This is a genomic window from Polynucleobacter sp. AP-Elch-400A-B2 (assembly GCF_018688355.1).
In the GTDB taxonomy this organism is placed as follows: domain Bacteria; phylum Pseudomonadota; class Gammaproteobacteria; order Burkholderiales; family Burkholderiaceae; genus Polynucleobacter.
The window spans coordinates 1,913,698-2,025,592 of the sequence record NZ_CP061317.1 but is presented as its reverse complement, the minus strand read 5'-3'; the positions used below and the strand labels follow the sequence as shown (position 1 = coordinate 2,025,592).

At 46.4% G+C, this 111,895-nt stretch carries 120 protein-coding genes, 1 tRNA gene and 1 riboswitch (1 of these 122 cut by a window edge); of the genes, 77 read left to right on the top strand and 44 right to left on the bottom strand.

Translation table 11 applies throughout. From position 1 onward, the window contains the following. Positions 1-34 precede the first annotated feature (34 nt). The 12 genes from gatC to FD977_RS10350 all read left to right on the top strand — a co-directional run bounded on the left by gatC (position 35) and on the right by FD977_RS10350 (position 11,364). A complete protein-coding gene (gene gatC, locus FD977_RS10405; protein WP_215305535.1) occupies positions 35-328 on the top strand; it encodes an Asp-tRNA(Asn)/Glu-tRNA(Gln) amidotransferase subunit GatC in 294 nt (97 codons plus the stop codon). Continuing rightward, a complete protein-coding gene (gene gatA / locus FD977_RS10400; RefSeq protein ID WP_215305534.1) occupies positions 325-1,842 on the top strand; it encodes an Asp-tRNA(Asn)/Glu-tRNA(Gln) amidotransferase subunit GatA in 1,518 nt (505 codons plus the stop codon). The genes gatC and gatA overlap by 4 nt, the downstream gene beginning before the upstream one ends. Further along, complete coding sequence (gene gatB / locus FD977_RS10395) at positions 1,842-3,311, top strand: Asp-tRNA(Asn)/Glu-tRNA(Gln) amidotransferase subunit GatB (protein WP_215307134.1); 1,470 nt, start codon at positions 1,842-1,844, stop codon at positions 3,309-3,311. The genes gatA and gatB overlap by 1 nt, the downstream gene beginning before the upstream one ends. A gap of 37 nt (positions 3,312-3,348) precedes the next feature. Continuing rightward, the gene (locus FD977_RS10390; RefSeq protein WP_215305533.1) at positions 3,349-4,023 is read left to right on the top strand and encodes a DUF484 family protein; all 675 of its coding nucleotides are present in this window, start codon (positions 3,349-3,351) and stop codon (positions 4,021-4,023) included. After that, positions 4,004-5,005: a tyrosine recombinase XerC gene (locus FD977_RS10385; RefSeq protein ID WP_215305532.1), complete on the top strand. Its 1,002-nt coding sequence runs from the start codon at positions 4,004-4,006 to the stop codon at positions 5,003-5,005. Before FD977_RS10390 ends, FD977_RS10385 begins: the two co-directional genes overlap by 20 nt. A gap of 66 nt (positions 5,006-5,071) precedes the next feature. Continuing rightward, complete coding sequence (locus tag FD977_RS10380; protein ID WP_215305531.1) at positions 5,072-6,112, top strand: GTP-binding protein; 1,041 nt, start codon at positions 5,072-5,074, stop codon at positions 6,110-6,112. 224 nt (positions 6,113-6,336) lie between these two features. After that, the gene (dksA, locus tag FD977_RS10375) at positions 6,337-6,714 is read left to right on the top strand and encodes an RNA polymerase-binding protein DksA (RefSeq protein ID WP_046331310.1); all 378 of its coding nucleotides are present in this window, start codon (positions 6,337-6,339) and stop codon (positions 6,712-6,714) included. 27 nt (positions 6,715-6,741) lie between these two features. Next, positions 6,742-7,644 (top strand): acetylglutamate kinase, encoded by a 903-nt coding sequence (gene argB / locus FD977_RS10370; protein ID WP_215305530.1) that lies wholly within the window; start codon positions 6,742-6,744, stop codon positions 7,642-7,644. A 22-nt stretch (positions 7,645-7,666) separates the two neighbouring features. Then, a complete protein-coding gene (gene slmA, locus FD977_RS10365) occupies positions 7,667-8,323 on the top strand; it encodes a nucleoid occlusion factor SlmA (protein WP_215305529.1) in 657 nt (218 codons plus the stop codon). Beyond that, the gene (locus tag FD977_RS10360) at positions 8,320-9,459 is read left to right on the top strand and encodes a homoserine O-acetyltransferase (RefSeq protein WP_215305528.1); all 1,140 of its coding nucleotides are present in this window, start codon (positions 8,320-8,322) and stop codon (positions 9,457-9,459) included. Before slmA ends, FD977_RS10360 begins: the two co-directional genes overlap by 4 nt. Beyond that, a complete protein-coding gene (gene metW, locus FD977_RS10355) occupies positions 9,456-10,037 on the top strand; it encodes a methionine biosynthesis protein MetW (protein ID WP_215305527.1) in 582 nt (193 codons plus the stop codon). The genes FD977_RS10360 and metW overlap by 4 nt, the downstream gene beginning before the upstream one ends. Further along, the gene (locus FD977_RS10350; RefSeq protein WP_305849424.1) at positions 10,030-11,364 is read left to right on the top strand and encodes an MFS transporter; all 1,335 of its coding nucleotides are present in this window, start codon (positions 10,030-10,032) and stop codon (positions 11,362-11,364) included. Before metW ends, FD977_RS10350 begins: the two co-directional genes overlap by 8 nt. Here FD977_RS10350 and FD977_RS10345 read toward each other — a convergent pair. Beyond that, positions 11,357-12,139: an exodeoxyribonuclease III gene (locus FD977_RS10345; protein ID WP_215305525.1), complete on the bottom strand. Its 783-nt coding sequence runs from the start codon at positions 12,137-12,139 to the stop codon at positions 11,357-11,359. The genes FD977_RS10350 and FD977_RS10345 overlap by 8 nt on opposite strands. An 8-nt stretch (positions 12,140-12,147) precedes the next feature. On the opposite strand from FD977_RS10345, the gene pyrE reads away from it, so the two are divergent. After that, positions 12,148-12,816 (top strand): orotate phosphoribosyltransferase, encoded by a 669-nt coding sequence (pyrE, locus tag FD977_RS10340; protein ID WP_215305524.1) that lies wholly within the window; start codon positions 12,148-12,150, stop codon positions 12,814-12,816. A 21-nt stretch (positions 12,817-12,837) separates the two neighbouring features. On the opposite strand, the gene dapF is transcribed toward pyrE, so the two are convergent. Genes dapF through FD977_RS10325 form a run of 3 tightly spaced genes read right to left on the bottom strand, consistent with a single transcriptional unit; the run spans position 12,838 to position 15,536 of the window. Then, a complete protein-coding gene (gene dapF, locus FD977_RS10335; RefSeq protein ID WP_251369490.1) occupies positions 12,838-13,722 on the bottom strand; it encodes a diaminopimelate epimerase in 885 nt (294 codons plus the stop codon). Positions 13,723-13,751: 29 nt separating this feature from the next. Continuing rightward, the gene (locus FD977_RS10330) at positions 13,752-14,651 is read right to left on the bottom strand and encodes a lipid A biosynthesis acyltransferase (RefSeq protein ID WP_215305523.1); all 900 of its coding nucleotides are present in this window, start codon (positions 14,649-14,651) and stop codon (positions 13,752-13,754) included. A 24-nt stretch (positions 14,652-14,675) separates the two neighbouring features. Next, on the bottom strand, positions 14,676-15,536 hold the full coding sequence (locus FD977_RS10325) for a lipid A biosynthesis acyltransferase (protein WP_215305522.1): 861 nt from the start codon (positions 15,534-15,536) through the stop codon (positions 14,676-14,678). Positions 15,537-15,739: 203 nt separating this feature from the next. Here FD977_RS10325 and metK point away from each other — a divergent pair, with 203 nt between their 5' ends. The 3 genes from metK (at position 15,740) to metF (ending at position 19,490) form a co-directional block, all read left to right on the top strand. Further along, positions 15,740-16,906 carry a methionine adenosyltransferase gene (gene metK, locus FD977_RS10320; RefSeq protein ID WP_215305521.1) on the top strand — a complete coding sequence of 389 codons (1,167 nt, stop codon included), beginning with the start codon at positions 15,740-15,742 and terminating at the stop codon, positions 16,904-16,906. A gap of 79 nt (positions 16,907-16,985) precedes the next feature. Beyond that, positions 16,986-17,097: riboswitch (S-adenosyl-L-homocysteine riboswitch) on the top strand. Between the two features lie 61 nt (positions 17,098-17,158). Beyond that, on the top strand, positions 17,159-18,604 hold the full coding sequence (gene ahcY, locus FD977_RS10315) for an adenosylhomocysteinase (RefSeq protein ID WP_215305520.1): 1,446 nt from the start codon (positions 17,159-17,161) through the stop codon (positions 18,602-18,604). A gap of 55 nt (positions 18,605-18,659) precedes the next feature. Then, a complete protein-coding gene (gene metF / locus FD977_RS10310) occupies positions 18,660-19,490 on the top strand; it encodes a methylenetetrahydrofolate reductase [NAD(P)H] (protein ID WP_215305519.1) in 831 nt (276 codons plus the stop codon). Here metF and FD977_RS10305 read toward each other — a convergent pair. Further along, entirely contained in the window at positions 19,480-20,103 is a 624-nt protein-coding gene (locus FD977_RS10305; RefSeq protein WP_251369489.1) for a 5-formyltetrahydrofolate cyclo-ligase, read from the bottom strand. The two genes, metF and FD977_RS10305, sit on opposite strands and share 11 nt — an antisense overlap. A 97-nt stretch (positions 20,104-20,200) precedes the next feature. Here FD977_RS10305 and FD977_RS10300 point away from each other — a divergent pair, with 97 nt between their 5' ends. From FD977_RS10300 to FD977_RS10290, 3 genes are read left to right on the top strand one after another with little or no spacing between them, the layout of a single operon-like run. Then, positions 20,201-22,117 (top strand): lytic transglycosylase domain-containing protein, encoded by a 1,917-nt coding sequence (locus FD977_RS10300; protein ID WP_215307132.1) that lies wholly within the window; start codon positions 20,201-20,203, stop codon positions 22,115-22,117. Positions 22,118-22,140: 23 nt separating this feature from the next. Then, the gene (locus tag FD977_RS10295) at positions 22,141-23,049 is read left to right on the top strand and encodes a complex I NDUFA9 subunit family protein (protein ID WP_215305517.1); all 909 of its coding nucleotides are present in this window, start codon (positions 22,141-22,143) and stop codon (positions 23,047-23,049) included. 4 nt (positions 23,050-23,053) lie between these two features. Continuing rightward, the gene (locus tag FD977_RS10290) at positions 23,054-24,184 is read left to right on the top strand and encodes a polynucleotide adenylyltransferase (RefSeq protein WP_215305516.1); all 1,131 of its coding nucleotides are present in this window, start codon (positions 23,054-23,056) and stop codon (positions 24,182-24,184) included. A 5-nt stretch (positions 24,185-24,189) separates the two neighbouring features. On the opposite strand, the gene FD977_RS10285 is transcribed toward FD977_RS10290, so the two are convergent. Then, a complete protein-coding gene (locus tag FD977_RS10285) occupies positions 24,190-25,317 on the bottom strand; it encodes a class I SAM-dependent methyltransferase (protein ID WP_251369487.1) in 1,128 nt (375 codons plus the stop codon). A gap of 90 nt (positions 25,318-25,407) precedes the next feature. Between FD977_RS10285 and FD977_RS10280 the strand changes: the two genes are divergently transcribed. The 9 genes from FD977_RS10280 to FD977_RS10240 all read left to right on the top strand — a co-directional run bounded on the left by FD977_RS10280 (position 25,408) and on the right by FD977_RS10240 (position 37,819). After that, entirely contained in the window at positions 25,408-26,223 is an 816-nt protein-coding gene (locus FD977_RS10280; protein WP_215305514.1) for an SDR family oxidoreductase, read from the top strand. Between the two features lie 54 nt (positions 26,224-26,277). Then, a complete protein-coding gene (locus FD977_RS10275) occupies positions 26,278-26,673 on the top strand; it encodes a dihydroneopterin aldolase (protein WP_215305513.1) in 396 nt (131 codons plus the stop codon). Positions 26,674-26,699: 26 nt separating this feature from the next. Then, complete coding sequence (ttcA, locus tag FD977_RS10270; RefSeq protein ID WP_215305512.1) at positions 26,700-27,608, top strand: tRNA 2-thiocytidine(32) synthetase TtcA; 909 nt, start codon at positions 26,700-26,702, stop codon at positions 27,606-27,608. Beyond that, on the top strand, positions 27,605-29,080 hold the full coding sequence (glmU, locus tag FD977_RS10265) for a bifunctional UDP-N-acetylglucosamine diphosphorylase/glucosamine-1-phosphate N-acetyltransferase GlmU (RefSeq protein WP_215305511.1): 1,476 nt from the start codon (positions 27,605-27,607) through the stop codon (positions 29,078-29,080). Before ttcA ends, glmU begins: the two co-directional genes overlap by 4 nt. Next, on the top strand, positions 29,080-30,912 hold the full coding sequence (gene glmS / locus FD977_RS10260) for a glutamine--fructose-6-phosphate transaminase (isomerizing) (RefSeq protein WP_215305510.1): 1,833 nt from the start codon (positions 29,080-29,082) through the stop codon (positions 30,910-30,912). Before glmU ends, glmS begins: the two co-directional genes overlap by 1 nt. Before the next feature lie 10 nt (positions 30,913-30,922). Continuing rightward, positions 30,923-31,786, top strand: coding sequence for a pirin family protein (locus tag FD977_RS10255; RefSeq protein WP_215305509.1), 864 nt, complete (start codon positions 30,923-30,925; stop codon positions 31,784-31,786). Positions 31,787-31,931: 145 nt separating this feature from the next. Next, on the top strand, positions 31,932-33,467 hold the full coding sequence (locus tag FD977_RS10250) for an efflux transporter outer membrane subunit (RefSeq protein ID WP_215305508.1): 1,536 nt from the start codon (positions 31,932-31,934) through the stop codon (positions 33,465-33,467). A gap of 169 nt (positions 33,468-33,636) precedes the next feature. Then, positions 33,637-34,776 carry an efflux RND transporter periplasmic adaptor subunit gene (locus tag FD977_RS10245; protein WP_215307131.1) on the top strand — a complete coding sequence of 380 codons (1,140 nt, stop codon included), beginning with the start codon at positions 33,637-33,639 and terminating at the stop codon, positions 34,774-34,776. 7 nt (positions 34,777-34,783) lie between these two features. After that, positions 34,784-37,819 (top strand): efflux RND transporter permease subunit, encoded by a 3,036-nt coding sequence (locus tag FD977_RS10240; RefSeq protein WP_215305507.1) that lies wholly within the window; start codon positions 34,784-34,786, stop codon positions 37,817-37,819. Between the two features lie 68 nt (positions 37,820-37,887). Here the strand turns inward: FD977_RS10240 and FD977_RS10235 are convergent, their stop codons facing one another. The 3 genes from FD977_RS10235 to FD977_RS10225 are packed head-to-tail and all read right to left on the bottom strand — an operon-like array spanning position 37,888 to position 39,367. Then, entirely contained in the window at positions 37,888-38,550 is a 663-nt protein-coding gene (locus FD977_RS10235) for a glutathione S-transferase family protein (RefSeq protein WP_215305506.1), read from the bottom strand. 22 nt (positions 38,551-38,572) lie between these two features. After that, positions 38,573-39,064 carry a flavin reductase family protein gene (locus FD977_RS10230; RefSeq protein ID WP_251369486.1) on the bottom strand — a complete coding sequence of 164 codons (492 nt, stop codon included), beginning with the start codon at positions 39,062-39,064 and terminating at the stop codon, positions 38,573-38,575. Between the two features lie 18 nt (positions 39,065-39,082). Beyond that, a complete protein-coding gene (locus tag FD977_RS10225) occupies positions 39,083-39,367 on the bottom strand; it encodes a hypothetical protein (protein ID WP_215305505.1) in 285 nt (94 codons plus the stop codon). Between the two features lie 87 nt (positions 39,368-39,454). Here FD977_RS10225 and FD977_RS10220 point away from each other — a divergent pair, with 87 nt between their 5' ends. Continuing rightward, on the top strand, positions 39,455-40,438 hold the full coding sequence (locus FD977_RS10220) for an MDR family oxidoreductase (RefSeq protein WP_215305504.1): 984 nt from the start codon (positions 39,455-39,457) through the stop codon (positions 40,436-40,438). Positions 40,439-40,459: 21 nt separating this feature from the next. Here the strand turns inward: FD977_RS10220 and FD977_RS10215 are convergent, their stop codons facing one another. Further along, complete coding sequence (locus tag FD977_RS10215) at positions 40,460-40,696, bottom strand: DUF1289 domain-containing protein (protein WP_251369485.1); 237 nt, start codon at positions 40,694-40,696, stop codon at positions 40,460-40,462. Here FD977_RS10215 and FD977_RS10210 point away from each other — a divergent pair. Next, positions 40,659-41,744, top strand: coding sequence for an MBL fold metallo-hydrolase (locus FD977_RS10210; protein ID WP_215305502.1), 1,086 nt, complete (start codon positions 40,659-40,661; stop codon positions 41,742-41,744). The genes FD977_RS10215 and FD977_RS10210 overlap by 38 nt on opposite strands. On the opposite strand, the gene FD977_RS10205 is transcribed toward FD977_RS10210, so the two are convergent. Next, on the bottom strand, positions 41,656-42,105 hold the full coding sequence (locus tag FD977_RS10205) for a PhaM family polyhydroxyalkanoate granule multifunctional regulatory protein (RefSeq protein ID WP_215305501.1): 450 nt from the start codon (positions 42,103-42,105) through the stop codon (positions 41,656-41,658). The two genes, FD977_RS10210 and FD977_RS10205, sit on opposite strands and share 89 nt — an antisense overlap. A gap of 78 nt (positions 42,106-42,183) precedes the next feature. Here FD977_RS10205 and FD977_RS10200 point away from each other — a divergent pair, with 78 nt between their 5' ends. Both FD977_RS10200 and metH read left to right on the top strand, forming a co-directional pair. Continuing rightward, on the top strand, positions 42,184-43,248 hold the full coding sequence (locus FD977_RS10200) for a homocysteine S-methyltransferase family protein (protein WP_215305500.1): 1,065 nt from the start codon (positions 42,184-42,186) through the stop codon (positions 43,246-43,248). Next, complete coding sequence (gene metH, locus FD977_RS10195; protein ID WP_215305499.1) at positions 43,245-45,992, top strand: methionine synthase; 2,748 nt, start codon at positions 43,245-43,247, stop codon at positions 45,990-45,992. The genes FD977_RS10200 and metH overlap by 4 nt, the downstream gene beginning before the upstream one ends. Positions 45,993-46,022: 30 nt before the next feature. On the opposite strand, the gene FD977_RS10190 is transcribed toward metH, so the two are convergent. After that, complete coding sequence (locus FD977_RS10190) at positions 46,023-46,340, bottom strand: DUF1840 domain-containing protein (protein ID WP_215305498.1); 318 nt, start codon at positions 46,338-46,340, stop codon at positions 46,023-46,025. 35 nt (positions 46,341-46,375) lie between these two features. Between FD977_RS10190 and argS the strand changes: the two genes are divergently transcribed. The 3 genes from argS to FD977_RS10175 are packed head-to-tail and all read left to right on the top strand — an operon-like array spanning position 46,376 to position 49,421. Then, a complete protein-coding gene (gene argS / locus FD977_RS10185; protein WP_215305497.1) occupies positions 46,376-48,103 on the top strand; it encodes an arginine--tRNA ligase in 1,728 nt (575 codons plus the stop codon). A gap of 50 nt (positions 48,104-48,153) precedes the next feature. Then, positions 48,154-48,762, top strand: coding sequence for an SPOR domain-containing protein (locus tag FD977_RS10180; RefSeq protein WP_215305496.1), 609 nt, complete (start codon positions 48,154-48,156; stop codon positions 48,760-48,762). Continuing rightward, positions 48,759-49,421 (top strand): thiol:disulfide interchange protein DsbA/DsbL, encoded by a 663-nt coding sequence (locus FD977_RS10175; RefSeq protein ID WP_215305495.1) that lies wholly within the window; start codon positions 48,759-48,761, stop codon positions 49,419-49,421. Before FD977_RS10180 ends, FD977_RS10175 begins: the two co-directional genes overlap by 4 nt. A gap of 9 nt (positions 49,422-49,430) precedes the next feature. Here FD977_RS10175 and FD977_RS10170 read toward each other — a convergent pair whose 3' ends face one another. Genes FD977_RS10170 through FD977_RS10150 form a run of 5 tightly spaced genes read right to left on the bottom strand, consistent with a single transcriptional unit; the run spans position 49,431 to position 54,230 of the window. Continuing rightward, a complete protein-coding gene (locus tag FD977_RS10170) occupies positions 49,431-50,207 on the bottom strand; it encodes an SDR family oxidoreductase (protein ID WP_215305494.1) in 777 nt (258 codons plus the stop codon). After that, positions 50,204-51,499 carry a cyclopropane-fatty-acyl-phospholipid synthase family protein gene (locus FD977_RS10165; RefSeq protein WP_215305493.1) on the bottom strand — a complete coding sequence of 432 codons (1,296 nt, stop codon included), beginning with the start codon at positions 51,497-51,499 and terminating at the stop codon, positions 50,204-50,206. The genes FD977_RS10170 and FD977_RS10165 overlap by 4 nt, the downstream gene beginning before the upstream one ends. Further along, on the bottom strand, positions 51,496-52,281 hold the full coding sequence (locus FD977_RS10160; RefSeq protein WP_215305492.1) for a DUF1365 domain-containing protein: 786 nt from the start codon (positions 52,279-52,281) through the stop codon (positions 51,496-51,498). Before FD977_RS10160 ends, FD977_RS10165 begins: the two co-directional genes overlap by 4 nt. Next, complete coding sequence (locus tag FD977_RS10155) at positions 52,282-53,670, bottom strand: NAD(P)/FAD-dependent oxidoreductase (protein WP_215305491.1); 1,389 nt, start codon at positions 53,668-53,670, stop codon at positions 52,282-52,284. Then, positions 53,670-54,230, bottom strand: coding sequence for a glutathione peroxidase (locus FD977_RS10150; RefSeq protein WP_371743110.1), 561 nt, complete (start codon positions 54,228-54,230; stop codon positions 53,670-53,672). Before FD977_RS10150 ends, FD977_RS10155 begins: the two co-directional genes overlap by 1 nt. A gap of 102 nt (positions 54,231-54,332) precedes the next feature. Here FD977_RS10150 and rfaE2 point away from each other — a divergent pair, with 102 nt between their 5' ends. Next, the gene (rfaE2, locus tag FD977_RS10145) at positions 54,333-54,824 is read left to right on the top strand and encodes a D-glycero-beta-D-manno-heptose 1-phosphate adenylyltransferase (RefSeq protein WP_215305489.1); all 492 of its coding nucleotides are present in this window, start codon (positions 54,333-54,335) and stop codon (positions 54,822-54,824) included. Between the two features lies 1 nt (position 54,825). On the opposite strand, the gene FD977_RS10140 is transcribed toward rfaE2, so the two are convergent. Next, the gene (locus FD977_RS10140; RefSeq protein ID WP_215305488.1) at positions 54,826-55,659 is read right to left on the bottom strand and encodes a type III pantothenate kinase; all 834 of its coding nucleotides are present in this window, start codon (positions 55,657-55,659) and stop codon (positions 54,826-54,828) included. Next, positions 55,656-56,456 carry a biotin--[acetyl-CoA-carboxylase] ligase gene (locus tag FD977_RS10135; RefSeq protein WP_215305487.1) on the bottom strand — a complete coding sequence of 267 codons (801 nt, stop codon included), beginning with the start codon at positions 56,454-56,456 and terminating at the stop codon, positions 55,656-55,658. Before FD977_RS10135 ends, FD977_RS10140 begins: the two co-directional genes overlap by 4 nt. Positions 56,457-56,502: 46 nt before the next feature. Between FD977_RS10135 and FD977_RS10130 the strand changes: the two genes are divergently transcribed. The 7 genes from FD977_RS10130 to FD977_RS10100 are packed head-to-tail and all read left to right on the top strand — an operon-like array spanning position 56,503 to position 61,204. Then, positions 56,503-57,597, top strand: a complete 1,095-nt coding sequence (locus tag FD977_RS10130; RefSeq protein WP_215305486.1) for a VanZ family protein — start codon at positions 56,503-56,505, stop codon at positions 57,595-57,597. Between the two features lie 12 nt (positions 57,598-57,609). Then, positions 57,610-57,918, top strand: a complete 309-nt coding sequence (locus FD977_RS10125; protein ID WP_215305484.1) for a ferredoxin — start codon at positions 57,610-57,612, stop codon at positions 57,916-57,918. A gap of 21 nt (positions 57,919-57,939) precedes the next feature. Continuing rightward, positions 57,940-58,656, top strand: coding sequence for an alpha/beta hydrolase (locus tag FD977_RS10120; RefSeq protein WP_215305482.1), 717 nt, complete (start codon positions 57,940-57,942; stop codon positions 58,654-58,656). 31 nt (positions 58,657-58,687) lie between these two features. Next, positions 58,688-58,957, top strand: coding sequence for a YbeD family protein (locus FD977_RS10115; protein ID WP_215305480.1), 270 nt, complete (start codon positions 58,688-58,690; stop codon positions 58,955-58,957). 9 nt (positions 58,958-58,966) lie between these two features. Beyond that, the gene (lipB, locus tag FD977_RS10110; protein WP_215305478.1) at positions 58,967-59,611 is read left to right on the top strand and encodes a lipoyl(octanoyl) transferase LipB; all 645 of its coding nucleotides are present in this window, start codon (positions 58,967-58,969) and stop codon (positions 59,609-59,611) included. After that, complete coding sequence (gene lipA / locus FD977_RS10105) at positions 59,608-60,624, top strand: lipoyl synthase (protein WP_251369484.1); 1,017 nt, start codon at positions 59,608-59,610, stop codon at positions 60,622-60,624. Before lipB ends, lipA begins: the two co-directional genes overlap by 4 nt. 4 nt (positions 60,625-60,628) lie before the next feature. Continuing rightward, positions 60,629-61,204, top strand: a complete 576-nt coding sequence (locus tag FD977_RS10100) for a hypothetical protein (protein WP_215305476.1) — start codon at positions 60,629-60,631, stop codon at positions 61,202-61,204. A gap of 24 nt (positions 61,205-61,228) precedes the next feature. Here the strand turns inward: FD977_RS10100 and FD977_RS10095 are convergent, their stop codons facing one another. Beyond that, on the bottom strand, positions 61,229-61,483 hold the full coding sequence (locus FD977_RS10095; protein ID WP_215305474.1) for an accessory factor UbiK family protein: 255 nt from the start codon (positions 61,481-61,483) through the stop codon (positions 61,229-61,231). A gap of 259 nt (positions 61,484-61,742) precedes the next feature. On the opposite strand from FD977_RS10095, the gene FD977_RS10090 reads away from it, so the two are divergent. The 8 genes from FD977_RS10090 to ptsP all read left to right on the top strand — a co-directional run bounded on the left by FD977_RS10090 (position 61,743) and on the right by ptsP (position 69,322). Further along, complete coding sequence (locus FD977_RS10090; protein WP_215305472.1) at positions 61,743-62,648, top strand: TorF family putative porin; 906 nt, start codon at positions 61,743-61,745, stop codon at positions 62,646-62,648. Positions 62,649-62,673: 25 nt separating this feature from the next. Next, positions 62,674-63,012: a P-II family nitrogen regulator gene (locus FD977_RS10085; protein WP_011903792.1), complete on the top strand. Its 339-nt coding sequence runs from the start codon at positions 62,674-62,676 to the stop codon at positions 63,010-63,012. A 13-nt stretch (positions 63,013-63,025) separates the two neighbouring features. Continuing rightward, entirely contained in the window at positions 63,026-64,489 is a 1,464-nt protein-coding gene (locus FD977_RS10080) for an ammonium transporter (RefSeq protein WP_215305470.1), read from the top strand. 106 nt (positions 64,490-64,595) lie between these two features. Beyond that, a complete protein-coding gene (gene gshA / locus FD977_RS10075; protein ID WP_215305469.1) occupies positions 64,596-65,894 on the top strand; it encodes a glutamate--cysteine ligase in 1,299 nt (432 codons plus the stop codon). Between the two features lie 17 nt (positions 65,895-65,911). After that, positions 65,912-66,853, top strand: a complete 942-nt coding sequence (gshB, locus tag FD977_RS10070) for a glutathione synthase (protein ID WP_215305468.1) — start codon at positions 65,912-65,914, stop codon at positions 66,851-66,853. Between the two features lie 2 nt (positions 66,854-66,855). Further along, positions 66,856-67,290 carry a PTS sugar transporter subunit IIA gene (locus tag FD977_RS10065; protein WP_215305467.1) on the top strand — a complete coding sequence of 145 codons (435 nt, stop codon included), beginning with the start codon at positions 66,856-66,858 and terminating at the stop codon, positions 67,288-67,290. Between the two features lie 8 nt (positions 67,291-67,298). Continuing rightward, positions 67,299-67,568 carry an HPr family phosphocarrier protein gene (locus FD977_RS10060; protein ID WP_015422104.1) on the top strand — a complete coding sequence of 90 codons (270 nt, stop codon included), beginning with the start codon at positions 67,299-67,301 and terminating at the stop codon, positions 67,566-67,568. Between the two features lie 2 nt (positions 67,569-67,570). Further along, positions 67,571-69,322: a phosphoenolpyruvate--protein phosphotransferase gene (gene ptsP / locus FD977_RS10055; protein ID WP_215305465.1), complete on the top strand. Its 1,752-nt coding sequence runs from the start codon at positions 67,571-67,573 to the stop codon at positions 69,320-69,322. Here ptsP and FD977_RS10050 read toward each other — a convergent pair. The 3 genes from FD977_RS10050 to gpmA are packed head-to-tail and all read right to left on the bottom strand — an operon-like array spanning position 69,319 to position 72,239. Continuing rightward, positions 69,319-70,080 (bottom strand): molybdopterin-synthase adenylyltransferase MoeB, encoded by a 762-nt coding sequence (locus tag FD977_RS10050; RefSeq protein ID WP_215305463.1) that lies wholly within the window; start codon positions 70,078-70,080, stop codon positions 69,319-69,321. The genes ptsP and FD977_RS10050 overlap by 4 nt on opposite strands. A 21-nt stretch (positions 70,081-70,101) precedes the next feature. After that, the gene (locus FD977_RS10045; protein WP_215305461.1) at positions 70,102-71,535 is read right to left on the bottom strand and encodes a S41 family peptidase; all 1,434 of its coding nucleotides are present in this window, start codon (positions 71,533-71,535) and stop codon (positions 70,102-70,104) included. A gap of 14 nt (positions 71,536-71,549) precedes the next feature. Beyond that, positions 71,550-72,239: a 2,3-diphosphoglycerate-dependent phosphoglycerate mutase gene (gene gpmA, locus FD977_RS10040; RefSeq protein ID WP_215305459.1), complete on the bottom strand. Its 690-nt coding sequence runs from the start codon at positions 72,237-72,239 to the stop codon at positions 71,550-71,552. A 22-nt stretch (positions 72,240-72,261) separates the two neighbouring features. Between gpmA and FD977_RS10035 the strand changes: the two genes are divergently transcribed. Genes FD977_RS10035 through FD977_RS10020 form a run of 4 tightly spaced genes read left to right on the top strand, consistent with a single transcriptional unit; the run spans position 72,262 to position 74,537 of the window. After that, positions 72,262-72,675, top strand: coding sequence for a rhodanese-like domain-containing protein (locus FD977_RS10035; RefSeq protein ID WP_215305457.1), 414 nt, complete (start codon positions 72,262-72,264; stop codon positions 72,673-72,675). A 17-nt stretch (positions 72,676-72,692) separates the two neighbouring features. Beyond that, on the top strand, positions 72,693-72,947 hold the full coding sequence (grxC, locus tag FD977_RS10030; RefSeq protein WP_215305455.1) for a glutaredoxin 3: 255 nt from the start codon (positions 72,693-72,695) through the stop codon (positions 72,945-72,947). Positions 72,948-72,968: 21 nt separating this feature from the next. Beyond that, positions 72,969-73,490 carry a protein-export chaperone SecB gene (gene secB / locus FD977_RS10025; RefSeq protein ID WP_215305453.1) on the top strand — a complete coding sequence of 174 codons (522 nt, stop codon included), beginning with the start codon at positions 72,969-72,971 and terminating at the stop codon, positions 73,488-73,490. 24 nt (positions 73,491-73,514) lie between these two features. Continuing rightward, entirely contained in the window at positions 73,515-74,537 is a 1,023-nt protein-coding gene (locus FD977_RS10020; protein ID WP_215305451.1) for an NAD(P)H-dependent glycerol-3-phosphate dehydrogenase, read from the top strand. Positions 74,538-74,542: 5 nt separating this feature from the next. Here FD977_RS10020 and trmL read toward each other — a convergent pair whose 3' ends face one another. Continuing rightward, positions 74,543-75,013 (bottom strand): tRNA (uridine(34)/cytosine(34)/5-carboxymethylaminomethyluridine(34)-2'-O)-methyltransferase TrmL, encoded by a 471-nt coding sequence (gene trmL, locus FD977_RS10015; protein WP_215305450.1) that lies wholly within the window; start codon positions 75,011-75,013, stop codon positions 74,543-74,545. Positions 75,014-75,028: 15 nt separating this feature from the next. Further along, the gene (locus tag FD977_RS10010) at positions 75,029-75,805 is read right to left on the bottom strand and encodes a ComF family protein (RefSeq protein WP_251369483.1); all 777 of its coding nucleotides are present in this window, start codon (positions 75,803-75,805) and stop codon (positions 75,029-75,031) included. On the opposite strand from FD977_RS10010, the gene FD977_RS10005 reads away from it, so the two are divergent. The 7 genes from FD977_RS10005 to FD977_RS09975 all read left to right on the top strand — a co-directional run bounded on the left by FD977_RS10005 (position 75,805) and on the right by FD977_RS09975 (position 81,410). Further along, a complete protein-coding gene (locus tag FD977_RS10005; protein WP_251369482.1) occupies positions 75,805-76,614 on the top strand; it encodes a methyltransferase domain-containing protein in 810 nt (269 codons plus the stop codon). The two genes, FD977_RS10010 and FD977_RS10005, sit on opposite strands and share 1 nt — an antisense overlap. A gap of 174 nt (positions 76,615-76,788) precedes the next feature. Beyond that, entirely contained in the window at positions 76,789-77,946 is a 1,158-nt protein-coding gene (gene coxB, locus FD977_RS10000; RefSeq protein ID WP_215305449.1) for a cytochrome c oxidase subunit II, read from the top strand. A gap of 43 nt (positions 77,947-77,989) precedes the next feature. Next, positions 77,990-79,609 carry a cytochrome c oxidase subunit I gene (ctaD, locus tag FD977_RS09995; protein WP_215305448.1) on the top strand — a complete coding sequence of 540 codons (1,620 nt, stop codon included), beginning with the start codon at positions 77,990-77,992 and terminating at the stop codon, positions 79,607-79,609. Further along, a complete protein-coding gene (locus FD977_RS09990; RefSeq protein ID WP_215305446.1) occupies positions 79,593-79,724 on the top strand; it encodes a cytochrome oxidase small assembly protein in 132 nt (43 codons plus the stop codon). Before ctaD ends, FD977_RS09990 begins: the two co-directional genes overlap by 17 nt. Positions 79,725-79,740: 16 nt before the next feature. Continuing rightward, positions 79,741-80,334 carry a cytochrome c oxidase assembly protein gene (locus FD977_RS09985; RefSeq protein WP_215305444.1) on the top strand — a complete coding sequence of 198 codons (594 nt, stop codon included), beginning with the start codon at positions 79,741-79,743 and terminating at the stop codon, positions 80,332-80,334. Continuing rightward, on the top strand, positions 80,331-80,525 hold the full coding sequence (locus FD977_RS09980) for a DUF2970 domain-containing protein (RefSeq protein ID WP_371743109.1): 195 nt from the start codon (positions 80,331-80,333) through the stop codon (positions 80,523-80,525). Before FD977_RS09985 ends, FD977_RS09980 begins: the two co-directional genes overlap by 4 nt. A 30-nt stretch (positions 80,526-80,555) precedes the next feature. Then, positions 80,556-81,410, top strand: coding sequence for a cytochrome c oxidase subunit 3 (locus tag FD977_RS09975; protein WP_215305442.1), 855 nt, complete (start codon positions 80,556-80,558; stop codon positions 81,408-81,410). A 64-nt stretch (positions 81,411-81,474) separates the two neighbouring features. Here the strand turns inward: FD977_RS09975 and FD977_RS09970 are convergent, their stop codons facing one another. Further along, entirely contained in the window at positions 81,475-81,687 is a 213-nt protein-coding gene (locus FD977_RS09970) for a twin transmembrane helix small protein (RefSeq protein WP_215305440.1), read from the bottom strand. A gap of 50 nt (positions 81,688-81,737) precedes the next feature. Here FD977_RS09970 and FD977_RS09965 point away from each other — a divergent pair, with 50 nt between their 5' ends. From FD977_RS09965 to FD977_RS09945, 5 genes are read left to right on the top strand one after another with little or no spacing between them, the layout of a single operon-like run. Further along, positions 81,738-82,484 carry an SURF1 family protein gene (locus tag FD977_RS09965; protein ID WP_251369481.1) on the top strand — a complete coding sequence of 249 codons (747 nt, stop codon included), beginning with the start codon at positions 81,738-81,740 and terminating at the stop codon, positions 82,482-82,484. Further along, entirely contained in the window at positions 82,481-83,140 is a 660-nt protein-coding gene (locus FD977_RS09960; RefSeq protein ID WP_215305439.1) for a hypothetical protein, read from the top strand. Before FD977_RS09965 ends, FD977_RS09960 begins: the two co-directional genes overlap by 4 nt. Beyond that, entirely contained in the window at positions 83,137-84,267 is a 1,131-nt protein-coding gene (locus FD977_RS09955) for a heme A synthase (RefSeq protein WP_215305437.1), read from the top strand. Before FD977_RS09960 ends, FD977_RS09955 begins: the two co-directional genes overlap by 4 nt. Then, on the top strand, positions 84,264-85,157 hold the full coding sequence (gene cyoE, locus FD977_RS09950; protein ID WP_215305435.1) for a heme o synthase: 894 nt from the start codon (positions 84,264-84,266) through the stop codon (positions 85,155-85,157). The genes FD977_RS09955 and cyoE overlap by 4 nt, the downstream gene beginning before the upstream one ends. A 1-nt stretch (position 85,158) precedes the next feature. Then, on the top strand, positions 85,159-85,770 hold the full coding sequence (locus FD977_RS09945) for an SCO family protein (RefSeq protein WP_215305433.1): 612 nt from the start codon (positions 85,159-85,161) through the stop codon (positions 85,768-85,770). Between the two features lie 27 nt (positions 85,771-85,797). On the opposite strand, the gene rpoH is transcribed toward FD977_RS09945, so the two are convergent. Beyond that, positions 85,798-86,739: an RNA polymerase sigma factor RpoH gene (gene rpoH / locus FD977_RS09940; RefSeq protein WP_215305431.1), complete on the bottom strand. Its 942-nt coding sequence runs from the start codon at positions 86,737-86,739 to the stop codon at positions 85,798-85,800. A 93-nt stretch (positions 86,740-86,832) separates the two neighbouring features. Further along, entirely contained in the window at positions 86,833-87,723 is an 891-nt protein-coding gene (gene ftsY / locus FD977_RS09935; RefSeq protein WP_215305429.1) for a signal recognition particle-docking protein FtsY, read from the bottom strand. Between the two features lie 56 nt (positions 87,724-87,779). On the opposite strand from ftsY, the gene FD977_RS09930 reads away from it, so the two are divergent. The 5 genes from FD977_RS09930 to FD977_RS09910 are packed head-to-tail and all read left to right on the top strand — an operon-like array spanning position 87,780 to position 91,941. Further along, positions 87,780-89,171, top strand: coding sequence for a M16 family metallopeptidase (locus tag FD977_RS09930; RefSeq protein ID WP_371743108.1), 1,392 nt, complete (start codon positions 87,780-87,782; stop codon positions 89,169-89,171). Further along, on the top strand, positions 89,158-90,504 hold the full coding sequence (locus FD977_RS09925) for a pitrilysin family protein (RefSeq protein ID WP_251369480.1): 1,347 nt from the start codon (positions 89,158-89,160) through the stop codon (positions 90,502-90,504). The genes FD977_RS09930 and FD977_RS09925 overlap by 14 nt, the downstream gene beginning before the upstream one ends. A 19-nt stretch (positions 90,505-90,523) precedes the next feature. Continuing rightward, the gene (gene rsmD / locus FD977_RS09920; protein WP_215305427.1) at positions 90,524-91,126 is read left to right on the top strand and encodes a 16S rRNA (guanine(966)-N(2))-methyltransferase RsmD; all 603 of its coding nucleotides are present in this window, start codon (positions 90,524-90,526) and stop codon (positions 91,124-91,126) included. 36 nt (positions 91,127-91,162) lie between these two features. Then, the gene (gene coaD, locus FD977_RS09915) at positions 91,163-91,657 is read left to right on the top strand and encodes a pantetheine-phosphate adenylyltransferase (protein ID WP_215305425.1); all 495 of its coding nucleotides are present in this window, start codon (positions 91,163-91,165) and stop codon (positions 91,655-91,657) included. A gap of 17 nt (positions 91,658-91,674) precedes the next feature. Beyond that, on the top strand, positions 91,675-91,941 hold the full coding sequence (locus FD977_RS09910; protein ID WP_215305423.1) for a YfhL family 4Fe-4S dicluster ferredoxin: 267 nt from the start codon (positions 91,675-91,677) through the stop codon (positions 91,939-91,941). Between the two features lie 14 nt (positions 91,942-91,955). Here FD977_RS09910 and pth read toward each other — a convergent pair whose 3' ends face one another. From pth to FD977_RS09880, 6 genes are all read right to left on the bottom strand, one after another. After that, positions 91,956-92,552 carry an aminoacyl-tRNA hydrolase gene (gene pth / locus FD977_RS09905; protein WP_215305421.1) on the bottom strand — a complete coding sequence of 199 codons (597 nt, stop codon included), beginning with the start codon at positions 92,550-92,552 and terminating at the stop codon, positions 91,956-91,958. A gap of 90 nt (positions 92,553-92,642) precedes the next feature. Then, a complete protein-coding gene (locus FD977_RS09900; protein WP_215305419.1) occupies positions 92,643-93,281 on the bottom strand; it encodes a 50S ribosomal protein L25/general stress protein Ctc in 639 nt (212 codons plus the stop codon). Between the two features lie 136 nt (positions 93,282-93,417). Further along, the gene (locus FD977_RS09895) at positions 93,418-94,374 is read right to left on the bottom strand and encodes a ribose-phosphate pyrophosphokinase (protein ID WP_215307122.1); all 957 of its coding nucleotides are present in this window, start codon (positions 94,372-94,374) and stop codon (positions 93,418-93,420) included. A 73-nt stretch (positions 94,375-94,447) separates the two neighbouring features. After that, positions 94,448-94,524 (bottom strand) — tRNA-Gln (locus FD977_RS09890). Between the two features lie 5 nt (positions 94,525-94,529). Next, positions 94,530-95,402, bottom strand: a complete 873-nt coding sequence (gene ispE, locus FD977_RS09885; RefSeq protein WP_215305417.1) for a 4-(cytidine 5'-diphospho)-2-C-methyl-D-erythritol kinase — start codon at positions 95,400-95,402, stop codon at positions 94,530-94,532. 10 nt (positions 95,403-95,412) lie between these two features. Then, positions 95,413-96,900 (bottom strand): lipoprotein insertase outer membrane protein LolB, encoded by a 1,488-nt coding sequence (locus FD977_RS09880; protein WP_215305415.1) that lies wholly within the window; start codon positions 96,898-96,900, stop codon positions 95,413-95,415. A 35-nt stretch (positions 96,901-96,935) separates the two neighbouring features. Between FD977_RS09880 and mutM the strand changes: the two genes are divergently transcribed. Continuing rightward, on the top strand, positions 96,936-97,772 hold the full coding sequence (mutM, locus tag FD977_RS09875) for a bifunctional DNA-formamidopyrimidine glycosylase/DNA-(apurinic or apyrimidinic site) lyase (protein WP_215305413.1): 837 nt from the start codon (positions 96,936-96,938) through the stop codon (positions 97,770-97,772). Beyond that, entirely contained in the window at positions 97,757-98,914 is a 1,158-nt protein-coding gene (gene mutY / locus FD977_RS09870) for an A/G-specific adenine glycosylase (protein ID WP_215305411.1), read from the top strand. Before mutM ends, mutY begins: the two co-directional genes overlap by 16 nt. On the opposite strand, the gene rapZ is transcribed toward mutY, so the two are convergent. The 9 genes from rapZ to FD977_RS09825 form a co-directional block, all read right to left on the bottom strand. Continuing rightward, positions 98,859-99,749, bottom strand: a complete 891-nt coding sequence (rapZ, locus tag FD977_RS09865; RefSeq protein WP_215305409.1) for an RNase adapter RapZ — start codon at positions 99,747-99,749, stop codon at positions 98,859-98,861. The two genes, mutY and rapZ, sit on opposite strands and share 56 nt — an antisense overlap. Before the next feature lies 1 nt (position 99,750). Next, the gene (hprK, locus tag FD977_RS09860) at positions 99,751-100,740 is read right to left on the bottom strand and encodes an HPr(Ser) kinase/phosphatase (RefSeq protein ID WP_215305407.1); all 990 of its coding nucleotides are present in this window, start codon (positions 100,738-100,740) and stop codon (positions 99,751-99,753) included. Then, on the bottom strand, positions 100,737-101,195 hold the full coding sequence (locus FD977_RS09855) for a PTS sugar transporter subunit IIA (RefSeq protein WP_215305405.1): 459 nt from the start codon (positions 101,193-101,195) through the stop codon (positions 100,737-100,739). Before FD977_RS09855 ends, hprK begins: the two co-directional genes overlap by 4 nt. A gap of 33 nt (positions 101,196-101,228) precedes the next feature. Next, positions 101,229-101,552, bottom strand: coding sequence for a ribosome hibernation-promoting factor, HPF/YfiA family (gene hpf / locus FD977_RS09850; RefSeq protein WP_215305404.1), 324 nt, complete (start codon positions 101,550-101,552; stop codon positions 101,229-101,231). 191 nt (positions 101,553-101,743) lie between these two features. Further along, positions 101,744-102,511, bottom strand: a complete 768-nt coding sequence (gene lptB, locus FD977_RS09845) for an LPS export ABC transporter ATP-binding protein (protein WP_215305402.1) — start codon at positions 102,509-102,511, stop codon at positions 101,744-101,746. Continuing rightward, positions 102,508-103,059: a lipopolysaccharide transport periplasmic protein LptA gene (lptA, locus tag FD977_RS09840; RefSeq protein WP_215305400.1), complete on the bottom strand. Its 552-nt coding sequence runs from the start codon at positions 103,057-103,059 to the stop codon at positions 102,508-102,510. The genes lptB and lptA overlap by 4 nt, the downstream gene beginning before the upstream one ends. Beyond that, entirely contained in the window at positions 103,056-103,700 is a 645-nt protein-coding gene (gene lptC, locus FD977_RS09835) for an LPS export ABC transporter periplasmic protein LptC (RefSeq protein WP_215305398.1), read from the bottom strand. The genes lptA and lptC overlap by 4 nt, the downstream gene beginning before the upstream one ends. Positions 103,701-103,712: 12 nt before the next feature. Beyond that, positions 103,713-104,285: an HAD family hydrolase gene (locus tag FD977_RS09830; protein ID WP_215305396.1), complete on the bottom strand. Its 573-nt coding sequence runs from the start codon at positions 104,283-104,285 to the stop codon at positions 103,713-103,715. 36 nt (positions 104,286-104,321) lie between these two features. Further along, positions 104,322-105,314: an SIS domain-containing protein gene (locus FD977_RS09825; protein WP_215305395.1), complete on the bottom strand. Its 993-nt coding sequence runs from the start codon at positions 105,312-105,314 to the stop codon at positions 104,322-104,324. A gap of 11 nt (positions 105,315-105,325) precedes the next feature. Here FD977_RS09825 and FD977_RS09820 point away from each other — a divergent pair, with 11 nt between their 5' ends. Next, the gene (locus tag FD977_RS09820) at positions 105,326-107,305 is read left to right on the top strand and encodes a monovalent cation:proton antiporter family protein (protein WP_215305394.1); all 1,980 of its coding nucleotides are present in this window, start codon (positions 105,326-105,328) and stop codon (positions 107,303-107,305) included. A 22-nt stretch (positions 107,306-107,327) separates the two neighbouring features. Here the strand turns inward: FD977_RS09820 and uvrA are convergent, their stop codons facing one another. After that, positions 107,328-110,219, bottom strand: coding sequence for an excinuclease ABC subunit UvrA (gene uvrA / locus FD977_RS09815; RefSeq protein WP_215305392.1), 2,892 nt, complete (start codon positions 110,217-110,219; stop codon positions 107,328-107,330). Between the two features lie 37 nt (positions 110,220-110,256). On the opposite strand from uvrA, the gene FD977_RS09810 reads away from it, so the two are divergent. Both FD977_RS09810 and ssb read left to right on the top strand, forming a co-directional pair. Continuing rightward, positions 110,257-111,441 carry an MFS transporter gene (locus FD977_RS09810; protein ID WP_215305390.1) on the top strand — a complete coding sequence of 395 codons (1,185 nt, stop codon included), beginning with the start codon at positions 110,257-110,259 and terminating at the stop codon, positions 111,439-111,441. Positions 111,442-111,522: 81 nt separating this feature from the next. Next, on the top strand, positions 111,523-111,895 hold the 5' portion of the coding sequence (gene ssb, locus FD977_RS09805) for a single-stranded DNA-binding protein (RefSeq protein WP_046330869.1). It continues 83 nt past the right edge of the window; only the first 373 of its 456 coding nucleotides appear in the window; its start codon is at positions 111,523-111,525; its stop codon lies off the right edge, out of view.

The window sequence follows — 111,895 nt, the reverse complement described above, 5'->3', positions numbered from 1 at the left end:
AAAAATATATTTATGAATGATACCCTAGCGCCCCATGAAACTAAATGATGTTCAGCGCATTGCGCACCTTTCCAGCCTTGACTTAAGTCAGGCAGAAGCCGAGGCGGTATTGCCTCAATTACAGGCCGTATTTGCTTTAGTCGAGGAGATGCAGGCTGTCGATACGAGTGGCCTCGCTCCTTTGGCCCACCCCATCCTCTTTTTGCGCGATTTAGCGCAACCCTTGCGAAGTGATACGGTGACCGAAGTAGATCATCGCGCCGAAAACATGCAATCTGCCCCCGCAGAGCGGGATGGCTACTTTTTAGTTCCAAGGGTGATCGAATGAGCTGGCATCAAATTCCTGTTGCACTGATGTCTAAAGCATTGGCCGCTAAAGAGATCTCCAGCGTTGAGTTGACGCAGTACTTTCTGAGCCGGATTGAGGTCGGAAAACATTGGAATGCATATCTTGATGTAAGTGCTCACTTAAGTTTAGATCAAGCTTCCAAAGCAGATAAAATTATTGCCTCTGGTAAGGCTGGAAAGTTAACGGGCGTCCCGGTTGCCCACAAGGACGTCTTCGTAACACGTGGCTGGAAGTCGACAGCGGCCTCCAAAATGCTCGAGGGTTACCTCAGCCCATTTGATGCGACAGTAGTCTCTAATCTCGGGATTCCGGATGAGCTGAACCCTAATGGAGCTGGCATGGTTTGCCTTGGCAAAACTAATATGGATGAGTTCGCCATGGGTTCCTCTAATGAAAATTCAGCCTATGGACCAGTCTTAAATCCCTGGAATTCAGAATATGTTGCCGGCGGATCCTCTGGCGGCTCTGCAGCAGCAGTAGCAGCTGGATTAGCTCCGATTGCTACAGGCACAGATACTGGTGGCTCGATACGCCAGCCAGCCGCTTTTTGCGGATTAACTGGAATAAAGCCGAGTTATGGGCGCGTATCTCGCTATGGAATGATTGCCTATGCCTCATCACTGGATCAGGCTGGTCCAATGGGGAAGACCGCAGAAGACTGCGCTTTATTGCTTACAGCGATGTCCTCCCATGATCCACGTGACTCCACTTCTTTGGCAGACTCTGGAGAGGACTACGGTCGCTATCTCGACCAGCCTTGGAAAGAAGGCGATATAAATACAGCAAAACCACTTAAGGGATTACGAGTTGGCCTGCCAAAAGAATTCTTTGCAGAAGGCCTTGCTCCAGAAGTAGCCAATGCAGTCAATACTGCAGCAAAAGCTTTGCAAGATTTAGGCGCGGAGTTGTTGGAGGTAAGCCTACCCAAAACTAAGTTATCCATTCCGGTCTATTACGTTTTAGCTCCAGCCGAAGCCTCCAGTAATTTAAGCCGATTTGATGGCGTGCGCTACGGACATCGCGCAAATGAATATCGCGACTTATCTGACATGTATAAGAAATCACGTACCGAAGGATTTGGTGAGGAAGTGAAGCGTCGCATCTTGGTAGGCACTTATGTACTTTGTCATGGATATTACGATGCTTATTATTTGCAGGCACAAAAAATACGTCGCATTATTGCAGCTGACTTCCAGGCGGCATTTGAGAAATGCGATGTCATCCTGGGACCTGTAGCCCCAGATGTTGCATGGCGCTTAGGTGAAAAATCAAAAGATCCCGTGCAAATGTATCTGGAAGACATTTACACACTCTCAACCAACTTAGCGGGGCTGCCGGCGATGAGCGTGCCTTGTGGCTTCAATACAAGTAATTTGCCGATTGGAATGCAGTTAATTGGAAACTATTTTTCTGAGGCGCGCTTACTTCAAGTGGCGCATCAATACCAGCAAAATAGTGATTGGCATTTGCGTCAAGCAAGCGAGGTGGCATGATGCAATGGGAAATCGTGATTGGTCTAGAGACCCATGCGCAGCTCCAAACACAATCCAAAATTTTCAGCGGGGCAAGTACGCGTTTTGGTGCAAGCCCTAATACACAAGCCTGTGCTGTTGACTTAGCTTTGCCTGGGGTATTACCAGTGTTAAATCGTCAAGCTGTTGAGCATGCCATTCGTTTTGGTTTGGCTGTCAATGCCAAGATTTCGCCAGCAAGTATTTTTGCGCGTAAGAATTATTTCTATCCGGACTTACCAAAGGGTTACCAGATTAGCCAGATGGATCTTCCCATAGTCGTTGGTGGACATCTGGAAATATTGGTTGGCGATCAAGTCAAAGTTGTGGAGCTCACACGCGCCCATATGGAAGAAGATGCTGGTAAGTCGGTTCATGAAGAAGGCTTCTTAGGTCCGCACGGTGAAGCATCTAGCGGCATTGACTTAAATCGCGCCGGCACCCCGTTGCTGGAAATTGTGACTGAGCCAGTGATGCGCAGTGCTGCGGAAGCAGTTGCCTATGCAAAAGCACTCCATACCCTGGTTGTTTGGCTTGGGGTGTGTGACGGCAATATGCAAGAGGGCTCTTTCCGTTGCGATGCCAATGTATCTGTTCGACCTGTAGGCCAAAAAGAATTTGGTACCCGTTGCGAGATTAAGAACTTAAACTCCTTCCGCTTTTTGGAAGAGGCAATTCAATACGAGGTACGTCGCCAAATTGAATTGATTGAGGATGGCGGCAAAGTTGTTCAAGAAACCCGCCTGTACGATCCCGATCGTCAAGAGACTCGCAGCATGCGCAGTAAAGAAGACGCTAATGACTATCGCTACTTTCCGGATCCGGATCTATTGCCAGTAGTAATTGATGACGCCTGGATTGCTGATGTGCGTAGCAAGATGCCAGCTTTACCGGCACAGCTTCGTGAGCAGTGGCAAAGTGAATTTGGCTTAAGCGCCTACGATACACAACTACTCACGCAAGATCGCGACACTGCCAAGATATTTGAAGGGCTACTTGCGATTGTTGGTCAGTCTTTGGCAAAAGCTGCAGCAAACCTGATTGCAGGTGAGTTTGCTTCATCGCTCAATCGAGCTGGCATCGCTTCTGCAGACGCCCCCTTAAAAGCTGAACATTTGGCGCCGCTGTTAACTCGCGTAGCCGACGGCACAATCTCCAACAAGATTGCAAAAGATATCTTCGCAATTTTGTGGGAAGAGGCTATCGCAGGCAATGCTATCAGTACTGTTGATCAAGTGATTGATGCTAAAGGCTGGAAGCAGATTAGCGATAGTGGTGAGCTGGAAGCTATGATTGATAAGGTATTGGCAGCTAATGAGAAGTCGGTTGAAGAGTTTCGCTCTGGTAAAGAAAAAGCATTTAATGCTTTGGTAGGCCAGATCATGAAAGCTTCTCAAGGTAAGGCTAATCCAGGGCAAGTGAATGAGCTTCTGCGTAAAAAACTGAGCTAAAAAAATTACATTAAATAAATAAGCGAGAAAAAGACAGATGAGCGCAATCGATCCTAAGCAGACCGAACAAGAAGAATTGGTAGCAGAGTGGTTGCGTGCTACCCCGGGTTTCTTTGAGCGTTACGCTAATCTTTTAAATGAAATTCGTTTAAAGCATCCCCACGAGGATCGTGCGATCTCCTTGCAAGAGCGCCAGATGACTTTGTTGCGCACCCAGAATCAAGAGCTCAATCGTCGCCTAAGTGAGATGCTGCACTTTGGTAGTCGCAATGACAAAACCCAGCAAAACTTAGTGGCTTGGCTATTACGCTTAATGCGCGCTAACACCAAGACGGACGTGGAGTCTGCAGTGACTGCAGGTTTGGCGGAAGTGTTTGAGGTCGAATCAGCACAACTCTTGTCACCCAATTCGGCATTTGGCCCATGGATTGATACGCCGCTATGCGGCTCTGCTAAAGAGCTTGCTGCAGCGAGCGTAGATTTGTTGGCAACTCAAGTGGTCATCGATACAGAGTGGCAAAGCATGGTAGCTATTGGCCTGCCACTAGGTAAAAGTATTGGCGTGGCGCAATCACCCGCAGTGCTGTTATTGGCAAGCAAAGATGAGTCTCGTTTTACTGCAGATATGGGCGCGTTCTACTTACGCCAGATTGCTGAACTTACTGCTGCAGCTTTGGATCGTATCCAGGCTTATGAGCCAAGTACCAGCTGATCTGCACCCCCTAGTGCAGGATTACTTGCAAGAGCTGCATGTATTAAGGCAGCTCTCACCGCATACGCTTAAAGCGTATCGCATGGATCTTGGTGAGTTACAGACATTAGCAACAGATGATGCCGTCGAGTTGTTAAAGGTTACTAATGCTCACGTACGTCGCTGGGCTGGTCGCTTGCATTCGAAAGGAAAGTCATCTCGCACGATTGCAAGAGCGCTTTCTGCTTGGCGTGGCTGGTATGACTGGCTAACCGAGAAAGATGCACGCCGTGATGCGCAGGCAGGAAAGATGACTGCAAACCTAGTGGCTAATCCCGTTGATGATGTAAAAGCACCTAAGCGTTTAAAGTCTTTGCCAAAAGCCCTTTCAGTCGAGCAGGCACTCTCTTTAGTAAATCAGGCCATCAAAGAGGCTGAAGAAAAGAAAGATCTAGAGACGGTGCGTGATGCCGCGATCATTGATTTGTTGTATTCCTCTGGCCTGCGTTTATCAGAACTGCTGGGCGTTGATGTGATGCAAAGCAAGGATCGTCAGCATGAATCTGCTGGCTGGCTGGATTGGGATGCTGCAGAGGTGACGGTTTTGGGTAAGGGCGGCAAACGTCGCTCAGTTCCGATCGGTGGACCAGCAATGCAATCGCTCAAAGTTTGGCGTGCTGCTCGAGATCTGCTTGAGCAGGCAAATGTATCGATGGCTTTATTTATCTCTGCTACGGGCGCGCGATTATCTCCTCGCACCGTTCAGGCGCGCTTACGCACCTTAGCCATGCGGGCAGGCCTTCCCACCCACGTGCACCCGCATATGATGCGCCATAGCTTTGCTAGCCATGTACTGCAGTCTTCTCAGGATTTGAGGGCGGTACAGGAGATGTTGGGTCATGCCAGCATTGCCAGTACCCAGATTTACACCTCTTTAGACTTCCAGCATTTAGCGCAGGCATATGACAAAGCGCATCCCCGTGCGAAAGCTGGCAAAGCTTGAAGAACTCGGTAAGATAGAAGGTTTCCCATCTAGGGAATGCATTTATAGATTTTGATAGGATCAAAGATGGCGTTAATTCCGGTAACAATCCTCACAGGCTTTTTAGGTAGCGGCAAAACCACTTTGCTCAAACATATTCTGACTGAGCAACACGGCAAAAAAATTGCCGTGATTGAGAACGAGTTTGGCGAAGAAAATATCGATAACGACATCTTGGTCCAAGACAATCAAGAGAACATTGTGCAAATGAGCAATGGTTGTATTTGCTGCACTATTCGTGGAGATCTGGTTGAAGCCTTAAATGAGCTTTGGGAGCAACGCCGGGATAAGAAAATTAGCTTTGAGCGCGTGGTTATTGAAACTACTGGAGTGGCTAATCCAGGCCCTGTAGCTCAAACCTTCTTTATGGACGATGACGTAGCCGACCACTATGTTCTGGATGCCGTAGTCACTTTGGTAGATGCCAAGCATGGCCCACAACAACTAACTGAACATGAAGAGGCGCAGCGCCAAGTGGGCTTTGCAGATCAAATCTTCATCACTAAGACGGATTTAGTAACGCCTGCCGAGGTGGATGCCTTGCGCAATCGCTTAATGCACATGAATCCCCGTGCCCCAATTCAGGGGATTTCTAAAGGAGTCGTTCCTTTGGATGCCGTCTTGGATCTCAAGGGTTTTAACTTGAACGCGAAGCTCGATATTGATCCTCATTTCCTAGGGCAAGATGATCATGATCACGCTACTTGTGGTCATGATCACAGTCATGACCATCACGACCACAGCCACGATCACCACGATCATGCAGGCCATACAGATCGCATCCAATCCTTCGTTTTTCGTAGTGATAAACCCTTTGATCATAAAAAATTAGAGGACTTCCTGGGGGGTATTTTGGAGGTCTTTGGGGAGAAGATGTTGCGCTACAAAGGCGTCCTCTATGTAAAGGGCAGCAACCGAAAAGTCGTGTTCCAGGGCGTTCATCAGATGATGGGTAGTGATATGGCTGGTTTATGGGGTACAGAGACCAAGCAAACCCGCATGGTCTTTATCGGGATAGATTTGCCCAAAGACACCCTGCTGGCTGGGCTTGAGGGCTGTTTGGTCTAGGAAATTTACAGTACAATCCGCCGCCACGGCCAATATTGATAAATATTGGCTAAAGGGTAATAAAACTTTGGCAGAATGAAGTAATAATGATTTAGATCCATGGAAAGAATGAAATGACGGTAAAAACACCAACGAAATCTACGGCTGCAGCAAAAGCTCCAAGTAAGGCGGCAAGTGCAAAAGTTGCCAAAGGTGCCCCTTTAACAGAAGCTGAGTTACTCAAGATGTCCGAAAAGGACTATATGAATGCCGGCCAGTTAGATTTTTTCCGTCAGAAGTTATTGACCTTAAAGGGCGACATTCTGAAGAATGCTTCGGAGACAACAGAGCATTTGCGCGAAAACATTTTGGTTCCTGATCCAGCCGATCGTGCAACGATTGAAGAAGAGCATGCTCTTGAGTTGCGCACACGTGATCGTGAGCGCAAGCTATTGAAAAAAGTTGAGCAGGCTTTAGCTCGTATTGAGTCTGGTGATTACGGTTGGTGTGAAGAGACCGGTGAGCCAATTGGCCTGAACCGTCTTATTGCGCGCCCAACAGCCAATCTTTCTCTGGAGGCGCAAGAGCGCCGTGAACTGCGTCAGAAGTTGTTTGGCGATTAATTGACTAGACCGAATATAAAAGTAGCAATGACAACGCAATCCCCATCTATTAGTGACATCTCCCCTTTATTAAAGGCGGAGATTTTGGCCGAGGCCTTGCCTTACATTCGGGCTTATCACGGCAAGACTATTGTGATTAAGTACGGTGGAAATGCGATGGTCGAAGAGCGCCTGAAGGAAAGCTTTGCGCGCGATGTCATTTTGCTTAAGCTAGTTGGTATGAACCCGGTGGTGGTACATGGCGGCGGCCCGCAAATTGATGAGGCTCTCAAGAAGATTGGTAAGACAGGCACCTTTATTCAGGGTATGCGCGTGACCGATGAAGAGACCATGGAAGTGGTTGAGTGGGTTCTCGGCGGCGAAGTGCAGCAAGATATTGTGATGTTGATTAATCACTTTGGCGGTCAAGCAGTTGGCTTGACTGGCAAAGACGGTGGCTTGATTCGTGCAAAAAAGATGCTGGTTCCCGATGAAAAGAAGCCTGGCGGAACTATCGATTTAGGTTTTGTTGGTGAGATTGAGGCGATTAATCCTGCAGTTGTAAAAGCATTGCAGGACGATGCCTTTATTCCAGTGATCTCCCCGATTGGATTTAGCGAAGAAGGTCAGGCCTACAACATTAATGCTGACTTGGTAGCTGGCAAGATGGCGGAAATTTTGCATGCAGAGAAATTAGTCATGATGACTAACATTCCTGGTGTGATGGATAAAAGCGGTAATCTTTTGACCGACCTGACTGCCCGTGAAATTGACGGCCTATTTGCTGACGGTACTATTTCTGGTGGTATGTTGCCAAAGATTTCTTCTGCATTAGATGCGGCAAAGAGCGGTGTAAATTCAGTGCACATTATTGATGGACGAATTGAGCACTCCTTATTGTTGGAGATTCTGACAGAGCAAGCATTCGGAACGATGATTCGTTCCCGCTAATAGCTGAACAAGAGATATAAATATGCGTGATTCTTTTGACCCTACTGCATCAGAGATCGAAGTGACGGCTGCCGAAGAGGGCAAGACACGCAAGCGCCCACGCCCGGGTGAGCGCCGCCTCCAGATTTTGCAAGTGTTGGCAGAGATGTTGCAAAACCCCAAAGGTGAGCGCGTAACGACTGCGGCATTGGCTGCAAAAATTCAAGTTTCAGAAGCAGCGCTTTATCGACATTTTGCTAGTAAGGCGCAGATGTTTGAAGGCTTGATTGCATTTATTGAGCAAACAGTTTTTGGTCTGATTAATCAGATCAATCAAAAAGAAGAATCTGGGCTTGCCCAGGCTCGTGGCATTTTGCAGATGCTTTTATTCTTTGCAGAAAAGAATCCTGGTATGACTCGCGTACTCTTGGGCGATGCTCTATTGCAAGAAGACGATCGCCTACAAGAGCGTATTACACAAGTGCTGGATCGTGTTGAAGCATCTTTAAAGCAAGCACTGCGTATCGCCCTAACTCAGGGTGGGCCTTGGGCAAATGTGCCTCAAGATGAAGTTAGTATTCGCGCAACAATGTTGATGAGTTATGTTTTGGGTCGCTGGCACCGTTTTGCCCGCAGCGGCTTTAAGAAGCTTCCAACCGAAGCATCTGATATAAGCCTTCGCATTCTTCTGTCCGAATGAGCGAGCTACACCTCTCTAGAAATACTATCCATTTTGCCGAGCCCTTGCCTTTGCAAAGTGGCGCCATCTTATCTGGCTACGATTTAATAATTGAAACTTACGGCAAGCTCAATGCCGATAAAAGTAATGCGGTACTAGTTTGTCACGCATTAAATGCATCGCACCATGTGGCTGGACCCAATCCAGATGATGCAAAAGATATCGGCTGGTGGGACAACATGATTGGGCCAGGCAAGCCAGTAGATACAAATCACTTCTTTGTGATTGGTGTTAATAATTTAGGCTCTTGCTTTGGGTCCACTGGACCCATGAGTACCAATCCTGCCACTAGCAAGCCTTATGGCGCTGATTTCCCAGTGATTACGGTGGAAGATTGGGTAAATACTCAGGCGCGCTTGGCCGATAAGTTAGGTATCCGCCGTTTTGCTGCGGTAATGGGTGGAAGCTTAGGTGGTATGCAGGCATTGGCTTGGTCAATCCAGTTTCCAAAACGCCTTGCGCATTGCTTAGTCATTGCATCAACGCCAAAACTCAGCGCACAGAATATTGCATTTAATGAAGTAGCTCGCAATGCAATTTTGTCTGACCCAGATTTTCATGGGGGCAATTACTACGAGCATGGCGTAGTGCCAAAGCGCGGCCTCAAGTTGGCTCGTATGGTCGGACACATCACCTATTTGTCTGATGATGACATGGCAGAAAAGTTTGGGCGCGAGCTGCAAAGACCTAGTGGCGAGTCCCAGGATTATCGCTTTAGCTTTGATGTGGAATTTGAGGTTGAGAGCTATTTGCGCCATCAAGGTGACAAGTTCTCTACTTACTTTGATGCCAACACGTACTTGTTAATTACTAGAGCGCTAGATTATTTTGATCCTTCCCGTCGTTACGAAGGCAGTTTGAATCGTGCTTTAGCGGAAGTGCAAGCTAAGTTCTTGGTAGTGAGCTTCTCTACAGATTGGCGCTTCCCGCCCAATCGCAGTCGCGAGATTGTGGAATCCTTGCTCAGCAATAAGAGTGAAGTCAGTTATGCAGAGATTGATGCGCCACATGGGCACGATGCTTTTTTGTTGGATGACCCGCGTTATCACAATCTGATTCGTGCTTATTTTGAACAAATGCTCGAGGTGAAGGCATGAAGCGCGCAGACTTTGCTCCAATAGCGAATTGGATTGTGCCCAATAGCGAAGTGCTTGACCTCGGTTGCGGTGATGGCAGCTTCTTGGAGTATTTGCAAAAACAAAAACCCGTGCACGCTTATGGGGTTGAGATTGATGATGCGCGCGTACTTTCTTGTGTGCAAAAAGGCTTGAACGTTATTCAGCAAAATCTTGAAGGGGGCTTGGCGCTTTTTGAGAACAATAGTTTTGATACGGTTGTGCTCTCCCAGACCTTACAAACCATTCACGAAACTGAAAAGATCTTGCGTGAAGTGGTTCGGGTTGGCAAAGAGTCAGTGGTTTCTTTCCCGAACTTTGGCCACTGGTCACACCGCGTAGCTGTTGGCTTTGGCCGAATGCCAATTTCTAAAAGCCTGCCTTACCAGTGGTACAACACACCCAATGTGCGTGTTCTTACCGTTGCTGATTTTGAAAAATTAGCCTCGAGCTTAGGCTTGCAGATTTTGGATCAATGCATTCTGCATGAGGGGCGGCAAGTTACCTTGATGCCTAATCTTTTTGGAAGCCTAGCGCTGTTCCGCGTTCGACGTGCTTAGTAGCGCTCAGTCCTGGCTAAAAGATTTTCGGGTTTATCTCGAATGGCCTTGCCTTCGAATGCTCTTCTTGGGCTTCTCTGCGGGCCTACCACTGCTACTGATTTTAGGAACGCTGAGCTTTTGGCTAAGAGAGGCTGGCATTGATCGCAGTACGATTGGGTATCTAACTTGGGTTGGCCTGATTTACGCGTTTAAGTGGATGTGGGCGCCTTTAGTGGATCGATTGCCCATCCCCTTACTTTCAAGATTATTTGGCAGAAGGCGTAGCTGGCTACTATTTGCGCAATTGTTGATTGTTCTTGGTCTGGTGGGTATGGCCAGCATTGACCCCAAGGTTCAATTGACGCCGATTGTGTGGTGTGCACTCCTGGTTGCCTTTGGTTCTGCCACTCAAGATATTGCTTTAGATGCCTTCCGGATTGAGTCAGCCGATAGTGACCATCAGGCCGCCTTGGCAGCTACTTATCAAACAGGGTATCGACTTGCTTTAATTTGGTCTGGTGCCGGTGTTCTCTGGTTGGCCGCCCGTGCAGAATCTGGTTTGGCTGCTTATGATCCAGCCGCCTGGCAATTTGCTTATCTTTGTATGGCACTCTCCATTGGTGTGGGTGTGGTCACCACCTTGTTTAGTAAAGAGCCCGTTCGCATTGAACTTACAAAAGCACGCAATGCAAAAGCATGGCTACATCAAACTTTGATTGAGCCATTTGCAGATTTTATTAAGCGCTACGGTTGGCACGCTATTTTGATTTTGTCTTTAATTGCCATCTATCGGATTAGTGATGTGGTGATGGGAATTATGGCCAACCCGTTTTATGTTGACATGGGCTATACCAAAGATGAGGTGGCAGCAGTGAGTAAGGTCTTTGGTGTCGTGATGACATTGGTCGGCGCCTTCGTTGGAGGCGTGCTCACTTTGCGTTTCGGTGTGATGCGGATTTTGTTTCTGGGTGCGATTTTATCGGCCGTCAGCAATTTGTTATTTGCTTGGCTTGCCACGCAGGGCCATGACTTGCAGGGCTTGATCTGGGTAATCTCTGCCGATAACTTGAGTTCTGGTATTGCAACAGCTGCTTTCATTGCCTTCTTATCGGCATTAACGAATATTCAGTACTCCGCAACGCAGTACGCCTTGTTTAGTTCAATGATGCTTTTATTGCCAAAGTGGTTGGCTGGTTTCTCAGGCGTCTTTGTTGATAGCTTTGGTTACTCAAGCTTTTTTATTAGCACTGCGATTATTGGCGCGCCGGTCCTAATTCTGATTTGGCTCACTATTCGTTTCAAAGTAGTGGAGTTTAAAAAGCACGACTCACAGGTTTCTAGATAGACCAGTCGTAATCTATTGTCAGTGGAGCGTGATCTGAGAAGCGCTCATCTTTATACACAGCAGTATTTTTGGCGCTTACTGCAATCCCTGGAGTGGTGATGTGATAGTCGATCCGCCAACCTACGTTCTTGGCATACGCTTGACCACGATTGCTCCACCAGGTGTAGCAGGTCTCAGTCGCTTCGGGCTCTAGCTTTCTATAGACATCTACATAGCCGACTTTGCCAAACAGGTTTGTTAGCCAAGCGCGCTCTTCAGGCAAAAACCCCGAGTTCTTGAGATTGCCTTTCCAGTTCTTGAGGTCAATCTCATTATGGGCAATATTCACATCTCCACACAGCACAATTTCGCGCCCTGACTTTTTGAGCTCAACTAGGTGTGGCAAGAAAGAATCCAGATACCGATACTTAGCCTCCTGTCTTTCTGGCGAGCTTGAGCCTGAAGGCATGTATACCGAGATCACTGAAAGCTTTTTGAATCGCGTCTCCACATAACGCCCCTCAGCATCAAACTCCTCATTGCCGTAGCCATAGAGCACTTCATCGGGCTGATGTGGGGTATAGATGCCACAACCGCTATAGCCCTTTTTCTCAGCATGATGAAAGAAGCCATGCAGGCCGTCTGGATTGAGGATGGGGTCATCCAGATCATCCTGCTGAGCCTTGAGCTCCTGCATGCAGACAAAGTCCGCTTTTTGCTTTACAACCCAAGGCAAGAAGCCTTTTTTGACTGCAGAGCGGATACCGTTGAGGTTGGCAGAAATGATGCGTAACATATAGGCCTATGAGCTCAAAAAATTCTAATCAAGATAACTTTATTCAATTTGCCCTTGAGGCAAATGTTTTGTCGTTTGGGGAGTTTAAAACTAAAGCTGGACGCCTTTCCCCTTATTTCTTTAATGCCGGTGGATTTAATGATGGCGCCCTTTTAAGTGCGCTAGGCCGCTATTACGCAAAAGCTTTGCAAGAATCTGGCCTTGAATATGACATGCTCTATGGGCCAGCTTACAAAGGTATTACATTAGCCGCTGCCACTGCGATCGCCTTAGCGGATGCTGGCCGTAATGTGCCTTATGCCTACAACCGTAAAGAAGTAAAAGATCATGGTGAGGGTGGTTCATTGGTGGGTGCGCCAGTCAAAGGCAGGGTGGTCATCATTGATGATGTGATTTCTGCTGGTACGTCTGTGCGAGAGTCTGTCAAACTCATTCGTGAGGCGGGTGCTGAGCCAGCAGCAGTATTAATTGCCTTGGATCGTATGGAAAAGTCAGGAACTGCCACTGACATTGGAGATCAGTCAGCAGTTCAGGCGGTGGAGCAAGAATTTGGCTTGCCAGTCGTTGCAATTGCGAACTTGGCAGACTTGATGGCTTTCTTAACCGCTTCCAGCAATACCGAGCTAACAAGTTACCTACCAGCTGTGAAAGCCTATCGCGAGAAATACGGTATTTAATCTCAAGAGCAGCCCCGCTCTTTAGATTGTTGTTTCACCCTCGAACACGGTAATCGCTGGGCCAGTCATGATGACGGACTGTGCTGCGTCATTGATTACTCCGCCCCAGGCGATTTGTAGATCGCCTCCACGAGTATGTACTGTGACTGGTGAGTCTAGTGAGCCACGACGAATTCCTGAGACGACTGCAGCACATGCGCCAGTGCCACAAGCGAGGGTCTCGCCAGCGCCACGCTCAAATACACGCAACTTGATTTCATTGCGATTCAGAATTTGCATATAACCCGCATTGACTTTTTTCGGGAATGCCGCATCTTTTTCGATTGATGGACCTTCTTCAAGAACGGGTGCGCTATCAACATCACCCACCACTTGCACTGCATGAGGGTTGCCCATCGACACAACGCCGATCCAACTGTCATGTGCGGCAGGAGTTTTAATGGGTAGTGCGTAGAGCATTTCATGAAACTCTTGCTTACTTGCTAAGCCGCTAGCATTGAAAGGGATTTGGCTATGCTCAAAAATCGGCGCGCCCATATCGACTTCTACCTGACCATCATCATGAGATCTGAGTGTGAGTATGGTGTGTGCTACTTCAACGCGCAAGGGATTCTTCGTAGATAAGCCTTGGTCGAGTACAAAGCGTACAAAGCAACGTGAGCCATTGCCACATTGCTCAACTTCACCACCATCTGCATTAAAGATGCGATAACGAAAATCAGCATCAGAGCGTGTAGCTTTTTCAACTAGCAGAATTTGATCAGCACCAATGCCAAACTGACGATGGGCTAATTTTTGCCATTGCTCACGCGTAATATTGCTAAGATCTTGATTAATCCCATTGAGCACAATGAAATCATTGCCAGCACCATGCATTTTGGTGAAGCGTAATGTGCGTGCGGACATATTTAAATTCGTGCTCAAAAGGATTCCAATTAGTTATAAAGGCTTGGCTCTCCAGACGGCCGATGCTTAAACCGTTTGTGTACCCAATAGTACTCTGCCGGTCTTTCTCGAACAAGGTCTTCGATGTATTTGTTCAGGCGTGCAGTATCCACCTCCACATTATCCGTTGGGAAGTTAGGAAGTGGGGCGCTGATATTGCAGGTATAAGCTTTGCGATCGGGATTCAGGGTGGTGGTCATGAGGCAGACTTCTGCACCGCTGAGCCTGGCTAAACGTGAGACTGAAGTAATCGTATTGGTTTGAATGCCAAAGAAGGGTACAAAAACAGAGTCGCGTGGACCGAGATCAATATCTGGCGCAATAAAAATAAAGTTCCCCGTTTGAATCTCTCGAATCAAATCACGTAAGCGGCTTTGCCTCTCAATGGATTTCCCCCCGAAACGATTTCTCCATTCAATCATTTTTTGATTGAAGAAGGGATTCTTCATGTTTTGATAGAGGCCGGCACCACGTGGCCAGTCATGCTCATTTGCTAAAACAGAGAGGGCCATGAAACCACCCTCAAGCCCAACAAAGTGGGGGTTGATTAGGAGGCGTGGCTTACGATCACCCAGAGTAATTGCAGAGTTAATAGTGACGATATCAGTGATTTGTTTACCGCTACCAAGCCAAATACGACTTCTCTCGATTACGCTGCGCCCAAATAATTTCCAGTGCTCTTGCGCAAGTGAATCAATCTCATCTTCGCTCAGATCGGGAAAGCACAGGCGTAAGTTGGTTTTAACAACCTTGGCACGCTCATTAGGCATCTGCGCTGCTAACCAGCCGAGACCGTAGCCAACCTGAATGGTGAGACCATAGGGTAAAAATGCAAACAGGCGCAACAGGCTTAGCGCTAGAAAATTAAAAACATTTTGTAACCAGGTCATGAGAATAAATTATAAATTTATTAACTAATTACTGGGTGGCAATTCTGCTCCGCTCGGATGTTTGTAGCGGTTATAGGCCCAGATGAATTGTTCAGGAGCAGTAAGTACAGCATTTTCAATTGCAATATTTAATTCTTGCGCAGCAATATTGGGATCTTCTGAAAATGGCTCTAAACGTTTAGCATTAATTACCCAGCCAGACCCGATTGATTTACGTTTTGCAGTAAACATTACCGCTGGGGTGGCGTGGCGTATTGAAAGACGAATAGGAAGGGTGGTCGTATAAGCCATGCGACCAAAAAAATTAGACCAAATTCCATCGCCGCCGCTTGGGACTTGATCTGGAAGAATGGCGATTGCCTCCCCTTTTGAAAGGGCGCGGGTCATATGGCGAACCCCATGAATATTTGTTGGCACAAAGTGCATATTGGGATATGCGCGCCCTTTTTCAATAATCTCATTGAGCCAACTTTGGCGAGAGGGGCGGTACATGATTGTTGCTGGAAAATGCTCCGCAAGAATACGGGGAATGATTTCAAAGCCCCCCAAATGAGGACACAAGATAATCATTCCATGGCCTTCTGCCATTGCAGCTTCAACGACGTCCCAATTTTGTATCTCAGCCTTAGCTAGTGCTGCTAAAGGGTTGGACCAAATCCACAGGCTGTCTGAGAAGAGTTGTCCCGAAGCTGCTGCTGCACCCCAGATTTGAAGTGGGAGATGATGGCTTTTAATAACCGCCTCATATTGAGGGCGAAAAAGTGATCGATATTGCTTGGATCCTACATAGGCCAATATCCCTAAGGCAGCCCCAATTACCTGAACTAGGAATAAGGGCAGAACCGCTATTGCAGCGAGGATTAGCTTGAGAAGGAGTTTTCGCACCCCCTAATGATATTCAATGCCGGCGCTAGGGCCAAATTTCCGGAGATGCTTGATGAATTGGGTGTTTTTCGGATAGAATTCATATATCGCTGAGTTAAGGCAACTTGCAGGGCGATTCATAAATTCTGCTAAAGCGTCGCCGTTGAAATTCCTGGCACGTCGAGTTGTCCCATAGATCGTGTTAATTTTTAAAGGAATATGCAATGGCAAATGATTACTTCTTCACCTCAGAATCTGTTTCTGAAGGTCACCCCGATAAAGTAGCAGACCAAATCTCTGATGCCATCTTGGATTCGATCCTCTCCCAGGACCCAACTGCGCGTGTAGCTGCTGAAACTTTGTGCAACACCGGCCTCGTAGTATTGGCTGGTGAAATTACTACAAACGCTAACGTGGACTATATCCAGGTAGCTCGCAATACTTTGCGTGAAATTGGTTACGACAACACCGACTACGGTATTGACTACAAAGGTTGCGCAGTTTTGGTTGCCTATGACAAGCAGAGCCCAGATATTGCTCAAGGTGTTGATAAGGCGCATGACGACGGCTTAGATCAAGGCGCTGGTGATCAAGGTTTGATGTTTGGATATGCCTGTGATGAAACCACAGAGCTCATGCCTTTGCCAATCCATTTGTCACACCGTTTGGTGGAACGTCAGTCTCAACTGCGTCGTGATGGCCGTTTGAACTGGTTGCGCCCAGATGCGAAGTCTCAAGTGACCCTACGTTACGTGGATGGCAAGCCTGACTCAATCGATACCGTGGTTCTCTCCACGCAGCATGATGAAGATATCTCTCTCGAGAAGTTGCGTGAAGCAGTAATCGAAGAAATCATCAAGCCAGTATTGCCAAAGCATTTGATTAAAGGTGCAATTAACTTCTTGGTGAACCCAACAGGTCGATTTGTGATCGGTGGCCCGCAAGGCGATTGTGGTCTGACAGGTCGTAAGATTATTGTGGACACCTATGGTGGTGCGGCTCCTCATGGTGGTGGCGCGTTCTCAGGTAAGGATCCTTCTAAGGTAGACCGTTCTGCTGCCTACGCTGGCCGTTATGTGGCAAAGAATGTGGTTGCTGCAGGCTTGGCAAGCAAGTGCTTGATTCAGATCTCTTACGCTATTGGTGTTGCGAAGCCAACTTCAGTGATGGTGAGCACCTTCGGCACTGGCAAGATCTCTGACGAGAAGATTGCGCAATTGGTATCTGAGCATTTTGACTTGCGTCCAAAAGGCATCGTCAAGATGTTGAACCTCTTGCGTCCGATTTATCGTAAGACTGCTGCATATGGCCACTTTGGCCGTGAGGAGCCAGAATTTACTTGGGAGCAGTGCGATAAGGCGCCTGCACTACGTGCGGCCGCTGGCTTGTAATCCGCTTTCTAGGTAGTTAATTGGCAGTATGTTGTTGTATTGAGGCGAAATATGGCGAAATTGATTACAATTTCGCCATACCTTCAAGGAGCGTTGCAAGGAATACTGAGAACCAGTGTTTCCCCAGGCTTGAAGGGAGTGGACTCCTAGGTAACCCCAGAGTTTGCTAATTGCAACTGCGCTCGCTAACCCATGATTCAATGGCTAGCGAGTTTTTACTCCAGCATTGGATCGTATTTAGCTGGAGCATTCATGAGTACCGTTTCCGATTTAAATAACTTCGTAGCAACCCGTTGCGCTATTGCTGATATTACTTTAGCTGACTTTGGCCGTAAAGAAATCGCCATTGCTGAAACTGAAATGCCAGGCCTGATCGCAATTCGCGATGAGTTCGCAGCACAGCAGCCATTACGTGGTGCACGTATTACTGGTTCATTGCACATGACCATTCAAACTGCAGTATTGATTGAGACATTAGAAGCTCTCGGTGCTGAAGTGCAATGGGCATCTTGCAATATTTTCTCCACACAAGACCACGCTGCTGCAGCGATTGCTGCTAACGGCACACCGGTGTTTGCGATCAAGGGCGAAACGCTTGAGCAGTACTGGGATTACACCCACCGTATTTTTGAGTGGGCTGATGGCGGTTTCACCAATATGATTTTGGATGACGGTGGTGATGCGACTTTGTTATTACACCTCGGCGCTCGTGCAGAAAAAGATCAAGCTTGCTTGAATAATCCAACGAGCGAAGAAGAAACCATTTTGTTTGCGGCCATTAAAAAGAAATTGGTGCAAGATCCAACTTGGTATTCCACCCGCTTAGAAAAAGTTAAAGGTGTTACAGAAGAGACTACTACGGGTGTACATCGTCTCTATCAGATGTTTGCTAAGGGTGAATTAAAGTTCCCAGCTATTAACGTCAATGACTCTGTTACCAAGAGCAAGTTCGATAACCTCTATGGTTGCCGCGAGTCTTTGGTTGACGCAATCAAGCGCGCTACCGATGTGATGGTTGCCGGTAAGGTTGCAGTGGTTTGTGGATATGGTGACGTAGGTAAAGGCTCAGCTCAAGCATTGCGTGCTTTGTCAGCTCAAGTTTGGGTGACTGAAGTGGATCCAATTTGCGCATTACAAGCTGCGATGGAAGGTTACCGTGTTGTCACAATGGACTACGCTGCAGATAAAGCGGATATCTTTGTTTCAGCAACTGGTAACTACCATGTGATTACACATGACCATATGATTAAGATGAAAAACCAAGCCATCGTTTGTAACATTGGCCACTTCGATAATGAGATTGATGTTGCTGGTATCGAGAAATATCAGTGGGAGGAAATTAAGCCACAAGTAGATCACGTGATTTTCCCAGCAAGCAATGGCAATCCTGAGAAGCGCATCATCATCTTGGCTAAGGGCCGCTTAGTTAACTTGGGTTGCGGTACAGGTCACCCATCTTATGTGATGAGCTCTTCATTTGCGAACCAAGTGATTGCGCAGATTGAATTGTGGAATGCAGTTGGTACAGATAAATACCCAGTTGGTGTTTACACCCTGCCTAAGCATTTGGATGAGAAGGTTGCGCGTTTGCAGCTCAAGACATTGAATGCTCAGTTAACTGTATTGTCAGATCAGCAAGCTTCTTACATTGGCGTGACGAAGGAAGGTCCTTATAAGACCGATCACTATCGTTATTAATCTGTTCCTTGCTAGATATTGTTCAATAGAGAAATAGAGATACAGGCCCAAGATCATGGAATTAAGCGTTGAATTCTTCCCTCCAAAAACACCTGAAGGTGAGAATAAGTTACATCTTGTGCGTGAGCGTTTTAGTGAAATGCTCAAGCCCGCTTTTTATTCTGTGACCTTTGGTGCTGGCGGCTCTACTCAATCTGGCACATTAAAAGTGGTGAGTGACATTCACGCTGCTGGTGCAGCGGTTGCTCCCCACTTATCTTGTGTTGGTAGTTCGCGTGAGAGCGTGCGCGAGATGTTGAAGCAATACCAGGCTTTAGGTATTAAGCGTATCGTAGCTTTGCGTGGCGACTTACCATCAGGCATGGGTCAGTATGGTGAGTTCCATCACGCAAATGAATTAGTTGAATTTATTCGTACCGAAACTGGCGACTGGTTTCACATTGATGTCGCTGCCTACCCGGAGTGCCATCCCCAGGCCAAGTCACCAGCAACGGATGTCGATTTTTTTGTGCAGAAGATGAAAGCTGGAGCTAATTCAGCAGTGACTCAGTATTTCTATAACAGCGATGCCTATTTCCGTTTTGTCGATGAGGCATATGAATTGGGTGTTACTCAGCCGGTGATTGCTGGAATCATGCCGATTACCAATAGCACTCAGTTGCTACGCTTCTCGGATGCCTGCGGTGCAGAAATCCCGCGTTGGATTCGTTTGCGCTTGCAGTCTTATGGCGATGACACTGCCTCGATACGTGCGTTTGGTGAAGAGGTGGTTACCGATCTTTGCGACCAGCTTTTAGTCGCAGGTGCACCTGGACTGCATTTCTATTCACTAAATCAAGCTGATGCCGTTTTAGCTATTGCAGATAATTTAAGTCTCAATAAGTAATCACTAAACCTGACTCAGTCAGCATGGCGTCTAAAGGCTCATCATGGGTTTGAGCTCGCCACTGCGCATCATCTAGCTTTTGCCAATCAAAGCCAATTCCTACGCACAGTAGCTTAGGCTTTGCTTTACGCAATTGCGTCAAAGTGCGATCAAAGTAGCCGCCCCCATAGCCCAGCCGCCAATAAAGGGTTTTATCGCCCACCTTAGACTCTGACCAGCCAACACATGGAATCAAAATACAGTCTGGAGTGATTTGAGGTCTACGGGGGTTATTGGGGTCGGGCTCGGGTACGCCGTGGCGACTTGGAATGAGTAGGTCACCCTCTTGCCAGAGATAAAAATCTAAATGTTTATCGGCGCGCGCAAAAGGCAGGGCCAGCACTTTGCCTGCCTTACTCTCAGCCCAAGCTAATAATGCGGGTCGCAAATCAAGCTCATCTTGTATGGGGCAATACAAGGCGATGGATTGAACTTGGGTGTCATGGTTAGCCAGAAAACTCGCTAGGCCAGTCAAAATAGCTTCTTGAGTGGCGGCATAGCTTGCCCTAGCCGCAAACTGTTTTCTTTGGGCTAGCAAGTCCTGCCGTAACGATTTTGGAGAATTGCCGTGCATATGAACCATTATCAGGCGAAAATTGAGAGATATAGTAAATCGATAAGGCATGACGGTGAAAAAGAGGTTTGATCTTTCTAGTGGCTGGCAAAAAATCATGGGCGGGATTCTATTTCTGGCCCTTACAGTTTCTGCGCCCAGCATTTTTGCTGAAAAAGCCAAGAAAATCATTCCCACTAAAGAAAGCAGGATTGCAGCCTTTGAGATCACTGAAGGTGATCGCACTTTTATTGAGCTACGCGAAGCTGCCAAAAGAAATGATGTAGCTCGGGCACAAACATTAGCCGCTAGCCTCTCCAATTATCCCTTTGACGACTATGTAGCTTATTTCCGCATCAAGCCCCAGCTATTTGATAGTGCTGGTGGTGCACGCGCCGAAAGCAATGCTGACTCTCAGGTGATGGCTTTTCTAAATCAATATCAAGGTACGGCTTTAGCGGATCGGATGCGTAATGATTGGTTGCTCGTTTTAGGTAAGCGTAAAGATTGGTCGCGTTTTGATGCTGAATATCTTAAGTTTGCTTTAGATGATGATACCCAGGTGAAATGCTATTCACTGCAGTCGAAATTAGCCCAAGGTGAGAATCCAACAAAAGTTGCTATTGATGCGCGCGCAATATTATTGGATCCACGTTATTTTGGCCAAGCTTGCCAAGAATTAGTGCCTAACTTGGTTGGTGCCGGCGGAATGACACTGAGTGAAGCAAAAGCAATTGGTCGCGCTGCTAGTGAGATGGGTTTTGACACGATGTCCCGTCGCTTAGGTGGCGAAGATCCCATTGCCGAGATTGTGAAAGCTGCTAAAACCGATCCTGCAAAAGCATTTAAAGATTTTTCACCAAATGCATCACGCTACAGCAAAGAGAATCAGGCCATGGCTTGGGGCGTGATTGGCCAGTTCCTCGCAAAGAAGTTAGACCCCAATGCAGATGATGCCTATCGTCTTCAACAAGAGCTAGGTTATAACGAATTACTTTCTACTGAAGGTCAGGAGTGGAAGGTACGTGCAGGCTTACGCGCCAAGGATTGGACGCTGGTAAAAAATGCGATTGAAGGCATGAATCCTGCGGTACGCAGTAAAGATCCTGCCTGGACCTACTGGTATGCGCGTGCATTGAAGGCAGATGGCCAAAATGAAAAGGCACGCGAGAGTCTTGAGCTCGTTGCCGATCAATACAATTTTTATGGGCAGCTTGCACGAGAAGATCTTGGTAAATCGAATCATGTGCCTGCACGTACTAAGGTCGGTGAAGCGGAAATCGAAGTGATGTCTCAGCGCAAAGGCTTTATCAGGGGTGAGCGTTTTTATGTCATGAACTTACGCTTTGAAGGTAATCGCGAGTGGAACTGGGAATTGCGTAATATGACTGACAAGCAACTGTTGGCATCTGCTGAGTATGCCAAGCGTATTGGCCTATATGACCGCGTTGTCAATACTGCAGACCGTACAAAGCAAGAACATGATTTCAGTTTGCGCTATCCAACACCCTATCGTGACGAACTATCGCCGATTGCAAAGCAAATTGATTTGAATTTGGCCTGGACTTATGGGTTGATTCGTCAAGAGTCACGCTTCATTATGAATGCCTCTTCCTCGGTGGGTGCTTCAGGCTTGATGCAGGTGATGCCGAATACGGCAAAGTATGTGGCCAAGAAGATTGGCATGACCTCTTATACGAATGACAAGCTCGCCGATACCAATACCAACCTCACCTTGGGCAGTAATTACTTAAATATGGTTTTAGTAGATTTGGATGGCTCTTGGGTTTTGGCTTCTGCTGCTTATAACGCTGGCCCATCGCGCTCTAAAACTTGGCGGGAAAAACTGACCAGCCCAACAGAGGGCGCTATTTTTGCGGAAACGATTCCGTTTAATGAAACACGAACTTATGTAAAAAATGTTTTGGCTAATGCAACGTACTATTCATCGGTAATGAATGGACAGACGCAATCTTTAAGGCAGCGTTTAGGAGTGATCACTCCTAAGGTGGCAAGCGCTTCTGAGCTGCCTTAGTAATTTAACTTGATGGGAGTTTTATGAAATATGACATTCTGCTAATTGGTGGTAACGGTTTTGTAGGCAGAGTCTTGGCTGCCCAATTACAAGCAGAGGGCTACTCTGTATTACTGCCGACAAGGCACTTAGCATTTGCACGTGAATTACGCATGTTGCCAAAGATACATTTAGAAGATGCTGATGTACATGAGTTTGATTCTTTGCAAGAGCTTTGCTCACGAATCCAGCCTAGCGGTGCCGTCATTAATTTGGTAGGTGTGTTGCATGACAAGCCAGCAGAGCCATATGGAAAAGTATTCCAAGCGGCACATGTTGACCTTCCAAAAAGCATCATCACCGCTATGCAGATGAATGGTCTTAAGCGTTACCTTCACATGAGTGCATTGGGCGCGGATTCTCATGGCCCATCGATGTATCAGCGCAGTAAGGGTGATGGCGAGGCCGCAGTAAAAGCTAGTAATCTCGACTGGACTATTTTTAGACCTTCAGTCATCTTTGGTGCACAAGATCAATTTATTAATTTGTTTGCTAAGTTAACAAAATTATTTCCAGCGATGCCTTTGGCAAACTCAGGCGCAAAGTTCCAGCCAGTGAGTGTGGATGATGTAGCCAGTGCATTTACCAAGTCTCTGAAAATGCCATCGACGATTCGCCAGTCTTATGATTTGGTGGGGCCTACGATCTACACCATGAAAGAGATTGTGGAATTTGCTGCGCGTAAAGTCGATACAAAATGTGCGATCATTCCCGTTCCAGATTTTGTTGGCTATCTTCAGGCTTTGGCCTTTGAGTTTTTACCAGTTCCGACTTTGATGTCTCGTGACAATATTGCCTCAATGCAATTACCCAATATTCTGCCGCTGAATGGAGTAGACGCCTTGAGTAAAGTGTTTGGCATCAGTCGTCGCACATTAGAAGGTATGAAATAAGTCGATGAAGATCTATGCAGTCGGTGGCGCTATTCGGGACACCCTAATGGGTTTGCCGGTACACGACATTGATTATGTGGTGGTGGGCTCTAGCGTAGAAGAGATGATTGCTCAGGGATATCGTCCGGTGGGCAAAGATTTCCCCGTCTTTCTGCATCCAGAGACTCAAGCTGAATACGCCTTGGCTCGTACGGAGCGTAAGACGGGTAAGGGCTATAAAGGCTTTCTGTTTTATGCCGACCCAACTGTCACACTAGAGCAAGACTTAGAGCGTCGTGATCTAACGATTAATGCAATGGCCCAAGAGGTAGGAGCTGATGGCAAATGGGTGGGACCTATTTTGGATCCCTACAACGGTCAGGATGATTTAGCGTCAAAAATTTTCCGCCATGTATCTGATGCGTTTGCAGAAGATCCTTTGCGCCTATTGCGTATCGCCCGTTTTGCCGCCCGCTTCCCGGAATTCACAGTCGCGCCAGAAACCATGGATGCTTTGCGGGCCATTGTTCAATCTAATGAACTGTCAGCACTCTCAGCTGAAAGAATTTGGCAGGAGTTAGCTAGAGGCTTCACGGCCAGTAAGCCAATGCGAATGTTCCAGGTCTTGCTAGATGCAGATGCAGCTAGAGCACTACTGCCATCAAAACTGGTAATCAATTTAGCTGAAGAAGAATTCCGCGAGCAACTCATTGCACATTTACATGCAGCAGATAACTGTCTGGAAGATCGCTGCGCTGTCACTCTCATGAATTTACCTGCTAGTGAAATTCGGTCATGGGCAGCATGCGTCAAAATGCCAAATGAGGTGCGTGATTTAAGTGAAATATTTAGTGAGCTTCATTTATTAATTGAGCAGACATCAGGAGGTGCATATCAAGCTGCGGGTGTTCTAGCTTGGTTCAATCGTGCAGATGTATGGCGAAAACCTGATCGTTGTCAGGCCTTACTTAATTTAGCAAAACACATTGGCCTCAATGTCGACACTGTAATTTTGGCAATACAACATGCTCAAGCACTCAATACTGCAGAAGTGATCGCTGGTATCCCTGCGCAAGCCAGATCCAATGGTGAAAACATTCGCCGTGCAGTAGATGCCGCAAGACTCTCGGCCATTACTGCAGCACTATCTAGCTAATTAATTTAAAGCCGGTTTCTGCCTCGCAGGCCAGGTAAGTCTTCTAATGTATGGTCTGGCAATATGTCGGATAGTTTCTTTGAGAATGCGAAGACTTTAAAGAGTTCACCCATCTCCGCTTCGGATAATAGTTTTTGCAGCGAATTTGAAATGGGTAAAAAAGTTTCAGGATTGCTAGGGTCGCCAATCTCCAATGCGATATCGCCGATGCCTGCGTCAAGCAAGTAACTTGCTTGATTGCTGAGATAGACATCATCCACTTCTTCATCTAGCGCACTACGCGCAATTTGTGACCACTCCACATGGGTAGTCACATCGCATAGTCCCGGAAGATAAAACGGATCTTGAATCGCATGATGGCGATGGTGCGCCATCAAGGTCCCCTCGAGACGTTGAGCGTGATAGTACTCACTCTCAGGAAATCCGTAATCAAAAGTAAGAAAGAGTCCAGTATCGAGATGATCGACAATCTGCTGCATCCAAGCATTGGCTGGTGCGTGTAACTCAGTGACATAGCCTTCAGAGAAACTTCCATTCACCAATGCTTCTGGAAGTAGGGCTTGTTCAACCGGCTTTCCTGTTGACCAAATAAGTCTGTCATCAGCAACGGAAACACCCCGCCAATACCAGAAGCCATTTTGGAAAATAATGGCATCACAAGGAATGGCATCAATCACTTCGTTGGCCAAAATAATGCCTTTGAAGTTATTGGGCAAGGATCTGAGCCAACGGCATTGAGTAGAAAAACTGAGTTTTTTGGAGAGCTGTTGAAGTCGCTCTTCTTGTCTTTGAGCTAGGTCGGGCGAGATCTCGATGATGTCGTAGTGATCCAAGGCGAAATCAAGCTCGTGCAGACGGCTGAGAATGGATTCGGCTAATTTGCCCGTACCGGCACCAAATTCCATTATCTGGGTGGGTAGCCCTTTAGCCTGAAGACCTTCCAGAATGGGTAAAAGCGTTTCTACAATAGCTGCGCCAAATAAGGGGGAGAGCTCGGGTGCGGTCGTGAAATCACCGCCTGCACCTAATTTATGGGCCCCGGCACTGTAATAACCCATTCCTGGCTCATAGAGAGCCATTTCCATATATCTTGAAAAGGGTATCCAGCCAGCGTTTGAGGCGATTTCTGCCATTATTTTCTGGCTGAGAAGCTCAGTATGAGCCGTTTCAAGGCTGGTCAAGGTAATATCCATAGCTCGCTAGTCTAAGAGAATTTAGTTAACTTGAGTTCAAACCCACAACCTCAGCAAAATAAAGCAGTTTTAGTCACCGGCGCTGCCAAGCGTCTTGGTCGAGAAATTGCCTTGGAGTTTGCTCGTCAGGGCTGGGATATTGCAATTCATTATGGCCGGTCTGTATCCGAGGCTCAAGCTACCGTAACTGAAATCCAGAAGTTAGGGCGTAAGGTCGTAGCATTTAAGGCAGACCTCGCTAATGAGACGGAAATCAATTCTCTATTCACTGCAGTGCTTGCTGAGTTCAGTAACTTGCAATGTCTGGTGAATAGCGCCTCGATCTTTGAATATGATCGTGCTAACTCCGACACTCCGCTCAGTAGTCAGATTTTGCAAGACCACATGCAGATTAATTTAGCTGCCCCAATTTTGTTATCTCAGTTGATGTTTGAATACCAAAAGAGCCGGGCAAAGCAAGCAAGCGATAGTGATGTACTAACTCCTTCTGTAATTCAGTTGCTCGATCAAAAATTAATTAATCTTAATCCAGATTATTTGTCTTACACATTATCTAAAGCAGCGCTTCTCACTTCAGTTGAAGTGCTGGCGATAGATTTTGCTCCGCACTTACGCATGATTGGTTTAGCCCCTGGTATTACCCTGACTTCGGGCAATCAAACCGAAGCAGGTTTTACTGAGGCGCACCAGATGACGCCATTAGGAAGATCATCAACACCCAGTGATATTGCAAAAGCAGCTGTATTTTTAGCGAGTTCTAATGCGATCACGGGCACCACCTTATACGTAGATGGCGGACAGCATCTATTGCCATCATTACGCGATGTGATGTTTAAAACCAATTAAGCATTGAATGCAGAATAAAAAATAGTTAATAAAGAAAGAATCCATCCACAATTTATGAACACCATTCTTTCTAATCCAGCACTTGCTGATTGCCGTCGCTTATTTCTACGTGACTATGAAATCTATATCAATATTGGCGTCCATGATTTTGAAAAGAAGGGTGAGCAGCGCGTTATTCTGAATGTAGATCTCTATATTCCCTTGAATATGAATACCCCTTCTCAGGATCTATTGGAAGAGGTGGTTGATTATGACTTTATGCGTGAGACTATTAAGGTGCGGTCCTCCCAGGGCCATATCCATTTACAAGAAACCTTTTGTGATGACATCGTGACTGCAATGCTACTGCATCCCAAGGTTATTGCTGCTCGCGTCAGTACAGCTAAGCCCGATGTCTATCCTGATTGCCACTCCGTTGGTGTTGAGGTATTTCGGATGAAGCAGGCTTAAAGAGATTAAAGAAAAATTTAGTAGCCATGAGTGATATCCGTAAAGTCGTCTTAGAAGAAAATAAACTTGAGAAAAAGCTATGTCGTTTAGTTGGCCAAGCGATTGGCGACTTTGGCATGATCGAAGATGGCGATAAAGTGATGGTGTGTTTATCGGGCGGCAAAGATAGTTATGCCATGCTCGATATTCTTTTGAAGTTACGTGAACGTGCCCCAATTGATTTTGAAATTATTGCTGTCAACTTAGATCAAAAGCAACCAGGCTTTCCGGCGGAGATTTTGCCGAATTATTTAAAAGCTTTAGGTGTTCACTACCACATTGAAAATCAAGATACTTATAGCATTGTTAAACGCGTCATTCCAGAAGGTAAAACGACTTGTGGACTTTGCTCTCGACTACGTCGTGGCATTTTGTATCGTGTAGCAGATGAGTTAGGCGCTTCTAAGATTGCCTTAGGCCATCATCGTGATGACATCCTGGAAACATTAATGCTCAATATGTTCTTTGCTGGCAAGCTTAAAGGCATGCCTCCAAAGTTGCGATCGGATGACGGTAAGCACATTGTCATTCGCCCTCTAGCTTACGTTCCAGAAAAGTTACTGGAGCGTTATGCGGTAGACATGAACTTTCCAATTATTCCGTGCAATCTGTGCGGCAGTCAGCCCAATTTGCAGCGTGGTGCCATGAAAGAAATGTTGCGCGATTGGGAGAAAAAGCACCCTGGGCGTGTTGAGAATCTCTTTCGCTCAATGCATCACATCGTGCCTTCCCATTTGATGGATGGAGAGGCCTTTGATTTCAAGAATTTAGAGATTTCTACAGAACTATTGGGCATTGCCGCAAGATCTGCCGGCGATAAGGCAATTGACGAGACAGAAATTGATGAAATAGCCTGTGGCACGCTGATTCAGGGGTCTTATAATCCCTCTTTATGAACATCGTTATTTTAGCTGCTGGGCAGGGAGGGCGGATGAAGTCCGCATTACCCAAGGTTCTTCAAACCTTGGCGGGGAAACCCCTTCTCCAGCATGTTTTGAATACGGCTTTAGACCTACAAGGTAAAAGTTCTAAAACAGACCCTATCGTCGTTGTTGGTCATGGCGCTGTCGATGTAAAGCAGTTCCTCCAAACCGCTAGTGAGCAAGATTCTCGTTTTGGCAAAGTAGCCACTGCCTTACAAGCTGAGCAAAAAGGAACAGGCCATGCTTTATTGCAAGCCCTGCCTAAGCTGGACGTGAATGAACCTACTTTGGTTCTCTATGGTGATGTGCCTCTCACAAGCAAAAAGACGCTCTCAAAATTAGCCAAATTGGCTGATGGTGTGCGTGGCCAAGATTCTGCATTGGCACTGCTAACCCAAAACCTGAACAATCCAACAGGCTACGGTCGCATCCTGCGAGATGTTGATGGCTCCGTAAAAGAGATCGTTGAAGAAAAAGATGCAACACCTGCGCAAAGGCGCCTTCAAGAAATCAATACCGGCATCATGGTGCTGCCAACCAACTCACTCAAGAAATGGTTGAAGTCTTTGCGTGCTAGCAATGCCCAAGGCGAATACTATTTAACTGATGTGATTGCCATGGCAGTCAAAGATGGTGTGCCTATTCGTACTGCACAAGCTGATGCTGAATATGAAACTGTTGGCGTTAACAGTCGCGATCAGTTGGCAGCATTAGAGCGAGTACATCAACTCAACCAAGCGAATGTCTTAATGGATGCTGGCGTTTCTTTGGCAGATCCATCGCGGATTGATATTCGCGGAACGCTAGAGTGCGGTACGGATGTCTTTATTGATGTTGGTTGTGTATTTGAGGGCTGTGTCACTTTGGCTACGGGCACAAAAGTGGGTCCGTACTGCATTGTTCGCAATAGTGTGATTGGTAAGAATGTCACAATTCACCCATACAGTCATATAGACGGTGCAAAAGTTGGCGCTAGCTCACTGATCGGACCCTATGCTCGTTTGCGTCCTGGCGCAGATTTGTCTAACGATGTACATATTGGCAACTTTGTAGAAGTGAAGAACAGCAAAATCGCTGCAAATAGCAAGGCCAATCACCTGGCCTATGTGGGTGATTCGATCGTAGGTTCTAGAGTTAATATTGGCGCCGGTACGATTACTTGCAACTACGATGGTGTCAATAAACACCAAACGATTATTGAGGACGATGTCTTCATTGGCTCTGATACTCAGCTGGTTGCCCCAGTACGCGTAGGCCGTGGCGCTACCCTGGGTGCGGGTACAACCCTGACTAAAGATGCACCTCCAAATCAGTTGACTGTGTCACGAGCTAAGCAAATTTCTTTGCAATGGCAGCGCCCAGTAAAGAAGGAAAAGAATGCCGTGGTAAAGAAAGCAGCTGCAAAGAAGTTAGCTACAAAAAAATCCGTGAAGGCTAAAAAATAATGTGCGGAATTGTTGGCGCAGCATCACATAAAAATATTGTTGAAGTCTTAATTGAAGGCCTACGTCGCCTTGAATACCGCGGCTATGATTCTTGTGGATTTGCTGTAATTAATGGTGATGATGCCAAGCACCCGATTGAACGTGCACGCACCACTGCTCGTGTCTCTGAGTTAGCCGAGCAGGGTAAAGAATTTCATGGCACTTTAGGTATTGCGCATACTCGCTGGGCAACGCATGGTAGGCCTGATACACAAAATGCACATCCCCATATTTCTGGTGGATTGATTGCTGTTGTTCATAACGGCATTATTGAAAACTACGAATCACTACGCACTGAGCTGAAATCTGCGGGTTATGTATTTACTTCAGAAACGGATACTGAAGTGATTGCGCATTTAATTCATCAAGCTTATGTGTTCAGTAAGCAGGTAGATTTAGTCGCTTCAGTCCGTGCAGTATTGCCGCGACTTCATGGCGCTTATGCGATTGGCGTGATTGCACAAGATCGTCCAGATGTTTTGGTGGGGGCGCGAGTAGGTTCACCTTTGGTCGTAGCCCTTGGCGAGAAAGAAAATTTCCTCGCTTCTGATGCTTTAGCACTTGCTGGTCGAGCGCAATCCATGATGTATTTAGAGGAGGGCGATGTTGCTGTTCTCAAAGCAGAGAGTATTGAGATCATTGATCAGGCAGGAAAGACGGCGCAGCGAGAGCAAAAGCCGATGCCCGCTCAGGCTGACTCAGTAGCTCTAGGACCTTATCAGCACTACATGCAAAAAGAGATTTTTGAGCAACCTAGAGCTATTGGCGACACACTTGCCAATATCGCTAGCTTTGGTCCAGAACTCTTTCATGCCGATCCCGAACAGTGGAAAAAGTTTGATCAAATTTTGATCTTAGCTTGCGGCACCAGCTACTACTCTGCCTGTGTTGCTAAATACTGGTTAGAGGATTTGGCCGGCATTCCAACGCAAGTGGAGATCGCAAGTGAATATCGCTACCGCACAACCGTACCAAATCCCAACACATTAATTGTAGTGGTTTCTCAGTCTGGTGAGACGGCCGATACTTTGGCAGCTTTGCGCCATGCACAGTCTTTAGGGCATCAATACACCTTGGCGATTTGTAATGTAGCGAGTAGTGCCATGGTTCGTGAAACGAATTGGAATTTCTTAACCAAGGCTGGCACTGAGATTGGTGTAGCTTCTACTAAAGCATTTACTACTCAGCTAGTTGCCCTTTATCTATTGGCTGTTTCATTAGCTAAGCGCGCAGGAAAAGTAAGTCCCGAACGAGAGAAAGAGCTCTTACGTGACTTGCGCCACCTTCCAAAAGCATTGCATGCCGTACTAGCGCTTGAGCCACAGATCATTGCTTGGAGCGCAGCATTTGCTAAGTGCGAGAACGCTTTATTTCTAGGGCGCGGCATGCACTACCCAATTGCTCTTGAAGGTGCTCTCAAGTTAAAAGAGATTTCGTATATTCATGCTGAAGCCTATCCAGCGGGTGAGTTAAAGCACGGACCCTTAGCGCTAGTTACTGACAAGATGCCAGTGGTCACCGTAGCGCCTAAGGATGACTTATTGGAAAAGCTCAAATCCAATATGCAGGAAGTCAAAGCCCGCGGTGGCAAGCTGTATGTCTTTGCTGACCAAGATACCGAGATCACTAGTAGTGAAGGTATCAATGTGATTCGTTTGCCTGAGCACTACGGCAATCTTTCACCAATCTTGCATGTAGTTCCGCTACAACTCTTGGCGTACCACACAGCTTGCGCCCTAGGCACTGATGTAGATAAGCCTCGTAACTTAGCAAAGTCAGTTACGGTGGAGTAATCCCAAGAGCATGAAAAAAGTAATCGGCATTCAAGGCAATGATCAGGGTCACTGGGTTGGCGATGGCTTTCCTGTGCGAACCTTGTTCTTCTATCAAGACCTGGGAAAGCAGATGAGCCCATTCTTGATGCTGGACTATGCAGGTCCAGCGGTGTTCCCCCAAACAACAGAACGAAAGGGCGTAGGCTCACATCCCCATCGCGGTTTTGAAACTGTCACGATCGTTTACGAGGGTGAAGTAGCACATAAGGATTCCACCGGTGAGGGAGGCATCATTGGCCCTGGCGATGTGCAGTGGATGACTGCCGGCTCGGGCATCTTGCATGAAGAGTTTCATTCTGAAGGCTTTGCCAAAAATGGCGGAACTCTGAATATGGTGCAGTTGTGGGTCAATTTACCGGCCAAACTTAAAATGACCAAGCCAGGTTATCAGGCCATTCTAGATAAACAAATTCCTACGATTGACTTGAAGGATGGTTCTGGGCAAGCCCGCATCATCGCTGGAGAGTTAGATGGCAATCAAGGCCCTGCTCGTACATTCACCCCTATGCAGGTGATTGACCTGAAGTTGAGGAAGGGTTCCACAAGTATTCCAGTGCCTGAGGGTTGGAATACATCTCTAGTCGTACTTAAGGGTGCTATTGAAGCGGGTGAGGAGGTAGTAGCCAAGGATGCTCAGATGTTGATGTTTAGCAATGAAGGTCAGGATATTGAAGTGAATGTGCTGGAGGACTCTATTGCCCTGCTACTGAGCGGCGAACCTATCGATGAGCCTATCGTTGGCTATGGACCATTTGTTATGAATACCAAAGAAGAGATTGCTCAGGCAATGCAGGATTTCAATAGCGGGAGTTTTGGAAGAATTGCCCACTAAAAAGATGCCAGGGGTATAAAAAATCCGTTTGACTTCTGTGTTTAGCTGTGTACAAAATTCATTATTTAAATCAAGGTGTTACACAGACTGGTTTAGAAAAGTGTGTTCAAATATCTGCTATAGAAAAGGATGTTTGTCACACTTCATGCTCGGCTTCAAAGAATTCTCTTGCTTGCGTTCGCTTCCGCTTATTTTTGCGGGATTTCTTTCTGCATGCGCGGTAGGCCCAGACTTCAAGCAACCTGATGCTCCGAATACATCTAGGTATACCGAAACTACCCTTTCTCAGACGCTAGCTACGGCGCCAGGAGTTCCAGGGGGCACAGCTCAAGAGTTTATTGAGGGTGCCGATATTGAGGCTCAGTGGTGGGAGTTGTTTAAGTCTCCTGAATTAGATGTCCTCATCAAAAAGGCCCTGCAGCAAAACCCCAATTTAGGTGCGGCTGATGCTGCGCTTCGTGCGAGCCAAGAAAATGTCAACGCCCAAATTGGTGGACAGTATTTTCCAGCCTTCGGTTTAAATGGCGGTGCTACTCGGCAATTACAACCTACCGCAATTTATGGCTTGCCTTTTGGATCCGATACTTACAACCTCTATAACGCTTCTGTAAATGTCACATATAAGTTAGATGTCTTTGGTGGTGCACGTCGTGCAGTTGAAAGCGCTAGAGCAAAAGAGGAAATTGCTCAGTTTCAGCTAGAAGGCGCCTATCTTTCTTTGACGGCCAATATCGTTACCGGTGCAGTACGAGAAGCGGCTTTGCGTTCACAGATGCAGGCTACTGAAGAAATCCTGAAGGCGCAAACGAATTTAGCTGAAGTAACAGAAAAGCAATTAGCAATTGGTACAGTCTCACGAGTGGATGTGACCTCACAAAGAACTTTGGTCTCTAACTCACAAGTCGATTTATTTACTTATGAACGCAATCTTTCATTTGCGCGTAATCAGTTGGCAGTGTTAGTGGGTGACTTACCTAGTAATGCCAACATCACCAAGTTTGATTTGAAGTCTTTGCATTTACCAGAGAAGCTACCGCTCTCAGTACCATCGAGCTTAGTACGTCAGCGACCAGACGTGCGTGCAGCAGAGGCGCAACTTAAGGCGACCAATGCTTTAGTAGGTGTTGCTACTGCCAATTTATTGCCACAATTTAATATTACGGGCGCTGTTGGCTCCGCAGCATTAACAAGCTCAGCCTTATTTGGGCCGAATGCAGCCCTATGGTCTATTGCTGGTGGCATCTTTCAGCCACTCTTTCAGGGTGGACAGTTATTGGCACAACGCCGTGGTGCGATGGCCAATTACGAACAAGCAGTTTTTCAATATCAAGCTACTGTGCTCAAGGCTTTTCAAGAAGTGGCTGACTCCTTACGTGCTTTAGAAACTGGCGCTCAAGCATTAAAGTCTGCATCGGATGCCGAACGCTACGCTTATGAAACTTTGGATTTGGTGCAGCAGCAATACAAGCTAGGCACTGCTAGCTACTTGGCTGTTCTTTATTACCAAAATCAATATCAAATTGCTAAAGTCAAATCGGTTTCTGCGCAAGCAACCCGGTTCTCAGATACAGCGGCATTATTTGCAGCATTGGGTGGTGGTTGGTGGAATCGCACCGGCCCAGCCTTTCAACCAAAAGCCATAGCGAACAAAGATCAAAATGAAACTTCTGGAAACAATTAAAACTAAAGTAACTACAGCAGGGCTTGCCTTGTGGGCTTGGATATGTTCGAAGGCGATCGAGTGGAAACTTCGCGAGAGGCTCATTACACTTTGGGTAAAGATAAAAGGATTTTGGGTGCGTTTGCGCGAACGCTTCATGCGCAGCAAGATCAACGCAAAGTTGCAGTCTATGACTCCTTTGGGTCGTCGTATGACCATAATGTTGTGCGGTGTATTTTTGTTGCTAGGTTTGATTTTTGGATTTAATCAACTCAAGACCGCCATGATTAAGTATTTCATTGGGGGCATGGGCTTGCCACCAGCATCGGTCTCCACAATGGTCGTAGAAACGTCAGCATGGCAACCTAAATTATCAAGTGTTGGTAATGTCCGTGCATTTAGAGGTGTAGAACTCAGCACTGAAATTGGTGGCTTAGTGCAAACCGTACCTATTAAATCCGGGATGGATGTTAAAGAAGGTGAGTTACTTATTAAGTTAAATGACGCATCCGATGTCGCTCAACTTAATTCTTTAAAAGCAATGGCAGATTTGGCTAAAGTCATTAATGAACGAGATAGACAGCAGCTGGAGATTCAGGCGATTAGTAAGAACGTATTCGATACTAGCAAAGCAGATGCCAAGTCTAAGCAGGCACAGGTAGAGCAGCAAACTGCTCTGGTAGCCAAGAAGAACTTGAAGGCTCCCTTTAGTGGGCGTGTTGGTATTGTGATGATTAACCCTGGTCAGTTTGTTAACCCGGGCGATAAGTTGCTGACACTCCAAACCTTGGATCCGATTTTTGTGGATTTCAATCTCCCACAAAGTAATGCCGAACAAATTCAAGTTGGCCAAGAAATTGTGGTGACGACTGATGCATTCAAGGATGCAAGCTTTACTGGCAAGATCACCGCCGTCAGCCCGAAGGTTGATACCAATACACGTAATATTCAGATTGAGGCTCAGTTAGCCAACCCAGATAAAAAAATCTTACCGGGCATGTTTGCTAATGTGAATATCAAATTAGGTGATCAGGTGAAGATGCTAACTTTGCCGCAGACGGCCGTGACCTATAACCCGTATGGCTCAACAGTCTTTATTGCTAAGCCAACTGGTAAAAAGGATAAGCAGGGCAAACCAGCGCTGGAGGCTCAACAAGTCTTTGTAACTACTGGGCCGACACGCGGAGATCAGGTAGCGATTCTCAAAGGGGTTAATGAGGGCGCAACAGTTGTCACTAGCGGCCAACTCAAGTTGAAGAATGGAACACCGCTGATTGTGAATAACAAGGTGGTGCCAGCGAATTCACCTAACCCACAGCCGCAGGAATAAGTCCTAAATGAATTGGACTGACATATTCATTCGTAGACCAGTGCTTTCACTGGTGGTGAGCGCACTCGTCCTGGTGTTTGGTTTGAAGGCGGTGGGATCCCTACCAGTGAATCAATACCCGCAAACCCAAAATGCCATTGTGACGATTGCAACGGCCTACTATGGCGCGGATCCCGAGACGATTGCAGGGTTTATTACACAGCCATTAGAGACGGCGATTGCCCAGTCCCAAGGCATCGACTATTTGTCCTCGACCAGTGTGAGCGGTCTATCGACAATTACTGCCACCCTCAAGCTGAACTACGACTCCAATGCGGCATTGACGCAGATCCAAACCCAAATTAGCTCGGTCAAGAATCAACTGCCACCGCAAGCTCAGCAGCCTGTATTGACCGTACAAATTGGTCAATCGACTGCGGCCATGTACATGGGTTTTTATAGTGAAGATATTCCAAACAATGCGATTACTGATTACTTGTTACGGGTAGTCAAGCCAAAACTAGATTCTATAGACGGCGTCCAGAACGCAGAAATTACCGGTGGTAGAAAGTTTGCTCTGCGCGCTTGGCTCGATCGCGAGAAGATGGCTGGCCTTGGTGTCGGCGCGGATGATGTCTATAGCGCCATGGCAGCGAATAACTACTTATCAGCAGTTGGCAGCACTAAAGGCGACATGGTCGCAGTGGACTTGGTGGCGGGTACTGATTTGCACACGCTTGATGAGTTCCGCAAGTTGGTGATTAAAAAAGACGGCATCAATATTGTCTATTTGGATCAAGTAGCTAGTGTGACTATGGGCTCCGAGGATTACAACACCAACGTCGCATTTAGCGGCAAGAGGTCGGTATTCATCGCGATCAAGGTGGCACCACAGGCCAACTTGCTCGATGTGGCGGCGCGGGTTCGTGCCGCTGTGCCAGAGATTCAGAAGCAGCTGCCAACCGGCATGTCCGGGAAGGTGGTGTATGACTCTACTAAGTTCATTACCACCTCGATTGATGAAGTAGTGGCTACATTATTAGAAGCGCTGTTAATTGTGACGGTAGTAATCTACCTTTTCTTAGGTAGTGCACGCGCAGTTGCAGTACCGGTGATTGCGATGCCACTTTCTTTGATTGGTACATTCTTTTTAATGCAAGTCTTGGGTTACTCCATTAATCTGCTGACACTACTTGCTCTGGTCTTAGCAATTGGCTTGGTGGTCGATGATGCCATTATTGTGGTCGAGAACGTAGACCGCCATATGAAAGAAGGCAAGTCTCCATTGGAGGCCTCTTTAATTGCTGCGCGTGAGTTGGGCGGCCCTATTTTGGCCATGACCATTGTGCTGATCGCTGTGTATATTCCGATTGGATTTCAGGGTGGTTTAACAGGCGCACTCTTTACCGAGTTTGCCTTTACCTTAGCGAGTGCGGTGGCGGTATCCGGATTAATTGCTCTGACGCTTTCTCCGATGATGTGTTCACGTATCTTTACTGAAGAACAAGAGGCTTCAGCGTTTGTTCAAAAGATTGACCGTATTTTTGAAAAAGTTCACCATAGTTATCAAATCACTTTGCGTGAGCTCTTGAGCACTTGGCAGGTCATTATTGTGATGGGCGTCATTTTGCTCGGTGGTGTGGCTTATCTTTACTCCACTGCACGTTCTGAATTAGCGCCAACAGAAGACCAGGGCATTGTGTTGATGCAGGCTTCGGGGCCACCTAACAGTACAGTCAATCAGATGCAGACTTACGCTGATCAGATTTACCAAATATCAGCAGCGGAGCCCGAGTATGAGCAGATGTTCCAGATTACCAGTCCAACGAGCAGCTTTGGCGGTGTCTTGCTTAAAGATTGGGATCAACGCAGTCGCAACGCTACTAAGTTCCAAGAAGATATGCAGAGTAAGTGGAATTCGATCGCCGGTGCTCGCGTAGCCGCTTTCCAGTTTCCAGCTTTGCCTGGTGCACAGGGCTTGCCGGTTCAAGTGGTGATTAATACTACCGAGTCTTACGAATTGTTGAATGAGGTATCCCAAGCAGTTTTGGATAAGGCGCGTCGTAGCGGCAACTTCTTTTTCGTAGATTCTGATTTGAAGATTGATAAACCTCAAGATGTTTTAGAGATTGATCGTGAAAAAGTAGCTGCACTGGGTATGACTCAGCAGCAGGTTGGCAGTGCGCTATCAGCCGCCTTGGGTGGCGGCTACGTTAATTACTTTTCTGTTGCTGGGCGCTCTTATCGTGTCATACCGCAAGTGAAGCAAGTAGACCGCTTAAATCCAGACCAAATCCTCGACTACTACATACGTACTCCTAGTGGACAGATGATTCAGGCTCGTACTATCGCAACCATTAAGCAAAGAGTAGTGCCGCAGTCAATTAATCACTTTCAGCAGCTCAACTCGGCAACCATATTTGGTGTAAGTACACCATTTATTTCTCAAGCAGATTTGCTGGAGTTTATGCGTCAAACTTTGAAAGAGGTTGCGCCTAACGGTTACAACATGGATTACGCTGGCCCGTCCCGTCAGTTCATGGCAGAGTCGGGTGGTTTCTTGGTGACCATGTTCTTTGCGATCTTAATTGTGTTCTTGGTCTTGGCTGCACAGTTTGAAAGCTTCCGCGACCCCATCGTCATTTTAGTTTCAGTGCCACTCGCTTTATTCGGAGCGCTGATCTTTATTAATTTGGGATTCACAACCTTAAATGTGTATACCCAAGTCGGACTGGTTACGTTAATGGGGCTGATTAGTAAGCACGGTATTTTGATTGTGGAATTCGCTAATGAGTTGCAAGAAGCTGGTCGCAGTAAGTTGGACGCTATCGTAGAAGCTAGTAGCGTACGTTTACGTCCGATCTTAATGACGACTGCCGCGATGGTATTGGGCGTAGTACCTCTAGTAATTGCCTCCGGTGCAGGCGCTGCAGGCCGTCACTCGATGGGTATTGTGATCTTTACTGGCTTATCAATTGGTACGCTGTTTACGCTCTTTGTAGTGCCGGCGATGTACTTATTTATTGGCGCAGATCACCATCAGAAGAAATTTAAGCAGCAGTAATATATTCCTCAAGTAAGCAAACAAAAAAGGGTGAACTTAGTTCACCCTTTTCTAATTGAGCCATTACCTTACTTCACAATATTCAGTTCTTTTTCAGCAACTACGCTGTACTTAGTTCCCGTTTCAATACGCTGCATCCATGCATCAATATTCTGTAACGAAGGGCGCAGTCCGGTTTGATCTGGAAAAGTTTGATTCAATAAAATCCAACGGCTTACACAAAGTGCCAGTGGAATATCCCCGATATTGAAAGAGTTTCCTGAGCAATAGTTCTGGCTTGCCAGCTGCTGATCTAGTAAGGAAAATAGTGCATTACTATCTTGATAGGCCTTGAGAATTGCTTCCTTGTTTCGTTCGTTTTCAGGTGTACGAGTTAGCCCTAAAAAGGCGATACGTAATGCTGGCCACATAGTCCCTACTTGCCAATCCATCCACTTCTCAGATTGATATTGGGCGGCAATGTCAGCCGGAAAATGTTTTGACGGATCGTATTGGCTGCGAAGATAGCGCAAGATCGTATTGGATTCCCAGAGTACAAGATTGCCGTCTTCTAAGGTTGGCACTAAGCCATTAGGGTTGAGTGCTAGAAATTCAGGTGTACGATTTTTCCCAAAATGAAGGCCAGCGTCAATACGCTCAAAATCTTTACCTTCTTCTAGCCCCAGCTCTGCAAAACACCACAATACCTTTTGCACATTGATAGAACTTTTTCTTCCCCATAAACGCATCATTTCAATTCCTATTCGAGTATTTTTAAAGTGATGAATCTAGACCCATAAACTTGCTATGCGCAAATATGAGTGGGTGACTATCTGGGGCGTGCTTTAGGTTGAGGACTTTGGCGACGATGATGTTATGGTCGCCGCCGGTGTGCACTGATACAGTCTCGCATTCAAAGTAAGCAGCGCATCCCTCAATTTGAGTAAGTCCACTTGCTGCAATTTTATGAGGGATGCTGGCGAATTGATTTTCTTTCACGGTAGCAAAGTGCATCGCCATCGCTTCTTGTGAGCGTTCTAGTACATGAATTAACTGTTTGTGACTCACTTCAAAATTGGGCATCAAGCGCGAATGTTTCTTCAGGCTCCACAAAATTAGCGGTGGCTCTAAGGAAACAGTATTAAAAGAGCTGATAGTGATGCCATGAGCATGCTGTTCCGCATCTAGGCAAGTAATCACTGTGACCCCGGTTGCAAAGGAAGAGAATCCCTTGCGGAGCTCTTGGGAGGTAAATGGGGTCATCATGCTTACTTATTTAGGGGCTTACTTCGTTGCAGCCGGAATGGTAGTGCCTGGAATAGGTGTCAGAATTTCGTTTTCTTCAGCCTTTACACATTTAAAGCGATATTCCGCACCAGCCTTAGAAAGAAAGCTTGCACCTTGGTAAAAGTCATTCTTACAAGTTGTGCTGGCAAAATCCATTACACCTTGAGGCGATGCGCTAGAGGTGATCAGGCGCATATTGCCCATAGACATATTAATCTGGCTCGATGAGCAGCCAATCAGTGCTAGACCACAAGTTGTAGTTAATAGTAGAATTTTTTTCATGGAAACCTCCATAATTAGCAATGCTCGTTAGGATAAACCCATTACGTATTTGCTGTGGAGAATGCAGCGCTTTTAAAAGGAAGAGGCATGTTTAAGGCTATTTTGGTAAATAAAGATGATCAAGGTTATCGGGCTGAGCTTGCTCAAGTCGATGAGGCTAGCTTGCCTGAGGGCGATGTCAGGGTGAAGGTGCTCTACTCCACACTCAACTACAAAGATGGCTTAGCCATTACCGGCAAAGGTCCAGTGGTTCGCAGCTTTCCGATGGTTCCCGGGATTGATTTTGCAGGCGAGGTCTTAGAGAGTGCTAGCCCAGAATTTAAGGTTGGTGATATGGTGCTGCTCAATGGCTGGGGTGTTGGCGAGGGGCATTGGGGTGGTTTAGCGCAGCAAGCGCGTGTGAAGTCAGAGTGGCTCATTCCCTTGCCTAAGGGCTTTACTGCAAAGCAAGCCTTAGCTATTGGTACTGCTGGCTACACCGCAATGCTGTGCGTGATGGCCTTACAAAAGCATGGCCTAAAGCCTAGCGATGGCGAAGTATTGGTGACTGGGGCCGCAGGTGGAGTTGGTAGCTTTGCGATTACGCTTTTGAGCAAGCTGGGGTTCACCGTTGTAGCCAGTACAGGAAGAATGTCCGAGGCTGATTATTTAAAGAAATTAGGTGCAAGTGAAGTGATTGATCGCGCCGTACTGTCAGCCCCTGGTAAGCCTTTGGCAAAAGAGCGTTGGGCTGCAGTGGTCGACAGCGTGGGTAGCCATACATTAGCTAATGCCTGTGCACAAACCAAAAGCGATGGTGCAGTTGCTGCTTGCGGATTAGCTCAAGGCATGGATTTTCCATCGACGGTTGCACCATTCATTTTGCGTGGCGTAACTTTGTATGGTGTTAACAGTGTGACAGTCCCAAAAGCAAAACGTATTGCTGCTTACGAGCAGTTAAGTAAGCTGGTTGATCTTAAAACTTTGGAAGAGATCTCTCACGAAATTAATTTAGAAGATTCTATAAAGTACGCTGCAGAGCTGATGGCTGGCAATGTACGCGGTCGTTTAATCGTGGATGTCAATAAATAAACGATTGGTAGTTAACGGCGCTTACTGAATAACTTGAGGTTTTCGTGCTTGTAGTTTTTCCAAAACCTCAAGCTTGTTCGAATTGGAAAGTTTGGACCAGTCTGCAATCTCAGGGAGCGTGCGATAGCAACCACGGCAAAAACCATTGTCAGGGTTGATGTCGCACCAGTTGATGCAAGGTGATGGAGCTATTGTCAAGGCAAACCTAAAATAAAAACAAATGAATACTAAAAACCAATCCAGCGATCTGAGTTCCATTCATTATCCCCTAGCGGATGCTTTGCCGGAAGTGGGTGGTTCAATGGAGGTAGCACCCGGTGTACGCTGGTTGCGGATGCGCCTACCGTTTGCTTTGGACCACATCAACCTATGGCTGTTGCGTGATGAGTTTGAAGGCGTTCAGGGCTGGACTATTGTGGATTGCGGCATTGCTAATGACGAGACAAAAGTGGCTTGGGATCAGATTTTTGCCACTCAGTTAGAGGGCTTGCCGGTGCTAAGGGTGATTGTGACCCATATGCATCCAGACCATGTGGGACTCTCTCAATGGCTCTGTGAGAAGTGGCAAGTACCACTCTGGATCTCTATGACAGATTATTTAACTGCGCAATGGCTTAGCCATCAAGAGGGTGGTGCTGCAGTTGGTGCACGTGCTGGTGGCGGTGGGTCTGCTGATCACTTTCAGAAACATGGTTTGACTGCACCAGAAGACTTAGAAAAAATTCGGGCGCGCTCCAACTACTATAGCAATATGGTTCCGGGCGTGCCACGACAATATCGCCGCATCATTGATGGTGAAATGATTCTGATTGGTGGACATGAGTGGCAAGTGATTATGGGATTTGGTCATGCACCTGAGCATGCTTCATTATTCTGTAAAGATTTAGGAGTGTTGATTTCTGGAGACATGCTCTTGCCGCGCATCTCTACCAATGTCAGTGTTTACGATGCAGATCCAGATGCAGATCCCTTGGGCCTGTATTTGAGCTCTTTGGATCGATATCTGCCCTTACCCGATGACACTCTAGTGCTGCCATCTCATGGCAAGCCCTTCACAGGAATGAAGCCGCGGATTGGTCAGTTAAAAGCACACCATGATGAGCGCTTGGCAGAAACAATGGGAGCATGTGAAAAACCGGCGACTGCTCGTGAGATAGTGCCGGTTTTATTTAGGCGTGAACTAGATATTCACCAAATGACATTTGCTATGGGCGAGGCTATTGCTCATCTGAATTACCTACTTCGTCGAGGAAAGTTGCATCGCCAGCTTTGCGACGACGGCGTGTTGCGGTTTTGCGTGGTTTAGCGGCTTTCGTTCCCGAGTCTTTAGAAGCCTCACCAGTAGCGGAAGTAGCGCTTGCTGAAACAGCATCTCCAAAGGACTTGAGCGCCATCATAGTGGCGTGCTGTACTTCTAGCCCCTGAATGGTGGACTTTAAAATATTGAGGTTGAGGTTAAGCCAGTTTTCAACACTTTTCAGGTCTTTGATGCGCTTTTCAAGCTCTTCGGTATCCAGGCCTGGAAATGCTGAGCCAAAGCCTCCGGCAGCCTTAGAGGTATCTGTGGTGAAAGGGAATTGACCTGGCGTTTGCCCACCCACTCCCTGACCCCACATGGTTTTCATCATTTCAAGGCTTTGATTGAATTCTGGGATAGTTCCAAACATAGGGGTAGCTCCGGGTCAGATAAAAGTGGCTTATTGCCAATACAATAGAGGATTCTAGAGATTAATCCCGGTTACGCAATGCAATCTAATGGTTTATCCCAGCCCTATACCCGCGGTCAGGCACTTCCCGAGCTACTAAAGCAGCGCATTCTGATTTTGGATGGCGCCATGGGCACCATGATTCAGCAATACAAGCTGAGTGAGGCGGATTACCGTGGATTACCAAGCAGCAAACGCTTTGAGAGTCATCCAGGCGATATCAAAGGTAATAACGAACTCTTGGTGCTGACCCAAGCTCAAATTATCAGCAAGATTCATGAACAGTATTTAGATGCCGGTGCAGACATTATTGAGACTAATACCTTTGGCGCTACTTCAGTTGCGCAAGAGGATTACAAGATGGCTCATTTGGCCCGTGAGATGAATGTGATCTCCGCTCAATTGGCGCGTGCTGCCTGTGAAAAATACTCTACGCCAGATAAGCCACGTTTTGCAGCTGGTGCAATTGGACCTACACCAAAGACCGCAAGTATTTCTCCGGATGTAAATGATCCCGGTGCGCGTAATGTGACGTTTGATGCATTGCGAGCTTCCTATCGAGAGCAGATTGAAGGTCTCTTTGAGGGCGGTGTTGATTTATTTTTAGTTGAAACTATTTTTGACACACTAAATGCTAAGGCTGCATTGTTTGCATTGGATGAGTTCTTTGAAGAAACAGGAGAGCGTTTGCCGGTGATGATTTCAGGTACGGTCACGGATGCTTCTGGTCGAATTTTATCTGGCCAAACAGTGGAAGCATTTTGGAACAGCTTGCGCCACATTAAACCACTCACCTTTGGCTTGAACTGCGCCTTAGGTGCTGCATTGATGCGCCCTTATATAGCTGAGCTATCTCGCATCTGCGATGTTGCAGTATCTTGCTATCCCAATGCAGGTCTGCCCAACCCAATGAGTGACACGGGCTTTGATGAGACTCCGGATATTACTTCTAGTTTGGTTGATGGTTTTGCAAAAGATGGTTTGGTCAATCTAGTAGGTGGTTGCTGTGGAACTACGCCAGATCATATTCGTGCAATCGCTAATGCAGTTGCGCAGCGTAAGCCGCGACCCTTCTATCGTGAGAGTGCGGAGCTGTTAGCATGAGTAAGACTGCAAAAGTAATGCCGCCAATGAAGCTTTCAGGCTTAGAGCCTTTTAACGTTACAGCCGATATCCGCTTTGTAAACATTGGCGAACGTACTAACGTAACGGGCTCCAAAGCCTTTGCGCGCATGATTTTGAATAATCAATTTGATGAAGCTTTGGTAGTTGCAAGGCAGCAAGTTGAAAATGGCGCTCAAGTGATTGACATCAATATGGATGAGGCGATGTTAGATTCTGAAGCGGCGATGACGCGCTTCTTGAATTTGATTGCTTCAGAGCCAGATATTGCTCGTGTACCGATCATGATTGACTCCTCTAAATGGAGCGTAATTGAGGCAGGCTTGAAGTGCATTCAGGGTAAGCCGATTGTGAACTCGATTTCACTCAAAGAGGGCGAAGAGCCTTTCAGAAAACAAGCCCGTTTGATTCGTCGTTACGGCGCTGCATCTGTAGTGATGGCATTTGACGAGGTAGGTCAAGCAGACACATTCAAGCGTAAGACAGAAATTTGTCAGCGCTGTTATCAAATTCTCGTTAATGAGCTTGGCTTTCCAGCAGAAGACATTATTTTTGATCCCAATATCTTTGCAATTGCCACTGGTATTGAAGAGCATGATAACTATGCAGTAGATTTTATTAATGCCACTCGCTGGATTAAAGAAAATCTTCCGGGCGCGAAAGTCAGTGGCGGCGTCTCCAATGTCAGCTTCTCGTTCCGCGGCAACGATCGCGTGCGTGAAGCCATTCATACGGTGTTCCTGTATCACGCCATTCAGGCTGGCATGGACATGGGTATTGTTAATGCAGGACAGCTCGGCGTCTATGCAGACTTAGACCCTGAATTACGTGAGCGTGTTGAGGATGTGGTTCTTAATCGCTTTAAAGAAAAAGACGGTAAGACTCCAACTGAGCGCTTGCTGGATATTGCCGACCAATTTAAAGGCGGCGGCGCAAAGCAAGTAGAAAACCTGGTGTGGCGTGAAGCCCCGGTGCGTGATCGTTTAACCCATGCTTTAGTACATGGAATCACTACCTTTATTGAAGGTGATACTGAAGAGCTGCGCGCTCAAATTATGGGTGGAGGTGGTCGTCCGATTGAGGTGATTGAAGGTCCTCTGATGGATGGTATGAATGTCGTCGGCGACTTATTTGGCGCCGGTAAGATGTTTCTACCTCAAGTGGTCAAGAGTGCACGCGTGATGAAGCAAGCGGTAGCCATTTTGATTCCTTATATTGAGGAAGAGAAGCGTCAACATATTGCCTCTGGTGGCGAAGCAAAAGCCAAAGGCAAGATTGTGATGGCCACCGTTAAAGGTGACGTGCACGACATTGGTAAAAATATTGTGACGGTAGTGTTGCAATGTAATAACTTTGAAGTCGCCAATATGGGTGTGATGGTGCCCTGCTCAGAAATTTTGAAGCGTGCTAAAGAAGAAAAGGCAGATATTGTTGGCCTATCTGGTTTGATCACCCCATCCTTAGAAGAAATGACTTACGTTGCTCAAGAGATGCAGCGTGATGACTATTTCCGTGAGCGTCAAATTCCATTGATGATTGGTGGTGCAACCACCTCTCGCGTGCATACCGCAGTTAAGATTGCACCGCATTACGATGGGCCGGTAGTCTATGTGCCTGATGCATCCCGCTCTGTGTCAGTAGCATCAAGTCTGTTATCAGATGAAAGCGCCAAGAAATTTATTCAGGATCTGCGCGATGATTACGTACGTATTCGTGAGCAGCATGCTAATAAAAAAGCGTCTCCAACTATCTCATTAGAAGCTGCACGTAAGAATCGCGAGCTGATTGATTGGGTTCATTATGTGCCTGAGAAGCCCAAGTTTATTGGGCGTCGCGTTTTCAAGAATTTCTCTCTCGGTGATATTGCTAAATACATTGACTGGACGCCATTTTTTCAAACTTGGGATTTGGCTGGTAAGTTTCCAGCAATCTTGGATGATGAAATCGTTGGCGTAGAGGCTCGTAAAGTCTTTGAAGACGGCCAGGCGCTCTTAGATAAATTAATCAAAGGTCAGTGGTTGCAGGCCGATGCTGTAGTGGCTTTCTATCCAGCAAATACGGTAGGTGATGACATCGTCTTGTATAGCGATGAATCTCGCGTGCATCCCTTATTTGTTTGGCATAACTTGCGTCAGCAGGCTGAGCGTCCGGTAGTTGATGGCGTTCGTCGACCTAATCGTTGCTTAGCAGATTATGTGGCGCCAAAAGATTCTCATGTGGCTGATTACCTAGGCTGCTTTGCTGTGACGACTGGCCATGGGGTTGAGAAAAAAGTGGCTGAGTTCCATGCTAAGCATGATGACTACAGCGCAATCATGTTGCAATCTTTAGCCGATCGCTTGGCAGAAGCATTTGCAGAGTTGATGCATCACCGTGTTCGTACCGATCTCTGGGCTTATGCGACTGATGAGGTATTAACGAACGATCAAATGATTAATGAAGAATATCGTGGTATTCGTCCAGCGCCAGGTTATCCAGCTTGCCCCGCACATGAAGTGAAAAAAGATTTATTGCGCGTCATCGGTTCTGAAGATATTGGCATGACCTTAACCGAGTCAATGGCCATGAACCCAGCTTCCAGTGTCAGCGGTTTTTATCTGGCACATCCAGATGCACGTTATTTCAATGTGGGTAAGTTGTCAGTAGACCAGATTGAAGATCTTGCTAAGCGTCGTAATGAGTCCGTTGAAGACATTCGTCGCCAGTTAGCAAGCTCGATAGACTAAATTGGATTTGGGTGGAGTGGGGTGCGGCGTTTAAACGCCCCACATCACCGGTTCATCTTTGGCTTTGGCCTGTTTCATCAGCTCTAGGAAAGGGTAGGCACGCTGTCCTAGCCTATCGGCAAGTTTCGGTTTTTCACTATTTTCTTGATCCGTCGCATTACTTTTAGCCCGCCCTTCAAAGTCTTTGAGAATGGCGGTTTCTAAGGAGACGATGAGGCTTGGTAGTTGCTCCACCGTCAAAATTCCTCTGAGCTCTAATGGGCGGCCCAAAATTTCAAAGATTCTCTGGGTGAGGTCCGCCAGCATGATGACGTCAGGACCCGCTTTGGAGCGAAATTGATAGATCATTTCAGTAGCTTACCACCTGATAAACTCACTTATCTATGTTGTTAACTAATAAAAATCGTTTAATTGAAATGCTCAGTGCGGCCCTTCAGGGCCTTGCCCAGGAGCGTGGTTTGGGCGATGCCCCAGCGCCTCGCCTAGAGCGCCCTAAGGCTGTAGACCATGGAGATGTCGCTTGCAATATTGCGCTTCAGATATCCAAGGCTTGGAAGTTAAATCCCAGGGAATTAGCGCAGGCGCTGGTTGAGCGCTTAGAGCAGCAGCCTGGCTATAGCGACCTCATTGCCTCCTGCGAAATTGCAGGGCCTGGCTTTATTAATTTTCGCCTGAGCAATATCGCTAAAACTGCTGTGGTGCAAGAAGTCCTCACCTCAGGATCTCAGTTTGGTCAGTTAACACCAGAGTTAGCCCCAGTTGCTAGTGCCATGATTGAGTTTGTATCTGCTAATCCTACTGGCCCGCTGCATGTGGGTCATGGTCGTCAAGCTGCGCTAGGCGATGCCCTAGCAAATCTATTGGCAACTCAGGGCATTAAGGTACACCGCGAGTTTTATTACAACGATGCTGGAGTCCAGATCGCAAACTTGGCGCTCTCAGTGCAAGCTCGATTAAACGGACTTAAACCAGGTGATGCTGCTTGGCCAGATAGTGCTTATAACGGTGAATACATTGCGGAGATTGCGACTGCTTTTAAGGATTCACCTGAATACAAAGATGATCTTGAGGCGATTCGGCAATTTGCCGTTGCGTATCTACGCAATGAACAAGATATTGATTTAAAAACATTTGGTGTGAAGTTTGATTGTTATTACCTAGAGTCTTCCTTATATACCGATGGTAGTGTTACAAAAATTGTCGAAGAGCTGCAGAGCATTGGCAAGACCTATGAGTCTGAGGGCGCTCTCTGGCTCAAGACAACGGATGATGGTGATGATAAAGATCGCGTTATGCGTAAGTCTGATGGCAGCTTTACCTACTTTGTGCCTGATGTTGCTTATCACACCAGTAAATGGAATCGTGGTTTTGAAAAAGTGATCAACGTCCAAGGGAGCGATCACCATGGCACTATCGCCCGAGTTCGTTCGGGCTTGCAGGGCGTGGCACAGAAGCGTGGTTGGGATATTCCCAAAACCTACCCCGACTATGTGTTACACAAGATGGTGACAGTGATGCGCCATGGCGAAGAAGTCAAAATTTCTAAACGTGCCGGCTCTTACGTGACTGTGCGTGACTTAGTTGAGTGGTCTGGCGGTGTTACGCCAGAGATGACTGCTGATGAGCGAGAGCTGGCATTACAGCGTGGCAGAGATGCTGTACGTTTCTTCCTCATCTCCCGCAAGGCCGATACAGAGTTTGTCTTCGATATTGATTTAGCATTACAGCAAAATGATGAGAATCCCGTATTCTATGTGCAATATGCCCACGCGCGGATTTGTTCAATTCTGACCCAATGGGGTGGAAAAGTGTCCGACCTCAATGGTGCGGATCTCTCTTTACTGCAAAGTAAAGCTTCCGATCACGTATTGCGTCGCTTAGCTGAATATCCAGAAATGCTGACAGATGCGGCTGCAGATTTGGCGCCACATGCTTTAGCTTTCTACTTGCGTGATTTAGCGGGCGACTTTCATACCTTCTACAACGCGGATCGCGTTCTGGTGGATGATCCTGCATTGAAATTGGCACGCCTTGCTTTGCTCCAAGCGACGCGCCAAGTACTTGAAAATGGATTAAAAGTATTAGGTGTATCAGCACCCGCTAAGATGTAAGCTACAACAATTGCTAGTGCTCAAGAAGTAAAAAGAAGGATGGGGATACGATGAAAAAAAATAATCAACACACCAGCTTCACTCCAAAGACCCAGTCTTCGAGTCCGGAGTACGGCGGTACTATTCTGGGCTTCATCTTAGGGCTTGGCGTTGGTCTTGGCGTGGCTTTTGTGATTGCCTTTTACCTCTCTAAAAACACACCGCAAGAACGCCCTGGAGTTAGAGCTCCCAATCTTCCTTTAACTATTAAGTCGGGATCAGCGCCGGTGGAAGGTGAAGTGACTGCCCCGGCAGAGGCCCTAGATCTGAATAAGCCTTTGCAGGGTAAATCTGCAGCACCTGCCGCTAATGCGCCAGATCCAATTGCTGATTTAGCTAATGGTAAGAAGCCAATAGATGTGGCTCCTGCCACAAAATCAGATGCTATTTACTTCCTACAGGTAGGCGCCTTTAATAAGCGTGCTGATGCAGATGCTCAAAAAGCGAGTTTAGCGATTCAGGGTATTCAATCTCAATTAAGTGAGATTAGCAGTGAGGGCAATACGCTTTGGCGTGTGCGTGTTGGCCCTTACAGCAGTGTTGAAGAAAGCAATCCCGTGCGTGATAAGCTTAATGGCATGGGTATTAAACCGAGTGTCATTAAATCTAGTAAATCATGATTACATTATCTAAATCTAAAAGAGCCTTTTTATCTGCCACAATTTTTGGTTTGGCATTTTCTTTTTCAGGTCTTGCTGCTGCGCAAAGTCCCAAGATTGAAGAGGGGTTTGATTATCGTATTCTGCCTATCCCTCAGCCAGTTGAGGCCAAAGGGAAGGTCGAGGTTATCGAGTTCTTTTGGTATGGTTGCCCGCATTGCTATGACTTTGAACCAGAGCTCAATGCCTGGCTTAAGCGCCAAGCAAAGGATGTGACATTCCGTAAAGTGCCCGTGGCTTTCCGAGATGATTTCATGCCGCACAGCCAACTGTTCTATGCCTTAGAGTCCATGGGTAAGGGCGAGGCGATGAATGACAAAGTCATGTATGCCATGCATAAAGAAAACAAGCGCCTCATGACAGAAAATGAGATCGCCGATTGGGTGGCCTCACAAGGCATCGATCGCAATACTTTCCTGGCTACCTATCGCTCTTTTGCCGTTGTATCTAAAGCACGTGCTGCAAGACAGATGGCTGATGCCTACCGCATTGATGGTGTGCCAACGGTTGTGATGCAGGGTCGCTACGTCACATCCCCATCCATTGCTGGAACCAAGGCAAAAGCGATTACTGTAATGGATTACTTAGAGCAAAAAATTCGCAAGGATAAGTACAAGTAATTCAGAATCTTAGATTTTGACGAAGCGTCGGATAATCCAGAAGTAAAGCGGGTAAGGCAGGATTCTGAGGAACTTTAAGAATCCTGAAAACCGCTTAGGGAAGTGAATATCAAATTCTCCAGCCTGAAGTCCGGCGAGGATTTCTTGTGCGGCCTCATCGGCAGTAATGAGCGCTGGCATCTCAAAATCATTTTGTGCGGTAGCTTCTGTCGCAACAAATCCTGGTGAAATCATGTGTACGCTCACGCCCTGCGGCAGTAAGTCGTAGTATAAGGTTTCACAGAAATTAATGATTCCCGCTTTACTTGGCCCATACGCCAAAGCTTTAGGTAGTCCGCTATATCCCGCTACACTACCCACGATGGCAATATGACCAGCATGTGCTTTGAGCATATCAGGCATCACAATGCTGACCGCCCGCATGGGACCGAGCAAATTGGCATCAATTGTTTTCTGCGCAATCTCAAATTCAAAATTATCAGCACGTAATGGGGTATATACACCCGATACAAACAAGAGTAGATCTAAGCCACCCCAAGCTTCTAGGATACTGCGGTAGGCAGAGTCGAGTTGCTCTTGATGGGTGACATCTAATGGAAGCACTATGGCCTGTCCTGGCTCCGCAGATTGTGCGAGAGTATCCAGGCGCTCGGCGCGACGGCTAGAGAGTGCGACTTTTGCACCTGCCTTGATAAACGCTTTTGTACAGGCCTCGCCAATACCGCTGGAAGCTCCAATGACCCAAATCCGTTGCTTTACAAAAGAAGCTATTCCTTTTTGTTTCATGGGCGTAGTGCATCGCTTGAGTGAATGATATCTTTATGTTTGAGGGTGTACTGCACTACATCAATACTCTTTTCAGAAAATCCAGCAGCGCAATACATCAGATAAAAATTCCAGAGCCGAATAAATGCCTCATCGAATCCAAGGCGATAAATTTCTTCAATCTTGTGATTAAAGCTATCGCGCCATAGGCATAGTGTTTTGGCATAGTCAGCACCAAAAGCAAACTCTGTCTCAAGCTCTAGACCAGCACTAGCTGCGGCAGCCTTAAATTTAGCTGGAGAGGGGAGCATGCCCCCTGGAAATACATACTGTTGAATAAAGTCGGTACTCTGGCGATAGCGCTCAAATAAATCATCTGCGATCACGATGGTTTGGATACAAGCCCGGCCACCCGCTTTGAGTCGCTTTGCAACTGTTTGGAAGTATTCGGTCCAATGGTTCTCGCCAACTGCTTCAAACATTTCAACAGAGGCAATACCGTCAAATTGCTCTTTACAGTCCCGATAGTCTTGCAGCCGAACCTCAAATTGCTTTGCATTGCTTACTTCTGTAGAGATCTTTTGAAGTCTAGAGTCTGCAAACGCTTTTTGTTCCGTCGATAAAGTCAGGCCAGTGACTTGATTACCATTACGTAAGGCTTCTTCCATGAAGCCGCCCCAACCGCAGCCTATTTCTAAGATTTGATCACCCTCTTTAGCGTGGATGGAGTCTAAGATGCGTTTGATTTTTGCACGCTGGGCATCCATGAGTGATTGCTTGTCACCCTCAGAAAACCATGCACTTGAGTAGCTCATCGTGGGGTCTAGCCAAAGCGTGTAAAAAGCATTACCTAGGTCATAGTGCGCATGAATATTTTTACGGCTTCCAGATTTAGAGTTGTCTCTAAACCAATGCCTCAGGCGATAGGCTATAGAGCCAAACCAGCTGCCATAAATTGCTTTCTCTAGGATGGCGCGATTGCGAATGGCTAGTTCTAGAACCGCTTTGAGATCGGGCGTATTCCATTCACCTCGGATATAACTTTCGGCAAAGCCGATATCACCATGAGATAACACTTGCTTAAATACAGACCAGTCTAGGACTTGAATTTCTGCATGTAGTTGGTCTGAGCTGTTGCCAAATTCTCTTACTTCATTATTAGGAAGGGTGAGTATTAGATGCCCACTGCGCAATTGAGCCAAAAGACCCAAGAGCGCTGCTGTGCTTGCATCACCTTGTTGAGGTTTGGACTTTCGCCTTTCAGGGCGAGAGAAGGTGAGGCGAGATAGCAGTGTTTGACCGGGGCGATTCATCGAGTAACTTCAAGTTCTGGTGGTTTAGGTTTTGAGTGAAAGGGTACACCTTTTAGCCATAATTTCAATGCCTGCCAGTGAATTCGACCGATAACACCCAGACTCATGAGGGGGTAGCGCAAAAAGGCAAGGTAGAGAGTGCTTTTAGTTAATGGTTGAGTAAGGCCGCTGATGCTGGTGTTGATTAATGGAGCCCCGTCCTCGTGGAGCTCAATCCGACAAACAATATTTCGTTTTGAATTGCTATCTTGTGGAAATAAAAAGCGGAAGTGGTACTCCCCTCGAACATCACAAAAAGGCGAGACATGGAATACCTTGTCGCTCACCAGCGTCTCTCCGGATTGCAGTGCTTTACCAGAGTCATGATGGAGTAGATAGCAGTGTCGTTCGCCAAAGGTGTTGTTTACTTCAGCTAGCACCGCTCGCACTTGACCATTAGTTTGGGTACAGATCCAAAAGCTGACCGGATTAAAGACATAGCCGAGAACTCGCGGAAAAGTATGTAGCCAAATCTCACCATCATCATGATGAACGTGATTTTCTTTAAGGATCGATTCGATCCAGGATAGGCTGTTCTCATCGCCTAACCCATGATCTTGATCAAAAAAGGAAAAGAGTCCAAATTGCTTGTCCTTGAGCCCATGCTGACTCAGTAATCTTGGATTATTTCTGCGCGCGCGCATCGGAATAGACAAAGTAAATACACCATAGCCAAACGCATTAATAGCGGGACGAAAGCGCCGATGCTTTACTGCTCCAAAATTAATCGTTGGCAAATTCATTTACTGAGAATCTTTAATGGAGCTAGATTTAACTCGATGAGAAATACTTTCCATCAGATCCATTGCTACCAATTCGCCTGAGCGCAAACCGTCCTCATGAAAGCCAAACCCGGTCCATGCTCCGCAATACCAGATTGAAGAGTTACCCTGAATTAAGGGCAGCTCCTTTTGTGCCTGCACGGCGCGCATATCAAAGACCGGGTGCGAGTAATGGATTTCTTCATGCACCAATTTTGGATTAGGATCTTTCAGTGGATTTAGGCTCACAATCACTTGTGTACCCTCGAATGCTTTGGGTAGGGGCTGTAGGCGATTGATTAAATAATTCACACTCACGTGTTGTTGGGCAGTCGGTGATGCACCAGATTTTGCGGTGTAGTTCCAAGCTGCCCAGCAGCGTTCAGTAGCGGGCAAGAAATTGATATCGGTATGCAAAATTGCACGATTCTTCTGGTAAGGAACCGAGGCTAAAATATTGCGCGCATCTTGCCCAATGCCATGCACCAACTCTAAGGCTTGATCGCTATGACAAGCCATTACCACTTCATCAAACTGGTGTATTCCAGAGGGTGTAATTACTTCAACTGGAGAATCTTCTGATTTGCTAGCGTTAATTCTAGAAACGGATTCACGTACAAAATGGACTTGATGCTTCTCTAGAGTCGCTACTAAAAGCTTTACGTATTCTCGGGATCCGCCTTTAACAGTAAGCCATTGCGGGCGATTTTGGATTTGCAGGAGACCATGGTTATGGCAGAAGCGGACCATGGTCTGAATCGGAAACTCTAGCATCTGCTCAACAGAGCATGACCAAATAGCGCCAATCATTGGCAAGAAATAATTTTCTTTAAAGCTGGTGCTAAAACGATTGCGATCTAAAAAATCTTTAATGCGCTCATCTGGTTCTGAGTACTCAAGTTTGGCAGTGATTTGTTCTTCAGCGAGTTGAGTGGCGAGGCGATTAAAGCGCAAGATGTCATAAGCCATTCTCCAGAATGACAAGGAGAACAAATTAGACCTTTGACCAAAGAAGGAGTTGAGATCGTTACCAGCCCATTCAATTTTTCTACTATGTCCGGTTTTTCCTCCCGCATCAATGGATACTGAAAAGGACATTTCTGATGGCGCAATCGGAACTTGAATTTCTTCAAATAGACGAACTAAGCGAGGATAGGTTTTGCGGTTAAATACCAAGAATCCAGTATCGACTCCATGGGTCATCTGGCCATGAGGAGTTTCTAGTGTGAGGTCTACAGTATTACTGTGGCCGCCAATATGGTTGCCACCTTCAAATACGGTGATTTCTAAATCTGGATGCTGCCTTAATGCGTATGCACATCCTAAGCCTGATATGCCGGCGCCAATGATGGCAACTTTTTTCTTACCCACTAAATTTTTTCTCCAAGAAGTTTTTCTATTTCACCAGTAATACTGCTGCTTGCTGGTTTTGTCATGCTGCCAAACGAATCGACTACATTACCGTTCCGATCAATCAGGTACTTATAAAAATTCCACTTCGGTGTTGTTCCAGTTTTAGCAATGAGCATTTTAAATAGTGGATTTGGATTGCTTCCACTAACTGAGCTCTTGGCGAACATGGGGAATTTCACGTCATAGGTATTTTTACAGAAGTCAGCAATCTCTTTATTGCTACCTGGCTCTTGTTGGCCAAAATCGTTTGATGGAAATCCCAATACAACCAAGCCGCGGTCTTTATATTTGGCATACAACTTCTCCAGACCCTCGTATTGGCTCGTAAAGCCACAAAAACTGGCTGTATTCACAACGAGAATGACTTTGCCTTGGTATTGGCAAAGGCTTTGAGGTGCCTCATCCTGCAATCGTGGAAAGGTGTGAGATAAAAGGGGGCTGCAGCTGGCGGCGGGAGCTACCTTTGCAAACGACATTGCTGTCAGCAAGAAAAATAGCGCCAATAAGTACCGGGGCATATTACGAATCATCTTAAGCCTTTGGGTGGGACGGGGATATCCAAGTCTAAGACATTCTGGCAAAAATCGTTGAATCTGACCCAATGCCATTAATATGGCGCTATGAGCTCATTACCCCTACCTTCTTTCGAGTCTAAAGTCTGCGTTCCTACTGAGCTCGAGGCTCGTATTGCGGCGCTTCCCAGACCCTTGGTATTTACGAATGGCGTCTTCGATATCCTGCATCGAGGGCATGCCAGCTATCTAGCCCAAGCTAGAGCCTTGGGCGCTAGCCTGGTAGTGGGGGTGAATTCAGATGCCTCGGTCAAGATGTTGGGTAAGGGTGATGACAGGCCAATTAATACCGAGGCTGATCGCCAGGCTTTATTGGCAGCGCTTGAGAGTGTCGACTTGGTAGTGTTATTTACAGAACAGACCCCGGTGAATCTGATTGCCAAGATTCATCCCGATATTTACGTCAAGGGTGGGGATTATGAAATCGATTCCCTGGAGGAGACCCGCCTCGTGAAAACTTGGGGTGGTGTAGCGGTAGCGATCCCATTTTTATATGAGCGCTCCACAACAACGCTATTGGGCAAGATCCGCACAAGTTGACTTACTTGGTGGCCTTCAAGTTTTGTAAGAGCCAAGCCCAAAGCCCGCGTAGCACCAAACCTTCAATCGGATCTACTGGCAGCACTGCCAACTCTGGAAACTGTTTAATTTCATTTGCCAAAATTTTGGCATTGCCCCCATCAAGCCAAATTCGCTCAACTGGATGATTCATCCCTTTAGCTAAATAGGCTGCGCGCAGAATTGCCCCCATTTGCGCCGCATCACAACCGCCTGTAATCGCCTCATCTGTAGTGCTACCAAAGCTCGCCTGAGCTTCGGGCTGATTGACACGGACTACTAATGGAAGTTGAGCCGTATTTTGTTGCAGGCTTTCTTGCATCAGACTTAAGCCTGGCAAGATCCAGCCACCGTAATGGACGCCATTGCCACCCAGTAAGTCAATGGTAGTGGCCGTCCCAGCGTTGATCACCAGCGTGTTAGTACTAGAGAGAGCTCTTGCGCCAATCAGTGCGGCCCATCGATCTGCTCCCAATTTGCTGTGGTCTTGATAGAGTGTTCGTAAGCCCTCGTAAGGACTACCACCTGTGAACTGTTTCCACTCAAGATCTTGCCATTGCGGAAACAGACTGCGTAGATTTTCAATAGCAGCATCGCCTGCTACGCAACAAAAGGCAATAGCATCTGGCTTAGGTAAGGTTTTAGAAATATAGTCAGACAGCTCAGCGCGTAGTTCGGCTGACTGAAAAGATTTGGTGCTGATCGACCCAGAGTATGCCCACAGTTTTTTATTGCGGTCTGCAATGTTTTGTGTAGATTCGACCGCGGCCCACTTGAGTCGAGTGTTTCCAAGATCAAATACCAAATACAGACTCATGATTGAACTCGCAAAGAAACATCGCCCGCATGAATAGCGATAGATTTGTCATGCTGATGAAGAATAAGTGCACCAGAATCATCCACTCCGGAAGAGACTCCAGTGACGGGCTCTTTGCCGGCACCTGATATGCAAACAGGCTGACCATGAAAGGCGTCCCAGTGCGACCAGGAATCTTGAAAGTAGCCAAACCCATGCTGTTCAAATTGGGTTAAATGCCTTTCAAATGACTCAATCATTTTTAGCCAAATGAACTCCACATCCGGAATCGGCACGTGATGAGGTGCGAGTTGATCCAAAGCGGCAGCAGAAAAAGAGACTTGATTTTCTGAGTTCTGCCCAATCAATGCTGCATTACGTAAGTTCAGGCCTAGCCCGATCACCATCCAAGTGGGTGAACTTGGACTACTTTGTCCGCCTTCAATCAGGATGCCACCAAGTTTGGCATTGTTCAGTAGTAAATCGTTAGGCCACTTCAGTCTTAGACCTTGTTGATGGAGAGTGGTTTCATGGATCTGCAAAGCTCCAGCAATACCGGCAATAACTGCTAGTCCAATAACTAGACTAAGTCCGCTCAGCTCTTGGGGGCGTTTATCGAATGGGTATGCCAAGGAAAAGCATAGGGTATCTCCAGGCTTGGAAAGCCAAACTCTGCCAGCTCTACCCTTGCCAGAGGTCTGATCGTGGGCTATGCGAGCTACGGGATCAATTAATTCACCGGCACGCCAACGAGCCAATAAATCATCATTAGTTGACTTGGTGGTGGCAACGCGTTCAAGAATGCAATTCGGGCTCATTTTTCTATTGTAGAAAGATCTAGGCTGGCTGACCTAGAATAAGGGAATGCAACACGAAGATCAGCGTCCTCGCAAGTTTGTTTGGCCTCTCCAGGCAATGCCTTTGGCTAGGGCCATTAGTTTGAGCTATGCGCTTTTAATTATCTATGTCAGCCTAAATCCCTTTGATTTCAACTTTTCCAATGGGATCGCCCCATGGGCATGGTTGGATGCACCCTTACCTCGCTTTATTACGCTCTTTGATGTGTTGGTCAATGTCTTGGCCTATATTCCCTTGGGGTTTCTGCTGGTCTTTGCTTGTTACCCACGTTGGCGTAATTTTGTTGCCTTAAGCGTTGCCTTGAGCTTTAGTGCGGCATTGGCTTTTAGTGTGGAGTCCCTACAAACTTGGCTACCCACTCGTATTCCAAGCCAAATGGATTGGTGGGCCAATGTATTGGGCGGTTTGATGGGTGGCTTATTAGCCATTCCATTGGGCCCCCAGTGGCTCTCTGGAAGTGCAATACGTCGTCGCTTTGACCAATGGTTTGGCGTGAACTGGGCTGCTTGCGCCTTATTTTTACTTTTTCCCTGGGCTCAGATCTATCCCCAGAGCTCTTGGTTGGGAACGGGAGTATGGGGGCATGCCATTTTTGCCTCGGTCGACTGGGGCACCATGGTGGTCAATCATGTTATTCAAGAATCCATCATTACGGCGGTTTGTTGGCTCGGCACTGGACTCTTGCTATCTTTAGGGATGCGTGCAAAAGCGCCTCAGTGGAAAATACTCAATAGTCTGCTTTGCTTTACTGTTTTAGTGAAGATTGCCTTTACTGCATTACAGTTCGGGACGGAATTTGGTTTGTTGTGGCTCACCGCAGGGGCTATTTGGGGAATGGTGCTGGGCAGTCTGTTGTTGAGATGGGCTCTTCAGTTTTCTTTACCCAGCAAAGCTTGGCTTGCAATCGCCTGCTTAGTCACTGCCACCTTGGTAATTAATTTGCTACCAGACAATCCCTATTTCATTCTGACATTACGACATTGGTATCAAGGTCGGCTATTGCATTTTAATGAATTAATGCAATGGGTTTCAGTAGTATGGTTGCCATTAGCATTATTTTGGGTACTCCGAAATAGAACCACCTTTAATTTAAAACCTTGATTGAGGTGACATATGAGTTTTAAACACCATGTTTTTTTCTGTCTAAACCAGCGCAGTAACGGCGAAGATTGTTGTGATCGTCATAATGCTTTTGCCCTTTTTGATTACGCAAAAAAGCGTGTCAAAGAGTTAGGCTTATCTGGTCCAGGAAACATCCGCATTAATAAAGCAGGGTGTTTAGACCGTTGTGCTGATGGCCCGGTGGCGGTGATTTATCCAGAGGGTATTTGGTATACCTTTATCGATACTGAAGATATCGAAGAAATCATCCAGTCACACTTAATACAAGGACGCCCAGTAGAGCGCCTGCAGTTAGCTTAAAAGATTTCAGAAAGTTCTTTCATGAATAGCCGTACCAAAATAATTCAGATTGATGGTGTTGTAGGTCAAATCGAAATGTCGATTGATCTGCCAGACGAATTAAAAAATAATCCTGATTTTTTGGTGAGAGGTTTGGCTTTAGTTGCGCATCCACACCCACTGATGGGCGGAACGATGGATAACAAGGTTGCGCAAACCATGGCGCGTGCTTTTAATCAATTGGGTTACGTGAGCGTGCGCCCTAATTTTCGCGGAGTAGGTGCTACCGCTGGTATGCATGATGACGGTGTCGGTGAGATGGAAGACTTGCTGCACGTCACCGATTGGATGCGCACTCCTTCTAGTTGGAGTCAACTTGAGGCGACTGCGCAACAGGCATGGGTAGAGACTGCCAATACTTTGCCTTTAGTGGTTTCTGGCTTTTCATTTGGTAGTTTTGTTGGTACCCATTTGGTTCAGCGCTTGGCAGAGCTAGGGCGCCCAGCTGAGCGGCTCGTCATGGTGGGTAGTGCGGCTGGCAAATGGGTCTTAGCACCCGTGCCTGCTGATACGATTTTGATTCATGGTGAGGTAGATGAAACCATTCCCTTGATTGATGTCTTAGATTGGGCGCGTCCTCAAGAGTTAACAGTTCAAGTGGTGCCAGGTGCCGATCATTTTTTCCATCGACGTTTACATTGCATACGTAACATCATTACTAGCGCCTGGTTGGGCATGCCCGATCACCGTAATCAATAAAGTAAACAGAAAAGTTAAAAGATAAAAGCATATGACTGAAGATAAAAAATCCCTTATCGAATATCCATCAGAGTTTCCGATCAAGGTAATGGGTAAAGCTAATCCCGAATATCTGCCCGCAATCTTGCACATTGCTCGCCAATTTGATCCTACCTTCGATGAGAGTAAGGTTGAGCAGCGACCCTCCAAAGATGGAAATTATTTAGGCATTACATTGCCAATCACTGCTACTAGCCGAGAGCAGTTAGATGAGTTGTATCGCACTTTATCTACGCATCCTTTGGTTAGCGTTGTCCTCTAAATTATCGGTATGAGTTTTTTAGTAAAACATTTAGGGTTAGCTGAGTACGAGTCAACCTATCAAGCGATGCGGGATTTTACGCAGCAGCGAGATAGTGATACCCCAGATGAAATTTGGATTCTTGAGCATCCCCCGGTCTTTACTTTGGGCTTAGCGGGGGATGCGGGTAACTTACATTCCCCTAGTAATCAAATTCCATTAGTACAGGTTGATCGTGGTGGTGAGATTACATATCACGGGCCTGGACAAATCGTGGTGTATTTACTGCTCGATCTGAGACGTTTGGGTATTTTTGTAAAAGAGCTTGTCACCCGAATCGAGCAGGCTTTGATTGATACCTTGGCAGATTTTGGTATTCAGGCAGAAAGACATGCTGGAGCGCCGGGTATTTATATTGCCCAGGAGAGTTCAATACAGGCAGAGTATCGAGGTGCCAAGATTGCCGCCCTGGGACTCAAGGTCTCCAAGGGGTGCTCTTATCATGGGCTTGCCCTTAATGTGTCTACTGATTTGGCTGCTTTTGCCCGTATTCACCCATGTGGGTATGAGGGCTTAAGGACTGTAGATATGCAAACTCTTGGGATCAAGGACAATATAGACATTATTAGCCAAACCCTTTTAGGGCATTTGCAAAAGCAACTGATTTCATCATGACCACCAATAAGCCGGAACTCGATACCACCGCTACTATCAATAGTCGCCAGGATCTCAACTACGATGCCTCCCGCAAGCAGAAATCGAGTGAGAAAACTGCACGCATTCCAATCAAGATTGTTCCCCTGGAGCAAGTACTCAAAAAGCCCGATTGGATTCGAGTAAAAGCCGCTTCTGGAAATTCTCGCTTCTCTGAGATTAAAAAGATTCTTCGAGAAAATGAGTTAGTTACAGTTTGCGAAGAAGCAAGTTGCCCTAATATTGGTGAGTGCTTTGGTAAAGGCACGGCTACCTTTATGGTCATGGGCGATAAATGTACACGTCGTTGCCCATTTTGTGACGTGGGTCATGGCAGGCCAGATCCCTTGGATGCAAAAGAACCAGGTAATTTAGCGCGTACGATTGCCGCCCTGAAATTAAATTATGTGGTGATTACTAGCGTAGATCGCGACGATTTACGTGATGGTGGTGCGATGCATTATGTGGACTGTATTTCTCAGTCACGCGATCTCTCCCCGAATACACGTATTGAAGTGTTGGTACCGGATTTCCGTGGCCGCTTAGACAAGGCTTTAGATATTTTTTCTGAGCATGCGCCAAAAGGCCTGCCAGACGTCATGAATCACAATTTAGAAACTGTGCCGCGTTTATATAAGCAGGCGCGTCCTGGCGCAGACTACGCACACTCGTTGAAGTTGTTGAAAGACTTTAAAGAACGCTTCCCACATATTCCAACCAAGAGCGGTTTGATGGTGGGCTTAGGCGAAACGGATGAAGAGATCTTGGCGGTGATGCGCGATATGCGTGAGCACAATATCGATATGTTGACGATTGGTCAGTACTTAGCACCGTCAGGTCATCATCTTCCAGTTCAGCGTTATGTCCATCCAGATGTGTTTAAGCAATTTGAGGCAGAGGCTTACGCTATGGGCTTCTCACATGCTGCCGTGGGCGCGATGGTGCGCTCTAGCTATCATGCTGACCAACAAGCGCACAGTGCAGGTGTTATCTAAAGTTATGCTCCAAAAGTTTTGTGTAGTTTTGGCGCTTGCATTTTTACTTTCTGCTTGTAGCCCTAAATTAGATTGGCGCACTGTGCAGTCTCCACAAGAGGCTTACACCGCTCTCTTTCCGGGTAAGCCTGAAAAGATCGAGAGAAAACTCCCATATCAAAATCAAGAAATTCCACAAACCTTAGAAGCGGTAAAGATTGATGATGATATTTATTCGGTGAGCGCGATTCGTTTGAGTAAAAATCAAGTTAGCCTAGCGCCTAATTTATTAGAGCAGATGCAAGGTAACTTATTTAGCCGCGCAAATGTAAACCAAGGGAGTGCCATCAATGTTGATGCTCTTTATCGGACTGCAAATAAACAGCGCGCCGCTACTAAAGATTATTTTTTAGAGTTTCAATCCTCTGGCAGAGTAGAGCAGTCAATGCGTGTTCGTTGGATCACCAGAATGACAGCAGATAATGGAGTTTGGATTTATCAGGTCTCGGTTTTGCACACTGCACCAGCGCGAGTGAATGCCAAAACATTTTTCTCTGAAGAGGCGTACTTAAACTTCTTTGATGAGTTTCATCCAGAATAATTTCCAGATGAAACTAGATACTGCTTAAGACTTTTCTAAGGCAGCTACTTTAGCTTCGAGAGCTTCCAACTTTTCTCTAGTCTTTGCTAGTACCTTGGATTGCAACTCAAACTCTTCGCGAGTAACCAAGTCCATTTTCTGAAAACCTTGATTCATCATGGCGCGCACGTTCTTTTCAATCTCTTGCGCTGGTGAATTACGAATAGCATCCCCAACCTTGTTCTGCATATCGCTAGCAATACGCTGGATTTGTTCTATGATTTCACCTGGTTTTTGCATAATGCTGCCCGCCGTTCTTTTGAAATTTGCGTAAAGGATTAAGAAAGTATTTTAAGTTGTCGGGCTAAAAGCAGGCGAAACCAACTAAAAAAGCCGGATATGCACCTAAATGAACGAAAATAGTGCATATCTAAGCACCAAAATTGTGCATAAGCCTTATTTAGGGGAATTGTGACAAATACGTGATCTCCCCATCCGTCATGATCACTCCATGCAATAAAGCATCTATCCCTTTTTTATGACCACTAAGGAGTTTCATATGAAAACGATTCAAAAGTCAGCCATCGCTCTTGCAGCTTCTGGCTTATTCGCAACAACAGCATTTGCGCAAACAGCACCAGCTGCGCCAGAGGCTCCAGAAGCAAGCCCTATTACAGCTAACGTAACAGTGGTGAATGATTACCGTTATCGCGGTCTGACCCAGTCAAACTTTAAGCCAGCAATTCAGGGTGGCTTTGACTATGCCCATGAAAGCGGTTTTTATGTTGGTAACTGGAATAGCTCGATTAGCTGGATTGGTGATGGATACGGCGTTGCAGGATCTCCAACAAGAACTGCAACAGTATCTGCACCACTTGAGATGGATTTTTATGCTGGATTCAAAAAAGAATTCATTGCTGAAGGCTTTGCAACTGATGTTGGTGTTTTGCAATATTACTATCCGACCCAAGGTCTGCCCGGTATTAACGGCGTAAGCAGAACTGCATCTGCAACAGCAAACACTACTGCCTTGGGTGCAGCACGTCAAAGTGCTGGTGTTAGTCCGAACACTACTGAAATATATGCAGCCCAAAACTTTACTTTCGGACCCGTAACAGGCTTTGCTAAATTGTCATATGCAGTTACACCACTATTTGGTATCTATAACAGTACTGGCTCTACATATCCTGATCTGACTGTAAATTATGACACCGGCGTTTATGGGATAGCTTTGAATGCGCATGCAGGGTACCAGATGATTAGCAATAATTCTTCTGCGTATAACTTTAGCTATGCTGATTGGAAACTTGGTTTAACCAAAGATTTTGGCGGCGGCCTATCAGGAGCCATCGCATATGTAGGAACAAATGCTAAAACATATGCTGGTAACCCTGTTTATGCAACTCCGCAAAATTCAAATGCCGGTAAAGCAGGTGGTTTGATCTCTCTTACTAAAGCTTTTTAATTCTTTCCTCTGAACGGAGAAACGTATGAAATTAATTACCGCAATCATCAAGCCCTTCAAGCTTGACGAAGTGCGCGAAGCTCTCTCGGAAGTGGGAGTTTCGGGCATCACCGTCACTGAAGTTAAAGGCTTTGGCCGTCAAAAAGGTCACACCGAGTTGTATCGCGGTGCTGAGTATGTAGTCGACTTTTTGCCGAAAGTAAAAATTGAAGCTGCTGTTGAAGATGGCATCTTGGAGCGAGCGATTGAAGCAATTGAAAAATCCGCTCGTACTGGAAAAATTGGCGATGGCAAGATTTTTGTCTCCCCAGTTGAACACGTCATTCGCATTCGTACCGGTGAAACCGGCGCGTCAGCACTTTAAAGAGAGGTTCAAAATGTTAACTTGGATGAAACGACTCCTAGCTGCAAGCGCAATGGCCTTGGCTATTGGTGCAACCAGTGTCATGGTAGCTTCGCCAGCTTTTGCTGATGAGGCTAAGCCTGTTGCCGCAGCAGCCGCAGCTGCAGTTGCTGCTGCTCCTGCACTAGTTCCGAACAAGGGTGATACAGCTTGGGTACTAGTGTGTACTGCATTAGTAATCTTGATGACATTGCCGGGTTTGGCTTTGTTCTACGGCGGTTTGACACGTAGTAAGAACATTCTTTCTGTACTAGTACAGTGTATGTTTGTGTTTGCATTGATCACCGTGTTGTGGGCTCTCTATGGATACAGCTTTGCATTTACTGAAGGTGGCGCATTCGTCGGTGGACTCGATCGCTTGTTCTTAGCTGGTATTACTCCAGATTCAGTTGCCGCTACATTTAGTAAAGGAATTGTGATTCCTGAGTATGTATTTATGGCCTTCCAAGCTGCGTTTGCAACAATCACATGCTGCTTGATCATTGGTTCATTTGCTGAGCGTGCTAAGTTTTCTGCAATCGTATTGTTTGTCATTCTTTGGTTCACTTTCAGCTACTTGCCAATCGCTCACATGGTTTGGTTCTGGCCTGGTCCTGATGACATCAAAGATGCAGCATCACTTGAGGCAATCACAGCGCGTGCTGGTTGGCTATGGCAGAAGGGTGTTCTCGACTTTGCTGGCGGTACCGTTGTTCACATCAATGCTGCGATTGCAGGTTTGGTAGGTTCATTCGTCATCGGCAAACGTTTGGGTTACGGCAAAGAGGCAATGAAGCCGCACAACCTAGTATTCGTCATGATTGGTGCTTCACTCTTGTGGTTCGGTTGGTTTGGTTTCAATGCTGGTTCTGCTCTCGAAGCAAACGGCAGTGCAGCCTTGGCATTCGTAAACACATTATTTGCAACCGCTGCAGCAGTACTGAGCTGGTCAGTTGCTGAGTGGGTTCTTAAAGGTAAGCCTTCCATGTTGGGTGGTGCATCTGGTTGCGTAGCAGGTTTAGTTGCAATTACCCCTGCTGCTGGTTTCGTAGGCCCAATGGGCGCCCTTGTAATCGGTGCTGCTGCTGGTGTAGTTTGCTTATGGGGTGTTACCGGTCTCAAGAAGCTTTTGGGCTCAGATGACAGCTTGGACGTATTCGGTGTGCACGGCGTTGGCGGTATTTTGGGCGCTTTGTTAACTGGCGTGTTCGCAGACCCAGCTTTAGGCGGAACAGGTATTTGGGATTATGTAGCGAATGCTGCAGCCCCTGACTACTCCATTGCTAGCCAATTGTGGATTCAGAGCCAAGGCGTCATCGTTACCTTAATTTGGTCAGGTGTGGTTTCTTATATCGCCTTCAAATTGGTTGATTTAGTAGTTGGCCTACGTGTTAAAGAAGATGAAGAGCGCGAAGGTTTGGATATCAGCTCACACGGTGAGACTGCTTACGAGTCTTAATCAGTAGATTTACCCCTCACTGGGCGGCTTTAGTAAACTGCCCGGTTTTTAAGCGCGGAATCCTTGGATTCCGCGTCTTTCTTTTAAAAAATCTTACAATGGTGAAATGGTCCCACATCTCATCACTGCCCTAAACGGTCCCCTTCTCGATCTTGAGTCGAAGGTATTAGAAGCAACTCCAACGATTGAGCGCTGGTTCAGGCTTGAGTGGCAAGAGCACACTCCGCCGTTCTATTGCTCAGTTGACTTGCGTAATGCGGGCTTTAAGCTTGCACCAGTTGATACCAACCTGTTCCCAGGTGGTTTTAACAACCTCTCACCCCAAATGTTGCCTTTAGCAGTTCAGGCGGCAATGGCTGCAATTGAGAAGATTTGTCCTGAGGCAAAAAATTTACTATTGATACCTGAGCGACATACTCGCAATACGTTCTATTTACAGAATATTGCGCGTTTATCTTCGATCTTGCGTCAAGCAGGTCTTAATGTGCGTTTAGGTACTTTGTCTGATGAGATTAAAAAGCCAACTTGGATTGACTTGCCTGATGGCAATCGTCTCTTAATGGAACCTTTATCTCGTTTAGGTTTAAAGAAGCAGCGTCTTGGTTTAAAAGATTTCGACCCTTGCTCAATTTTGCTAAACAATGATTTATCAGCAGGCATTCCTCCGATCTTAGAAAACCTGCATGAGCAGTATCTTTTACCAGGTCTGCATGCTGGCTGGCATGTCCGCCGCAAGTCTAAACACTTCGCTGCTTACGATGAGGTTGCTAAGAAGTTTGCGAAGGTAGTTGATATTGATCCCTGGATGATTAACCCCTACTTTGCTAGTTGCTCTGATGTGAATTTCCATGAGCGCAAGGGCGAAGAAGAATTACAAGCGGCTGTCGAGAAAGTTCTCAAGAAGACTGCTAAGAAATACCGTGAGTACGGTATTAAAGAAAAACCGTACGTTGTAGTTAAGGCGGATGCTGGAACATACGGTATGGGCATCATGGTGGTGAATGATCCTTCACAGCTCAAAGACCTGAACCGCAAAGATCGCAACAAGATGAGTGTTGTAAAAGAAGGTCTTGAGGTAAGTGATGTATTGATTCAAGAAGGTGTCTATACCTTTGAGAAAGTCAATGAAGCTGTTGCGGAGCCAGTGGTGTACATGATCGATCGCTATGTGATTGGTGGCTTCTATCGAGTGCATACAGACCGCGGCCCTGATGAGAATTTGAATGCTCCAGGCATGCATTTTGTACCTCTGGCATTTGAACAAAACTCTATCCCAGATTTAGGTGCAAAGCCTGGCAGTGCACCGCCAAATCGCTTTTATTTGTATGGCGTCGTCGCTCGCCTAGCCTTGCTGGCAGCCTCTCTAGAACTAGAGCGCTCTGATCCTAATGCTGAAGCTGCTTAATTTATTCGGATACTGACATGAACCTGCTTTTCATTGCGGATCCTTTAGAGTCTTTTAAGATTAGTAAAGATTCCACCTTAGCAATGATGCGAGTTGCGCAAGAAGCAGGGCATCAACTTTGGTTTTGCGAAAGTCGCAATATCCTCTGGAGAAAAGATTTTGTCGTGGCAGATTGCCAGGCTCTTGATATCAAACCAAGCGGTACCGGATGGTTTGAATTGGGCGCTGTAGAAGATCGCCCTCTAAATACTTTTAACGCAGTCATGATGCGCACTGATCCGCCATTTGATATTGAATATCTCAATACAACCTGGCTACTGTCTACTGCGGTTCGTCAGGGTGCGAAAGTATTCAATAATCCAACTGCTATTCGGGATCATTCCGAAAAGATCTCCATCACTGAGTTTCCCGAACTTATTCCGCCAACTTTAGTAACGCGTGAACTCAGTGCGATTGAAGTGTTTCATCAAGAGCATCAAGACATTGTGATTAAGCCCCTAGATGGTATGGGGGGTATGGGTGTATTTCGTGTTGGGCCAGATGCTTTAAATCTTGCCAGCATTGTTGAGACCTTAGGTGAAAATGGCGCACGTACTTTGATGGTGCAGAGATTCTTACCAGAGATTAAGCAAGGCGATAAAAGGGTGTTGCTGATCGGTGGTGAGGTAGTGCCATTCTCATTAGCTCGCATTCCGCAGGGTAGTGAAATCCGAGGCAATTTGGCTGCAGGGGGTAAGGGAGTGGCAATGCCACTAACGGACGCTGAGAGAAAAATTGCGGAGCGCTTGGCTCCCATTTTGAATGCCCGAGGCTTATTCTTGGTAGGATTAGATTTAATTGGGGCATACGTCACAGAAATTAATGTGACTAGTCCAACCTGTTTTGTAGAAATTACTGAACAAAGTGGATTTGATGTCCCAAAATTTTGGTTAACGGCGCTTGAAAAGGCATTGGCATAAATATGGTTGGAATCGTCATAGTTGCCCACACCCCAGTAGCAAGCGCGATGCTTGGTTTTGCTGAGCATGCCTTTGGTGTGGCACCGGAGAGAGTGAGGGCTGTAGATATTCCGCCCTACGAAGATATAAAAATCAGTTTCGATCGGCTCTTAAAAGCAGCCTACGGAGTGAACACAGGTCAGGGCGTTTTGATTTTGACTGATGTGATGGGCGCTACCCCAGCCAATGTGGCGTCTAAGCTTGAAGCTCTGGGCCCACTTTCGGGTTTGAATGCTCCCGTTATTGTTTTAGCGGGCCTTAATTTACCCATGCTGATGCGATGCATCTCCCATCGCGGCGAGGGCCTGGAAGAATTAGCTCATAAAGCGCTTCAGGGTGGTCAAAATGGCATCTTACGTTTAGGTTCTAAAACCCCACAAGCCACTACAGAGAAATAGGATTCGCTATGCCAGTTGCTGAAATAGAAATTATTAATAAGTTGGGCTTACATGCTCGAGCATCAGCCAAGCTATCACAGCTTGCTGCTGAGTTTCCATGCGAAATCTTCTTGTCTCGCAATGGTCGTCAAATCAATGCCAAGAGCATTATGGGCGTCATGATGCTGGCCGCTGGGATTGGGAGTACTGTCACTTTAGAAACTGTTGGGGAAAAAGAAGATGAGGCAATGCAAGCTTTAACTGCATTAATCAACGATCGATTTGGTGAGGGCGAATAAGGATGACTTTTGCTTTGCACGGAATAGCAGTCTCTAAGGGCATTGCCATTGGGAGGGCCGTACTGATATCGCGTGCTGCATTAGAGGTTAGTCATTACTTAGTTGAATCTGGTAAAGAAGAGGATGAGGCTCAAAAATTATTAGATGCTTTTGAGCAGGTGCGCCAGGAATTGGAACAGTTGCGTCAAGGTTTACCTAAAGACGCGCCACAAGAAATGGCTGCATTCTTAGATGTTCACGGCATGATCTTGGCTGACCCTGCTTTAACTGAGAAGCCCATTAAATTAATTCGTACTCAAAGGTTAAATGCGGCTTGGGCTTTAACAACCGAGTTAAATGATCTTTTAGAGCAATTTGCAGATATTGAGGATACCTATTTAAAAGAGCGTGCTAACGATATTCGTCAGGTAGCAGAGCGCGTTATTAAAGCCTTGAATGCCCAGCAAAAAGATCCTTTGAATGATGCTGAATTTTTGCCTGCAAGCGATATCGGCATTGAGTCGATTATTGTTGCCCACGACATTGCTCCTCATGACATGCTGCGTTTTAAAGATCATGCTTTTACGGGGTTTGTAACCGATCTTGGTGGTAAGACCTCTCATACCGCTATTGTTGCGCGCAGTATGGAAATTCCGGCAGTAGTCGGTGTACGACATGCCAGTGAAATGATTCGTCATGGCGATTGGTTAATATTAGATGGGGAGCATGGAGTTGTCGTTGTTGCGCCCGATGAACAGCTTCTTGCCGAGTATCGAAAACTACAAACTCAAGCTTTAAAAGAGACCCGTAAGCTTAAGCAGTTAAAGCATTCCAAGACAGAAACAGCTGATCGTGTGGAGATTGAGTTATCTGCCAATATTGAATTACCCGAAGATGCTATTCAGGCAGTGAAGTTGGGTGCTGTAGGTGTTGGCTTATTCCGCTCCGAATTTTTATTCATGGATCGCAAGCAGGCTCTGCCTGATGAAGAGCGTCAGTATGAAGAATATCGTCGCATAGTCGATTTAATGCATGGTCTACCCGTCAATATTAGAACCATTGACGTTGGCGCTGATAAAGCCCTGGGTGGAGGTGGTGATACCTCTCAAACTGGCACATCACCACTTGGATTGCGAGCGATTCGCTGGTCTTTAACAGAACCTGAAATCTTTTTAACGCAACTCAGAGCAATCTTGCGCGCATCGGCTCATGGTCAGGCGCGCATCATGATTCCGATGCTGGCTCATGCCAAAGAAATCGATGAAACGTTTGGATTGATTGAAAAAGCTAAGCAGCAATTACATCAGCGTGGCCAGGCATTTAATCCCAATATTCAAGTTGGCGCAATGATTGAAGTCCCGGCAGCTGCCTTGATGCTACCGCTCTTTATCAATCGGTTCGATTTTCTTTCTGTTGGTACTAATGACTTAATTCAGTACACCTTGGCAATTGATCGCGCAGATCATGCGGTGGCACACTTATATGATCCTTTGCATCCAGCTATTTTGAATTTGCTATTTAACATCATTGATCAAGCTAAGCGCGCTGATGTGCCTGTTGCTGTTTGCGGCGAGATGGCTGGTGATCCAGCATTTACGAAGCTATTGCTTGCACTCGGTCTGACGGATTTCTCAATGCACTTCAGTCAGTTATTGTTGGTCAAGCGTGAGATATTAAAAGCAAATGTAGGTCTATTAAAGACTCGCGCCCCCAGAGTTCTTCGTGCTTATGAGCCCGAAGAGCAGGCCAAAGCATTGGAATATCTGCTCTCTTAATTTTTCTGGTGTTGTGAGCTACACACCTTACAGGCGGGATTGCGAGCAATACGAATCTCATCAATCTGAGTATTTATGGCATTCCACAACAACATTCTTCCAACGAGAGGCTGACCAAAGCCAATCAATACCTGAAGAGCTTGGGCGGCTTGCATTGCACCAATAATGCCAACGAGCGGGGAAAAGATGCCCATGCTGGCACAGCTGACTTCTTCAAATCGTTCTTCTGGAGAAAAAATACAGGCATAGCAGGGTGAGGTTTCATTGCGGAAATCAAAGACGTTGACTTGACCATCAAATTTGAGTGCAGAACCAGATACGAGTGGAATCTTGTGGGTAAAGCAGGCTTGATTGATAAGCTGGCGAGTAGCAAAGTTATCCGTGCAATCTAAAACAAGATGCGCTGCCGGCAGGAGTCTATCTAGTAAATCTTCCGAAGCCTTTTCTGCGATTGCGTTAATCGTGAGGGTGGGATTCAGGTTTTGTAAAAATTGCTTCCCAGACTCCACTTTAGTCTTGCCAATCGAATTCTGGGTGTGCATGATTTGTCGCTGCAAATTAGTGAGCTCGACTTGGTCATGATCAACTAGCGTAATTTTTCCAACACCAGCTGCAGCTAAGTAAGGCGCGGCAGCACTTCCCAATCCGCCAGCGCCAATGATGAGTATGTGCGAGCCAAGAAGCTTTTCTTGGCCAGCAACATCAATTTCTTCTAGTAGTAAATGCCGCGAGTAGCGAAGCAGCTGCTCATCATTCATATGTATTCTTAATGCGAGAACTTACTCTAGCTTAGAGGCGGAGCGTTTTACGGGTTCACCATTGATAAAGGCGACTGCCTGAGTCAGCATAAAGTCATCCGTACCGCCAAGCTCGACAGGCTTTTTGGACTTTTCTTTTTCTTTCTCTTCAGGAGTTTTCTTGGCATTTTTTTCTTCAATGCGCTGTAACTCTTCTAGCCGACGTTTTTCTCGTTCCGAGGCTAGTTTTTCTTCTGAGGATTGCTTGTTACGCAAATGCTTTTCGCTATCAATCTCGCGAGTGATCAATACATCATCAGGATCACCATCTTTGTTTTGATCCACTGCAATATCGGGTTTGATGCCATACGCTTGAATTGATTTGCCACTTGGTGTGTAGTAATACGCCGTAGTGATTTTTAATGCTGAATCATTGGTTAGGGGGCGAACTGTTTGTACAGAACCCTTACCAAAAGTCGTTTTACCAATAATGGTTGCACGTTTGTAATCTTGCAATGCGCCAGCCACAATCTCAGAGGCTGATGCTGAATAGGCATTTACCAAAACTACCATTGGTAATTTTTTATACATGGCTGGTACGCCAGCTAAGGGATCTCCAGGCTCACTGAGGCGATACATCGCCGGTGTTGCATTAAACACCTGCTTAGAGTCCGCAGTCTGACCTTTAGTGGAAACGATGACAGCATCTGCTGGCAAGAAAGCAGCAGCAACACCGACTGCGCCTTGTAATAAGCCCCCGCCATTGTTTCTGAGATCAAGAATGATGCCCTTCATTTTTGGATCTTGATTTGCAAGCTCAGTTAATTTCTTGGCAAGATCAGGAATGGTACGTTCCTGAAAGCTCGTCACCCTGACCCAGGCAATATTGTTGTCCAAAATTTTGGCTTTAACTGATTGCACTTTAATTTCAGCGCGGGTAATGGTTACCGGGAAGCTACGCTCTTCGCTTTTACGAAAGACGGTCAAGGTAATTTTTGTGCCTGGTGTACCACGCATGGTTCGCACTGCTTTATCTAGCGACATGCCACGAACCGGTTTGTCGTCTAAGCGCGTAATGAGGTCACCAGCTTGCAAGCCAGCGCGTGCTGCAGGGCTATCTTCAATCGGATTGAGTACCTTGACAACGCCATCTTCTGAGGTGATTTCAATACCAAGGCCAGCAAACTTGCCGCTGGTTTGCTCTTGCATTTCAGAAAAATCTTTTTTATCAAGATAGGTGGAGTGAGGATCAAGGCTACTCACCATGCCCTTGACTGCATCGGTTAGCAGTTGTTTATCTTCAATTGGCTCAACATACTCACGCTTGATTTGCGCAAAGACATTCGATAGTGTCCGCAGCTCATCTAAAGGGAGTGTCGTGCCCTGTTGGGCTGTAGCTGACAGCTGAATAGTGGCTGCAACCCCGGCGATGAGGCCGACAGAGATTAGGGCAAAGTTCTTTAAAAATACGCGCATGTTTCAGTTTTACCTTAATTCAAATAAAAATGCTGAATAGGTTTGAGATTGTCATCGAGCTCATAAACCAGCGGGATGCCATTGGGAACATTGATTTCCATGATGTCTTTATCAGAAACCTGGTCAAGATACTTAATTAAAGAGCGAATGCTATTGCCGTGTGCTACAAGTAAAACACGCTTACCGGCTTTAAGGGCGGGGGCGATCGATTCATTCCAAAGGGGTAGTACACGCTCGACATTGTCTTTAAGGCACTCCCCTAGGGGAATATCAGAATCACTGAGTTTTGCGTAACGTGGGTCATTTTGCGGATTACGCTCATCATCTTTTTCTAGGAGCGGTGGCCTTATATCGTAAGAGCGACGCCAAATATGAACTTGGGCATCTCCGTATTGTTGGGCGGTCTCAGCTTTATTTAGGCCTGTGAGAGCTCCATAGTGGCGCTCATTCAGTCTCCAGCTATGCACCACTGGCAACCACATGAGGTCCATAGCGTCCTGAATGTGCCACAGGGTACGAATGGCTCTTCTGAGCACTGAGGTATAGGCCACATCAAACTCATAGCCAGCCTTACGGAGGTTTTCACCTGCAGCAAGGGCCTGCTCAGTACCCTTAGGGGTTAAGTCAACGTCCGCCCAGCCAGTAAATCGGTTTTCAAGGTTCCAGGCGGATTCGCCATGACGAATAAGGACAAGTTGTTTCATAGAGCCATTCTATAATCCGGTGATGAACTTTCTCACACAAATTGATAATTTAGCGCTGATTGCCCTCCTGTTAGTTACGGGCGCAGCGCTCTTCTTCCCTACATTATCTACGCTTATTAGCGGAAAAGGCTTATCGCCTACAGAAGCGACTATTTGGATCAATCGTCGTAAAGCAGCTGTTTTGGACTTGCGTCCAGAATCAGATTTTAAGATTGGCCATCTTCCAGGATCAAAGCATATTTTGGCTGAGCAAATTTCATCTGGAATAGACAAGCTCAAGCTAGATCGTAAAAATCCCATTATTTTGGTCTGTCAGTCCGGTGCGAATGCTCGCAAGCTCGTCCCAGAGCTTAATAAGCTGGGGTTCCCAGAGGTTGCAGTTCTAGATGGCGGCGTTCAAGGCTGGCAAGCTGCAGCCTTGCCATTAGTTAAATAATTCAGCGAGCCCTAGATATGCCACCAGTCACGATGTACAGCACTCAAGTTTGCCCTTACTGCGTTATGGCAGAGAAGCTTCTGCACAAGAAGGGTGTTGCCAGTTTAGAGAAGATTCTGATTGACCGGGATCCTGCTCAGCGCGAGATCATGATGACCCGTACTGGTCGTCGTACAGTGCCACAAATTTACATTGGTGAGACTCATGTTGGCGGTTATGACGACCTCGTTGCTTTAGACCGCGCCGGCCAACTTGATCCACTGCTTGCTTAAAAATTTACTCAGAAAGTTTCCATGACTGAACAAACTACTTCCGCTCCAGATACAGCCGATACTTCAAAAGAGCCTGGTTTTCGTATTCAAAGAATCTATCTCAAGGATTTATCTTTAGAGCAACCGCATGCACCGCAAATTTTATTGGTTGCAGCTGAGCCTCAAGTTGAAGTGGAGGTCGATGTTGCAGTTACTCGCTTGGGTGATGAAATTTTTGAGGTTGCCTTAATTGCTACAGTAACTGCTAAGGTAGAGGGCAAAGTACTCTTCTTGGTTGAAGCAAAGCAAGCGGGTATTTTTGAATTTAGTAATATCCCTGCCGAGCAAATTGATCCCATGTTAGGCATTGCTTGCCCAACAATTTTGTATCCTTATCTGCGCTCAAATATTGCCGACACTATTAGTCGTGCTGGTTTCCAGCCAATCCATTTGAATGAGATTAATTTCCACGGTATGTACGAACATCGCCTGATGCAGGCTGCGCAAGCTACTGCAACGGAAAGTAGCTCAGCCGATGAAAGCAAAATCGTTCTTCCTCACTAAGTTGAATTTTAAAGCCCACAGATCATGAAAGTGACGCTGCTTGGAGCTGGTTCATGGGGCACAGCTATGGCTGCGCAAGCTGCACGTTACCTTCAGCCGGGCGACGTAAGTCTTTGGTCTCGAAGCGTTGAGCAAATTGAGGGCATACAGCAGTCAGGTGCAAATACAGGCTATTTACCTGGTGTTGCCTTACCTAAAGGCTTGCAATTAGAGGTAAGTTTTGAGAGGGCCGTTGAGCGCCTTTCTGAAAATGATCTTTTGGTGATTGCTACCCCGATGTCCGGTTTATCAGAAACGGTAGCGCAGGTATTGCGCCTTGCAAAGCATCCGCTCAATATTGTTTGGTTGTGCAAGGGTTTAGAGCCCAGCACTACCTTATTGCCGCACCAAGTAGTGGAGCGCGAAGATCAACTACATAGCCATGGCATACGCCATTCTTACGGTGCTCTGTCAGGACCTAGTTTTGCGCAAGAGGTTGGTGATGGCATGCCTTGTGCATTAACCATCGCTAGTAAATCCGATGCCTTATGTGACATTGTTCAGGCCGCTTTTCATCACGGCAATATGCGCATCTATGCCAGCGATGACTTGATTGGTGTCGAATTAGGTGGTGCTATTAAAAATGTTTTAGCGATTGCAGCTGGTATTGGTGATGGCTTAGATCTTGGCTTAAATGCACGTGCTGCAGTATTAACCCGTGGCCTCGCAGAAATGATGCGTTTAGTAAAAGCAGCTGGTGGCAGACCAGAGACCTGTATGGGTTTAACGGGTGCAGGCGATCTGATCTTGACAGCTACGGGCGATCTCTCTCGTAATCGTCGTGTTGGCTTAGCGCTTGCAGCAGGAAAACCGTTACCTGAAATTTTGGATAACTTAGGCCATGTTGCTGAGGGTGTCTTATGCGCCTCTGCTGTCGGCAATCTCGCTGTGCGTTTGGGTGTTGAGATGCCCATTACCACCATGATGGGCGAAGTCTTATCTGGAAAACTATCACCACATGAAGCAGTTAAAAAACTGATGGGACGCGATCCTAAGCTAGAAGTTTAAGCTCCTTAACTTCCACCCAGTAATCCGTTCTGGCGCCAAGCTTCATAAACTACTATCGCCACCGTATTCGAGAGATTCAAACTGCGACTGCTATCTTGCATCGCTAAGCGGATTTGGTTGGTGATTGGAATTGAGCTTCTAACTTCTTCAGTGATGCCTTTGGTTTCTGAGCCAAAAACAAAATAATCTTCAGGTGAATATTTGCCATCATGAAACTTGCCAGACCCTTTGGTAGTCAAGGCAAAAATACGCTCAGGCTGAGGTTGTTCATCAGCCAAAAATTGCGCCCAGTTTTGATGAACTTTTACTTTAGCGAACTCGTGATAGTCCAGGCCAGCCCTGCGCAGTTTGGCATCTTCCATCGGAAAGCCAAGTGGCTCGATGAGATGCAGCTTTGCCCCGGTGTTTGCGCACAGGCGAATGATGTTACCCGTGTTGGGTGGAATTTCTGGTTCGAATAAAACGATATTAAACATGTGTTGATCTTTACATTAACTTCGGGAGGCTGGGTACAGCGTTCGTAAAAGAACCCAATTAATAACATGAGATACCCCATTGTCCTTCAATACGCGGGCGATTTCATTTAGGGTTGCACCACTGGTCATGACATCGTCAAACACAATTACTGAGGCGGATTCTAGTTGCCCTTGAAATTGAGGGTTGATATAGAACATATCTTGAATAGCAATTTGACGATTAGCGCGATTCTCCTTGGCTTGATGCTGGACATGATGGTGGCGTCTCAAGATGTGTGGGTTTTTATAGATGTGTTTGCCACAATCAATCCGCCTGGCTAATTCCCAGCTTTGATTAAAACCGCGAGAGCATAATTTTTCTGAACTCAGTGGCACCGGTAGTAAATAGTCTGCGCATAAATTATTTAAGCTCTGAGCCATCAGCTGATTCCATGCTGATGCCAGTCCATGTGCACAAGCAAGGCGTCGCTGATATTTCAGCAGATGTAAGGCAGTTTGTAATCTACCGTCGTAGCGATCGAGACAGTGAGTTTCATCAAAGTAGGGTGGATTAGCGATGCACTCTCGGCAGCGTTTTTCTTTCAGCTCCCCAGCTTCAAGAGTAAGGCCGCATTGCTGACAGCATTCGTAATTAGATAGCTGATCTGATTCTAATTGGATGGAGCAATGAAGGCAAAGAGTGAGTCGCTGAAATACCCCGCAAATAATACATGCGCTTGGTAGTAAGTGAGAACAAATTGTTTGGAAAATATTCTCTTTTGGATGCATGGGTCGCTGAGTATACTGAGTCAATGACCCAATCAATCAGATGGCTTCAGGATGAAATTGCAATGCGTATGTTGCAAAAATTAGACATCGTGAAATTAGAGCCAAAAGACATTTTGCTGATTCCAGATTTTCCTGGAGTACATAGTTCTTTTCTGACAAAACGCTTTCCAGGAATTCGTTTTCATAGTGCGCCAGAACGTGAACTATCAGGCTTTAATTTATTTAAATTGAGGGTGGCTCGTTTTTGGAACTCAAGGATGAAGTCGGCATCCCTTATTTCTCTGGATGACTATAAGAAAACAGGCCGCATTAATCTTCCCAATAATTCTGTAGATTTAGTAGTGAGCGTTCTCTTAATTCAGGATTTGGCCGATCCCAAGCATTTTTTGCAGGAGTGCTGGCGAGTGCTCAAAGAAGGTGGATTACTGACATTCAGTTATTTGGGTCCTGATACTGCCAAAGAGCTCAGAGCTGAAATCTTGGCGCAAGAATTACCCATTCAAAACTTGGCTAGCCCTTGGGATATGCACGATATGGGGGATGCCCTGCTGGGCGAGCGTTTTTCTGACCCAGTGATGGATATGGAGTTTTTGGGTTTGGACTATGTCTCTGACAGCGTCCTTTTGTCAGACGCAAGAGCGCTCAATTTGCTTAGTTCCGACTATCAAAATAGCGCCATAGCTGCTCAATTACCTCAAAAACTGACCTTAGAGGTGGTTTATGGGCATGCCTGGGCTTTGGGTAAGAACCTCGCCAAGGCGCAAGATGATGTCGCTTATATTGATTTAAATCAAATAGGACGTAAGACTAGGAATGATCCTGCTAAAGTGTAAGTATTCACTATCTTTTAAACCATTACCAAGATTGAGCGAGGCATAGTAGATCCCGTTTGTTCTTGAGCCTAATTAACCCTATAATTAGCGCTAGTTGAATTGCTTGATACCGTTTTTTTGGGCTTTCTGAGGGTGTTTTTATACAGAAGCTCATGACAATAAACAGAGAATAAGATGAATTTATTTGGAAAAGTCACTAGGGCCTCGCTCTATTTAGTAGCAGCCTTTGGCGCTGCATTTGCACGTGCGGCTGAAGATATGCAGGGTGGTCCAGCAGTAAATCAGCTGAATTTTACTGCTCCAGCCACAAAAATCATGGCAGAGATTCATTGGTTGCATTGGATGATGTTGGTCATCTGCGCGCTCATTTTTGTGGGCGTATTTGGCGTGATGTTTTATTCCATCTTGAAGCACCGTAAATCCTTAGGTGCTAAGTCTGCTTCTTTCCATGAAAGCACTACTGTTGAAATTATTTGGACAATCATTCCTTTGATCATTGTTATCGGTATGGCATTGCCAGCAACTAAGACGGTTGTAGCAATGAAAGACACTACCAATTCTGACGTCACTATTAAGACTACTGGTTATCAGTGGAAGTGGGGTTACGACTACATCAAAGGCGAAGGCGAAGGAATTAGTTTCTTGTCTACCCTTGCTACTTCCCGTGAGGCTATTAATAATCTCGCGCCAAAATCAAATACGTATTTGATGGAAGTGGACAATGAGATGGTGGTGCCAGTTGGTAAAAAGATTCGCATTATTACTACTGCAAATGATGTAATCCATGCGTGGGCAGTTCCAGCATTTGGCGTAAAGCAGGATGCTATTCCTGGTTTTGTTCGTGACACTTGGTTCCGTGCAGAAAAAATCGGTACTTACCGTGGTCAATGTTCAGAGCTATGTGGCGCACAGCATGCTTTTATGCCGATCGTAGTGAGAGTCGTCTCCCAAGAGGATTACACCAAGTGGGTAGATGAGAAGAAAAAAGAAATGGGCGCAACATCTGATGACCCATCCAAGGTTTACACCTTAGATGAGCAGAAAGAGCGTGGCGCCAAGGTTTATGCGTCTAACTGCGCAGCATGTCACCAGCCAAATGGTAAAGGTGCTGGCGCCTTCCCGGCATTAGATGGCAGCAAGATGGTGCTTGGACCAAAATCTGGCCAATACAACATTCTTATTAATGGCAAGGGTGCAATGCCAAAGTGGGCAGGTGTGATTTCTGATGGCGATATTGCTGCAGTAATGACCTATACCCGCAATTCATGGGGAAATAAAACGGGCGAAGTAATTCAGACCCAAGATATTGTCTCTGCGCGTGCTGGCAAGTAATTTTTTAATAATTTATATAGATCAAACTAAACCGGAGTAATCCATGAGCACCATTTCAACTACCCACGATCACGCACACGACCATGCGCATGATGACCATACGCCACATGGCTGGCGTCGTTGGTTGTTTGCAACCAACCACAAAGACATCGGTACGATGTATCTGATCTTCTCGTTTATCAGCTTACTGGCTGGTGGCGTAATGGCTCTGGGTATTCGTTTGGAGTTGTTCCAACCAGGTTTGCAATTTTTACGTCCTGAGTTCTTTAACCAGTTAACCACCATGCACGGTTTGGTAATGGTGTTTGGCGCCATCATGCCGGCTTTCGTTGGCTTTGCGAACTGGATGGTTCCTTTGCAAATCGGCGCATCCGATATGGCTTTTGCTCGTATGAATAACTTTAGCTTCTGGATTTTGCCAGTAGCTGCTTGTTTATTATTTGGTTCATTCTTAGCTCCTGGTGGTGCCCCTGCAGGTGGTTGGACTTTATATGCTCCACTGACATCACAGATGGGCCCAGGTTTAGATATGGCCATCTTTGCACTCCACTTATTGGGTGCTTCTTCAATCATGGGTTCGATTAACATCATTGTGACCATCTTGAACATGCGCGCTCCTGGCTTGACTTTGATGAAGATGCCCATGTTCTGCTGGACATGGTTGATTACTGCATACTTGTTGATCGCCGTTATGCCTGTTCTGGCAGGTGCGATCACTATGGTTTTGACAGATCGTCACTTCGGTACTTCTTTCTTCAATGCAGCTGGTGGCGGTGATCCAGTTATGTTCCAGCACATTTTCTGGTTCTTTGGGCATCCAGAGGTTTACATCATGATTCTTCCAGCATTCGGAATCGTGAGCGAAATTATTCCTGCTTTCTCAAGAAAAACTTTGTTTGGTTATAGCTCCATGGTTTATGCAACTGCATCCATTGCGATCTTGTCATTCATCGTTTGGGCTCACCACATGTTTGCAACTGGCATGCCGGTAACTGGCCAACTGTTCTTTATGTATGCCACGATGTTGATTGCTGTTCCAACAGGTGTAAAGATTTTCAACTGGGTTGCAACTATGTGGAAAGGTTCCATGACCTTTGAAACCCCGATGTTGTGGTCAGTTGGATTTATATTTGTATTTACTATGGGTGGTTTTACTGGCTTGATATTGGCCTTAGCACCTATTGATATTGGCTTGCAAGATACGTACTACGTTGTTGCTCACTTCCACTATGTTCTAGTGGCCGGCTCTTTATTTGCGATGTTTGCTGGTTTTTACTACTGGTGTCCAAAGTGGACTGGCTATATGGCTAATGAGACTCGCGGCAAGATCCATTTCTGGTCTTCCATGATTTTCTTTAACGTCACTTTCTTCCCAATGCACTTCCTTGGCTTGGCAGGTATGCCACGTCGTTATGCTGACTACCCAACCCAGTTTGCTGACTTCAATACGATCGCATCTATTGGCGCACTCGGATTTGGTTTGTCTCAGGTTTACTTCTTGGTATTTGTTGTGTTGCCAGCCTATAAGGCCAAAGGCGAAAAAGCATCTATGAAGCCATGGGATGGCGCTAAAGGTTTAGAGTGGACAATACCGTCACCAGCACCGCACCACACATTTGAAACGCCTCCAACTACTGCAGAGTTAAATGCTGCAGGAATCTAAAGTAGCGGCGCACAAATCCCAATCTGCCAGTAACCGCAGATTGGGTTTTATTCTTTTAACTGTTGTTCTAGTGTTTTTTCTGGGCATCCTGATTAAACGAGGCCTGCTGGGTTAAAGCCCTCTGAATACTCATGTCTGCTATTGCCTCCATTAACCGCCAAATCTTGCTGAAGCTATTGATAGCTTCAGTCATGATGTTTGGTTTTGGTTATGCACTAGTGCCAATGTATAAAGCTTTGTGTGAGGTGACCGGTATTAATGTGGTCACTAGCAAGAATGACTATGGTGTTCGTGCCTACAGTGCAAATAAGGTTGGCAATACTCAGGTCGACTATTCACGTAAGGTGACTATTGAGTTTGATTCCAATAGCCGCGGCCCTTTTACTTTTCGTCCAGTTAAGAACTTCTTAGAAGTGCATCCAGGCGAAATGACGGAGATCGTTTACGAAGTCACTAATAATTTAAGTCGCCCTGTTGATGCTCAAGCTATTCCAAGCTACGCACCTAAAAGCGCCATGGAATTCTTTACTAAACTAGAGTGTTTTTGTTTTCAGCAGCAAACCTTGGCGCCCCATGAAATGAAGAAGATGCCAGTTGTGTTTGTCATTGATGCCGGCTTACCTGCTGATGTGAAAACAATTACCTTGTCATATACCTTCTTTGAGTTGGGTATTGGTCAGCAGCCAGCTGGCTCAACAACACCGAAATCAAAAGCAGCATCATGAGTAAGAAAAGTTCATTTACGCAATCTATGATCGCGGTCTTGTGGGCCTTTTTGGGTGTACGTAAGAAATCAGGTCTGCAGGAAGATGTTGCTTCGTTAAGTTTTATCCACATTATTATTGCGGGAGTTTTAGGTGCCTTGATTTTTATGGGCATACTCCTTTTGATAGTTAAAGCAGTTGTGTCCCATTGATTATTTTTTTGATTGAATAGAGAGAGTCAGATGTCATCCAATTCAACCCCTTACTATTTTGTTCCTGCACTATCCAGTCATCCAGCTTCGGCAGCTTTAGGTTTGCTTGCTTTTACTGCTGGCATGTCTGGCTGGGTAAACCACGCAGCTTGGGGAGGCCCAGTAACTGCAGCCGGTGTACTGTGGGTGTTATTCGTCCTGTACAACTGGTTTGGAGACACCATTGCTGAATCCAACTCTGGTAAGAATGGTGTGAACGTTGATATCTCTTATCGTTGGTCGATGGCTTGGTTCATCTTCTCGGAGATTATGTTTTTCGGCGCATTCTTTGCTGCCTTGTTCTACGCGCGCAATATTGCGATGCCTTGGATGGGAGACGTAGAAAGCAAATTACTCTGGCCGAATTTCCAGGCTGTTTGGCCTAATGATGGCCCTGCTGGTTTAGTAGAGAAATTTACCACTATGGGTCCATGGCCCATTCCAACGATTAATACTTTATTGCTTTTGTCTTCCGGTGTGACTGTAACTTACGCCCACCATGCGATTCGTGAAAACCACATGAAGAAAGCGATCATCGGCTTGGCTGCTACTGTTGGCCTTGGCATGATCTTCTTGGGCTTTCAGATGTATGAGTATTACCATGCATATCATGCCTTGAACTTGAAGTTAACTTCAGGCGTTTATGGCTCAACATTCTTTATGTTGACTGGTTTCCATGGCTTCCACGTATTCCTTGGCGGCTTGATGTTGGCGATTGTTCTCCGTCGCATGATCCGCGGCGACTTTACTGCTGAAAATCATTTTGCGTTTGAGGGTGCCGCTTGGTATTGGCACTTTGTTGACGTCGTTTGGCTTGGTCTGTACATCGCTGTTTACTGGATGTAGGGAAATAAAAATCGGGGCGTTGAGCCCCGATTTGTTTTGAGTCCTTATTTCTAGTGGAAGGCGCTTAGTTTGTTCCCACTTGCACACCAGTAGCTTCGATATAGCCAAAGTAGTGGGCAATCAGAATTCCTAAGAAGAGTACGATTGACAGTCCAATACGTAGCATAAGTGACTGAACCATTCTTGAGCTGCGACCCTTATCTTTCATCATGAAGTAGAGTGCTGAGCCTAAGCTCCCAACAATGATTAGCAGTACAACTGGAATAACCCATTTCATTTCAAAGTACCCTTGTGAATATTTTTTCTAGCTTAATTACTAGTCGTCTAGTGGCTACATTATCAGCTCTTATGGTGATTGTAGTTGGCTGCGGCGCTGGTATTTGGCAGCTAAACCGAGCAGAGCAAAAGATTCGCTTGGGTGAATCTTTAAGTGCCAGACTACAAATGCCTATTCTGAATGCGAATGCCAATAGCTTGACCCTAGAGCAGGCTACAGAGCGCCGAATTCTAGCTCGTGGACGTTTTATTCAAGATGAGGCGATTTGGCTGGATAACCGTCCCCGCCCCATTCCCGAGGGCGCTACTGGCGCTGCAGGACAATCCGGTTTTTATGTGATGATGCCTTTGAAATTGGATGGCCAAGAGCTTGTACTTTGGGTGAACCGAGGTTGGGCTCCTCGTAACAACGAAAATCGTATTGACTTACCCCCAGTTAAAACGGTCAGTGAAGTGGTGACTGTTGAGGGGATTGCTTTCCCTCATCCTGGAAGGGTTTATGAGCTTGGAAAAAAGGACGCTACCCAAGTAAGACCTCGGATTGAGCAAAATTTTGATTTAGGTCTTGAGGCTCAAAGTCATCAATGGAAGCAACTTCCGTTCATCGTTCGAGAGTCTGGCTCTTCGAAAGAGGATGGTTTACTAAGAAATTGGCCCTCCCCAACAAACGGAGTCGATCGCCATTATGCTTATGCATTCCAGTGGTTTGCTTTGGCATTGACTGGATTTTTATTTTGGCTCATCAATGGGCTCATGAAATATCGGCGAGAGCTTGCTGTGAATGGAGATAGAGGGTGAGTGATAAAGAATTGTTGATTCCAGCATCACAAACAGATGCGTCTGTGATTAATACGCAAACTCGACGTGGGCGTATTCAGATGCTGCTATTGTTGCTTGCTTGCGCTGCCCCAGTGATTGCCTCCTATTTAGCATATTACGTTTTTAAGCCAGAGGGTGGCAAGACTAACTTTGGAACCCTGGTGCAGCCAGTGCAAGATATGAACCCTGCTTGGTTTGATATTCCTTTCAATGGAAAGTGGACCTTGCTAGTGGCAAGGCCAGCTGGCGAATGCACCATTAAAAATGAATCTTGTCTTGAGGCTCTATTTTTAATGCGCCAACTACGCATTGCTGTTGGTCGTGAAAGCGCTCGAGTTCAGTTAGTTTGGGTCAATACTGATGGCAAAGCAGTAGATCCAGAGGTATTGCTGGCATACGATCAAAAGACGGCGGGATTTCAGATTGTAGATTTGCCAGTAGACCCTCAATTAAGAGCGCAATTTGATGCGTGGCTTAATCGTGATGGAGCAGGTCAGAAGATTCAGCTGATTGATCCGAGCCCAGCCAAGATGATGATTTTTCCGGTGACCAATTCGCCTAAAGAATTTGGCAGTATGAAAAAGGATCTTGAAAAACTGTTGCGCCTCAATCGTAAGGGTGAAACATTGCAATGAGTAGCTTGCTATTACTTGCGGAGTTAGCTGCAATCGCAATTGTCTTTGCGGGTCTACCTTTGGCCTATCTCTGGACTAGGCCGGCTTATAACTTTTTCCAAAAACTTAATTGGGTTTTGGTTTTCATGACGTTTGACTTGATTGTGTTTGGCGCCTTTACTCGCCTAACGGACTCTGGTCTGGGATGTCCTGATTGGCCTGGTTGTTATGGCACATCAAATCCATGGCATGCGATTAGTGAGATCCAGCAAGCTGAGGCGAGCATGCCTACGGGCCCTGTGACTGTGATCAAGGCTTGGATTGAAATGATTCATCGCTATTTAGCGATGACAGTCGGCGCGCTGATTTTGATTCAGGTGGCAGTTGCCTGGAGCAAGCTCCGTAGCCTGGGTACTAAACCTTTATTGGGCAGTCTTGGCTTGCTGATTCTGGTATGTATTCAGGGTGCATTTGGTGCCTGGACAGTCACGCTGAAATTACAGCCTATTATTGTGACGATTCACTTAATGTTAGCTTTGACTTTGTTGGCGTGTTTAACGACTTATGCGCAACAAGAGTGGATGGGTAAATCTTCCCCAGCTACTCACCTGCACAGCAAGTATCTTTCTGCAAAGTTACTTTTACTTGCGGCAGTCGTCTTATGTATGCAAATCTTTTTAGGTGCATGGGTGAGTACTAATTATGCTGTGTTGGCATGCCCTGATTTTCCAACTTGCATGGATCGTCTTTGGCCAGAAACAGCTTGGCAAGAAGGCTTCACCCTATGGCGAGGCTTGGGCCTAAATGCTCAAGGTGAATCTATTACACCTGTCGCTTTGCAAACAATCCATTGGGCACATCGCGTATTTGCTATGGTTGCTGTAGTAGTACTTGGCGCCTTGGGAATGAGTGCTCTCAGTTTAAGTAATTCCACATCATCAGGAATTGCCAGAATTGCCAAGTTACTAATAGGCTTGCTCGTTCTCCAGGCTCTGACTGGTATTTCTAATGTAGTCTTTCAGTGGCCCCTCCTTGCTGCCTTAATGCATACGGCAGGTTCTGCTGCATTGGTGTTCTGTTTAGTTCGTTTAGTCCAATGGTCCTCTTGGACTGCCCCAATTCACATGAAGATGTCTAAATCATTATGAGTAGTCCAGCTTCCCCCAATCCTGTAACGATGCCACGTTGGCGTCAATATTGGGTTCTCACCAAGCCCCGCGTAACGCAGTTGGCAGTGTTCTGCGCAGTTATTGGTATGTTCTTGGCTACTCCCGGCATGGTTCCTTATCCGGTCCTAATTGGTGGCATTGTTGGAATTTGGTTGTTGGCAGGAGCAGCTTTCGCAATGAATTGCTTAATCGAGCAAGCCGTCGATGCCAAGATGAAGAGAACTGCTTGGAGGCCCTCTGCAACTGGAGAGGTGACGCCTTTTCATATTACTGTTTTCTCAATTATTCTCGGCGGTTTGGGAATGGTCATCTTGTGGATCTTTTGCAATCCATTGACCATGTGGCTCACCGTAGCCACTTTTGTTGGTTATGCGGTGATTTATACCTGGTTACTCAAGCCTGCCACTCCACAGAATATTGTCATTGGCGGACTCTCGGGTGCTATGCCACCTGCCTTAGGTTGGGCAGCAGTCACTAATAGTTTGTCAGCGGAAGCGTGGCTCTTGGTGCTGATTATTTTTGTTTGGACTCCGCCACACTTTTGGGCTCTTGCTTTATACCGTCGCGAAGATTATGTGCAAAGTGGTTTACCAATGCTGCCAGTGACGCACGGAGAGCGTTTTACTCTACTCAATATTTTGCTATACACATTGATTTTGATTGCAGCTACTTTATTGCCCTATATATATGGCATGAGTGGCGTGATCTATTTGATTTCAGCAATCATTCTGGGCTCGATATTCCTTGCCTACGTTATTGCTTTGTTTGTCTCTTACAGCGATGCGCTAGCGAAGAGGACTTTCCGTTTTTCAATTACGTATCTATCTCTCCTTTTTGCAGTGCTATTAATTGACCACTATTTTGTTTGAGATGAATATGAATTCCAAAAAATCTTACTTGTATATTGCACGCCTATTGATCTTGTCGCTGACTGCTGCAGTTCTATTGGCTTGCAGTCCACAACAGAACTTTAAGAATGTGGATATTACGGGGAGTAAGGCGTTTGGTACTGACTTTAGTTTGCTCGATCCCGACGGAAAGGTCAGAACGCTTGCTGACTTTAAAGGCAAGGTTGTTTTGATGTTCTTTGGTTATACGCAGTGTCCTGATGTTTGCCCTACAACACTCACTGAGATGCAGCAGGTCATGACTTTATTGGGTCCTCAGGCAGATAAGGTGCAGGTACTGTTCGTCACTGTGGATCCAGAAAGAGATACCGCGGCTATATTAAAACAGTATGTGCCGGCATTTGATTCACGCTTCTTGGGTTTGCGCCCAGCAGATGAAGCGGCTTTGGAAAGGGTGACTAAGGACTTTAAGGTTTACTACCAGAAAGTGCCAGGTATGAGTTCTGGGTCTTACACCATGGATCACATGGCAGGAAGTTATGCATTTGATCCAGAAGGGCATTTACGTCTTTACATCAAGCATGCGCAAGGTGCTGAGACCTTGGCGCAAGACTTAAAAGAGCTTCTGAAATAAAGGCTTGAAAAAAGCAGTTGAAGAAGCTTAAGCAGCTTCAGTTTGCAAGAGACCGCGCATTTTTTTGAGAGCAGCAGTCTCAATCTGACGAACGCGCTCTGCTGAAATACCATATTCGCTGGCGAGATCATGTAATGTTTTCGTTCCATTACCCTCTGCATCCATAGCCAACCAACGTGACTGCACAATATTGCGACTACGCTCATCGAGTGCCATGAGTGCTTGGTCTAGCTGAGGGCCATGTAATGCATCAGTCGCAGCGGCAGCCATCTTCTCAGTAGGCTCTTGAGTGTTATCAGCTAACCATTGAATAGGTGCGTAAGCTGATTCGTCATTACTATCATCACCCTCTAAGGCAACATCGCCACCAGCCAGACGCATCTCCATTTCTTTCACGTCAGAGCCTTTGACATCGAGCGCTTTCGCTAAAGCTTCAACTTCATTTGGTGTCAGAGCAGCCAGAGTAGGCTTGTTACTACGCAGATTGAAGAACAACTTACGTTGTGCTTTAGTTGTAGCAACTTTGACTAAGCGCCAATTTTTGAGGATGTACTCATGAATCTCTGCTTTTATCCAATAGATAGCGTAGGAGACTAAGCGTGCACCTTGGTTAGGGTCATAGCGTTTGACCGCTTTCATCAAACCAATATTGCCTTCTTGAATTAAGTCAGCGTGAGGAATGCCATACCCTAGATATTGTCGTGCAACTGACACCACTAAACGGAGGTGCGAGAGAACTAAAGTCTTCGCAGCATCGACATTTTCAGTGCGACGAAATTCTTGCGCTAGGTGCAGTTCCTCTGCAGCGCTGAGCATGGGTACGCGATTCACATAGGAGATGTAAGAGTCGAGTGTGCCAACCCCCAGGGAAGGCAGCATCGGAAAGGCAAGCGAAGCCGCAGCAGTCTGCGCTGCTGGCAGTGTTTGCCTTGCTTGCAATTGCGGCTTGTATGCTTTCTTTGGAATCATTTTCTTTTGTAAGCTTTTGATATTAATAGGGGTCTATTTTAGCACTCTTGTGAAGAGAGTGCTAATCGTTTTTTTCTTCTATAAGTCTATGATTTAATTAAATAATTCAGAAGAATACTGGCTGGCGTTGAAGGGGGCTAAATCATCAATTCCCTCACCCTTGCCTAGGGCTAAAACCGCTGGTTTTGGCCCATCGCCGAGGGTCTGGGCAAGTGCGCAAATGACTCCACCTTTAGCGGTGCCATCCAATTTAGTCACAATCAAGGCGGAAAGTTCTAAAGCGGCATGAAAGGCTCTAACCTGGCTTAAACCGTTTTGACCAGTATTGCCATCAAGAACAAGCAGAGTCTGGTGAGGTGCCCCAGGCAGGGCCTTACCAATCACTCTTTTGATCTTCTTTAACTCTTCCATCAGATGATCTTGAGTGGCCAGTCTGCCAGCGGTATCAATAATCAAAATATCGCTTTTGCGAGAAATCGCCGCATGAATGGCATCGTGTGCCACTGCCGCCGCATCACCACTTTCTTGCATGATGACATCAACCTGATTGCGGCCACCCCATTCCAGGAGCTGGTTGCGGGCCGCAGCCCGGAAAGTATCGCCAGCTGCCAGTAAGACAGATTTGCCTTGCGACTGAAAAAGTCTGCAGAGTTTACCGATCGTGGTGGTCTTGCCAGCACCATTGACACCAATTACTAGCCACACCTCTGGTGTGGTCTTTTGCTCATGGTCGTACAAGGGATTGGGGTTAGGCTCCAAGACTTTCAGGACCATTGCCACTTCTTCGATTAGTAGTTGCTTGAGTTCTTCTGGGTTACTGGCATTTTCCGATTTGGCGGCTTTACGAAGCTTGCTAATCAGTTGTTCAGTCGTGGGCAGACCCACATCGCTCAGAATGAGAGATTCTTCTAGGGCATCAAACCAGGCTTCATCAGTCTGACTAGATTTGAATAGGGATCCGAGGGTTTTACGTAGGCCGAACATAATCGATACAATTTAATCCTTGCATCTTATCAATTAAATTCTTGGGATAGGCGATCTTGCAGATACGTTCAACTTTATTCAGTTTTTCTCTCTATTTAGTCCTCAGCTGTTCTACTGCTTTTGCAGCTCCAGAGGTGGGCCAAGCAAATACCCACGAGTTTCAACTTTCCAATGGCCTCAAGTTGATTGTGCGCGAAGATCATCGTGCACCTACCGTTGCGCATATGGTTTGGTATCGCGCGGGCTCCATGGATGAGGTGAATGGCAAGACTGGGGTAGCACATGTGCTGGAGCACATGATGTTTAAGGGCACCCACAAAGTAAAGTCAGGTGAGTTCTCGCGCTTAGTTGCAGCAGTGGGCGGTCGAGAAAATGCTTTTACCTCTCGTGACTACACGGCTTACTTTCAGCAAGTTGAAAAGTCTAAGTTAGATGAGGTGATGAGATTAGAGGCCGATCGGATGTCTAACCTCAATTTTGATGATGCAGAATTTTTGAAAGAAATTCAGGTGGTAATGGAAGAGCGTCGTCTGCGTACGGAAGATAATCCCAGCAGCTTGCTTAATGAATCACTCAATGCAACTGCATATATGAGCTCCCCTTATCGTCATCCGGTAGTTGGGTGGATGAATGATTTGGTCAATATGAAAGCCATAGATGCACGCGATTGGTATCGCAGTTGGTACAAACCAAATAACGCAACTGTCGTCATTGCTGGTGATGTTGATCCTCAAGTGATTCTACGAGCGGTGGAAAAATACTACGGAGTTGCTTCCGCTAGAGAGTTGCCAGAACGTAAGCCCCAGATTGAACCCGTGCAAAAAGGCACTAAGCGAGTGCAAGTAAAGGCGCCTGCGGATAGTGCACAGCTAGCGATGGCATGGAAAGTTCCTAAGCTAGAAGTAGGGAACTTGGATGACGATGAGCCTTATGCGCTAGAGCTTTTGTCTGCTGTGCTTGACGGTTATGACAACGCACGCTTAAATCGCACGCTGGTAAAGCAAGAGCGCGTAGTGAATGATGTAGGCGTTGGTTACGACATGATTTCTAGAGGGCCTGAACTATTTTTTATTAGTAGCAGCATGGCTAAAGGCCAGACAGTAGAGCAGGCGGAAAAAAGTATTCGTAAAGCCTTGAAAGAAGTTGTTGATAAAGGAGTCTTAGAGTCAGAGCTCAAGCGGGTGAAGGTGCGCATTTTGTCTGATCAAATTTATAAGCGCGACTCCATTTTTGGTCAGGCCATGGAAATCGGCAGTACAGAGATGGCTGGATTCTCCTGGAAAGATATTGATGTGATGCTCGAGAAGATGCAAACTATTACTCCCGCACAGGTCCAAGCTGTTGCAAAAAAATATTTAGTAGATGAGGGGCTCACCATAGCAATACTAGACCCACAAGCACGCCAGTCCGGTGAGAGCAAGCTAGGAGGCAATCGTGATACTAAATAAATTCTTTACGCAGGGTAGTCTTGCAATCGCACTAATAGTTGGAGTAAGTACATCTGCACACGCGATATTGCCTATAGAAAAGCTAGACTCCTTCAAGGGTGCGCAAGCCTATTTGGTGCAAACCAAGGCACTGCCCATGGTGGACATTGAGATCAGTGTTGATGCAGGCGACCGTTACGACCCAAGAGTTAAAAGTGGCTTAGCTACCATGGCCGGGCGGCTGATGAACTATGGCGCCAAATCTGATCAGGGTTTGCTAAATGAGGCACAGATTGCTGATGAGATTGCAGACCTTGGCGCAAACCTCGGTATTTCTGTGAGCGGTGAGCGCGCTGTTATGCGTATTCGGACTTTGAGTCGTAAAGATTTACGTGATCGCGCCGTTCAATTGGCATCAGCGATGTTGAGCGCGCCTACCTATGATGCAAAGATCTTGGCGCGTGAGAAGCAAAGGATGACTACTGCCCTGCTAGAGTCGGAGACTAAACCAGAGTCAGTTTTGGATCGTCGCTTTAGAAAATCCGTTTATGGAAACTATCCGCTGGCCAATTCACCAACAGTGAAAAGTATCGCCAATATCGTTGCAAACGATCTGCAGCAGTTTCATAAGCAGTTTTACCGCGGCGATCGAATGATTGTCAGTATTGTGGGTGACGTGAGTAAAGCCGAGGCTGCTGAAATTGTTCAGGGTTTATTGCAAAGAGTGCCTCAGTCTGGATCTCCTGTAGCTAAGTTACCTGAGTTTGAGCGCTCACCAGTGGAGCCTTTAAGTCAGCGCGAAGTTGCTATTCCGTTTGATTCGCAGCAAGCGCATATTGCTATGGGGATGACTGCGATAAACCGTAACAACCCCGATTTCTTCCCATTGCTGGTGGGTAACTATATTTTGGGTGGCGGTGGCTTTGTATCCCGCCTGATGTCGGAGGTGCGCGAGAAACGTGGTCTTGCTTACAGTGTGTTTAGTTACTTTGCTCCCGGTAAGGATGCGGGGATATTTCAGGCGGGCTTACAAACAAAGAATGATCAAGCTACTTTAGCGCTAGAGGTAATGAGTTCTACCATTGCGCAATTTATTGCTGATGGCTCAACGCAAGCGGAGCTCGAGGCAGCCAAAGCAAACTTGATCAATGGCTACCCTTTAAGAATTGATAACAATCGCAAGTTGCTTGATAACGTGTCATCCATTGCTTGGAATAATTTGCCTCTCGATACGATGGAGATTTGGACTAAGCAAGTGGAGGCAGTTAGCCTTGAGCAAGTCAAAGCGGCTTTCCAAAAATACTTAGCCATGGATCGCATGAAAATTGTGGTCTTAGGAGCGAAAAATAAATAGGCTTGTTAAGTCAGATTCATTGAGCAGAGGCTCTGAGCCCCCACAGAAAGTTCGTATTATTGGTGGGGTTTGGCGTAGTCGTTTGCTCAGCGTGTTGGATTTACCTGGTTTACGTCCTAGCACTGATCGTGTACGTGAGACTCTCTTTAATTGGCTCGGGCAAGATTTGGTCGGTTTGCGTTGTTTAGATTTGTTTGCTGGTACTGGCGCATTAGGTTTTGAGGCCGCCTCACGACATGCTAATTCAGTAACCCTATTAGAAAAAGACAAACAGGCCTGTACCAAACTCCTGGCTAATTTTGCTTTGCTAGGATCATTTCCTGCTCCTGGAGAGGTGCAGATTCTTCACAGAGATAGCTTGGAGTTCTTAAAACAACAAGCTGATCGCTCCAGCAACTTGATCTTTATAGACCCACCCTTTCAGGAAGAGGGCCTGTTAAATCAAGCGCTTATAGAGGCTGCTCGCGTTTGTGATGACAGTGCGGGCGGGGGAATTTATGTAGAGTTTCCTGCTAGTCGCCCCCGTGAGCAGATTGAGGATTTGGTGCCTGATTGGCACTGTCGAAAATACTTAGAGGCTGGACAAGTAAAAGCTTGTCTATTTCGCTCTAAGAAGGGCTAAACTCTCCCCTGTAGCTGAAAAAGCCTTAGGAGCCTTATGACTGTTGCTGTATACCCTGGAACATTTGATCCCTTTACTCGTGGTCACGAAGACCTAGTACGTCGCGCCTCAAGCATTTTTGGCGAGCTCATTGTGGGTGTTGCTGATAGTCGTAGCAAACGCCCTTTCTTTACACTAGATGAGCGCATTGAGATTGCCAAAGAAGTTCTTGGTCATTACTCCAATGTGAAAATTGTCGGGTTTACAGGCCTATTAAAAGATTTTGCTCGCGAACATAATGCGCGTGTGATTGTGCGTGGCTTACGTGCTGTATCTGATTTTGAATATGAATTCCAGATGGCTGGTATGAACCGCTATTTATTACCCGATGTTGAAACACTATTTCTGACGCCATCAGACCAATACCAATTTATCTCTGGCACCTTTGTGCGTGAGATTGCCTCTATGGGTGGTGATGTGAGTAAGTTTGTATTCCCATCGGTAGAGAAGTGGTTGACCAAAAAGATTGAAGCTAATAAGAGTAAAGAGTAGGGCCTCTAGGCGCACATATGGCTTTAATGATCACGGACGAATGTATCAATTGCGATGTGTGTGAGCCTGAATGCCCAAACGATGCAATTTATATGGGTCTAGAAATCTACGAGATTGATCCCAGCAAATGTACTGAATGTGTAGGTCATTACGACGCGCCCCAGTGTCAGCAAGTCTGCCCGGTAGACTGTATACCGATGAATCCCACATTTACTGAAAATCAAACGCAGTTAATGGCAAAGTATCAAGCTTTAACTGCTGCCAAAAAAGCACTCGCTAAATAAGCAATGAGCACTGTTTAATTGGTTTTGGAGTGCAATTCGAGCATCGCTGCCTGAGCATCGCCCTTGAGGAACAAGGGCAGAATGTGTAAGCCATTTTCAATACTTGCATCAATCTGCTTTTGTTCTGCTTGCAGCGGCCTTCTCAACACGTAGTCGGCAACATCCATCACTCGTGCGCCTTCTGCAGCGAGATCGCGTGGGTGGCCAATACCCAGACGTAGGCGCCAGTAATCAGGGGTTCCTAAGTGAGCTTGGATATCTTTTAAACCGTTGTGTCCACCAGTACCGCCACTAAGCTTGATACGTGCAGTGCCAGGCTTTAGATCTAGCTCATCCTGCACTACCAGTACATCTTTAGGTGTAATTTTATGAAAGCGGCATAGTGCTCCAACAGCCTGACCGCTCAGGTTCATGTATGTGCTGGGTTTGAGTAAGAAGAGGTCTTCATCTTCCCACTTAGCCTTAGCCACTTTTCCATGAAAGCGTTTTTCAGTTTCAAAGCGGACGTTTAATTGTTTGGCGAGTGCGTCCACAAACCAGAAGCCAGCATTGTGCCGATCTTCAATATGTTCTTCACCTGGGTTGCCTAGGCCAATAATTAATTTAGTCATGATGAGTGCTTAAGGATAAAAGCTTTTCTGCAAAAAAGAAAACCCGCTTGTAAGCGGGCTTCTTCTGTCGCAAAGATATGGCTTAAATGATTAAGCTTTATCCTTTGGGGCTTCAGCAGCAGGAGCCGCAGCAGCTGCAGGAGCAGCTTCTGTATCGGCAGCTTTCACTGCTGGGATACGTGCGTTAGCTAGTACTGGGTTTTCTTGCTCAATATGCAATACCAATGTAACGCCTTTTGGTAATGCGATATCTTTAGCGTGGATACCATGACCAACTTCAATTTTGTTCAAGTCCACTTCAATAAACTCTGGCAAATCTGCTGGTAAGCAAGAGATTTCCAATTCAGTGGAGATGTGGCTGATAACAGCGCCTTGCAATTTCACTGCAGCTGAAGTGTCAGCATTAATGAAGTGCAATGGAACGCGCATGTGAACTTTTTCAGTCGCAGAAACGCGCTGGAAGTCGATATGCAGAACCAAAGGCTTAAATGGATGCATCTGGTAATCGCGCAACAACACTTTTTGTGCTTTGCCGCCGATTTCGAGATCAAGGATGGATGAGTGGAATGCTTCCTTGCGGAGAGCATGAAACAGTGCGTTGTGATCCAACTCAATTACAGTTGCGGTGTCTTTACCACCGTAGATGATGCCCGGAGTTTTACCGGAGTTGCGCAGACGGCGGCTCGCACCCGTTCCCTGTACGCTTCTTTCAAAGGCTACTACTTTCATATTCAATTCCTAAATTAAAGTTAATTTCCGTTCGCGACCAAACAGAAAAGCCTTTGATTATATCTTGGGAATCGTACTTTTTGCCTAGAAAAGGCTCAATATTGCCTAAAACTGGGTTGTAAATGCTATTTTTGGCTTATTCAGCGAACATTGACATCACTGAATCACCCTTACTAATGCGAGAAAGGGTTTCAGCCAGAATCGGGGCAACACTCAATTGACGGATTTTAGCCACTTTCAAGGCTTCAGCAGTCAATGGAATGGTGTCAGTAACAACCAATTCGTCTAACTCGGAGGCAGCAATGCGGGCTACGGCACCACCAGAGAGTACTGCATGAGTACAGTAAGCAGTAACGCCCTTGGCGCCACGCTCTTTCAGTGCCTCAGCGGCCTTACAGAGGGTTCCGCCGGTATCAATAATGTCATCCATGATGACGCAGTGGCGACCCTCTACTTCACCGATTAAGTGCATTACTTCTGATACGTTGGCCTTAGGGCGGCGTTTATCAATAATCGCCAAATCTGTACCTAATTGCTTGGCCATTGCTCGGGCGCGAACAACACCGCCAATGTCCGGCGAAACAATGATGAGATCTTTTTTAGTTTTCTGACCCTCTAAATCTGCCAAGAGAACCGGGGAGGCATAAATGTTATCTACCGGGATATCAAAGAAGCCCTGAATTTGGTCGGCATGAAGATCCATAGTCAAAACCCGCTCAATACCAGCAACAGATTGAAGCATGTTTGCTACGATTCTGGCGGAGATGGCAACCCGTGCAGAGCGTGGACGACGATCTTGTCTAGCGTAACCGAAGTAAGGAATCACTGCGGTTATGCGGCTTGCTGATGCACGTTTAAGAGCATCAATCATGATCATAAGTTCCATCAAACTATCGTTCGTTGGAGCGCAAGTCGATTGGATAACGACCACGTTCTTACCGCGGACATTTTCTTGAATTTCTACCTGAATTTCACCATCAGAGAATCGACCAACAAATGCTTTTCCCATGGGGAGTTTGAGCTCTTTGGCTACCGCATGAGCCAAAACCGGATTTGCATTGCCTGTGAAAAGAGTCAGTAAATCAGCGTTCATTGGGACGGACATAGGTGATTTTCGAGTTTTGGTGAAGGTCGAATGGATGTTTCTTGGTCGTATCTACAGAGTTTGGCAGGGGAAGAAGGATTCGAACCTTCGCATGCTGGAATCAAAATCCAGTGCCTTAACCAGCTTGGCGATTCCCCTACAGGTCAATCTGAAGAAATCAAATTGTAAGCGGGATTTTTATTTAGCCCCCGAACAATTCGACCTATCCATCCTTTTGGAAGATTTTGCAGAAGATTTTCCAGATTTGCGTTGTCCGTCTTAGGGTCTAAGGCGGCAAAAACGCTACTTCCAGAGCCGGACATGCAAGGTGCCGAGTTTGGCACTGCCTTGTAAATCCAATCTAATGCTTGCTTCACTTCAGGACATTTCTGCATCGCTACTGCCTGGCAATCATTCGAATGATATGAGCTTGGCGATGCAAGAAAGCCATCTATTGTAATCGGTGCATGATCGCGGGTCAATTGAGGGTCTTGAAAAATCTGAGCAGTGGCAATCCCCTGGTTGGGGAATATCACCACAAAGTCTTGGGTTTGTAAGGAAATTGCCTGTAGTTTCTCTCCAATACCTTCAACAAATGCATTTTGGCCAAAGATGAAAAATGGTACATCTGCCCCCAGTTTTAGGCCGAGCTGACAAAGCGTTGCAATATCAAGATGGAGATCCCAAAGCGAATTAAGGCCGATGAGAGTGGACGCAGCATCAGAGGATCCGCCGCCTAGGCCGGCGCCCATGGGGATCATTTTTTTCAAGCTAATTTCAACGCCCTGATTGGTCTTGCAAAAATCTTTTAAGACTTGGGCGGCGCGGACCACCAAATCTTGTTCTGGGGGAACGCCTGGAATAGGGTCAATACGACGAATCTCATTTTCAGAAATAGACCTTAGGGTAAGGACGTCGTACCAATCAATCAACTGGAAAACAGATTGGAGTTGGTGATAACCATCTTCGCGGCGTCCAATAATATGTAGAAATAGATTGAGCTTTGCGGGACAGTGGATTTCTAAAGTCTTACTCATCAATCACACTTCACTCATTCGGATTATCAAAAACCAAGCGGATGTCTATCGAACCAATATTAGAGCTGCGAGTCATCATGAGTTTTTCTAAGCGCTGCATATTGCTCCAGTTGTAATTTAAGGTCCAACCATCCTGCGTGATTTTGCTCACTTGCCCTTTTGTATTGCGCTCAACACTGGCATTACCACCAGGACGAGTTTTCCCACGCAACCAGTCTGATAAACCACGAGCAGGTAGCGGAAGTCCTAATGTATTTTGTATCAGAGTGTCAGCATCGATAGCTGTAGTGAGTTCTCCATCTCGTTCTAGAATTGCCTCACCAGGTTTAATCGTAATTTTTGCAATAGATCCACCTACTGGATTGCGAATTTCTAATACGTCGATCAACGCATCTTGAGTTAATGTAAATCCACCTGAGCCACCCTGATTTTTACTTTCGGTGAGTCCGGTAATCTTTACCGCAAAACGACCATCCCATATGCCTTTGAGGGCGATATCTGCTAGCGACCAATCAGGCTTCAAGCGCTTCAAAGTTTCTTTAAGAGTCGGGTTGTTGGCATCTAATTGCTGCCCTTTGCGCCACACATCTTCCGCCTCGGTTGGGCGATTCATTACCCAGAGGACTTCGCCAATATGTGCGGCAATATCTGCTTCAGGTTTCATACTAAAGGCTTGTTGCAGTTGCTCTAAGGCGAGATCATTTCTACCCATACGAAAGTTCACCCAACCAAGACTGTCTAATATAAAACCATCCTTAGGCGAGAGTTGATGTGCTTTGCTAATGAGCTTAAATGCTTCTGGCAGCTTCTGATTGCGATCAGCTAGTGAGTAACCAAGTGCATTTAGGCTGTTTACATCATTCGGATTTTTGCGCAAGATCTCGCGCAGCGTTTTCTCCATCACATCGAGATGCCCTGATTTTTCAGCAGACATTGCGTAGGTGTAGAGTAGACTTGGATCTTTTGGTTCCGGCTTTAATGTTGAAACAATTTCATAAAAAGCTCTTAGCGCTTCTGATTCATTGGTTGCCTTAGCCAGTAGCGCCTGAATCTGTAGCAAAGTATTTTCACGTTGCGCTGGTGTTTGTTGACTTAAGAGTGAGATGGCAGGTTTGACTGCATCTGACCAGCGTTGATTCAGAATTAAGAGAGTGACGAGCACTTCTTTGGGTTTAGTTTGTTTTGGCCCAGCCAAACCATCCCAAGTTTGTGCTGCTTGTAGTGCAAGATCAGGCGCGCCTGCTGTTATTGCAATCTCCATCGCCCTTTGTGCCAAACGGGGATCATCTAGCTGGCGAGCGAGCTCCAAATACGTTGTATATGCCAAGCCAGCTTCACCGCGCTGAAGAGCGATTTCAGAGGCTAGAACCTCAAATACAGCTTGACCGCTATCCAGGCTGCTGGATTTGGCGATGCTATTGCTAGAGAGGAGGCTAAAGCCCAATCCAGCAGTAAGCAGTAAGACCCTAAAAGAGGGCTTTAATGAAAATTTGGTCATAAGCACATTCTAATCCGCGAATCTACAATCCATTTATGCCAGAACTCCCAGAAGTCGAAGTTACCCGATTGGGTATCCAGCCCCATTTAGAGGGGCTTAGGGTAAGCACAGTCAAAATTATCGATGGTCGCTTGCGCTGGCCGGTTCCGAGTAATTTAAATATCTTGCTTAGCGGTCAGAAAGTCTTGGGAATAGAACGCCGCGGCAAGTATCTTCTAGTGGAGTTTGATGCAGGTTACCTATTGCTACACCTAGGTATGACCGGAACCTTGCGGGTTCTGCCCAGTAGTGATCCTCTTAAGTTACATGATCGGGTGACTTTCGAGTTTGGCAAGCTGAGTTTGCGTTTGCATGATCCCCGAAAGTTTGGCGCTGTTTTATGGCACCCAAAATCCAATGGACCAATTGAGAACAATGCGCTTTTACAAAAACTGGGAGTAGAGCCTTTTTCCCCTGAGTTTGGTGGCGAGCTTGGTACTGAGGTTCTGTATCGGTGCTCACGCAAACGTAGTGTTGCTGTGAAGCAATTTTTATTAGCAGGACAAGCAGTGGTGGGTGTCGGCAATATCTATTGTTCTGAAAGTTTATTTGAGGCAGGTATTCATCCGGCAAAAGCTGCTGGAAAACTCACGCGTCCACAATGCTCTAGGCTGGCGACTGCGGTGAGATTAATTTTGAAAAAAGCGATTGCTGCAGGTGGTAGTTCTTTAAAAGACTTTGTGAACAGCGAAGGTGACCCAGGGCACTTCATGGTGCAAACCAAAGTCTATGATCGCAAAGATCAGCCTTGCAAGGTATGCAAGACGCCGATTAAACAAATAGTACAAGGTCAGCGCTCTACTTACTTTTGCCCCCAATGTCAGAAGCGTTGATTAAGCACTTTGCTACTAAGCTGATAGCTTGGCATGGCAAAGACGGGCGCCAAGGCTTGCCATGGCAGAGTATTCGGGACCCCTATGCGGTATGGGTTTCTGAAATCATGCTGCAACAAACTCAGGTAGCTACTGTTCTAGAGCGCTACCCCCGCTTTATGCAACGTTTCCCGACGGTGAAAAAATTGGCTGCCGCACCACTAGATGATGTCTTGGCAGAATGGGCGGGGCTCGGCTATTACACGCGAGCTCGCAATCTTCACGCTTGCGCAAAGCAAGTGATGGAAGAGTTTGGTGGTAAGTTTCCAAATGACCCAGTATTGCTCCAACAGCTCAAGGGTATTGGTAGATCTACTGCAGGTGCTATAGCCGCATTTGCATTTCATGAGCGAGCGCCGATTCTGGATGCGAACGTCAAACGAATACTGGCGCGATTGTTTGGTGTAGACGGCGCCATCCAAGAAAAAGCAGTAAACGACGAGTTGTGGCTATTAGCTAAAACACTGCTCCCTAAAAAAGCTGCGAATATGCCGGTCTATACACAGGCTTTGATGGATTTTGGGGCAACCTGGTGCACTTCTCGTAAACCTGTCTGTTTGAGTGGAGTCAGAAAATGCCCATTTGAAAAAGAATGCCAGGCTAATCTCAGTGATCAAGTTTTACTATTGCCTCGCAAAGTCATCAAAGCAAAATCCCCTGAATTTAATTGCGACATGTTGTTGCTACGGCAGGGTGATTCAGTATTACTACAAAGGCGTCCTGAAAAAGCTATCTGGGGCGGACTTTGGTCTTTGCCTGAATCTACTTGGAGAGCCAAAGAAAAAAGCTCTAAACCTACAAGCAATGCAGTTAATTTGACTACGAAAGAATTATTTCAGCTGGTGCTGTCAGATGAAAAGATCTCTGGCGCGTCAAAGAGTGCTCACTCAATTGAACGAGGACTTGAAATTAAACACGTTTTCACGCATCGTCGTTTATGGATGCAGATTTGGCATGTGAGCTTAGGCACTACTGTCAAACTTACTAGCGCTGACTTGAAGTGGGTTCCTTTGCGTCAGCTAGGACAGTACGGCTTGCCTCAGCCGATCAAATTACTTTTGCAGGGATTGAGTCTAGCTCGCGGTGACGACTTAAGAAATTGATTTGGAGCTCTACCAAATCTTTTTGCGGCAGAAAATGCGCAATGATGCGGCTCACAAGATAAACCGAGCGATGCTGTCCGCCAGTACAGCCGATAGCGACAGTAAGATAACTACGACCATCTGCAATGTAGTGAGGCAACCATTTTTCAATAAACTGAATAATGTCATTTTCCATACTGACGACTTCGGGAATTCTTTCTAAGAACTCGCGAACCGGCTGATCTTTACCAGACATAGGGCGTAAAGCTTTGTCGTAGTGCGGATTAGGCAGGCAGCGAACATCAAACACGAGATCCGCTTCACTAGGTAGGCCTTTTTTAAACCCAAAAGATTCAAAAATAACGGTGAGTCCTTGAGGCTTATCTTTCAGAAGATCCTGAATCCAGGAACGCAGGGCATGAGCAGGTAGATTGCTAGTATCAATACTGTGCGCTTGAGCACGCAGAGGCTCTAGAAGATTTCGCTCTTTATCAATAGCCTCGATGAGGGTGGCAGCTTGGGTTTGTTGGGTTTTTCCAGAAAGCGGATGGCGCCTGCGGGTTTCGGAGAAGCGCTGGATCAGCGTATTGGTATCAGCATTGAGGAAAACAATGCGCACCTGATGATTACGTCTCAGGTTTTCTAAAATCTGCGGAAGCTCTGCAATCGACTGACCGCGACGTGCATCAATAGCTACTGCAACACGTTCACTTTTTTCACCTTCTAGCGTAGTGATGAGGTTTTCGAGAAGGGTGACTGGAAGGTTATCAACACAGTCATAACCTGCATCCTCAAAGGCTCTCAGTGCAACTGATTTACCTGAGCCAGAGATGCCGGTAATCAGATTAATTTGCATATTAAATGAGACGGCCTTGTGACTTTGAGGACTCTGCTTCAGCATTCATTTGTAAACGCTGACGCTCCATGAATTCTTTTAAGGTATCAATACCTCGTAGTTGCAAAATCGTATTGCGCACGGCAGCCTCAACGAGAACTGCTAAGTTGCGACCTGCAGCTACCTGAATTTTGACAGTTCGAATTGCCACACCCAATACATCAATATGTTGGGTTTCTAAAGGTAGGCGCTCAAACTCACCATCGTTGCGACGAACCAATTGCACTATCAAGCGCAATTTTAATTTTCGACGTACGGCTGTTTCACCAAAGATGGTGCGGATATCCAATAAGCCTAGTCCACGAACTTCCAAGAGGTTGCGCAGAATCACAGGGCAGCGACCCTCGATATAGTCTGGTCCGAGTCGAGCAAAGTCTACCGCATCATCAGCCACTAAACCGTGGCCGCGAGAAATCAGCTCTAAACCTAATTCACTTTTTCCTAAGCCTGACTCACCCATAATCAAAACCCCTAAGCCCAGAATATCCATAAATACGCCATGCATCGTAATCTGGGGCGCGCCAATCTTGGTGAGGTAGGTGCGAAGGTGATCAATCACCTCGGCAGCTGATATGGCTGTTGTAAAGAGTGGGGTAGAGGATCGTTGGCAGAAGAGTTGAAGTGCAGCATCCGCTGCTTTACCGTCGGCCACAATAACGCAAGGTGGCATTTTAGAGATCAGGTCGAAGATCTGCTCTTCTCGCTGCTGCGTCTCAAGTTGGGCGTGATAATTAATCTCCTGCTCACCAAAAATCTGAATACGGCTTGGGTGAATGAGATTTAAGTGACCTACTAAGTCTGAGCTGGCTGCGGCAGCTTTAACAGCTTCTGGTGGAAATCGCCTGTCCGCGCCTTCTAGACCACCGATCCAGGATAGCTTTAGATCAGAGACATTGTCATCAAAGATTTGTTGGGCGGTAACTCCCTCTAGAAGAAGAGGTTGAGTAGTCAAGTTAAGCCCCACGTTTGTAGGATTTCACACACCTTCTCTGGACTGCCCTCCGACGCAAGTAACTTACGGGTATCTTGGTCAGATAAGAGTTGTGCAATCGAGGATAAAATTTCTAAATGTTGCTGAGTTGCTTTTTCAGGAACAAGTAAAAAAATGAGGATGGACACAGCCTCACCATCAGGCGCGGCAAATTCAATTGGCTCTTGTAGTTTGACGAATGCAGCAATCGGCTGTTTAAGTCCCTTTACACGGCCGTGTGGGATGGCAACGCCAGCGCCAAGTGCGGTAGAACCTAAGTCCTCGCGCGCATTTAAAAATCCAACAATTGCCTCGGCTTCAAGACCTGCTTGTTTGGCAAATAGCTGCCCTACGGCTGCAAATGCCTCAGTCCTATTCTTGGAGGGACTATTTAAGGCAATACGGTCTAAAGCGAAAAGATCGGTCAGGGCATTCATAGCACTAGATTATAGATGTCCTGATGCTAGAGATTACTCAAAATGTTTTTCGTGGTGATGATCTTGAATTTTTTCTTTGTGCTTGACAACTTGTCGCTCAAGTTTGTCCACTACCGCATCCATGGCGTGGTAAAGATCTGCGTTATGTGCTTCGGCAAAGAGCTCTTTGCCTTTGAGGTGAAGAGTGATCTCGGCGGCTTGACGAAGATCTTTTTCTTTGGCGTTATCGACAATCAAAAATGCGGTGGCATCTAAGACGTGGTCAAAGTGTTTGCGAATTTTTTCTAAGCCGGCTTCGAGGTGGGAACGCATAGCTGGAGTAACTTCAACATGACGGCTATTAATTTTCAGATTCATCAGCAGCTCCTATTCATAGGAAAACAAAATGCGTGCGCAAATAATCACTCGGGGTGCGCAGCAGGCCCCTGTAATGTTGTACTTGTTTATACGGAAATGAACTTCATGAGCCTCCAGCGTATCAGCGATTTTGCTGAAAACCAAGAGGCAGATCATGTTTATTTATTAAATACCCGAAAAGCCTCGAATATTTACATGCGGAAGTTTTCGCCTAGGTAGACTCGTCTGACGGCATCATTCTCGATAATTTGGTCTGGTTTGCCTTCCGCCAACACACTGCCTTCGCTGATGATGTAGGCATGATCACAAATCCCCAAGGTTTCTCGAACGTTATGGTCGGTGATCAGCACGCCAATTTGGCGGTCTCTTAAGAAGCGCACAATCCGCTGGATTTCTCCAACCGCAATTGGGTCAACACCAGCAAAAGGCTCATCAAGCAAAATGAACTTAGGCTGGGATGCGAGGGCCCTGGCAATTTCAACGCGGCGGCGCTCCCCACCAGATAGGGAGAGAGCGGGGTTATCGCGCAGATGACTGATTTGGAGCTCACCTAGGAGCTCATCTAGGCGATGCGCTATTTCAGCCTTGCTTAATGGTTTTCCACCTTGAACTTGCAGTTCTAAGACGGCTTGAATATTTTCAGCTACATTCAGCTTTCTGAAAACAGAAGCCTCTTGTGGGAGGTAGGATAGGCCCATGCGAGCCCGTTCATGAATGGGTAGATGTGTGATGTCGGTGCCGTCTAAAACAATACTCCCACCATCCAAAGGAACCAGGCCAACAATCATGTAGAAAGAGGTTGTTTTGCCAGCACCATTTGGCCCCAGGAGTCCTACTACTTCGCCGCATTTCACTTCTATCGATACATCCCGAACTACTGTGCGAGATCCATAGCGCTTTTGAAGGTGCTGCGCACTTAAAGTGGCTGGTTTTTGATTACTACCGGAATTCGTGGTCATTTCTCTAGTGTAGCTTTTCTTCTTGGTGAAAGGATTGCTCTAGCTAAAGGCAGGTCTTCTGCTTTGGCATCAGTAGGCGGTAAGACTTGATAGCGCTGCTGAACATCATCGTAGTCAATTTTCCAGCCGTGTAATTGATCTAGCATTTGCATATTTTGAAGACGCTTCAGGCTGGCATCACCAGTCAGGGTGAGAAGCTCAGTTTTTGCATTGTAGGTAACCGTTTTGCCCCGACCTTGCATAAATTCATTAGCGGGCCCTTCGCGTCTTTGTCTAAAGCTGGCGGTAGATTCTGAATTACCCTGAACATCAACGTACTCATAACCCTCGGGGTCGACTTTGATATTACCCTTCGCACTAGTAATCAAAATGCTGCCTTTGATTAAGAGTACTTCACCATCAAGCTCATAGACTTGTTGTACGTCGTTCACAGATACTTTTTCTGCTTCCAAGATGATGGGTTTGTCTTGATCTGTTTTTTCAGCATGAGTAGAAAGGCAGGTCCCTAGTAGAGCAAACGCTATTAGCGATTTTCGCAATAACTTCATCGCTGCGCTCCGGTTTGAATGCGCTCGATACGACCCTTTACTTGCCCAGATAAAACCATGCTTTGTTCGATGTTGTTAAATACGCCACCATCAGTTGAGTGCATCACAGAAACCCCTTGCTCAAGCGTAATGGGTTTATCAGTCTCAATAACGTCATCATTGATGAGCACTTTGAAATAAGAAGAGCGCGCAAGCATGCGCGGTCTAGCTGGCTCAGATGCCGTAGCAGCTTGTTGCGGCCGAAATATTTCGGCGTTATCAATCAGATCCAAAATCGTCAGGTCGCCATCTAAATGACCCTTGTCTGCCTTGACAGTCACCGGTGACTTTTCAGGTGGGAACAGGCGTATGCGGGGTGTTTCAATATCGATTGAAGCGTCATCGTCGTAGTGAATCACTTTCTTGCCTAGTACGCGATATTTAGTACCACCGGATTCATTGAGAGCAGATAAGGCGCCATTGCTAATAGTGTAGTCAGGTTCATGAAGGCGCACACGTTCAATTGCCGATTTTTCTGCCGGTGCGTTTTTCTTCACCAACCAAAACGTGACGAGAGTGAGTGTGCCCATCAGAATCAAAGGCATCAGACGTAGGGAGGTACGCCAGATGCTCAGTTTGATTTTTTGGGTATTTAGTTCCATTGCTTATTGACCTTAAGCGCGCGCCTGAGCGAGTAATTCCTCATAACGGTTTTGCGCTTTCAAGATCAGATCACAGACTTCACGTACTGCGCCACTACCGCCAGATCGAGTGGTGACAAAGTGGGCTATTTCCTTCACAGCATCATGTCCTTGCGCAGGACATATCTTCAGGCCTGCGGACTTCATCATTTGAAAATCAGGCCAGTCATCACCCATGACCGCGCAATCAGTTGCCTTGAGTCCAAGCGATTGCAAAATGTTTTCTAAAGCATCGGCTTTATTTTCAACACCCATGTGCACGTGCTTGATGCCGAGCTCGTCACAACGGGCCAAAACCATTTTGGAATTACGTCCAGTGATGATGGCTGTCGGAATACCTATTTTTTCTAATAACTTGATTCCCAAGCCATCCTGAATATCAAAAGCTTTCAGGGACTCTTTGCCATTTTCACCAATAAAGATTTGGCCATTGGTCAAGACACCATCAACGTCTAGAACGAGAAGCCTGACCGCCCCAGCACGATCCCAAGCCTGTGGATATTGGCTTAGAGGGTTAGTGTTGTGAGCGTGAAAGGCGGTTGGCATGTGAGTGGGTCAATAATGTATTAAAAAGTGGAAAGCTTAAATAACTTTGGCGGCAAATAAATCATGGAGATTAAGTGCTCCCAGTAGTGCACCTGCAGGATCGGTTACTACCAAATGATTGATGCGATGCTTTTCCATCATTTCAATAGCCTCCTCTGCTAATAACTCGGGCGGAATTGTGCGCGGTGCTGAAGTAATGGCTTTTTCTAAAGTGAGACCATCTAAATTGGTGGTCTTCTCGAGCAGGCGACGTAAGTCACCATCCGTAAAAATACCGGCAACTTTATTTGCATTATCTAAGGTAACTACCATGCCCATGCGCTTAGCAGTCATTTCGAGTAAAGCATCTTGTAAGGAAGCGGAGATTGCAATCTTAGGAGTCTCATCATAGCTACGCATGACTTCACTGACATGCATGAGCTGTTTGCGACCTAGGCGACCACCTGGGTGTGAGCGCTGGAAATCTTCTGCCTGAAAGCCACGGGCATCTAGAAGGGCAACAGCTAGGGCATCGCCCATAGCGAGAGCTGCGGTTGTGCTGGTGGTTGGGGCGAGGTTGAGTGGGCAAGCTTCTTTTTCAACGCTGGTATCTAAATGAGCATCAGCTAACTTCGCCAAAGAGGAATTGGGTGCACCAGTCAGTGCAATCAGTTTTGCGCCAGTGCGCTTGACGATCGGCACGATGGTGAGTAGTTCATCAGTCTCGCCGGAATTAGAAAGTGCAACAAAGACGTCATCACGAGTCACCATCCCTAGATCGCCATGACTAGCTTCTGCGGGGTGAACAAAAAAAGCAGGGGAGCCAGTAGAGGCAAAGGTAGCGGCAATCTTGCGAGCAATATGCCCTGATTTACCAATTCCAGAGACGACGATGCGGCCTTTGCAAGAATGGAGCAGATCAACTGCTAATACGAGGGCATCAGCGTCTGCACCTTCAAGGCGATCGCGCATGGTGTTCAGTGCAGCAGCCTCAATTGTGAGGGTTTCGCGTGCAAGCTTTAGGGTTCGGTCACGAGTCTTAGCTATCATGGGGTGAGTATATGCCGTCAGTCCTTCAGTTAACTCTCATCTTGCTGGCCTCCGCGGTGGCCGGAGTAGTTATTTTCCGCTATTTTGGACTACCCCCTATTTTGGGCTATCTGGCTATTGGCGTCCTGATTGGGCCACATGCCCTTGGTTTGGCCAATGATTCCGCCACAGTCAAGTATTTGGCTGAATTTGGCGTGGTTTTCTTGATGTTCTCAATTGGCCTGGAATTCAACCTCCATAAGCTACGGGCCATGCGAACCATCGTATTTGGCTTGGGTGGTAGTCAGGTCGTTTTGACCATGCTGTTGGCAGTCCCAGCCAGCCTCTTGATGAACTGGATTTACCCTATTTCTTGGCAGGCTGCTATAGCGCTGGGGGGCGCTTTAGCGATGTCCTCCACAGCGATCGTTACCAAACTCATTTCTGATCGCTCTGAAATTGAAACCGAGCATGGGCGCAACATCATCGGTATTTTGCTCTTTCAGGACTTAGCAGTAGTTTTCCTGCTGATTTTGTTACCTTCGCTCGGTAAGAATCCTGGAGACCTATTTTTAGCGCTCACTGCAGCATCCATCAAGATCACGGTAGCTCTGGTACTGATTTTTGTTATTGGCCAAACCTTGATGAGTCGTTGGTTCGGTTTGGTTGCTAAACTGCGGTCTCAAGAATTGTTCATGCTCAACCTCTTGTTGATTGTTTTGGGGATGGCGGGACTGACTGAACACTTCGGTTTATCGCTAGCCTTAGGGGCTTTCTTGGCAGGGATGTTAATTGCTGAAACGCCCTATCGCCATCAAGTGGAAGAGGACGTTAAGCCTTTCAAAGACGTGCTCTTGGGCCTCTTCTTTATTACCGTTGGCATGCTGTTGGATTTTGAAGTGATTCATCAACAGTGGATGCTAGTTCTGCTCTTATTAATTGGCCCATTGATATTTAAGTTCGGTTTAATTGCTGTATTGTCACGCGCTTTCGGTTCAAGTCCTGGTATCTCTATTCGGACGGGCCTGTGTTTGGCGCAGGCTGGTGAATTCGGTTTCGTACTTTTAAATCAAATTGATGGTTTAGATTTAATTGATCCCGCTTTGAGTCAGGCAATATTAGCGGCAATGTTGCTTTCGATGTTTGGCGCACCTTTCTTAATTCAACATAGCGATCGCATTGCGATGCGTTTTTCTAGCAATGAGTGGTTATTGCAATCACTGGCACTGACACGTGTAGCAGTAAAAAGTGTCCGTACAGAAAATCATGTGGTCATTTGTGGCTTTGGTCGCTCAGGCCAAAGCTTAGCCCGCATGCTCGATCAAGAAAAAATTCCTTACATTGCATTAGACATGGATCCTGATCGTGTAAAGGAGGCCGCTGCTGCTGGAGATAACGTGGTCTATGGTGATGCTAGTCGAGAAAATTATTTAGTAGCCGCCGGCCTGTCAAGAGCAAAGGCCGTGGTGATTACTTATGCGGATACACCAGCTAGTTTTAAAGTATTACATCAAGTTGAGCACTTGCGTCCTGGTATGACAGTATTGGTACGCACTAAAGACGATGCAGATTTAGCTAAGTTGCAAGCAGCTGGTGCGACCGAGGTAGTGCCGGAATTGATTGAAGGTAGCTTGATGATGGCGTCTCACGTCTTACTGATCATGGGTGTGCCTATGCGTAAGGTGGTGCGTCGCATTACTGGCGCACGTGAAGCTCGTTATAGCCTGTTGCGCGGCTACTTCCGTGGCGTTAATGATGAGGTGGACACCAAGGAATCATGGCGTTTACACTCAGTTACTTTACTGCCTGAGTCGGCCAGTATTGGGCAGACACTTGAAGAGTTGCATCTTGAAAATGAAGGTGTGAGCGTGCAGGCAGTCAGACGAAAAGTGGGTGGCTCTGACTACGTCAAATTAGAGCTCACCCCAGAATTGCGTTTGCAAGCCAACGATATCTTGGTGCTCTCAGGCAACTCAGAAGCGACTGATTTAGCCGAGTCTAAATTGCTCTGATTACAAATCAATTTTGATGGAATTATTTTTTCTTTTTAGCCGCAACGGGTTGTTTGCGAACCAATAGCGGCGCTAAGTAGTGTCCGGTAAAGCTAGCCGGATTCTTCGCCACTTCCTCGGGCGTTCCAGTAGCGATGATCTGCCCACCACCAGCGCCACCTTTAGGTCCCAAGTCAATAATCCAATCGGCAGTTTTGATCACATCTAAGTTGTGCTCAATGATAACGATTGTGTTGCCTTGTTTCTTCAGGGTCTGAAGAACAGTCAGCAATAATTGAATGTCATGGAAATGCAAGCCTGTAGTCGGCTCATCCAAGATGTAGAGGGTTCTGCCGGTATCGCGTTTGGAAAGCTCTAAAGAAAGTTTGACGCGTTGCGCCTCACCACCAGACAAGGTCGTGGCGCTTTGGCCTAACTTTACATAACCTAAGCCCACATCGAGTAAGGTTTTGAGTTTACGTTTAACGATTGGAACAGCTTCAAAGAATTCATGGGCTTGTTCGATAGTCATCGACAACACTTCATGGATATTCTTACCCTTGTAACGAATGTCTAGAGTTTCGCGGTTATAGCGTTTACCGTGACAGACATCGCAAGGAACATATACGTCTGGTAAAAAATGCATTTCTACTTTGATAACGCCATCACCTTCACAGGCATCACAACGGCCACCCTTGACGTTGAAAGAAAAGCGTCCTGCTTCATAGCCGCGCTCGCGTGCAGCGGGTACGCCACAAAAGAGTTCTCTGATGGGCGTGAATAATCCAGTGTAAGTCGCTGGGTTTGAGCGTGGAGTTCTACCAATCGGGGATTGATCTACGCTAATAACTTTGTCAAAGTTTTCTAGACCTTTGATAGCATCATGCGCCGCAGGTTCTGCATTAGAGCCGTAGATATGATGTGCAACTGCATGGTGCAATGTGTCGTTGATGAGGGTAGATTTACCTGAGCCAGATACGCCAGTGACACAGCTTAATAAACCGACAGGAATCTTGGCGTGAACAGACTGCAAGTTGTTACCGCGCGCACCAATGATTTCTAGGAACTTATCATTTACCGGAATACGTTTTTCAGGAACGGCGATCCACTCCCGACCAGATAAGTAGGCGCCAGTGAGTGATTTAGGATTTGCCTCTACTTCTGCGGGAGTCCCTTCGGCAACGACTTCACCGCCATGTACTCCAGCACCAGGACCAATATCAATCACATAGTCAGATGCGCGAATCATATCTTCATCATGCTCAACCACCAGCACGCTGTTGCCTAGGTCACGCAAATGCTTCAGGGTACCGATCAGGCGATCGTTATCACGTTGATGTAAGCCAATAGAGGGTTCATCCAATACGTACATGACGCCTGTGAGACCAGAGCCAATCTGTGATGCCAAGCGAATCCGCTGCGCTTCACCACCAGAGAGGGTGTCTGCACTACGCTCTAGTGATAAGTAGTCTAAGCCGACATCGTTTAGAAAGCGTAGACGTGAACCAATTTCTTTCACAATCTTATCGGCAATTTCTCGTTTAGCACCTTTGAGTTCGAGTGCCTCAAAATATTCTTTAGCTTCTTTTAAGGGAAGGGCGCTGATTTGATAAATCGCGCGTGATTGCTTGCCTTCGCCGACTTTGACAAAGCGCGCTTCTTTGCGCAATCGACTGCCACTACATGACGGGCACGTTTGTACGTTTTGGTAGCGTGATAATTCTTCTCGAACGGTTGCCGAATCGGTCTCGCGATAGCGACGCTCAAAGTTAGCAACAATACCTTCGAAGGCATGTTCACGAATACTGTTCTTACCGCGCTCATTGATGTATTCAAAAGGAATGGTGATATCGCCCGAGCCTAATAAAATCAGATCTTGCTGTTTCTTATTGAGGGTCTCAAAAGGTTTCTCGACATCAAACCCGCCATGCTTGGCAAGTGTTTGTAAGAGTTTGAAATAAAACTGATTACGACGATCCCAGCCTTTAATTGCACCAGAGGCCAGCGATAAGTCTGGGTGAGCAACAATGCGCTTAGGATCAAAGAAGGATTGATGGCCCAGGCCATCACAAGAAGGACATGCGCCCATCGGATTATTAAAAGAGAAGAGACGTGGCTCAAGTTCTTGTAATGAATAGGAGCAAATTGGGCAGGCAAACTTGCTAGAGAAAATCATCTCCTTGCCCGTGTCCATATTGACGATCATGGCTTTGCCATCAGCAAGGCGTAGAGCAGTTTCAAAAGATTCTGCTACGCGCTGCTGAATATCCGGACGCACTTTAATGCGATCTACGACTACTTCAATTGAATGCTTATCGTTCTTCTTTAATGCTGGCAATTGATCTACTTCAAAGATCTCTGCTTTGGCTGTATTGGTTGTACCGCCGCCAGAGCGCACGCGAAAGCGGACAAAGCCTTGTGCCTGAAGATCTTGGAATAAGTCTACGAACTCACCCTTACGCTCACTCACCACGGGAGCCAAGATCATGAGCTTAGTGTCTTCTGGCATCGCTAAAACGGTATCGACCATTTGAGAAACGCTTTGCGCTTCTAATGGCAGATCATGGTCTGGACAGTGCGGGGTTCCAGCACGCGCAAACAATAAGCGTAGGTAATCATGAATTTCTGTAACCGTACCCACAGTCGAGCGGGGATTATGGCTGGTCGCTTTTTGCTCAATCGAGATTGCCGGTGATAGGCCTTCAATCGTATCGACATCAGGCTTTTCCATCAGTTGCAAAAATTGGCGGGCATAAGCAGATAGGGACTCTACATAGCGACGCTGACCTTCGGCGTACAGGGTGTCAAAAGCCAATGAGCTTTTGCCTGAGCCAGACAGGCCAGTCAAGACGACTAATTTCTCTCTAGGGATATCTAGATTGATGTTTTTGAGGTTGTGGGTGCGGGCACCGCGGATCTTGATTTCGTTATTCATGATTTTTTAGCGTAACTTGTTAATATAGCTCTTTCCCATGAATCCTTCTGAACTTCGCTCCACTCTGGCCTTAGCCGGCATCTTTGGCCTTCGTATGTTGGGCCTATTCCTGCTTTTGCCCGTTTTTAGCATCCATGCCAAAGACTTGCCTGGAGGCGACCAAGCACTCCTGATAGGGCTAGCACTGGGCATTTTCAATATTGTTCAGGCCTGCTTTCATATTCCCTTAGGCAGGCTTTCTGATCGAATTGGTCGAAAAAAAGTCGTTTTATGGGGTCTGTCCTTATTTGTTGCTGGAGCATTGATTTGCGCAGCAAAGGACGATTTGCTTTGGATCGCCATTGGGAGGGGCGTTATGGGCGCTGGAGCAATTTCTGCAGCGGTCTCTGCTTGGGTTGCTGACCTCACTCGGGAGCAAGTGCGCAGTCAAGCCATGGCCTTGGTCGGCGTTAGTATTTCATTATCGTTTGCTGTTTCGCTGGTTGTTGCTGCCCCGCTTTATCGCATGATTAGCTTAAGCGGGATGTTTTTAGTATTGGCAATCTTAGGTGCTGCAGCGATGGTAGTAGCTTACTTTGTATTGCCAAATAACAAGCCTGAGGTTTATGCACAGCAAGATTCACTGAAGCTGGTATTTTTGCGCCCAGAGCTTATGCGCCTTAATGTGGGAGTGTTTGTTTTAAACGCCACCCAAGTGGCTATGTTTTTAGTGGTGCCACGCCTATTAGAGCAAGCGGGATTTCCGCTGAGCGCACACTGGCAAGTTTATCTCTCAGTCGTCTTACTTTCTTTTGTGTTTATGGTTCCGCTTTTAATATACGGTGAGAAAAAACAGCGTATACGACTGGTTTTATTAATCGCAATCGTTCTTCTGATTATTGCTGAAATCATCTTCACTCAAGCCTCATCCGTGACGCTGATTGCAGTGGCATTGTTGGTTTACTTTGTAGGTTTTAACCTGCTGGAGGCGCTGCAACCCTCATTGGTGACTCGTTATGCAAAAGAATCCAAGGGAACTGCTTTGGGCGTTTACAACACTACCCAGTCGATTGGCCTCTTTACAGGCGCCGCTATTGGGGGTTGGTTGATGGATGCCCATGGTAATTTATCGGTCTTTGTCATGGGTGCAGCATTGCTTTTGTGCTGGCTTATAATTGCTTGGTCGATGCGCGAATTACCTGCAAAAGTAGTGGATTCAAAGGATTTAACTGCAAAGGCATAGCTGTAGCTTTACTGATTCCATTTATTTTTTTAGCTACATTTCAGATTTAATTAATCGTATTATTTTTCTTCGGGAGACAACATGGCTTCGGTAAATAAGGTCATCATCGTAGGTAACGTAGGACGTGATCCAGAAACGCGTTATATGCCAAGCGGCGACGCAGTAACTAATATTTCAGTAGCGACATCGGATCGTTACAAAGATAAGCAGTCTGGTGAAATGAAAGAAACCACAGAATGGCACCGTGTTGCGTTCTTTGGAAAACTGGCAGAGATCGCTGGTCAATATCTCAAAAAAGGTTCACAGGTTTATGTAGAAGGTCGTTTACGCACACGTAAATGGACTGATGCTAGCGGCCAAGAAAAATACTCCACTGAGATCGTTGCAGAAACTATGCAAATGCTTGGTGGTAAGCCAGTAGGTGGCAGTGGTGATGGTGGTGAAAGCTATAGCC

What these genes read in the sequence shown, in the direction of transcription:
- FD977_RS10205 (WP_215305501.1), bottom strand. Translation starts at nt 42,105, where the DNA reads ATGTTTGGAACTATCCCAGAATTCAATCAAAGCCTTGAAATGATGAAA.
- gatC (WP_215305535.1), top strand. Translation starts at nt 35, where the DNA reads ATGAAACTAAATGATGTTCAGCGCATTGCGCACCTTTCCAGCCTTGAC.
- FD977_RS10230 (WP_251369486.1), bottom strand. Translation starts at nt 39,064, where the DNA reads ATGATGACCCCATTTACCTCCCAAGAGCTCCGCAAGGGATTCTCTTCC.
- FD977_RS10100 (WP_215305476.1), top strand. Translation starts at nt 60,629, where the DNA reads ATGCTCCAAAAGTTTTGTGTAGTTTTGGCGCTTGCATTTTTACTTTCT.
- gatA (WP_215305534.1), top strand. Translation starts at nt 325, where the DNA reads ATGAGCTGGCATCAAATTCCTGTTGCACTGATGTCTAAAGCATTGGCC.
- FD977_RS10045 (WP_215305461.1), bottom strand. Translation starts at nt 71,535, where the DNA reads ATGCGCGTATTTTTAAAGAACTTTGCCCTAATCTCTGTCGGCCTCATC.
- FD977_RS10180 (WP_215305496.1), top strand. Translation starts at nt 48,154, where the DNA reads ATGAAAAAAAATAATCAACACACCAGCTTCACTCCAAAGACCCAGTCT.
- FD977_RS10210 (WP_215305502.1), top strand. Translation starts at nt 40,659, where the DNA reads ATGAATACTAAAAACCAATCCAGCGATCTGAGTTCCATTCATTATCCC.
- FD977_RS10285 (WP_251369487.1), bottom strand. Translation starts at nt 25,317, where the DNA reads ATGGCAGAAATCGCCTCAAACGCTGGCTGGATACCCTTTTCAAGATAT.
- pyrE (WP_215305524.1), top strand. Translation starts at nt 12,148, where the DNA reads ATGAGCTCAAAAAATTCTAATCAAGATAACTTTATTCAATTTGCCCTT.
- FD977_RS10215 (WP_251369485.1), bottom strand. Translation starts at nt 40,696, where the DNA reads ATGGAACTCAGATCGCTGGATTGGTTTTTAGTATTCATTTGTTTTTAT.
- FD977_RS10290 (WP_215305516.1), top strand. Translation starts at nt 23,054, where the DNA reads ATGAAGATCTATGCAGTCGGTGGCGCTATTCGGGACACCCTAATGGGT.
- FD977_RS10295 (WP_215305517.1), top strand. Translation starts at nt 22,141, where the DNA reads ATGAAATATGACATTCTGCTAATTGGTGGTAACGGTTTTGTAGGCAGA.
- FD977_RS10060 (WP_015422104.1), top strand. Translation starts at nt 67,299, where the DNA reads ATGCCAGTTGCTGAAATAGAAATTATTAATAAGTTGGGCTTACATGCT.
- ctaD (WP_215305448.1), top strand. Translation starts at nt 77,990, where the DNA reads ATGAGCACCATTTCAACTACCCACGATCACGCACACGACCATGCGCAT.
- FD977_RS10125 (WP_215305484.1), top strand. Translation starts at nt 57,610, where the DNA reads ATGAGTTTTAAACACCATGTTTTTTTCTGTCTAAACCAGCGCAGTAAC.
- FD977_RS09955 (WP_215305437.1), top strand. Translation starts at nt 83,137, where the DNA reads ATGAGTAGCTTGCTATTACTTGCGGAGTTAGCTGCAATCGCAATTGTC.
- FD977_RS10160 (WP_215305492.1), bottom strand. Translation starts at nt 52,281, where the DNA reads ATGAATTTGCCAACGATTAATTTTGGAGCAGTAAAGCATCGGCGCTTT.
- FD977_RS10175 (WP_215305495.1), top strand. Translation starts at nt 48,759, where the DNA reads ATGATTACATTATCTAAATCTAAAAGAGCCTTTTTATCTGCCACAATT.
- FD977_RS10385 (WP_215305532.1), top strand. Translation starts at nt 4,004, where the DNA reads ATGAGCCAAGTACCAGCTGATCTGCACCCCCTAGTGCAGGATTACTTG.
- metK (WP_215305521.1), top strand. Translation starts at nt 15,740, where the DNA reads ATGGCAAATGATTACTTCTTCACCTCAGAATCTGTTTCTGAAGGTCAC.
- metF (WP_215305519.1), top strand. Translation starts at nt 18,660, where the DNA reads ATGGAATTAAGCGTTGAATTCTTCCCTCCAAAAACACCTGAAGGTGAG.
- FD977_RS10095 (WP_215305474.1), bottom strand. Translation starts at nt 61,483, where the DNA reads ATGCAAAAACCAGGTGAAATCATAGAACAAATCCAGCGTATTGCTAGC.
- rapZ (WP_215305409.1), bottom strand. Translation starts at nt 99,749, where the DNA reads ATGCAAATTAATCTGATTACCGGCATCTCTGGCTCAGGTAAATCAGTT.
- gshB (WP_215305468.1), top strand. Translation starts at nt 65,912, where the DNA reads ATGAACCTGCTTTTCATTGCGGATCCTTTAGAGTCTTTTAAGATTAGT.
- dapF (WP_251369490.1), bottom strand. Translation starts at nt 13,722, where the DNA reads ATGTCCGCACGCACATTACGCTTCACCAAAATGCATGGTGCTGGCAAT.
- FD977_RS10225 (WP_215305505.1), bottom strand. Translation starts at nt 39,367, where the DNA reads ATGAAAAAAATTCTACTATTAACTACAACTTGTGGTCTAGCACTGATT.
- FD977_RS09855 (WP_215305405.1), bottom strand. Translation starts at nt 101,195, where the DNA reads ATGAATGCCCTGACCGATCTTTTCGCTTTAGACCGTATTGCCTTAAAT.
- dksA (WP_046331310.1), top strand. Translation starts at nt 6,337, where the DNA reads ATGTCCGAAAAGGACTATATGAATGCCGGCCAGTTAGATTTTTTCCGT.
- lipB (WP_215305478.1), top strand. Translation starts at nt 58,967, where the DNA reads ATGAGTTTTTTAGTAAAACATTTAGGGTTAGCTGAGTACGAGTCAACC.
- FD977_RS10255 (WP_215305509.1), top strand. Translation starts at nt 30,923, where the DNA reads ATGAAAAAAGTAATCGGCATTCAAGGCAATGATCAGGGTCACTGGGTT.
- cyoE (WP_215305435.1), top strand. Translation starts at nt 84,264, where the DNA reads ATGAGTAGTCCAGCTTCCCCCAATCCTGTAACGATGCCACGTTGGCGT.
- FD977_RS10245 (WP_215307131.1), top strand. Translation starts at nt 33,637, where the DNA reads ATGACTCCTTTGGGTCGTCGTATGACCATAATGTTGTGCGGTGTATTT.
- ttcA (WP_215305512.1), top strand. Translation starts at nt 26,700, where the DNA reads ATGAGTGATATCCGTAAAGTCGTCTTAGAAGAAAATAAACTTGAGAAA.
- grxC (WP_215305455.1), top strand. Translation starts at nt 72,693, where the DNA reads ATGCCACCAGTCACGATGTACAGCACTCAAGTTTGCCCTTACTGCGTT.
- FD977_RS10135 (WP_215305487.1), bottom strand. Translation starts at nt 56,456, where the DNA reads ATGAGCCCGAATTGCATTCTTGAACGCGTTGCCACCACCAAGTCAACT.
- secB (WP_215305453.1), top strand. Translation starts at nt 72,969, where the DNA reads ATGACTGAACAAACTACTTCCGCTCCAGATACAGCCGATACTTCAAAA.
- FD977_RS10220 (WP_215305504.1), top strand. Translation starts at nt 39,455, where the DNA reads ATGTTTAAGGCTATTTTGGTAAATAAAGATGATCAAGGTTATCGGGCT.
- metW (WP_215305527.1), top strand. Translation starts at nt 9,456, where the DNA reads ATGAAGCGCGCAGACTTTGCTCCAATAGCGAATTGGATTGTGCCCAAT.
- FD977_RS10345 (WP_215305525.1), bottom strand. Translation starts at nt 12,139, where the DNA reads ATGTTACGCATCATTTCTGCCAACCTCAACGGTATCCGCTCTGCAGTC.
- FD977_RS10240 (WP_215305507.1), top strand. Translation starts at nt 34,784, where the DNA reads ATGAATTGGACTGACATATTCATTCGTAGACCAGTGCTTTCACTGGTG.
- rpoH (WP_215305431.1), bottom strand. Translation starts at nt 86,739, where the DNA reads ATGATTCCAAAGAAAGCATACAAGCCGCAATTGCAAGCAAGGCAAACA.
- FD977_RS10140 (WP_215305488.1), bottom strand. Translation starts at nt 55,659, where the DNA reads ATGAGTCTGTATTTGGTATTTGATCTTGGAAACACTCGACTCAAGTGG.
- pth (WP_215305421.1), bottom strand. Translation starts at nt 92,552, where the DNA reads ATGACTAAATTAATTATTGGCCTAGGCAACCCAGGTGAAGAACATATT.
- FD977_RS10200 (WP_215305500.1), top strand. Translation starts at nt 42,184, where the DNA reads ATGCAATCTAATGGTTTATCCCAGCCCTATACCCGCGGTCAGGCACTT.
- FD977_RS10300 (WP_215307132.1), top strand. Translation starts at nt 20,201, where the DNA reads ATGGGCGGGATTCTATTTCTGGCCCTTACAGTTTCTGCGCCCAGCATT.
- rfaE2 (WP_215305489.1), top strand. Translation starts at nt 54,333, where the DNA reads ATGAGCTCATTACCCCTACCTTCTTTCGAGTCTAAAGTCTGCGTTCCT.
- FD977_RS10090 (WP_215305472.1), top strand. Translation starts at nt 61,743, where the DNA reads ATGAAAACGATTCAAAAGTCAGCCATCGCTCTTGCAGCTTCTGGCTTA.
- FD977_RS10305 (WP_251369489.1), bottom strand. Translation starts at nt 20,103, where the DNA reads ATGCACGGCAATTCTCCAAAATCGTTACGGCAGGACTTGCTAGCCCAA.
- FD977_RS10035 (WP_215305457.1), top strand. Translation starts at nt 72,262, where the DNA reads ATGAACTTTCTCACACAAATTGATAATTTAGCGCTGATTGCCCTCCTG.
- FD977_RS10235 (WP_215305506.1), bottom strand. Translation starts at nt 38,550, where the DNA reads ATGATGCGTTTATGGGGAAGAAAAAGTTCTATCAATGTGCAAAAGGTA.
- metH (WP_215305499.1), top strand. Translation starts at nt 43,245, where the DNA reads ATGAGTAAGACTGCAAAAGTAATGCCGCCAATGAAGCTTTCAGGCTTA.
- FD977_RS09825 (WP_215305395.1), bottom strand. Translation starts at nt 105,314, where the DNA reads ATGATAGCTAAGACTCGTGACCGAACCCTAAAGCTTGCACGCGAAACC.
- FD977_RS10390 (WP_215305533.1), top strand. Translation starts at nt 3,349, where the DNA reads ATGAGCGCAATCGATCCTAAGCAGACCGAACAAGAAGAATTGGTAGCA.
- glmU (WP_215305511.1), top strand. Translation starts at nt 27,605, where the DNA reads ATGAACATCGTTATTTTAGCTGCTGGGCAGGGAGGGCGGATGAAGTCC.
- FD977_RS09945 (WP_215305433.1), top strand. Translation starts at nt 85,159, where the DNA reads ATGAATATGAATTCCAAAAAATCTTACTTGTATATTGCACGCCTATTG.
- ptsP (WP_215305465.1), top strand. Translation starts at nt 67,571, where the DNA reads ATGACTTTTGCTTTGCACGGAATAGCAGTCTCTAAGGGCATTGCCATT.
- ispE (WP_215305417.1), bottom strand. Translation starts at nt 95,402, where the DNA reads ATGAGTAAGACTTTAGAAATCCACTGTCCCGCAAAGCTCAATCTATTT.
- lptC (WP_215305398.1), bottom strand. Translation starts at nt 103,700, where the DNA reads ATGGAACTAAATACCCAAAAAATCAAACTGAGCATCTGGCGTACCTCC.
- lptA (WP_215305400.1), bottom strand. Translation starts at nt 103,059, where the DNA reads ATGAAGTTATTGCGAAAATCGCTAATAGCGTTTGCTCTACTAGGGACC.
- FD977_RS09975 (WP_215305442.1), top strand. Translation starts at nt 80,556, where the DNA reads ATGTCATCCAATTCAACCCCTTACTATTTTGTTCCTGCACTATCCAGT.
- FD977_RS10080 (WP_215305470.1), top strand. Translation starts at nt 63,026, where the DNA reads ATGTTAACTTGGATGAAACGACTCCTAGCTGCAAGCGCAATGGCCTTG.
- gpmA (WP_215305459.1), bottom strand. Translation starts at nt 72,239, where the DNA reads ATGAAACAACTTGTCCTTATTCGTCATGGCGAATCCGCCTGGAACCTT.
- FD977_RS10190 (WP_215305498.1), bottom strand. Translation starts at nt 46,340, where the DNA reads ATGATCTATCAATTTCGCTCCAAAGCGGGTCCTGACGTCATCATGCTG.
- coxB (WP_215305449.1), top strand. Translation starts at nt 76,789, where the DNA reads ATGAATTTATTTGGAAAAGTCACTAGGGCCTCGCTCTATTTAGTAGCA.
- glmS (WP_215305510.1), top strand. Translation starts at nt 29,080, where the DNA reads ATGTGCGGAATTGTTGGCGCAGCATCACATAAAAATATTGTTGAAGTC.
- FD977_RS09985 (WP_215305444.1), top strand. Translation starts at nt 79,741, where the DNA reads ATGTCTGCTATTGCCTCCATTAACCGCCAAATCTTGCTGAAGCTATTG.
- FD977_RS10170 (WP_215305494.1), bottom strand. Translation starts at nt 50,207, where the DNA reads ATGAAACAAAAAGGAATAGCTTCTTTTGTAAAGCAACGGATTTGGGTC.
- FD977_RS10165 (WP_215305493.1), bottom strand. Translation starts at nt 51,499, where the DNA reads ATGAATCGCCCCGGTCAAACACTGCTATCTCGCCTCACCTTCTCTCGC.
- FD977_RS10250 (WP_215305508.1), top strand. Translation starts at nt 31,932, where the DNA reads ATGCTCGGCTTCAAAGAATTCTCTTGCTTGCGTTCGCTTCCGCTTATT.
- FD977_RS10020 (WP_215305451.1), top strand. Translation starts at nt 73,515, where the DNA reads ATGAAAGTGACGCTGCTTGGAGCTGGTTCATGGGGCACAGCTATGGCT.
- FD977_RS10275 (WP_215305513.1), top strand. Translation starts at nt 26,278, where the DNA reads ATGAACACCATTCTTTCTAATCCAGCACTTGCTGATTGCCGTCGCTTA.
- lipA (WP_251369484.1), top strand. Translation starts at nt 59,608, where the DNA reads ATGACCACCAATAAGCCGGAACTCGATACCACCGCTACTATCAATAGT.
- ftsY (WP_215305429.1), bottom strand. Translation starts at nt 87,723, where the DNA reads ATGTTCGGCCTACGTAAAACCCTCGGATCCCTATTCAAATCTAGTCAG.
- FD977_RS10150 (WP_371743110.1), bottom strand. Translation starts at nt 54,230, where the DNA reads ATGCCCCGGTACTTATTGGCGCTATTTTTCTTGCTGACAGCAATGTCG.
- FD977_RS09990 (WP_215305446.1), top strand. Translation starts at nt 79,593, where the DNA reads ATGCTGCAGGAATCTAAAGTAGCGGCGCACAAATCCCAATCTGCCAGT.
- FD977_RS10120 (WP_215305482.1), top strand. Translation starts at nt 57,940, where the DNA reads ATGAATAGCCGTACCAAAATAATTCAGATTGATGGTGTTGTAGGTCAA.
- trmL (WP_215305450.1), bottom strand. Translation starts at nt 75,013, where the DNA reads ATGTTTAATATCGTTTTATTCGAACCAGAAATTCCACCCAACACGGGT.
- FD977_RS09895 (WP_215307122.1), bottom strand. Translation starts at nt 94,374, where the DNA reads ATGAACGCTGATTTACTGACTCTTTTCACAGGCAATGCAAATCCGGTT.
- FD977_RS10085 (WP_011903792.1), top strand. Translation starts at nt 62,674, where the DNA reads ATGAAATTAATTACCGCAATCATCAAGCCCTTCAAGCTTGACGAAGTG.
- FD977_RS10005 (WP_251369482.1), top strand. Translation starts at nt 75,805, where the DNA reads ATGACCCAATCAATCAGATGGCTTCAGGATGAAATTGCAATGCGTATG.
- FD977_RS10065 (WP_215305467.1), top strand. Translation starts at nt 66,856, where the DNA reads ATGGTTGGAATCGTCATAGTTGCCCACACCCCAGTAGCAAGCGCGATG.
- ahcY (WP_215305520.1), top strand. Translation starts at nt 17,159, where the DNA reads ATGAGTACCGTTTCCGATTTAAATAACTTCGTAGCAACCCGTTGCGCT.
- hpf (WP_215305404.1), bottom strand. Translation starts at nt 101,552, where the DNA reads ATGAATCTGAAAATTAATAGCCGTCATGTTGAAGTTACTCCAGCTATG.
- FD977_RS10330 (WP_215305523.1), bottom strand. Translation starts at nt 14,651, where the DNA reads ATGACCTGGTTACAAAATGTTTTTAATTTTCTAGCGCTAAGCCTGTTG.
- uvrA (WP_215305392.1), bottom strand. Translation starts at nt 110,219, where the DNA reads ATGAATAACGAAATCAAGATCCGCGGTGCCCGCACCCACAACCTCAAA.
- argB (WP_215305530.1), top strand. Translation starts at nt 6,742, where the DNA reads ATGACAACGCAATCCCCATCTATTAGTGACATCTCCCCTTTATTAAAG.
- mutY (WP_215305411.1), top strand. Translation starts at nt 97,757, where the DNA reads ATGTCAGAAGCGTTGATTAAGCACTTTGCTACTAAGCTGATAGCTTGG.
- FD977_RS10130 (WP_215305486.1), top strand. Translation starts at nt 56,503, where the DNA reads ATGCAACACGAAGATCAGCGTCCTCGCAAGTTTGTTTGGCCTCTCCAG.
- gatB (WP_215307134.1), top strand. Translation starts at nt 1,842, where the DNA reads ATGCAATGGGAAATCGTGATTGGTCTAGAGACCCATGCGCAGCTCCAA.
- FD977_RS10360 (WP_215305528.1), top strand. Translation starts at nt 8,320, where the DNA reads ATGAGCGAGCTACACCTCTCTAGAAATACTATCCATTTTGCCGAGCCC.
- FD977_RS10115 (WP_215305480.1), top strand. Translation starts at nt 58,688, where the DNA reads ATGACTGAAGATAAAAAATCCCTTATCGAATATCCATCAGAGTTTCCG.
- mutM (WP_215305413.1), top strand. Translation starts at nt 96,936, where the DNA reads ATGCCAGAACTCCCAGAAGTCGAAGTTACCCGATTGGGTATCCAGCCC.
- slmA (WP_215305529.1), top strand. Translation starts at nt 7,667, where the DNA reads ATGCGTGATTCTTTTGACCCTACTGCATCAGAGATCGAAGTGACGGCT.
- FD977_RS09880 (WP_215305415.1), bottom strand. Translation starts at nt 96,900, where the DNA reads ATGACCAAATTTTCATTAAAGCCCTCTTTTAGGGTCTTACTGCTTACT.
- FD977_RS09970 (WP_215305440.1), bottom strand. Translation starts at nt 81,687, where the DNA reads ATGAAATGGGTTATTCCAGTTGTACTGCTAATCATTGTTGGGAGCTTA.
- FD977_RS09810 (WP_215305390.1), top strand. Translation starts at nt 110,257, where the DNA reads ATGAATCCTTCTGAACTTCGCTCCACTCTGGCCTTAGCCGGCATCTTT.
- gshA (WP_215305469.1), top strand. Translation starts at nt 64,596, where the DNA reads ATGGTCCCACATCTCATCACTGCCCTAAACGGTCCCCTTCTCGATCTT.
- lptB (WP_215305402.1), bottom strand. Translation starts at nt 102,511, where the DNA reads ATGACCACGAATTCCGGTAGTAATCAAAAACCAGCCACTTTAAGTGCG.
- FD977_RS10050 (WP_215305463.1), bottom strand. Translation starts at nt 70,080, where the DNA reads ATGAATGATGAGCAGCTGCTTCGCTACTCGCGGCATTTACTACTAGAA.
- FD977_RS10380 (WP_215305531.1), top strand. Translation starts at nt 5,072, where the DNA reads ATGGCGTTAATTCCGGTAACAATCCTCACAGGCTTTTTAGGTAGCGGC.
- FD977_RS09980 (WP_371743109.1), top strand. Translation starts at nt 80,331, where the DNA reads ATGAGTAAGAAAAGTTCATTTACGCAATCTATGATCGCGGTCTTGTGG.
- FD977_RS09820 (WP_215305394.1), top strand. Translation starts at nt 105,326, where the DNA reads ATGCCGTCAGTCCTTCAGTTAACTCTCATCTTGCTGGCCTCCGCGGTG.
- FD977_RS09830 (WP_215305396.1), bottom strand. Translation starts at nt 104,285, where the DNA reads ATGCCAACCGCCTTTCACGCTCACAACACTAACCCTCTAAGCCAATAT.
- argS (WP_215305497.1), top strand. Translation starts at nt 46,376, where the DNA reads ATGTTGTTAACTAATAAAAATCGTTTAATTGAAATGCTCAGTGCGGCC.
- FD977_RS09900 (WP_215305419.1), bottom strand. Translation starts at nt 93,281, where the DNA reads ATGAAAGTAGTAGCCTTTGAAAGAAGCGTACAGGGAACGGGTGCGAGC.
- coaD (WP_215305425.1), top strand. Translation starts at nt 91,163, where the DNA reads ATGACTGTTGCTGTATACCCTGGAACATTTGATCCCTTTACTCGTGGT.
- FD977_RS09910 (WP_215305423.1), top strand. Translation starts at nt 91,675, where the DNA reads ATGGCTTTAATGATCACGGACGAATGTATCAATTGCGATGTGTGTGAG.